This window comes from Methanosarcina sp. DH1, assembly GCF_020804205.1.
Taxonomy (GTDB): Archaea; Halobacteriota; Methanosarcinia; order Methanosarcinales; family Methanosarcinaceae; genus Methanosarcina; species Methanosarcina vacuolata.
Genome location: NZ_WJBJ01000006.1, coordinates 27,636 through 126,369, shown reverse-complemented (window position 1 = coordinate 126,369; position 98,734 = coordinate 27,636). Strand labels below are relative to the sequence as shown.

Below are 98,734 nucleotides of genomic sequence, written 5' to 3'. Positions count from 1 at the left end.
TTGTCTTCTTTAATGTCTTTAGTGGGTCAAATTCGATATATGTAATACATGTGGCACCTTCCAGAAAATCGAACTTGATATGATAACCACTTTGAACGTTCCCGGTGGCAAGCTCCTTTGCCTCTACATTGCTCACTGGTTCTTTTGAAAGACTGACGCCTCCTGAACTGCTACTGGAGGACCCTGAACTCTTACTTCCTGAGCTGCTGCTGGAGGACCCTGAACTTTCACTTCCTCCGTCATCGCTTGAAACTGTTTCTTTATATACGGTTGCGGTTTTTGTGAACTCATTATTGGTTTCATCGCTTTCAGATACAATGCTTCCTGAATCTGCGGTTGCTTTTATTTCAATTTGCCCTTCGTTTCCTGGAGTCCAGGAAAAAGTGCCTGTTCCGGTTTCACCTGCTGCAAGGGCTGGTATCGATGCAACTCCCGTATAATTTTCATTGTTTCCCTTAATATCATACTTGATTTCACTGCTCTCAGCAGCTGCAGAACCATTATTCTTTACTGTTGCCGTAAAGGCTATATTCTCCCCAGGATGTGGTTCTTCAGGACTCAGAGAAATCGATTCTATTTTCAGGTCTGGAAGCTCACTTTTTACGTTTATGGTTTTTGACATTTCATTGTTGTCTTCATTACTTTCACTAATGGTATTCCCAGAATCTGCGACCACTGTTACACTCAAGTTTTCTTCGTTTCCAGGGGTAAACGAAAATCCTGTAATTGTACTTTCTCCCGCTGAAAGTTCAGGGATAGAAATTTCTCCTTCTGAAGCTCCATTAAAACTATATTTTGCAGTACTACTATTGGCAGTTGCCTCCCCCTCGTTCTTTATTTTCAGGGTAAAGTTCAAAGTTTTTCCGGCTTCAGGTTGTGTTGATGATTCTGTGTCCAGGCTTTCAATTACCAGATCCGGAAGCGACCCTCCTTCTATTTTCACAGAAATTTCTTTCTCACTATTCTCTATATCTTCTAAAGCTGCCTTTATTGTTACAGTTCCTTCATTGTCAGGAGTTGTCCACGTGTGAGAAATCGGTTTATCTAATCCAGCCCCTATTGCAGGGACTTCTTCTTTTATTTCAGTTCCATCAATTGTATATATTATATTCGTTGGTTCTGAGGTTTTGGTTCCATCGTTCTTGACCAATGCTTTTATAGTGACTTCACTATTGGTTCCCGGGTTTTCAGGGTTAATGGAGAGACTTTCTATTTTGAGATCCGAAGATGTTTCTTTTGCCACTACTACTTTAATCGTTTTTTCGCTATCTTCCACTGCTGCCTTTACCGTCACTGTGCCTTCTTCTTCCGGAGTCCAGGTAAATGAGACTAACGAGCTATCTCCCGGATCTATTTCCGGTATTTTTACCGTTTTTGAGTCTGCATCCCCGATTTTGTACGTTAATTTTGTCTCCTCAGAGGCTTCGGTTCCCGTGTTCTTGACTAATGCATTAACAGTTACCTCACTATCAGGTTCCGGATTTTCAGGGACCGCCGTGAGGCTTTCTACTACGAGATCTGCAGATTTTTCTTTTTCCACTGTGACTTCAATTGTTTTTGTACTATCTCCCAGCGTTGCCGTTATTTCCACTGTGCCCTCTTCTTCCGGAGTCCAGGTAAATGAAACTAACAAGGTATTTCCCGGGGTTATTTCTATTATTGGTACATCTATCGGATCTTTATTTCCTATTTTGCACACTGCCTCTGTTTGCTCCGAGATTTCAGTTCCCCGGTTTAGTACTGCTATTCCAATGGTTGCGGCTCCTCCAAGTTCTGGATTCTCTGGACTACAAGAAATACTCTCAATTGTCAGATCACTGGTTGGATCTGTGGGGTTTGTGTTAGTTTCATCTGCAGCAGATGCCATGCCTGGGATCATCCCAGAAATTGTCATTATTATTAATAATACAGAAATTACAGAACTAAAAAAATCGGCTTTCATTTTCATAGGCCTCCACCCCTACATCTGTAAACCAAAATTTCCGGTACGTCAGTAGCTTATTGATTTGTAATCATACAATTCATAGAAACAAAATTCCTAATCTTCAATTTTCAGTGAGTGTTCCACTATAATGTTAGTCGGAATCAAGGACATTTTTGTTCCACATAAATTCCTTACTGTGCCATCTTTTAATATTTTTATAAAAAGTTTAAGCTTTTTAATTTCTGTTTTTCTCCAAAATTGCTATTAATAATTATAAATACAATTTAATCTAATTGTTCTTAAAATGCTTTTACCCAAAGTTTAAGCTTTTTAATTTGTGTTTTCTCTAAAATTACTATATAATTATATTCAAAATTTAATCTAATTGCTCTTTATATATTACGATTTATTCTTCAGACAAAAATCTCTATTTTTACCCCCTACGTCAGTTCCCTATAATTAGATTTCTATTTTTTTTCATGTATTCATTTTTATTTATAGTTACTTTATTCTTCATTTGTAGGATATTTACTATCTATTAACACGTGTAACTATCTAATTTGTTCTTAGATGTATTTGGGGGAACTATTATAAATGTTAATAATTGCAGTGAAGTCATAAAAACAGTAACAACTATTGAAGAACAAAACTTATAAAAATTAGAAAATAACTAAGAAATATCTAAAAGCAATAAAATGAATATTATAATATTAAGCTTTCAAGATTTTGCCTAACTTTAAAATAATATTTAAATCTCCAAAAATATAATACACGAAATGTTTAAACAATCAAGTATTTCTTGTCTTTGATTTGAGTTCTACTGTCAACACCAAGTATTCCGGCAATCTCAATACCTTCACTTCCGACCTCTGCCAGTAGGGTGTAGATTTCGGTCTTTGTTATGTATTTCTCAGTCCGTGTGCCATCAGCTTCTTCCATTTTGATGGTTATCTCTTCTTTATTGTGTCCTTTTGCCAGACATTCCTGAACGATTACTCCATACTGCTCTGCAATAACTTTCAGGCAATCGAAGATCTGATTAGTAGAAATAGCATCCTCTTCATCAAGGAGGACTTTTGAAAGGTTGTAAGTGTGGATATTTGCCCTGAAATAATCCTTAACTTTTTCAGGAATTCTTGCCAGGTTTTCCATATCAATGAAATCCCCAAGCTCTTTATCCGAGGTGATCTCCTTATCATCTTCATATACAAAATACCTGTGCTCTCCGCCTTCAATCCTGAATTTCCGGTTTGCTTTTTTGTTTTCCAGGGCTATACGTATGTTTTTCTGAGTGTCATACTCCATAAAAGTTACAAGAAATTCGGAAATGTTCTGCATTTTTATTTTTTCTTCTTTTCTCAGGATGCCTGCCCGCGCCCATCCTGGCAGGCTTAAGTTTCCAAGTAGTTTTTCTACTGTCAGAGTCTCTTCTGTAAAAGTGAGTGTGTAATGATACTGCAAACCCGAGACCCAACCTTCCATTTCTCCTGAAATGCCATTTGTATTGCTGGAAAGTTCAAATCTCTTTTCAGCTCCGTAAACTCCTGTAATTAAAAACCTGCTAAGAACTTCAAGTATATTTTCTTCAATTTTTTTATATTCTTCGGGAGTCCCATTTTCTATTTTTGCATACTCGGCTTTGAGGATTTCTCTTCTTTTCCCGAGATTTTCACTGCAGGTTTGCAGGATTGCGTTAGTACAGGGTATAATATCCTCTATATCAACTTCGTTTACTAATTTTCTGAGTAAAGTCTCAAGCTTCTCTTCAAAATAATTCATTCCTTCTATTTTACTCTTCAATTCATGAAGCGCTTCTTTCTGCTTGCACTTTATCTCTATTATGGAGTTTTCCAGAGGGATTACTCGGGAAGTTATATCTAAAAAAGTTCTCAGATCCTCAATGAAATCCCGCTGTACAGGCAGTTCCGTAGAGTCCTGGTAAATATATTTCATAAAAGCACCCTGAATAACTAGATGACCCTTTAAATATTCTATGATCTATAGCTATATAACGTTTTATCCAGAAGCTTCCTTAATTTCTAAAATAAGTCCCTTATTTTAAGCAACGAGTTTTACAGAACCTATATCTTATACTTTGGATATAGATTCTATACTTATATTTTTCTATGAAGTGGCCGAGAAGAGCCCGGCCATACCATAATTTAAAGCAGAACTTTTCTGACAGTGTCAAGAATCTCATTTATATACTTTGCGGCTGAATTTTTCAGGTCCATTGGATGAACACTTTCAGCTACAAAAGCATTTTCCATTTCTTCGTAACTCATATATGTTATATTTCCACCGAATTTCTCAGGTCTCTCTATGAAAACAGTTTCGTACCTCGGAAATATATGGTAGCGGAAAAGAGCGAGAATTGGGTTTTCTTCCGTGTCTCCTATCTTGCAGTAGGCTTTCTTAAGCTTTTTGTAGATTTCTTCTTCAGTGTCGTCCACCGAAATAAAATTCTCCTTTGATGAAGCCATCTTGGTTCCATCTAATCCCAGAAGAATTGGGGTATGAATGCAGATCGGAGTTTCGAATCCGAGATTCTTTAGATTTTCACGGGCAAGCATATGGATTTTTCTCTGGTCAATACCTCCAACTGCGATGTCAACTCCGAGCATAGCGATATCAATAGCCTGCATCAGTGGATATACCATCTGGGAAACGGTTGGGTCATCCATAGCACGCCCGACTTCATCCATGCTCCTGCGAGCCCTGTTCAGAGTTACTGCCCTTGAAAGTTTGAGAACATTTAACATGTACTCTGCTCCAAGCTGATAGTCAGACCCATAAACAAAATTAGTTTTTTCTTTGTCAAGCCCGAGGGCAATAAAGCAGCGCTTGTTATAATCTGCAATCTTTCGGACTTCTTCAAGCGTGCCTTTCCGATTAAGATAAGCGTGCACGTCCGCAAGCAGGACAGTAATTTCGAATCCGGCTTTTTGGAGATCAATTAGTTTATTTACTGTAAGAACGTGCCCCATGTGGATTTTTCCGCTAGGCTCGTATCCTACGTAGGCACGGGGAGCTTCTTTTTTGTTAAGAAGTTCTTCAAGTTCTCCTTCAGTTACGATTTCCTGAACATTTCTTTTTATAAGTTCGAGTCTGTCCATTGCCTCTACATTCCTTTTATTTTCTTATTCTCAAAACCTTAATTCCTATTAATAAGTTTCTGTAAAAACGCCATACCTTCTTCGGATTTAAAATTCGGGATTTCCCAGTTTTGAATGACTCTTCTACGCAGAGATTTTGTCTTCTTGTCAAGTACGGGATTAAAGCCAGAGATTTCGTATTCTTCTTTTGAAATAATGACTCCTCTCCTCTGCCAGTGAGGAAGCGTTGCAAGATTGATTCCTCTCTCAAAAAGCATTTCATGGATTTCCCATTCTTTTTTTCCTCTGAGACATTTCGAAGCTTCAATCTTACTTATTCCTTCATTCCTCAACGTATAATATCCCCAGGATGCCACAAAATTGCGCCAGGCTTCAAGTTGCCTCCAGTGAAAATACGCAGGAATCTCCTCTTTTTGAAGAACTACTATTCTAGAATCAAAAGCCACAGGTTTTTCAAGCTGCAAATTTATCGTAAGTGCACTTCCCAGAAAGCTTGCCGTGACAGAGTCAATTTTTTCTACTCTTCCCTCAAAGGGAAGTTCCATAAGGAGAAAACTAACTTCATCCGAAAAAGTGTAAGCAAAGAGAGGGCTTAAACCACTTTTCTTAATAAAAAGTTCAGCAGTATCCGCCATTGCCCTGGCGAAAATTTGGTCATAGGGTTTTCCAAAGCCCAGGTCCGTAAGTGTGTTTTTAAAATTCCTGCCGTCCGCGCGCACAACCACCGGAGGGATACAGCGCATCTCAGCATAAATTTCCCGGTCTTTCATGTACTTTTCAGATTAACTTAATCTTCTTTTCTCTTTTTGTATCTCTGGATAACATCTCTTACTATTATGATATCTGCTGCCGTTATAACCCATCGGTAAGGAATAATTACGCCCCTGGTAGTCAGGTCAAAAAGTTCCCTATTAATATCCGAAATAGCAAGTCCGGTAATTTTCTGATCTTCTATATCAATTACGAGATCCTGCAACTTCCCTACATAAACACCAGCGTTTGTGTATACGTTTAAACCAAAAAGTGATGTAAGTTCTGCGCGCATTATATCCCTGCTTTGTAAATTAATTTAAATCTTTATCCTAATCTTATATGAAAAACATACTTATATATCTTACAGTTTTGCCAACTTATATTATCGTCAGTTTTATCTCGCATTTTCAGGTAAAATGGAATCTAAGTCATTATTATAATAAATTCCCCTATTTAAACTAGCGAGAGATAAAAGTGGTCTCGTTAAATTCTTTGTCCAATGTTTGAACTAAGAAGAGGAAGTTCTAAAAGTGTTAAGCTGCTTTTACTCTTATAGACCCACAGCTTACTTACCTTTTTCCTGTAACTGTCCAGAATGAGAAGATACCTTTTTGAGAATTTTTCTGGTTCACAGGTAAATTTCTGAATTACCTGTGATCAGAACTCTTCAGTCTTTTATATAACCTTTCTTTTTATTCCGATTAATCATCTTTGAATCTCAGTTTATCTCTTATTCCAGATTTCTTTATACTTCTAGCTGTGAAATCACGTTTCGAATGGTTTCTGAGGATTTTCTGAGAATCTCGTACTGGCTTTCATCGAGCTTGAGTTCTAGGATTTCTTCTACTCCGGATGCCCCAAGCTTTACGGGTACACCGAAGTAAATACCTTCCTGTCCATACTGTCCTTCAAGGTAAGCCGAAGCAGGCAAAATTCTCTTTGTATTTTTGATCACGGCTTCCGCCATTGAGACAATAGCCGCGGAAGGTGCATAAAAAGCACTGCCCTGTTTAAGGAGCTCCACTATCTCGGCTCCTCCATTTACTGTCCTCTCTACCAGCCTGGCAATTCTATCTCCTGGAAGCAGGTCCGTTAGTGGAACTCCTGATACTGTTGTATATTGGGGAAGAGGAACCATCAGATCTCCATGCCCTCCTATAACCATTGCCTGCACATCTTTTTTAGAGCACTTCAGTTCTTCTGCAATAAAGCTTGCAAAGCGCCCGGAATCCAGAACTCCACTCATTCCGAATACTTTCTTTGTCTCAAATCCTGTTGATTTCATAGCTATGTAAGTTATAATGTCAAGCGGATTTGTGACATTAATTACTATGGATTCTGGAGCATACTTTGCAATATTTCTGGAAACCTCTGCTATTATTTTAGAATTTGTTTTAATCAGATCTTCCCTGGTCATTCCGGGTTTTCTTGCAATCCCCGCTGTAATTATTACAAGATCGGAGTCCACGATATCTGCATAATCATTGGTCCCAATTATTGAAGTATCATAACCTGTTATTGCTCCTGCCTGCATAAGGTCAAGGGCTTTTCCTTGCGGTAGTCCTTCCACAATATCCGTCATGACAATTTCGCCAAGTTCAAGTTCAGCTAGTCGCTGGACTGTAGTTGCCCCTACGTTTCCTGCACCAATCACGGAAATTTTAGCCATTAACTGCACACCTGTGTTAAGTAATTTATTTTGATAGTTTTGGAACTTCTATCTTTAAAAATTTATCTTGTAACGTGACTCTTTATTATCGGTCAGCTACTATTGTTATATTTATCTGTGTTCGCACTTTATACTATATCTAGTTCTTGAATTTGTTGTTTCTCTCTTTTGAACACTTTCAGCTTTCATGCAGTATTTTTATTAAATATTACCCCCAAATGGTTCAGGGGAAACATGCTGAATAATACATACATTCATATTCCAGGTGTAGGGAAGGGCCTTGAGCGAAAAATCTGGGCTCAAGGCATACATACATGGAAAGAATTTCTCGAAATGGAAGATCAAATCTCTATACCTTCATCACGAAAGGCCAGAATTTGCGAAGAGGTGAGAAAATCTTCTGAACATCTTGCAGCAAAAGATCATTGTTTTTTCTCACAATGTCTTCCGTCTGCCGAACACTGGAGGGCATATTCCTTATTTTCCGATTCTGCCGCATTTGTAGACATTGAAACAACGGGACTTTCTAAATCTCGGGATAAAATAACTATTGTGGGAATCTACAACGGAAAAGAATCAAAAACGTATATAAAAGATATTAACCTTGATGACATTGTAGAAGAGTTCTCAAAATACAGGCTACTTGTATCCTTCAATGGTGCCCGTTTTGATTTGCCGTTCATAAAATCCGAATTTCCAGAAATTGAATTCAATCAGCTTCATATCGATCTGATGTACCCCTTAAAGCGAATAGGGTACAATGGAGGTTTAAAGAGTATTGAAAAACTACTCGGGATCACCCGAAGCGACGGTACTGAGGGCATAACAGGTTTTGATGCTGTGAGACTCTGGTACAAATATGAAAAAGGAGATCGTGAAGCTCTGGATACACTTATTAAATACAACAGAGAAGATACAGTTAATCTGAAAACTATTATAGAGCTTACTTACCCTAAAATGGTTGAAAATGCTCTGAATGCCTGAGAGGTATATCTTTCAGGTTCCGAATGGTCAGATGTAAAAAATCAGGCTGCAATAATATTTCCTTCAATTACTTTATTATACTTATATTGCTGTTTCTGATAGTCTACTCTGGTAATGTATTGGCACGTTTATAATAAATTCTTGTTTGTAATCTGAATATCATCTATATGCTCTGGTAGGAAAGGGGAACTCGATGGAAGTTACAATGAAGTTCGGGGATAAAGTCACTGTTGCAGACGTCCGAAAACTCCATGATATGGAAGATGTAGTGTTTGATAGGGAGTGGTTTGAAGAAACGGAGGTACGAAATCAGGATGTGTACTACATGTTCAGAGACCTTGCGAAAAGCGATTCTGAACTTGAAGCAATTAAAGCCCATCACCTGAGGTATGATATTACTGTAATTCCTCCAGCAATGCTTGGATCAGAATATATTAAGACCGTAGGTCACTATCACCCGCGTGTTCCAGGAACAAAAATCTACTATCCTGAAATTTATCAGGTACTCGAAGGTTCTGCTACCTATCTTCTACAAAAGGTAAAAAGTGGAGAGGAAGATTTTGTTATGGATGTCGTAGTCATAACAGCAGAAAAAGGAGATTTAGTACTTGTTCCTCCTGGATATGGGCATGTGACCATAAACGCTTCCGATAAAACTCTCGAAATGGCAAACTGGGTTTGCCGCGACTTTTCTTCGGTTTATGAGCCTATAAAAAGACTTTCCGGAGCTTCTTATTTCCTGCTTAAAGATGGTTATGTCAAAAATCCCCTTTACAGGAATATACCACCTATCCGCCACCTAAAACCCCTTACATACGATGATATAGGGCTCGGTTCCGGAGAATGTATGTATGAGCTTGTGCATAAAATTGAAAAACTAAGATTTTTAACAGCTCCACAGGATTTTACAGGATTTTTAACAGGAGTGCTCTGAGAAACAGGCTATTTTCCAGCTTAAACAGACTGGACTTTTATTTTTTCCTTTTTAAGGTCGTTCTCTCAGAGAACTTCTACTCTTATTTCCTGCCCTATAGTAAGCTCATTTCTATGGGCAGGTGAGAGCGCAAAAAATAAGTGATAAGGGTCAAAGCATATATTTATGGTTATTAGTACATAATTAGTACCTAGTACACATAACACATAACACATAACTTATAATAAGTATAAATACCTTCAACTACTGGAGGTTCAAAATGCAAAAAAATGGATACCGTGTTCAATTTACATCATCCAGAATAAAGGATCTTATGTACAGGACTACATTTGATCCTAAGAAAATGGATGGAGATATCATTCTTAATCTTTCACTTATTGATAAAAAAGATCTTGACGACGTGCTTGGGATCTTTAAAATGGTAATCTCGAGCGGGCTTTCTGTAACTCCATATGTTAAGATAATCTCCGAGGGAGAATCTATCGGAGATCTGACTATCGAAAAGGGAAAGGTAGGTATCGGGACCGTATGCAGCATTACGATTGACGGCGTACTTCTCAAGGCAGGAATTCCTGTAAACCCTAAACTTGGAGGAGTTGTTCAGATCCGAAACGGAGTTCCGGTTCGTTTCACTGATGTGCTGACCTATGTAAGTACGACTGTAGATCCGCTTGAAATCCTTATGTCACAGGGGATTACTTCTGTGTCGGAAATGCTCAGGACAGGCTCAGGTAAGGTGCTTGCAAATCTCAGGGAAGCTCCTATGGTTGCAAGAGATGAAATTGAAAGTTGCCTTTCTGACCTTCTGGATGCAGGCTTTAGTGGAATCTTGGAAGTTGGGGAACCAAACACACGGGTTCTGGATGTTCCAATAGAGAGAGACCATCTCGGAATAGTCGTCATAGGAGGGACAAACCCTATGGCTGTTGTACAGGAATATGGGATTGCTATAGATACCAGTGCAATGTCAAGACTAATTTCGTTCAAAGAGATGAGCAGGATTGAAGATCTGGTTTAAGGCTCAACAGTAAATCTTATTCTAAAATTTCTTATTCTAAAATTTCTTTGTTTTTATTGAGATTACTTACTACTCAGTTCAGTTTCTCAGAGTATGTTTCTCAGAGTATACTTCTGAAGGCTGGCTTCTTTACTTTGAATGTGCCTTTCTTCGTATTTGTTCTCCTATAAACAGATCCAGTTTTCTTGCGAACTCTTCCTTTTTACCATTGGGAATAGTTGCTCCTGCTGCAATATCGTGCCCGCCGCCTGCACCTCCAACTTCCGACGAGATCATCGACATTGCTTCCGAAAGGTTAACTCCCCTGCGAATAAGGTCCTGTGTTCCCCTGGCTGAGACTTTAATCCCTCCTTCGGCTTTTGCAAAAGCAATAATGGGGAGATTTCTGTTTTCAACTAGTGTAGAACTCATGCCTGCAATAATCCCCACGATAGTTTCTTTTATCTCTGAGCCTGCATCGAAGTACTGGATATTTTCAAGCTGAATGACTCCATTTTCTTTAACATACATGAGCCCGTTAACAAGGTTTTGTCTATGTTCGGCAAGCAGTTTACGGGCATCTTCATAAGCTTTCTCTCTATCTCCCATGCAAACTGCAAGTCCTATCTCAGCATGGTCATAACGTGCAGTGGCATTAAGAAGAGTGGAAAACTCTGAAGCGTCTCTCATTTCTGTACCTTCTTTTTCTCCCAGAAGGACATAAACCTCACCTACCAGGCGCTCGATTTTATAAGAAGGTATACCTGATTTCAGGCAATACTGAATGAGTCCGGATACAATCTTCTGTTTTTCCGGGTTTTCAAGGTCAATCCAGCGCCTCCAGCGTTCTTCCTGGTTGACGTGAATGTTGAGAGTATGAAGAAACTCGATGCAAGCTTCTTCATTTCCTGTAAGTCCAGGAAGATAAGGGTCTGAGGAATATTGTATCAATTTATAAATCGGGCGGGTTTGCTTTCCGAATAGGGTCAGGTCCTTTTTGAACTGGAGAGTGCCTTCTTTAACTCCTTCTTCCAGAATTTCCCTGTTGATCCCAACAAGTTGCCCCATTTTCAGGTGTTGCATGTCTCCAACTGCTCCTACTATGGCCAGCGAGGAAAGATCTTGATTTTTTCCAAGGGCTGAAGCCAGCAGGTAAGTACTTCCAGAGCCACTAAGTTCATATGAGCCATTTGCTCCGAAAAGGTGAGGATTCAGGTGAAATTGATAGCTTCCCTGGGGCTGGTGGTGGTCTGAGATCACTGCATGAATACCGCGGGATTTTATTTGTTCGCACATCCCACTTCCCAGATCCGTAAAAATGACAATATTATGATTTTCATCTGCGATGGCATCAAGAGCCTTTTCATCAAGCTGCTTGACAAAACGTGTTGTATATTCAAAATTGCCACGTTCAAGGGCAGTACAGATAATCCCTGCAGAAGTCAGCCCATCAGCATCAATGTGGGACACAACATGGACTGATTTATGTTTTTTAATCTCTTCGGCACACTTTGTTGCCTCTTTATAAAGTATCTTCATTGTCTCAGACATTATTCTCTCCACGGTTTTCTACTTGCCTCAATTTAAGCGTTTTTTCATACTTTATTTTCTTTCCCACTCCGTAGGGTCAACCCTATAATCTTTTCCTTGTCTTTTGATTTCTGGAAAATTCCTGATCTCCTGTAATGTGAGTTTGAGATCTTTATCAAAGTATTTTTTTGCGAGTTCATTCCAGGGAATCATGTATGCTTCTCTGCCGTGCCCGGGACCCAGGCGAAGCTCCACTGCAAGAAAGCCACGTCTTCCTGATTTGTTCAGGTAGTTCGAAATTCTTTCTATCTGATGAAGTCCATTTTTATCCACGGTAAAATGTTGAGAGAAGTAAAGTGCGTTTGCTCCCTTGTCCACTGAGATGCTCTTGCATTCAATTCCCAGGTATAGATCTGGATTAAGAGAGTCCACAAGTACATCAAGAAACTGCGGAGTAAATCTATGTTGCTTAAGCCTGTAAGAAATAGCTCTTATTCCGTTTTCTTCAATGTATGCATTAAATGAGTTTACAAGCATGTGTTCAAACTCGGTCATGAAATCCTGTTAAATCTTTTCGCTATTTTACTTAAGCTTTTTACTCAGGATGAAATTCTTTTCGCTTGAGTGAACAGGAACAGATACGCCAGTCTGGATAAAGTTTCAGAATCAGAAAACTGTATTCACTATCTTTCAAACTTCTATTGATCACCTAAAACTAAGCTCATTATCTTAAACCAATGTCCTGTATCTGAAACTAACATTGATTCTTTATAACTACTGCTAAGCTAACTGCCAAACTAACTGCCAAATTGCCAAACTAACTGTTAAACTAACTGTTAAACTAACTGTTACACTAACTGTTACACTAACTGTTAAACTAACTGCCAAACTAACTGTTAAACTAACTGCTAAACTAACTGTTAAACTAACTGTTAAACTAACTGTTAAACTAACTGTAATCGATTATACTCAGGTTTTTAGCCGGGGATCAATAGATGAAATTCTGGAGTCGATTATTTTGGAGTCCAGCAGGAAGGTACGAAAGTTTTCTCTCAGAGAGTTTTCAGAGAAGTCCACTCAAAGGTCAAAAAAGTTTGAATAGAGTAATTGTTTTATCAGCGCGCTCAATTTGAGCAACGAATTTTATAAAAAACAGATGCCGATCAGAATCTGATCGGCTTATGTGGTTTTTTAGTTTGATATGATGAAACTTACAAAGTCGGGGCTGAGTCTTGTTTCCCTTACGAGTTTCTCAATAGTATCTTCGTCGGAAAGCCCTTCTTTCTTTAGTTCCTGTATGCGGTCGAAAACACGCTGGGAGATTTCGGAGTACTCATTAATATCTTTTCTGTGGCCCCACACATCGCCCTCAAGTAAAGCAATGTTCTGCATGGAAAGATACATTTGCGCGGAACTGGAAATTGTTTTCTTGTATGAGCTCGGGATGTGGATCGCTTTCACTTCTGGACACTTCAGGATGAGTTTAAAAATATCCTTGTTAGATGGTCTGAATGCAAGATGGATAATTTCCTCATCAAGTTTTAAAGTGTCTATCTCTTCTTTTGAACTTACAACTCTAATTTTCATTTTTATCACCATTTATTTCAAGGCATTTTAAGGTGTTTTAGAGCCTTTTAGGGTTTCTTTAGGGTATTTAGGGTTTTTCCTTAGAGTCTCATCAGAATTCTTCAAGATTGTTTAGAGTTCATTAGAGCCTCTTCAGGGTTTCTTTAGGTTTCAGGGTTTCAGGAGTCCTTTCAGAACTTGTAGAATCTTCAGGTCTCCTTAATATTTTTACTTTTTATGGAACTTATTTTAAGTCTTTTGATTTTTATGTTTATCGAATTTACTCGATTATTTGTTTTTTAATTTTTGAATTCATCAGTTCTAAATTTCAGTTAGTTTTGTTTTAAAAACTCTTTGAAATTCTAGATTTTACAATCGTTTTTCAAAACCTAACATTTAAACTTAAGGTTTTTCCTATGTTACGAACATATAGTATTTAATTTTTTACTAACGTTTTTTATCTTCTTTCTAATTCCAAAATTTTATTTTAAAAAGTTGGTCCTGGAAAAAACTAACTTTTTTTCTTTCTGTTTTGTATAATCTGTTAACAAGTGCTTTTTTTCTTTAAACCTAATTTCTTCGGGAAATTTTGAAAAGCAGTTTAGTATGATAAGACCTTTAATCTTAATGATTTTACATTATCATATTTTATATATATGAAAACAGATATATGATATTATACAATACTATTTAATATTTTTCTGTACTAAACTCTTTCAATAATATCTTTTATTTTATATAAATATCTTTTAACCCTAAACTTGACCATTAAAATTTATTTTTCAGCTCAAGGTACCAGGTTATTAAATCTGAGACTTTCTCTTATACTACAGGTTTTGACAGTTTACTAAAGCTTTAAGTTGGTGACTCCAAGCATATTTTTAGTTGTATAAACTAATAATACACAACACTAGTTTCAGAATGTAAAGTTAAGTTAGTGGCAGGATTAAGTTAGTGACAGGATTAAATTAGTGACAGGATTAAGTTGTAGCAGGATTAAGTTGTAGCAGGATTAAGTTAGTGACAGAATTAAGTTAGTGACAAGATTCAGTTAGCGACAAAATTAAAATTAGTGACCTGCTTGGGGGCTGCAGGTCTTAATCTTTCAAAACCTTTGACATGTATACGTTATCAAGGACATACCCGAATTTTCTATAATACTCTCTGGCTCCTATCCCGCTGATAATGGCAAGTTTCCGGTATCCATTTTCACATGCTATCTTCTCTGCATATTCCAGAAGTTCCTTTCCATATCCTCTATGCTGCCACTCCTTTTGCTTTGCTTCTTTTCCTATGGGTACCATAGAACCGTAAACGTGCAGTTCTCTTATCAGGGCAGCATCCTGCAGTTCCGGGCGATGAGGTGCAGCAGGGAAGCGCAGACGGGTAAATCCTATTAAGACATCTGCGGCAAGGTCTTCAAATGCAATGAAATGCTCTGTGCCTCCACAAGCATCATAACTCTCTACAGTCAGTTCGATGTCTTTTGGATTTATTTTTCTCCCTTTCAGGCTGGTATGTCCTACTTCCCTGCAGCGAATACAGTGGCACTTTCCTCCTCTTTCTCTCAGCTTTTCTTCTGCAAGCTGCCTCAGATTACTCTTTCTGACTCCGGCAATGATCTGGTAAGCTGGAATATCCCGCTGAATACGCTGGAGTCTTACCCATTTAGGCAGGATTTCTTTTATATCTGCAATTAGTTCAGCAGCTTCTTCGTCAGAAAGAGCCTCGTAATCTCCTGCTTTCCAAAGCCTGTAAAGAGGAGTTCCTTCAGTTACCAGGGTAGGATAAATTTTGAGATAATCGGGTCTGAAGCGAGAATCTTCAAAGAGCTTTTTGAAACCTTTGAGATCCAGTTTTGAATCCGAGCCAGGCAGATGAGGCATCATATGGAACCCAACCTTGAATGCACTGTCCCTTAATACCTGATTAGCCCTGACAATTTCTGCAACTCCATGTCCTCTCTGCATGCGGGCAAGCACAAAATCATAAACGCTCTGAACCCCAAGCTCTACTTTAGTTCCTCCAAGTTTGAGGAATTCGTCCACATGTTTCTCTCCTGCCCAGTCAGGACGTGTTTCAAATGTGATTCCTACGTTTCGAATCTCAGCTTTTTCATTTGCTTTCTGCACTTCTTCAAGAGAAATATAAGGTAAAGTTTTTCCAATTCTCCAGGCGTTTTCTCTCCATTCTTTACCTGTGAAATCGTTCATTGCCTCAAGGCAGCGTTTAATAAACCATTCCTGGTAATCGAGACTACGTGCAGAAAACGTGCCTCCCATCACTATTAGTTCCACTTTTTCTACATCATGGCCGATCTCTTTAAGCTGGGAAAGCCTGGATTCAACCTGGGTATAAGGGTCAAATCCATGCTGGATCGCCCGCATAGCCGCAGGCTCTCTTCCCATATAACTCTGAGGTGATTTGAAAGTGGAGTTAGGTCCTCCAGGACAGGGAAGACAAACTCCGTGCGGGCATGGAGCCGGAGATGTCATTACAGCAATTACCGCAACTCCAGAAATCGTTCTTACAGGTTTCCGTCTCAAAAAATCTCTAATTATTGCCTGTTCTTCGGCCGATCCCCGGGTTATGACATCTCCGTTTCTGGGGAGGCTGTCCAGATGATAATGTTTACTGACATCTTTTTTTGCCTTATTTAACTGGTTTTCGTTTTCTATTTCGCCGACAAGTACTTTTTCAAGTATTTCCCTGCAGGCCTTATTATAATCATCTTCTTTCATCTCAAGTTCCGTCTTTCCGGTTTCTGGGTTTCAATTTTTTATTCTTATGGCAGTTCTAAATAAAAATCAGTTTTGAGAGCTTCAAAAAGATTTTATAATTCTAAAAAAGCTACTTAAATTTGGAGTTTATGGTAATATTTGAGCTGATCTCAAAGCTCAAAATGATTTACTAAATCAAATTATGAATCATCAGTCGGAGCTTCGGATCACGAGGTAGGTTTGAAAACTCACATTAATGTACTCACACTGATGTACCCACATTGATGTACTCACGTTGATGTACCCACATTGATGTACTCACATAATATAATAATTTTATTGGGCTCCGAATGAGCTATCTGCTTAATGCGGGCATGAAGGCAATCCAGTATTTGCTGTGCGGAGCCTGCTTCATTTTTAATCCATAAGTTTTTACGGCCGATTGCTTAACAAAGATCAAAGCCAATAATGAAGGTTCCGAGTCCTGCTGCCGGTTTGAGGCCCATTATAGACCTGATATATTCATCTGATGGAGTAGAGGGAGATGCAAGTACAACATTGGTCACACCTTCTACACATTCCAAATCCTGGCATTTCTGGGGTGGAAGTACTACAGTTATGGGTTCTTTCTTTGCATCCTTTGGTTTAGGCACGGAGCTCTTGTAGATTACAAAGTTTCCCATAACCAGCATATCGTTGCATTTTTTACACTCTTCAAGTTTCTCGGGATCGTAAACATCCTCACCAACTTTTTCTCCATACTGCATAAGTACTACATTGGGTCCTTCAGGCCAGACATAGTTCATATTAGTTGTAAAAGCTATGATTACCTGGCGTTTGAAGACTTCTTTTATTCCCTGATTGTCTCCGACACCAAGCCCCATAAGGACAGCTCCTTCAGCCTTTTTCTCAAGCTCAAAAATACTTTCTTTGTCTTCTTCACTCAAGACATACGTATCTTCCACACCTTTCATGGCCTTTATCGTGCATATGACGTCCTGAATAACAGTTTTGCATTCCACAGTGAATTCCCCTTCGTGTTTTTAGACCTATGTTATATTACTGGATTACAGGTATGATCTTATTGAATTTCTCAATTTTTTAGTCTCTTCTTATATTAATAACGTGCCAGGCCTTTTTGCCTTCTTTTAAATTCGCCTATATCATATAATGTTTTTTATATTTCTCAATTTATATCGTCAATTTCTAATATGACTCTATTTTTTCTCTTGCAAGTAACTTATATAAGAGTTTTAAACATTTTTATATAAATCACAAAAAGCGCTTACTATAAATATTTAAAGTTATTTAAAAATTGCATTAGATCTTTTCCAAATTCTTAAGTGCATTCTTATATTGAATTCCTCAGGCTTAATCTTTAGTAATTTGTACCGATTTGTATCCCCTTCAAATTGTATAGGTATAAGTACATTTCATGTATAGGACTTACGCACTTGAAGTCCCAAAAACGTCATATCATTAAAAATATAATTATGGTTTAGTGTCCCTCTAAAAACGTACGGAGTTATGGACATAAATCCCCCTAAGTGTATCGACATTTACTACATTAATTTTCTCATAGCTGTTTCTAACGTTTTTAGTTGTACTGAAGCTGCTAGATGTTATCCAAACGTAGCTAATGCTCCTTCTCATGACTCTTTTACTCGCTTACTTCAAAGGCAACCTCCAGACACAGAATCGCTATGGAAGGAAGTAAAAAATTATGTCAAGCCTGAAGAAGGATGCCTAATTGTTGATGATTCAACGTTAGATAAACCATACGCAGAAGAAATGGCTTTTGTTCGTCGTATGTGGAGTGGAAAGCACCATCGTACTGTAAAAGGAATAAGTTTGGTTACCTTAGTTTGGACTGACGGTAAAACCGTTATACCTATCGATTTTAGAATTTATAACATCGATGTAGACGACAAAACAAAGAATGACCATTTCCGTGATATGCTTGATAAAGCCGAAGAACGTGGTTTTAAGCCAGAATTTGTTTTATTTGATACATGGTATGCAAGTGTGAAAAACCTTAAAGCCATCAGGAAGAAAAAATGGCATTTCCTTACAAGGTTAAAAAGTAATCGTTTGGTAAATCCCGACAACAAAGGAAATGTGCCACTTGAAACAGTAGATATTCCTCCAAAAGGACGTGTGGTTCACCTCAAAGCATATGGATTTGTAAAGGTGTTTAGGATAGTTTCAAAAGATGGAGACACGCAACACTGGGTTACAGATGTGCAGGAGATGGATGAAGCAGAACGTGAAGACTTGGCAAAGAAGTCATGGAAAATTGAGGAATATCATAGAGGGATAAAGCAGTTTTGTGGTGTGGAGAAATGTCAGGCAAGAAAGGAAGAGTCACAAAGAGCACATATAATGTTTTCATTAAGAGCTTTTTTCAGACTGGAATTACAAAGAATCAAAAGTGGAATATCCTGGTTTGAAGGTGCTATAAAAATTTGAAGAGTGGCAGTGGCAGCATATTTAAAGAATCCACTATACACATTAAATTAATTCAGATATTTGTAAGTTTGGAAAAAACGATATGCTAGGAGCCAACTGCGTAAGTCCTAATGTATTTGCTGAAAATTTAAGTATTTAACCAAGTCTAAAAAACAATGTCAAGCAATGCGTTCTTAAAGTTATTTAAAAATTGCATTAGATCTTTTCCAAATTCTTAAGTGCATTCTTATATTGAATTCCTCAGGCTTAATCTTTAGTAATTTGTACCGATTTGTATCCCCTTCAAATTGTATAGGTATAAGTACATTTCATGTATTTGCTGAAAATTTAAGTATTTAACCAAGTCTAAAAAACAATGTCAAGCAATGCGTTCAATTTTATAATTATATGATTAAATTGTTGCACATTTCTCAAGTTGGGATATTCTCCATTGAATTTGAAGAGGATACGATAATAAGGTTGATGGGGAAAAATTGTGAAAAATACTACTTTTGAGTGGAGATCTGCGGAAAGACAGTAACTTTAAAAGTAGTGCAGGATAAGCTTACCTGGTGGATTTTTGAAATTAGTTATGACTTACGCGGTTGAACTAATAAATCAACAGCATCAAACTGTTTACTGTCTAAAATACGACTTTAATCCACGGTCTTTGCCGTAATTGAGTTTGTTCCTCAGGTGCGTAGGATCCTATATTATAATATAAAATTGTTTAACTTAAGTCTCTATGTATTAATTATCTTTTTTCCATAGTCTTTTCATAGTCTTTTATAAGTATTTCGAATTTATCTTTTAATTTAACTCCTGACGAATATACTACCTGAGTTCTTTCGACATTTACCGTCATTTGTATCGTTGTTTTGCGCTTTTCCTCTTTAATTTCCCTGAAATAGACCACAAAAGATTTAATAGGGCAATTATTTTATAGAACACTTGTAATCCAATTTAGAGGGATAAGGAGGGAATGAAATCCTCTTCGGCAATCGACGAAATTTAAAAGTCTGAGTTGGTGAAGAATGGTGAAACCCTTAAAGTGTTGATCCCGACACTTCTTCTTACATACGACGTATCTTAACAAACATGGAGGAACAATAAATGAAGAGATTCGCAGCAGTGACACTGGCTGCTCTCATGCTTCTGACTGTATTTGCATCCGCCGCAAGTGCAGCAGACTCAGTTGAGATCCGCGGTCCGGTGTTTAACGGCTCTAATATCGACGACATTGTCGGCGATGGTGTTACAATTGATGCTACTCAATTCGCAGCATTCTACTACGATATTGACGATAACGTCACAACTGAAACTCTTTCCATTAAAAATGTCAGTGGAAACAATGGCAATGTAATTGGAGAGGGTGGAATTGTATACTCTACCACAATCCAGAAGGTTGACTACGAATATGAAAAGCCAAGCCTCGGCTGGGACAACTACAGCTTACTTGGTTTCTTTGCAGACAAGTATATCCCACTGAAATCCAACAGTGCTGACAAACTCGCCAAGCTTGTTCTTGACAGCGATGACAAGTACACCGTTAGAACCGGCGAAACCCTTGACCTCGGACAGGGCTACTCTCTCCAGGCCAAGCAGGTCGATGTTGACGGTGAGAAAGTCTGGCTCGAATTCGACAAGGACGGAGAATACGTAGATGACGAAATCATCGATGTTGGAACCGGTGACAGCACCTGGGACGTCGAACTTGATGACATCCAGGATGAAGATGATGTTGTTGTCCTGAAAGTCCATGTCAACCAGGTCTTCCAGGGCGCAGTCGACAGCATTGCTCAGATCGAAGGTATCTGGCTCATTGACTACGCAAACGCCATAAAGATCGAATCTGATGATGAATTCGGCGACCTCGACGATGTTTCCATTAACGGTGCCACCCTTAACATTACCAATGAAGATTCTTTCACTCTGACCAGGGACTCCACAAATGAACTCGCTGAAGGCCTGTCTTTCAAAGTTGCTGACACTCCAAGCAATGTGCTCAGGTTCTATCTCGCAAAGGAAATCACTGATGCAGGAACCTATGAAATAAGAGGTAGTGTTGCCTCCGGAGAAGCTAGCTGGGACGCAAGCAACTTTGCAGGTTTCTACTACGACCTTAATGACAATGTTGAAACAGAAAGCCTCAGTGTCTCTGACCTTGACGGCAATGTAATTGGAGATGGCGGCCTTGTCTACCAGACCTCCATTAAGGAAGTTGCCTATGAGTACGAAGACGAAGACCTTGGCTGGGACCAGTATCCAGTTATTGGGTTCTTTGCAGAGGAATACATCCCACTGAAATCCAGCAGCGCTGACAAACTTGCCAAGCTTGTTCTTGACAGCGATGACAAGTACACCGTTAGAACCGGCGAAACCCTTGACCTCGGWSARGGCTACTCTCTCCAGGCCAAGCAGGTCGATGTTGACGGTGAGAAAGTCTGGCTCGAATTCGACAAGGAYGGAGAATACGTAGATGACGAAATCATCGATGTTGGAACCGGTGACAGCACCTGGGACGTCGAACTTGAYGACATCCAGGATGAAGATGATGTTGTTGTCCTGAAAGTCCATGTTAACCAGGTCTTCCAGGGTGCAGTCGACAGCATTGCCCAGATTGAAGGTATCTGGCTCATTGACTACGCAAACGCCATGAAGATTGAATCTGATGATGAGTTTGGCGAGCTTGACGATGTTTCCATACAGGGAGATACCCTCAAGATCAGCAATTCAGACACCTTCACCCTGACCAGAGATTCCGATCAGGAAATTGCTGAGGGCATGTCCTTCAAGATCGCTGACACTGCAACATCCGACCTCAGGTACTACCCATTCGTCGAGAGGACTGTCGGTAACGAAACCACCAATGTAACGTCGAGCACAGATGGCAACGTAACCGTTGGTGAGAATGTAACCACACCTACTGACAATGTAACAACCCCTGAAACTCCGGAAGATTTGAACGCAACCACTCCGGAAACGACTACTCCAGAAGAACCAACCGAAGCTACTAATGCAACCGGTGAAGAAAAAGAAGACTCCCCAGGATTTGGAGTTGTTCTTGGACTTGTCGGACTCCTTGGAGTTGTCTACCTCGTCAGGAGAAACAACTAAAATTTCTGATTGAAGGGTTTTCTAACCCTTCTCTCTTTTAATTCTTTTTTAAATTCCTTTTGCAGATAACTTTTTATCTACTTATTTCTTAATTCAAGCGATCTTTCAACTTTGAAATCCCGGTTTTAAACTTGTAGTTATTTCCAGGATTATACAGATTTTAGGTGAAGCTTATGAAAAAAATGGTGGCTTTAATATCTGCACTTGTGGTTTTAATGGTCGCATTTTCAGGATGTGTTGGCGATAATAAATCCGCAGTCAATGGAACAGAGCCCAATAGCTCGGGAGAAAATGTCAATCCTGCCGAAAGTACGGCTAACGTTAGCGAGCTTAATGAGTCTGCAGTTAATGTAACAGAACCAAGTAACTCAGGAGCGAATGTAGGTTCTGCTGATAGTACAGCTAACACTAGCGAGGTTAACAAGCCTTCAGGTAGTGGAACAGATTCGAGTAACTCGGGATCAAGTACAAATACAAATTCCGCTGAAAATGCGGCTGACATTAGTAAACTTGAAAAACTTCCCGAAGGTTTCACATATGTTGGGCATGTCTCTCTTAATGCAGCTGATATCAAAATCGATTACAACGCAGATAATGTTTCAGAAGTCGTCGGAGGGTCGGAAAGCATGTACAAATACAATGAGTCCGACTTCTGCATAGATGTAATCGAGCTTGAGAATTCTGAGGCTACAACTAATCTAATAGATGCATACAAATCTTCCTTCAAGCCATTAACAGAAGGTTCCCGTTTTGTCGATGAGTCATTTAATGGGCATTCAGCTGTAAGAATTGCAGACTACGTCACAGCCGGAGGAACCGAGGCTCCCAGATATACCTATATCTGGAGCAATGAAAACCATGTATTTGTGGTTACCGGAAGTACTGCTGATGATTCTCTAGTCAAGCAGCTAGCAGAAGCCACAGGATACTGAGATTTTTAAAAGAGTAAAACCTTTTTTATTCTTTCTTCTTTTTTAATTCTTTTTTAATTTTTTTAAGTTTTATATCTGGCCGTTAAATTGATTTTGAGAATTTTAATGATATAACTACTCAGAGAGCAATTTTTATTTTGAAAGTACTCCTTTTCCGCCGATGTTAATATCGCCAATTAACTTTCGGCGGATAACTTTTTCAACTCATTCGGTTTCTTCTGATTTATCGGATAGTAAATGCTGGATACCTCACCTTTAATGATGACCATATAACTCTTCTATATCCTTGAACTGGCGCTTCTGGTCGTCGCGGCGAGTTCGTAGAAATCCAGTTCCCTGCCGATTTCTGACAGTGCTATTCTTTCAGGATCTCTGACTTTCAGACAACTTTTTCATCTATATCTTTACGAAAAACTCCGGTTTTTCGGTATTCTGATCGTTAGCCTTTAATATATCTTTGTACATTTGTGTGTTGCAAGCCCGGATAGCCTAGATGGTTGGGGCGCCAGACTCATAGGGACAATTATATGAGGCGTCTTTAATCTCCTGAGATATCTGGAGGTCGCGTGTTCGAGTCACGCTCCGGGCACCTAATTTTTTTGCTCATAGCATTCTTAACTCATTTTTTATGCATCTTCAGTTTTCGTGATAATGTTCTCGTTCTTTGAAACTGTGTTACCTGAGGTTCATTATTTTTCAAGGTAGTAACGAAATAGTAAGAGCCTATCCGAAAAATCAAAAATGGAACGTTTTAACGGTTAAAATTCAGATATAATAAAGTCTTAGCTTCCCTGTTTTTGATTCTAAATAATAGTGTCATGACAATTTAATTATGATCCGCTAATTTATATACAACACTTCTTCAGTAGTTTTTTTCTTAATTATACTGATTCATAACTAAATTGCTTAGATGCTAGTATACTTGAGTGTTGTAATACAATTTCTTACTTGTGTATTACGTAAAAATAGAAAGGTGGTCTATTTTTAAGGGTTCTATTGTGGGCTATCTAGAAAATAAGGCAGTGTCTCAAATTTGCTGTAAATTTGAAGTCAAATTTTTGCGTACTATGCCGATAATTGATCTGCCAATATGGAATTTTCTACTTAATACCTTCTTGAGATTCATGATTTTACAGAAAAATTGGCACACTGCCGAAAATAATGTATAACATAATATCCTTATTTAAAATACTTATTAATGTTCAAGTTATGAAGTTCTATGCAAATATACTTTGTTAATAATTCTGGATATATTAGTTATGAGTTAATAAAACTCAAAATTGAAGCTCACTATTCAAAAGACAAATCAGACTCTCGATAATGAAAAAAGTATGAAACTTTTATTGACGGAAAAGTAAAATTGGTTTTTATGAGCTTAGAATCTATAATTTACGCCAAAAGGGAAGTTTAATATGAATTCTGAGAAGATAAAGTCTGAAATATCATCGAAGATAAAAAAGATCGAATCTGAATTGCCATTGAATATAATTATTTATTTATCCGTTTTTTTGATTACATTGGCAGTAGTCATACAAAACAAAATAAACATAGAAAATTCTAATTTAGATCACCTTGTAGGTAACTTATATCCCTTAGGAGTATTTGCACTCATTTCTCTTGCTTCCTTATTATGTGGTTTATTGGTAGGTTTCGTCTTTGGGCTACCACGTGTCATATCAGAGAATACCTCAATTTATTCTAATATGTATGGGGATAATTCAAATCTTGATCAAATCTCCGACTGGTTATTAAAAATCCTAATTGGTGTTGGACTAGCCCAGTTAAGTAAATTACCAGGTATCTTAAGTAAATTCGAAGATTTTATTGAAGGCACATTAAATTTTCATGGTAGTGGTATAGTTGGAGTTTTACTACTAATTATTTTCTCAGTTAGTGGTTTTCTCGGTGGTTATCTTTACACAAGGCGCTATGTAGCGCTTATGTTTATGGAAGGATTATCAAAACAGCACAATATTGAAGAATCAATGGATAATGATAAAGAAGAAATTAAAAATAAAACTAAAGAAATGGTGTCTGAAAATAGAAAGATAATTGAAAGCATACAAAATAATCAAGAAAATTTTTGTAAATGGATGGAAAAAATCACAAAACAAATGAACTTATTTGAAGAAAACCAAAAAAAATTTAATACACTGAATGCGATGGACTCTTCATTGCAAGCAGTATTAGATTATACGTATCCTGTAGATGGAAAAGAGTGTTTAGAGCAGGTAAAAAAATTGAAAAGTGAAATTAAAAGCCCATTCAAAGAGGTATCAACAAAAGATCCTTTAATTCAAGATTCTTCAAATACCTGCCCAAATACAGAAGTTGAGTCCAAACTCCAAATGAAAATGATAAATAACAAAAATGAAATTACAGAATACACAAATAAACTTTCTAATGAAAACAAAGAAATAATGAAAAACATAGAAAATAACCAGAAAAAATTTGCCATCTGGATGGGTACATTTGAAGACCGCCTAAAAGCGATAACAAATAACCAGGTATACATAAATAATTTTTGTATGATAAATAAACAACGGAATTCAAATGCTGGAGAAAATTAAGGCTGCTTCTCTTGAAAGGGATGGAATTCTTAGCGTGTTCAAATACAAAGTCGGGAAGTAAAAACCGGTTTTGCTCATAATCTCTGAGGATATGGTCCCGGAATGGAAACCTCACAAAGTGGGCACAAAATGTTGAAAATTCAGACTTTCATTCCTGCTATAGGACAGGTGAGACGGCATGGCTGGAAAAGGGTGATATTTTTCCGGAATGTAAAGTGCTATCTGAATAGTATCTGAAGAGGTATAAAAAAATCCCTACTTTTGAATCATTTACTTTAAGCAATTTACTTTTAAAAACACTTGATACATATATCTACTTTTAAAAAACACTTATTTAAATTGTTTGCTTTTAACAATCTTAGCAGCTTCTCTTTATTGACGTGTTGTTTCTTTAGCTATATACATAACCTTACTATGTATACTCTATTTCTGTATAATCTACAACTGAGTTAATTAAAAAAGAAGCCTTTGGGGAAACCTTAGTTCTCATAAATCTGAATTTCTGTCCAATCATGCTTTTATGTATTCTTTTATTAATTACTTATTTATACTTTTGAATATATCTTCATACACTGAACACAGGGGGAAATTATGGAAACCATTTATGATATTCTTAAAGAAGAGCATGAGCAGATGTCTGACCTTCTCCGGCAAGCATTGCAGGATGGCTCAAAGGTAAGTTTTTTTAAAGTAAAGCTTAAAGCTGATCCTCATATGATGGGAGAAGAGAGAATCTTCTATCCTGTGCTTGAAGAAATAAATGAATTACGTGAGCTTATGAGTCAAGCTCATAAGGAACACGATGAGACAAAAACCCTGATCTTTGAAATAGAAGGAATGGACGAAATAAATGAAAAATGGACCTCTAAAATCAATGAACTGAAACAAAGCATAGAGCATCACATTGAAGAAGAGGAAAGTAAGGTTTTTGAAAAAGCCCGAAATATCCTGAGCCAGGAGAAGGCAGAAGAGATGGCTCAACAATACATTGAGTTCAAAAGGAGTTACATGAACAGAATAGAGACTGGGGGACCCTTTGTATAAGTAAAGATCAGATATTGTACTTGAGGCCGATTTCTTGTTAATTTGTTCTCTTTTTTTATCTTTTTTGCTTGTCTGATATCTCTTTAACCGTTTTTCTTTATTTCTTATATTCCTTACTCGCCTGATCTCTTAATAATTATTTTTTATTTATCATGAAAGTTCTTTCAAGTACTTTCGTTTTTTGTGCCTGCTATTTGGAAAATTTCATGTGCGTTTATCATGAAAGTTCTTTCAAGTACTTTCATTTCTTTGCACCTGTTATTCGAAGAATTTCATGTGTGTTTTTTATCCTACTTACTTTTCTAATCTCTTATTAATTAGTTATTTTGTTCTTTACTCGAAGGTGATTAATATAGTATTTACCGAATTATCTTGTGACTGTTGCAACAGAGTTTTGCGGAAAAAAAATACCTTTCAGAAAACTAGTTTTATATACTTTTATATCGTATTTTCACTGTAACTCTATGTTTTTCTATAATTCGATAACTGATCCTATATACCATAATTAGACATAGCTATCATGTTTTGTTTCTATTTTTAGTGTTCTATTTCCAAGATACCTTTATATATTACTTTTCTCTATATAGTTCCTTTAATAATTATTAGAATGCCCTAGGGGGTTTATTCATCACCAAAGATAAAAGAAAAGTTCAGTTTACCGGAAATTCAACCTATATTGTGTCCCTCCCCATAAAATGGGTCCGAGATATAGGGCTTGAGGCCGGAGACACCCTTACACTCACACCCATGCCTAATAAAACTCTGCTTGTTTCTTCCAGTGCGGTTTCAAAGGAGCACTCCACCCTTAATGCAACTATCGATTATATTCACTCCGACAGTGCAGAAAATAATCTCAGGATTCTTATTTCTCATTATCTTGTGGGCTATGATGTTATCAGACTGACTACCAAAAAAGGTTTTAGTGCCTATGATCGCAAGTTCATCAAAGATTCCGTGCGTCAGAAGCTGATAGGGCTTGAACTTATAGAAGAGTCTAGGAACGAGCTGGTCTTCCAGTGCCTTCTGAACTACAATGACCTTCCACTTACCAGAGTAATTAGAAACATGTATGGACTTGTGCTTTCCATGCTTGAAGACTCCATGACTGCTCTCAGGGACCATAATGTGGAAATTGCTGAAGATGTCGTTCAGAGAGATGACGATGTGGATCGCTTTTATCTTCTTGCTGTCCGCCAGCTCAAGGCTTCAATTGAAGATATCGAGCTCTCTGAAAAGATTGGAATCAGGCATCCCAGAGAATGTTTGGGATACAGACTTATTACGAAAAGTATCGAGCGTGTAGGAGATCACGCTGTAAAGATAGCAAAAAGTGTCATGAAAATGGACTCCGGAGTCAATGCTGATGACCCTATCTTTAAGATGGCTGACCTCTCCTGCAAGGTTTTTGAAAGCTCAATAGACTCAATGGCCGAGGAAGATCCACAGGCTATTAATAAAATCGTCGTAGAAGCGAAGAAAGCTTCCCAGTTCGGGGTTTCTCTGGAACCACAGAACTGCGAAGGGCCAGGTAATATTGAACTTAGCATGATCCTGGAAAGCCTTAGACGGGTCTCGGAATACAGTGCTGACATTGCAGAAGTTGCAATCAATATGAACATTAAGCGGGTCTGACCCTCAAAGGTTTGGACTTCTATTTCTTTTTTCATATAACTTATATACTCTATTTTGTGCTCAGCGGCCTTTAATGGTGCAATCTTAAAGGCACTATATGTAATTTTTTTGATCAAATAAGCAATTTCAGATTTTTTTGCATTTAACGCATTTTTGTCAATTTTGACAAAAGCTCAATTCTGATTATTATGTGCTTGTTAACTATTTTTCTAACTGGGAAATTCATAGGAAAATCAGAGTTCTGAGCTTAGGAATCACAGCTGAAATAAAAAATTCATTATGTCTAGCTGGACATATCGGTATTATATAATAAGTCGTTTGTTAAAATATAGCTAGGATATTAACTCATATAATAAACCAAAAATAAAAATGGAACTTCGTTCGATCACTGAAAAATTGACCAAAAGAACGCGAGTCCATGCTTTCATCTAAAGATAATGAAGGAATTCAGATTAATTCTCAACTTAACTAGAAGCCTGAATTTGGAACTCAAATAACTGCTATATAGAAAACGATTTTGATATTTCACAAAAGTGACCCCGCTTACTGAACTTGATTAATCCCAGATGAGGAATTCCCATGAAAATAAAAGTCAATCTCATATCCGGAAGAACTGCCAAACAGGGTGCAAATCTGGAAGCAAAGACATATAAAGCTTATTTTGAAGCCTGCAGTTACTGCGAGCTTAACGCAGTAGACCTTGAAAAATTGGGGGCATCCGAAGGAAACAGCCTGAAAGTCACATCCGAGTTTGGAGACGTTGTGGTATTTGCAAAAGCAAACGATGGAAACCCAAAAGGGCTTGCTTTTATTCCGATGGGCCCCTGGGCAAACGCAGTGCTAAATCCTGATACTCACGGTTGCGGAATGCCCGGTTTAAAAGGTGTGCCTGCAGAAATTGAAATTACGGATAAAATGCCCCTGGACATGAAGTCCCTGATGAAGAAGTATCTGGAAAACTAAAGTCCAGAAAACAAGTAGTTCACATTTTCACTCAAATCCGGAGAAACTTGAAAAATTCGGAGGAAAAATATGCCCATAATCAAAGACGCAGTATGTTCTCTTTGCGGATGTCTCTGCGATGATATATCAGTCACAGTTGAGGATAACAAAATAACGGGTGTAAGGAATGCCTGCATTCTCGGCCACAGTAAGACCGTTGGAGTACAGACTCATGATCGAATCAAAACACCCATGATTAGAAAAGACGGGGAACTCGTCGAAGTAACATACGAGGAGGCAATCGATACTGCTGCAAGGATCCTGGCAAACTCAAGAAGGACTCTTTCTTACGGTTGGTGCTCCACCTCCTGCGAAGCGATAAGCAAAGCGATCCAGTTAGCTGAGGAGACCGGGTCCGTGATTGACTCGACTGCTAATGTTTGCCACGGCCCTTCAGCCCTTGCTACTCAGGAAAAAGGAAACCCGGGAGCAACTCTTGGAGAGATCAAAAACAGATCAGACCTGATTATCTTCTGGGGCTGCAACCCCATACATGCCCATCCTCGCCACATGACTCGTTACTCAAGTTTTTCCAGGGGCTTTTTTACTCCAAATGGGCGAAAAGACCGGAAGATGGTGGTAATCGACGTGCGAAAAACCGATACTGCAAAACGTGCCGATAAATATATTGAAATAGAACAGGGTTCGGACCTTCTGCTGGTAACAGCACTTCGCTCAGCAATCAATGGGCATGAAACTGCTATTCCGAAAAACGTGGCCGGGGTTTCAAAAACCGAAATTCTAGAACTTGCCGAACTCATGAAAAACTCCAGTTTTGTCTCCATTTTATTCGGCATGGGCATAACACAATCCCGTTCCAAATACAAGAATGGTGATGCAGTATCCTCCCTTATCTCAGACCTGACCCAGCACACAAAAGCTATCATGATGGGAATGAGAGGTCATTATAACGTATCAGGTTTCGGGGAAGTCGCAACCTGGGAGACCGGTTATCCGATGGCAATTGACTTTTCAAAAGGTTATCCCTACTACAATCCTGGAGAGACGGGGGCAAACGACGTTCTTGTCAGAGAAGAGGTTGATGCGGCAATTGTCGGAGCTGCGGACCCAGGAGCACACTTCCCACAAAAGGCAGTCCGGCACCTTGCCAGGATTCCCCTGATTCAAATCGACCCTTATCCAAACCCAACAACTGAACTTGCCGATGTAGTGATCCCTGCAGCAGTCGTGGGTATTGAAGCCGAAGGCACAGCCTACCGTATGGATGCAATCCCAATCAGGATGAAGAAACTTATCGATACCAGGTTCAAAACCGATGAAGAGATCTTAAAGGACCTGATTGCAAAAGTAAGAGAACTGAAGCGAGGTGAAGGAACATGTCAGAGTTATTGATTGAAAACGCAGTTGTCTGCGACCCGATTCAGGGAATAAACTGTGAAAAAATGGACCTGTGCATAAAAGACGGCAAGATCGTAGAAAGCGTTTCCTCAAATGCAAAGGTTATCGATGCTGAAGGCAGACTCACGATGGCAGGAGGCTTTGACGGGCATACTCACAGCGCTGGCAAAATCAATGTGGGGCGATCGATGAACCCTAACGATGCCAGAAGAAATCTGGTCCCGGGCCTCTCAGGGTTTGAGCCCCACACTGAAAAGACCAGGGCTCAGGTAGGGTACAACACCCCAAACACTTATGCAATCGGGTACAGGTATGCAAAACTGGGTTACACCACTATATGCGAGGCTGCAATGCCTCCTCTTACAGCAAGGCATACCCACGAGGAATTCAAGGAAATCCCAATTCTGGACAAAATGGGGCTCACTCTCTTTGGGAGCAACTGGCAGGTTATGGAATATATCCGAGACAAAGAGCCCGAAAAACTTGCAGCTTACATTGCCTGGGGTCTGAAAGCCTCTAGAGGTTACGGCATAAAGATTGTAAATGCAGGTGGCGGAGAGGCATGGGGCTGGGGCAAGAATGTTAGCGGGCTCTATGACCCCGTGCCTAATTTTGACGTAACCCCTGCAGAAATTCTGCTGGGCCTGGGAGAGGCAAATGAAAAACTGGGTCTTCCTCATTCAGTTCATGTCCACTGTAACAATCTGGGGCACCCTGGAAATTATAAGACTACCATCGAGACCATGAAGCTTTTTGAAAAAGTGAAACCCAGGCGTAACAGGCAGAGTCTGCACGTAACTCATGTCCAGTTTAATGCCTATGCTGGCACTTCCTGGCGTGACTTTGAGACCGGGGCTCCAATGATTGCAGACTACGTGAACGGAGTTAATCACCTGACCTTTGATCTCGGTCAGCTCATTTTCGGGCCTGCCGTTACCATGACTGCCGACGGCCCGGTTGAATACGCAAACTCAAGGATGTTAAAGGAGAAATGGAGCAACCAGGATGTGGAGCTGGAAGACGCATCCGGAGTGGTGCCACTTGTATATTCCCCAAAGAGCTTTGTAAATGCAGTCCAGTGGGCAATAGGGATTGAACTGGCCCTGCTCGTAAAAGATCCGTGGAAGGTCATGTTCACAACGGATAGCCCTAACGGAGGATCTTTTGTTAACTATCCTGAAGCATACACCTACCTTATGAGTGAAAAGAAGAGGCAGGAGATCATTTCGGGATTCCCGGAGATGGCTCTTGGCAGAATGGTTTTGCCTGGCCTCGATAGGGAACTAAGTTTTTATGAACTGGCAACCATGACCAGAGGCACTCAGTCCAGGATTTATAGCAGGCCTGAGAAAGGAAACCTTGCAGTAGGAGCTGATGCAGACATTGCCATATATGACATTTTACCGGATGCAATTGATCCCTCCGTAGAGCATGAAAAAGTAAAGAAAGCCTTCAGTGCTACAGCTTACACCATTAAGGGAGGAACCATCGTTGTCAAGGACGGAAATATTGAAAACACACCCATGGGGAGGACTTACTGGGTAAATGCAAAGGTTCCGTCAGATATTGAAAGCGCAATGCATGAAGACCTTGACGTGAAGTTCCAGAAATATTATACTGTGAGCAAGTCCAACTACATGGTAGAGGATGCATACGTCCCAAAACCTGTTGAAATCGCAACGGAGGGATTCTAAAATGCAGATAATTACTCTCTCCTTAAAAGCACAGAATAAAATCCCTATCGTAGCTGATACCGTAAACCCGGACAACTTTGCCGGAAAAACGGAGGACGAAATCAAAGCTGTCCAGGTTTGGTATGGAAATATGCAGTGCCTTCTTAGCGAGCTATTCAATGTAAAAGTTGAAGGCAAGGACAGCGCAGAAAACACAAAAATTGTGATCAATGGTGATGTCTCCAGAGTAAAGCGCATTGGACAGGGTATGAGCACCGGGGAAATCGAAATTAATGGGAATGTGGATATGCACTGTGGCTCTAATATGAAAGGCGGAAAGATCACGATCAACGGAGATGCCGATAGCTGGCTAGGCTGTGAAATGAAAGGGGGAGAAATCATCCTTAATGGAAACGGCGGCTATTATGTAGGCGGCGGCTACCGGGGAGAAGCCTGTGGCATGAAGGGAGGTAAAATCACAGTCAACGGAAATGTCAGGGACTTTCTGGGAGAACACATGTGCGGAGGAGAAATCCATGTACTGGGCAATGCTGGGCTCCTTCCAGCAATCCTGAACAACGGTGGGACGATCATCATCGAAGGCAGCACCGAAATGCCTGCAAGCGAAATGAAAAAAGGCACTGTCATCATAAGAGGCAAAGTGAAGGATTTGCTGCCCTCCTATGTAGAGGAAGGGACCGAAGAAGTGGATGGCGTTCTCTACCAGCGGTTCGCAGGAGATGTCAACGTCAGCGGCAAAGGCGTACTCCTTATGAAACAATGTGAGAGTCATTAAATAGAATGAAATTTAGAGAAAGAAAGGCGCGTGAAGAACGCGCTTATTTTTATTTGTCAGTTAGGTTATGAAGATTAGCTGGTTTAAATTTACCAGCTTTTGATACAACGTTCACTCAGTTTTTATTTATTGGCATAAAAAGTGCTTTCAAGTACTTTCCATTATTTGTGCCTGTTATTCTATAAATCTCACGTTCTTTTTCTTAGCACGAAAGTCATGTTAATCTGCAAGTACTTTCATTTGTTTGTACCGCTTATTCAAAGAACATCATATCCTTTTTTCACACAAATCCCTTTTTCACACAAATCCTTTTTTCACACAAATCCCTTTTTTACACAAATGCCTTCCTAAACTGATACGTCCCGAGAAGTACCATAACTCCGGCCCCGATGACCAGGCTTATAAGCCCGTGAACAGGTATTCCTCCTTCAAACAGAGTTCTTGTACTGTCTATTGCATAACTTACCGGATTAAGCCTGGCCAAAAACCTCAACCATTCAGGCATGACGTCATAGGGCATGAGCGCGCTGCTGGTGAAGAATAAAGGCATACTGATCATGCTGTTAACAGCTGCATAGCTGTCATGGTCACTTAAGTACAGTCCTATCATGGTTGAGAGAGCAGAAAAAAATACTGAAAATAAAAACAGTGTAAGATATATCAAAAATATATGCACAGGATTCAATATCCTTACCCCAAGAAGAGTAGCTATAAGGAGTATCACAGTTGCCTGCAGCAAGCCTCTTACACTGATAAAGAGGATTTTTCCGTACAGCATGCTTTCTCGTGGCGAGGGCATGGCCAGGAACTTATTAAGAAAGCCCAGTATCTTATCGAAAATCATAAGAGATCCTCCCTGCAGGGAAGAAAAAAGCATAGTCATGACAAGAATGCCAGGGGTTATATATTCAAGATAATTATCAGTGAACTTCGTAGGCAGGGCCAGCCCTACAAACACCAACCAGGCTGCAGGCATTACCAGGGAAGAAATAACGGTAACCCTTCCTCTTAGCCATTTTACAAGATCCCTCTCAAAATAGTAGTATACTGCTTTCATCATCTTCGCCTCAGAAGGTTTCTAAACTGGGTCGAATTAAACCCTACCTGCTCTTCAGGGGTTTTAACGTTTTCAAGAAAAACGTCATTAAGGGAGGCATGTTCCCCTATGGAACTTGTAAGATTTTCAGGAGAGCCGATAACTGCGATTCGCCCTTTATCGATAATAGCAACTCTGTTACAATATTTTTCTGCCTCTTCAAGGTAATGCGTAGTCATGAAGATGGTCATCCCTTCGGCCTTAAGCATCCTGATATGCTCCCATATCTTCTTTCTGCCGCTTACATCCAGTCCAAGAGTCGGCTCATCCAGAAATAGAACCTCAGGTTCGTGCACAAGTGCCTGGGCAAGTTCAAGGCGCCTTCTCATTCCTCCGGAGTATGTTGCCACAAGGTCGCCGGCACGATCTGAAAGCCCCATCATTTCAATCGCTTCATCTACCTTTGAATCCCTATCAGGGATACCGTAGAGTTTTGCATAAAGCATTACATTTTCCCTGCCTGTGAGTTTTCGGTCAACTGCCATATCCTGAGGGACATAACTTATCTTTGACCTTACTTTTTTTGACTCTTTTACTATATCGTATCCACAGACTTTTGCAGTACCGCTGCTGGGTTTTAGTAGAGTTGTAAGCATCATAACTGTTGTACTCTTGCCTGCCCCATTAGGGCCAAGAAGGCCAAAGATCTCGTTTTCAACTTCAAGATCCAGATTATCCACAGCAATCAGGTTTCCAAAGGATCGGGATAATTTTTTTATTTCTATCACAGGTATCCTCCTGCAATTGCGTAAACGGGCCTTAAGCCTGAAGTGTAATAAATCCCGCTTGTATACATATTGTAAATAAGCTTCATGATCACAATACTTATGGCTGCAAAAACACAGACTGCAACCATTATCTTATCACTGTCTGAAAACTCCAGCTTTTTCAGAGATGTCCTGTCAAGGTTTGCCCGAAAAGCCCTACTCTGAATTGAAACTGCAAGGGTTCCGGTTCTCCGTACACAGTTTGCAAGAGTAGGGGTTAATATATTGAGTAATGTTTTTACGATTCCTGACCCGAACTTTTTCGGATTAAATCCCCTGAGCCGCTGGACTGTTATCACGGTGGCTACTTCAGTGATTATTATTGGTAAAAATCTTACTGCTGTGATCACCATAAAAGCTACGCTGTAAGGAACCCTGAGTCCGACCAGCCCGTTTAACATATCTCTTGAGTCCGTGGTCCAGCACATCAACAGTCCAAGAGAAAGGATTGAAGCCGATCTAAGGCCCTGAACTGCGCCGTGATGGAGCCCTTCTTCATACACGAACAGCCCACCGCCTGTCAACCAGCCAAGAATCGGAAAATCAGGACTGATTATGGTAAAAATCACAGTTCTCGGGAGTTGAGAATAAAAGAGAGCCTGTGAGTAAATAGTTCCCCAGATCAAAAGTACGAGCAATATAACAAGTGTCTTGATCTTTATTGCCGGCATTCTTGCAAGTGCAAATCCTGAGAGTACGAGCAGAAACAACAATAACATCGTTTTCTGGTTATCCAGGGACACAGCGACAAAAACAGTGGAAATCAGGATAAGGATCTTAGCTCTTGGGTCCATCCTGTGAATAACTGTATCTTTAATTGTCGGTTCTGCAATTGATCTTGCACCTATCATGCTACCATCCCGTATCCCTTTAACATTTTATATCATCCAGCACACTTCAATGCCTTATATTATCCAGCACACTTCAATGCCTTATATTATCCAGCACACTTCAACACTTTATCCCTTCAACACTTCTGGAGGTCAGCGTTTTTACAAGTTCTTTAACTGAAAAGGCATTGACTCCCAGATAATTTGCAATCTCAACAACCGGGGGCTGGGTCAGCGAGGCTTTCCTGAGGCTTTCAGTATCTTTTATAACTTCTTTTCCTTTCCCGTCTGCTATTATCTGCCCATCATTCATCACGAGGATTCTTGTAGCATAAGACATGGCTACCTCAATGTCGTGTGTACAGAAAATCAGTGTCGAATTGTTATTTTTGAAAAAGTCCATCATCTGTTCTATATTCACTCTATCCTGCCCTGTTGTGGGTTCATCAAGAAGAATAAGTTCGGGAGTTATGGAAAGTACCGAGGCAACGGCTGTCCTGAGTCTTTGTCCACGGCTCAGGGCCTGTGGAAGGTCGTGCCTGAGAGGCAGAATTGACATGGCTTCAAGAGAGTTTCTTACCCTTTCCTCAATATTACTGTATTTTAATTGAACAGGTCCAAACCTTGCTTCTTCCTCAGCTGAATCACAGAAGAGCATAAGGTCAGGGTTCTGGAACACAAATCCTACCTTGCCTGCAAAGGAGTATGGATTCCTGGACTTTGTGTCCTCCCCAAAAACCTTCACATTTCCTTTATCTGGTTTGAGAATAGCTGCAAGGTGTAAAAGCAGGGTTGATTTTCCAGAGCCGTTTGTGCCCATAATCGCAACCCTCTCACCTTTACGGATTTCCAGATTTATTCCTTTCAATACCATCTTGTTTTTCTCATATCCTGACCATAGATCCTGAATGGAAATAATCGAAACATTATTTTCAGAAACATTGTTCTCAAAAGCATTATTTCCGTGAGCATTATTTCCATGAGCATTATTTCCATGAGTATTATTTCCGTGAGTATTATTTCCATGAGCATTATTTTCAACGGAAGTTTTTCTTGAACTGTTCTTGATTACAGTATTTTCTTCCGGATTTGAGGGGAGTTGAGATATCCTGGTATTTTCTTTAAAATTTTCTCTATCCAGTACGGCAAGAGCTCCGCTGACACTCAAAGGGCTGGCTTTGATTCCAAGTCTATGGCAAAGTTCTACGGGTTCTGGAATTCTTAGCCCAAGCCTGTAAAAGACTTCAAGATGATCAAAAGCTTTTGAGGCGGGTTGATCAAAGACTATTTTCCCGTCGTCCATTATGACAATTCTGTCTACAAAGGGTGCAAGCTCGTGCAGTCTATGTTCAACCAGCAGAATAGTCGTTTTCAGTTTCCTGTTGAGTTCTCTGACCGTATTCAGGACTTCATGCGTACCCATGGGGTCCATCTGGCTTACAGGTTCGTCCATAGCAAGGACTTCAGGCGCCATTGCAAGCATACTTGCAATGCAGATTCTCTGTTTCTGTCCTCCGGAAAGTGAGTTTGTGGAATCCAGCCTGTGGCCGGACATCCCTACGATTTGCAGGGCTTCTTTTACTTTTCTATCAATTTCTTCTCTCTCGAAGCAGAGGTTTTCAGGCCCAAAGGCTACTTCGTCTTCAACAGTTGTAGAAAAGATCTGGTCATCTGGGTTCTGAAACACAAGGCCTACTTCTTTCGAGATTTCCATCTGGTTTGATTCAGTGGTTTCCATCCCTTTGATTTTCACACTGCCTGAGAATATTCCCCCTGATTCATGAGGGATGATCCCATTTAAGGTTTTTAATAAAGTACTTTTTCCACATCCGGTAGGTCCTGTGAGGAGGACAAATTCTCCTTTTTCGACTTTAAGGTTAATTCCCTTTAAAGTCGGTTCCGATCTTCCTGGATAAGTGTACCATAAGTCTTTGATTTCTATCATTGTACCACGACTACAAACCTATTGTACCACGACCACAAACCTTTTCAAAAAAGGTTTACTTGCAAGCCTTTTGAGAAAAGGCTTGAGCGAAAACCCCTGGCAATGGCGCAAACCTTTCCGAGGGAAAGCTTGACCAGAGGCCGGGAAAACTGACCAAAGTTCGCGTCATTCTGCCACCTTTTTTAGTCTATTTCCAAGGCTTATTCCAAACCAGGTTCCTATGAAGGTGTAGAGGAACCCGTCGATCAGGATATTTGCAGCTATATACCAGTCACTGTAGAAAAGTCTGTAGAGGACCATCCAGACACTGAAGGATACATAGCTACCGGCCATATCAGCAAATCCGCAAAGAATTCCCATCTTGAGCCTGTTATCTGGAGCTGGATTTTTACCGGTTATACCTGCAGTATACAGCAAAAGTTCCAGAATTACCGCATTGACTGACAGTGTTATAAAAGTTATAGGGGTGAAACTCCCTGTTATGAAACCTCCAAGTAGAAACCTGACCATCATAAAAAGGCTTATAACTCCTGGTTTTGGGATAAGGACCACAAGAGAGGCAATGAGCATGTAAAGAAGAATCTCATTGAAGAGCCCTGTGAACAGGAAACTAAATGGCCCGAAGATTGCATGGGATAACTCCCACAGGATGGTCATAGGCAGGTTTATGGCTGCAAAAGAAACGGTGCCGAAAAGAGCAATTAACACAAGGTTGCGGGTTTTAAACCTGTCCATTATCTCCCTGGGTCTTGAGAGAAAAAAGCCAAGAGCAGTAATCCCGAGCAAAGAGGCTGTAAACGTAGTTATTATAGGCCCCCACCGCCTTGAGATTGCAGCAATTTTTTGTTCTTTTGTTACTGCAATCCAGTCGCTGCCTGTGAGTTTTACTTTGACCCTTAAAAGGTATTCTCCTCCCATAGCATCCGGAGATATATACATTGGAAGGCTTATCAGCGAACTTGAACCCGGAGAGAGGGTTACGGTGGCATAACACACGGTATCTGCTTTCATTCCCATAATATCGGGCTTAAATGCTTTTACAGGTTCACCGGTTTTTGCGTCAAGAATATCATATGTGACTATGATAGGAATTGTACTATTTCCGGCATTTGTAAGCTCTATCCCCATGTAGGTTGAAGTGAGGTCGTCTTTCTCTACTTTCAGGTCTGTAACCGTTAGCAGCTTTTTGAGTGCAGGGGACGTTTCCTGGACAACCAGGGTGTTGGAGGGATGGCTGGGATCTCCATATCCGTCTTCATCTGAAGGTACGATTAGCTGGGACACTGAAACTTCATTTGCGACTTCTTCTTTTGAAGCAACTTTAAGCTGGGTTGTACGCACAATAGTATGTTTTGTTCCTTCCACATCAACAACTGCTTTTGCAGTTATGTTATAAACCCCGCAGGGCGTGTCCGCAGGTATATAAAAATCAATAAGCCTGTACCAGTCATCATACTCGGTCTGAAGTGAAAATGAATGAACTGGAGTCTCGCGAAGCACAAAACCCTTCGGTAAGTTAAGCTCCACTGTCACATTCATATTTCCGTCATAATAGCTTTCAAAGAAAAGATATGCAGAGAGTGTGCTGTTTCCAACTGCAAGGCCATTCCCTTCTACCCCATGGGGGACCTGAATTATGAATGTGGTCATATCTTCAGGTTTGAAGTCCTCCTGCTGAACCTGTGCAGCTACGGGCTGTACGATTAGCACAAGTACGAGGAGGAAAAAACCTATATTTTTCATTCCGCTACCTTTTTTCTTATTTGAGGATTTTTCGGATTTCCTTCATTTTTGCGTCCCAGTCAGGGACATCTTCAGAACTAATTATATCAACAGCTCCACCCTGAAATTCTCCTTCTCCTGCCAGTTCTTCCATCCAGCTTTCAATCTCAAGATAGGATTTTTTTAACTCTTCAAGAAGCTCGGGGTCAGGGTCCCAGAGTCCTCTTGACTGTGCTTCAAGGAGCCGTCTGGACATTTCCTCGAGGGCATAGGGATTGTTCTCTTCAAAGAAGCGACGCATTTCTTCATCAAGCACGAAGGTTTTTGTGATATCATCAAAAATCCAGTCGTCCACTTCCTGGGTGGAGGCTTCCCAGCCATAGACTCTTCCCACTCTTTTTGAAATGTCCTGTGCGCCTTTATATCCATGCTGTTTCATGCCTTCGATCCATTTCGGATTTAAGAGCCTGGTTCTTACAACTCTTCGCATTTCGTCAGCCATGTCCCGGACTTCAACATGCTGAGGCTCTCTTGTATCTCCAAAGTAGACTTTTACATCCTTCCCGGAAGCCTGCCTGGCTGCAGCCGTAAGGCCCCCATGAACTCCATAATAACAGCAGCATCCTAAAAGGTCGTACTCGTCACTTACCACTTTATTAAAGGTGGCATCCACAGTCTTAAGGCTTGATGCAAGCTGAGTGTGAGCTTCCTTGCCTTTTGCGTCTTTTCCGTAGGCGTACCCATTCCAGTAAAGGAAGATATCTGCCAGGTCCTTTTCGTCTTTCCAGGCACTCGCATAGATTGCAAGCTGGACCCCGGCTGAATAAGTCCCGGGTTTGCTCGAAAAGATCCTTAAAGTAGCATCCCTGGAATCCACTCCTTCTTCAATCATCTGAAGGCTGTGTTTCCTTGGATAATTCATCTCTTCAGGTTCATCAAGGGAAGCTACTGCCTGGATTGCTTCGTCTATAACCTCAAGACAGTTTGGAAAATTATCCCGCAGAATTCCGGAAACCCGGATCGTAATGTCTATCCTGGGCCTGCCCAGTTCTTCAAGGGGGATCACAGAGAACCCTTTCAGGTGTCCATTGCTGAGCCAGATTGGTTCAACCCCGAGCAAGCTCATAATCTGGGCCATTCCCTCTCCGTCAGCCCACATTACATCATTTGCCATCCAGTAAAATCCCACATTTTCAGGATACCGGCCTTCGTCTTCTATGTGCTTATTAAGCAGAACCTCTGAGAGTTGCCGTCCCACTCTCCAGGCGGCTTTTGTTGGAATCTTTTTTGGGTCAAGTGAATAGAAATTTCTGCCTGTTGGCAGCACATCGTCTCTTCCGCGCATGATAAGGCCTGAAGGGCCGGCAGGGATGTATCCTCCATCAAAACCGTGTAAAAGGGCTTCAATTTCAAGAGAGTCGTCTATTCTGGATTCAAGGTCAAGAATCCTGCTGCAGACCGAAGCAGCATCCTGAAGAAGTGAGGAATTTATACCCGGATCTTTGTTATTCTGTTCTTCAGAGCTTTTTTCTTTGTTATTCTGTTCTTCAGAGCTTTTTCCTTCAAAAATCTCTTTGATTATCAGTGCTGGCTCTTTTTCCGGGTTATCTATAAATGTTCTTATAAAGTCTTTAGAAAGAGAATCTATTTCTTCAAGTAACTGGCCATTTGATTTTCCGTTTTCGGATATCCGGCTCTGGTCAGATATCAGTTCATCAAGGTCAAGTTCCAGAAGTTCTGCGATCAACCTTCTAATCGAGACTTTGTTTCCCACACTTCCCTTGTCATCGTACCTTAAAATCGAGTTTATGAATTCAACTTTTTTCTCGCCTTCAGGGACCTGTCCAAAGATGTGCATCCCATCGTGGATCTGGCTGTTTCTTATTTTTCCAAGAGCTTCGTGAGCTTTTCTTATTATCTCTTCAAAAGGAGTCTGATGATCGGCTTTTATCTCGGAATCCAGATTAGATTTTTTGATTTCGTCAAGGATCAGGTGCTTCAGGGCATGTTCACGCCCTTTGTCGTGTTTCACCTGTTCGTATTCTCCAAGCAGCCTGTCAAGTTCTGCCAGATCATCATAAAGCCCTCCCGAGGTCATGACAGTCTGCATATGGTCTATCAGGCAAGCGAGGCTTCTGCGTTTTGCAATTGTACCTTCCGGGGGATTGTCCGAATTATAAATATAAAGATGGGGGATAGTCCCGATACTTATGTCAGGATAACAATCTTCTGAAAGCCCAACCCCTTTTCCAGGCAGAAACTCAAGATTCCCATGGGTCCCCACATGTACGAGCACATCGGCTCCGAAGGTGTTTTCAAGATACCTGTAAGTTGCAAGGTACTGATGGGTTGGCGGGACATCCGGATCATGCAGGATCCTGCAGACTTTTCCATCACATCTGGAACCTGCACATCCTCGCTTTGGCTGCACGCAAACAACGGCATTTCCATACTGCAATCCTGTCACAACGATCTTATTATCATATACCATAGCAGCAGGAATGCCGTCTACCTCTTCTCCGGGAGGGTTTCCCCAGCTATTAATTACCCTCTGCCTTACTTTTGGGCTCAGGGTGTTGAAGAATTTCTCATATTCTTCTTTTTCCACAAAAGCCAGAGCTCCGCCGTTCTTTACTATCTCATTAATGGGAGTCCATCTGAACTCGGAAATTGCTTTTCTCTCGAGAATGGTCTCAATAAGGTCTTTTCCATCTTCAGGAGGATTGACGGCATAGCCTTCTTCCTGCATTCGGTTCAGTATTCTTGCCACGCTTTCGAGAGAATCAAGGTTTGCAGCACCCCCTACAGAACCTTCAACACCTGAACAGGGATAGTTGTGAAGGATAAAGGCAACTTTCCTCTGGTTGACCGGCTTTTTCCTGAGTTCGGCCCATTTAAAAATTCTGGATGAAAGTTTTGAGCAGCGGTCTTCGATAGGAAAACGTCCCATGTAATTTCCTTCTCTTTTGCCTGCTCCTATTATGATGGGTTCAATTCCGCCTTCAAATTCGGGAAGGGCCACATTCCATCCAATCTCAGTGCTTAACCCCATTGATTCCTGCCATTCTTCAACAGTCATATAATGTGATATTACAGGCTGGAAAACAGGAACGTCAAGTTTTCTCAGTACTTCTATACCTTTTGCTGCACACGATGTATTCCTTTTTTCAGTTTTGCTGCTTGCAATAAAAAAAGGAGAAAGTTTTATAAGACAATCTATTAAGGGTCTGCCGTTTTCTATGACATAGTCCTCTATGACCTCATCCATGCCCCTGCTTCCAAGTTCCTCGTCTTTCAAAGAATATGCAAAAATAGGGATAACTGATAGGTTGAGATCTTCTAACTTTTTTATCAGGTTTTTCTCGATCTCAAGTTCATTATTTACCCAGGAAGTTCTGGAGATAAGCAGACCTACGGTTTTATCTTTCAAAGGCCCGTACCAGTTAAGATATTCTTCAATGTTTGAGAATGTTTTCTCTGCATCTGGATGATATAACCCGTCCCATGGTATCTTTTCAGGAGGTCTTGTTTCAATCTCACATCCTAATACTTCCTTTAAGATATAGCGCAGCATATTGGCAAAGTTTTCCAATCCTCCATATATTATGTAAGAAAAACATGTAGCTGCAATCTCAAGTTTCACCGAAGAGAGGGTAAATGAGGAGGGATCACTCCCTACACAGATTACAGGTACCCTCGTTTTTAACGGTTCAAGTTTTTCATAGAACTCTTCCCAGAAAGGGTTTGATATATAGTATAGAAAGATCGCATCCGCATGTTCGCATTCAAGAAGAACTTTCTCAGCTTCTTCAGGATCATCTTCCAGAATCTTTGAATAGTGGGCTTTAAGCTCTATGCCAAGGTCTCCTGCGGCTTTGAGGAGAGTAGGGATATAGGAATTCCACGTTATTGAAACAATTTTCATGTTTTTTCCTCTTACGTAAGAACATGCACTTTATACTCTCCCAGCACCGTGCCGTCATCAAGCCTTGCAGGGGCTTCCAGGGCTGCAATATATTTTCCGTCAGGTGAGACATCAGCTGCTACTGTAATCCCTTTGGTGTTATAAACCTGGACAAGTTTAGAGTTTGAACCTCCACTTTTTGATATATCAAAGACGTACACTCCGTGGACATTTCTATCCTCGGTCACCAGGTTCTGGGCTATAGGAATAACTAGATACCTGTCATTCAGTGCACATTCCCCTGCATAGCCATCCAATCTCCATTTCCATAGCAGGTTTCCGCCAGTATCATAGGCAAAGAGGCTGTTTCCGTTGGGGTGTTCTATAGGAGCATCGTTGTTTTTGTCTTTGGAGAAAGTGCTGCCTATTGAGAAAATCAGGGTATTGTTGATAATATAGGCATAATTCGAACTGCCGTAAATCGGGACTCCGCTTACTAAAATAGGGGTTGAAATGTTTGTCTCCCATTTTACTTCGGGTACACCGGTTTCCATGATTTTGGAATTGTCAAATAAAAAGGCTCGTCCATCACTGGTCATTGTTATTATGTTTGCTCCATCAGGAGTAATCCGGGTACTGTACCATATTGCAGAATAGTCAAAAAATGGCTCAAGGGGCGGGATTGAATAGTTCCAGTACTCTTTTCCGGTGGTCCCATCCAGAACATGCACAGTTCCATCTTTCCATTTGTCGGCTTTTGCAAAGCAGGTGGTTCCGAATACAGCATATTTTCCGTCAGGGGTGTTATCTATCCATGTAACTCCGGAGTCCATAGATTCGGATTCAGGGAATTTCCAGCGCAAATTGCCTTTGGGGTCAAAAGAATAAACCTTACCCAGGTACTTGTATTTCTCTCCTATGTAGCCGCAGGCTCTACTGGCAGCAACATAGATATTCCCCTCAGAATCCAGTTTTATTTTTTTCATGGCTGGCAGATGGTCAAGGTCTGAGCCCAGGTCTTGTCCTGCTCCATATTTCCATATTTCCGTGCCATTTAAATCAAAACAATAGATAAAAGCATCAGGGCTTTCTTCTCCCACAATCAGGCTTTTTCCGTCCTCGGAGAATTCTATATCCGCAATTCTTGCATCAGCTATGCCTTCAACAAGCTGTTTTTCCCATACTTTTTTACCTGTTGCAAGTTCTATAAGTTTTAGAGACCCTCCATTAGTTCCTATGGCAAGGTATTTGCTGTCAGGAGAAAACTTTGTCACACCCTCTACATTTGCTGAGGTTTTATCGATAGGTCCGGGAGTTACATCCTCAAGTGTTACAGCATACTCTTCTTTCAAAGCAGGTTTTTCAGGTGCATACACTTCCAGATCACTTTTTGCCCCGTCGCCTGTGATCACTTCAAACTTATATTGAGTATCGGGTTCCCAGTCAAAAGCTGCAAAAACCTGTTTCTCCGTTTTTTCAATATCTATTGACTCGGTAGAGCTATTGGCAGAAGAAATTTTTACCTGTGATATGTCTGCCTCTTCTTTTAGAGTAATCATAGCTCCGGTCCTGGAAAATACTATTGAATCTATGGGTGCCCCAGCCTCGGAATTGCCACTTTCATCCCCGCTCTGGACACCTTCGGAAACCTGAGCAATTTTACTGTTCTCGGACTCCTGGCTTTTTTCAGTGCATCCGGCAGTAATTACAGTTAGGATAAGCAGGACTATCAAAATTTTCCATTTCATTTTCTCACCTGACAATTATTAACCTGTGTTTTCCAATCACATCCCCATTTTCAAGCTTTAGAGGGGCTTCAACTGCAGCAACTGTGCAGTTGGAAGAAATCGCAGCATCTACAATAACGCCTTCTGTATTATATTTCCAGATTAACCTTGAATGTCCGTTTCCGGATTTTTGGTTGCCAAAAACATGAATTCCTTGGACCTGAGTATTGCCTGAGGCCGAATCTTTCCCTACTGGCAGGACAAAGAATCTGGTATCCGGAGAAAAGAAAATCCCTGCACAGCGTCCTCCAAGGGAATAAGTCCAGGACGTGTTTCCTTTCTCAGCCTCACTTGATACAAGAGTGTTCTCAAGGGGATGTGCCACCGATACGTTGTCGGGATAATATGCAGGAAGCGTGGCTCCTGTAAGGTAAAGCGTCTCATTTTTACTGGAAATTTTAGCTTCTTCCCCGTAGGCATAGATGTAGCTTCCCTCAACCTCTTCTGGAACTGTTACATTGGATTGCCAGTCATAGGTGTCCCGTGAGTTCCTCCCGTCTCCCTGGGTTTTCATGTCCCATGCGGTTTTTCCGTTTCCGGGGTTCATCATCTCGGAATCATAAAACAGGTATTTTCTTCCATCTCCAGTATAGGCAGTTATCATGGACCCGTCATCTGAAATATCAAGTCCGTGCCAGATGGCTGCAGAAACAAAGTAAGGCTTAAGAGGCGTAATTTCGTATTTCCAGCGGAGATTTCCGCTGTCATCCACTGAATAGACGACTGCATCAAGTCCAAGGGAATTTGTCCAGTCTCCGGTTGAAAAAACCACATTTTTCCCGTCCTGGCTTGAGTCGATCCAGTTTACGCTCTGGGCGTAGTTTTCTGTTGACGGTAATTTCCATGAAAGAGTTCCATCCGGGTTAAACCTGTACACTCTTGAAGCCAGACTATAACCGGACTCTTTCCAGTATCGGCCTGCTGCAATATACACATCATCGTCAGCAGCCGTTATTTTGTATATGCAGGGTTGATATTTTGGATTCGTACTGGTTCCCAGGTCATCAGCGCTTCTATAGCTGTGGATTTCAGCTCCTGTGCCAGCATCCAGAGAATAAATGTATCCGTCAGTACTCTTTTCCCCTGCGAGCAGATACTTTCCGTCTTTCGAGAACGAAATGTCTGAAACGTTTCCTTTTAAGGCCTTTTCCCATCGCAGTTTTTTGTTCGGCACATCAATAACTGCCAGTTTTTTTCCGGTCCCAACAGCTACATATTTTCCGTCCTCAGAGTAAGCCACACAGTCCTGGACATTTGATCTTCCTTCACTGAGATTTTCTGGATTTATGTCTCCAAGTTCATACTCCCAGTAAAGGTAAGGAGAAGATTTTTCCGAATAAGTTAGATTTTTCTGACTCAACTGGCTGCTTTCCTGAACACTGTCATTTTTCAATATCTCTTCACTACTGTTATTTCCCTGTTCATCGGAGGCTACAATATGTGAAGAGGTGCATCCTGAACAGATCAGAACTATAAATGAAAATATAAGTATCAGCACAACACTATTCTTTTTCATTTTCAGACTCCTTTGATTACCTTTTATTGTTATCCGTATATCTTCAGGTCTGAGATACTCAGAATATTCTGATGTTGCGTACTGTTGTCTCCAAAACCTGCACTCAATTTTTCAATCTTTATATTTTCAGCAGGTCCGCAGTATTGTTTATAATCTTCAACGAGATCTCTTTCAACTGTACTCCTGGGGATTCCTGAGATTATAATCGATGGTGAAAATCGCCTTCGGTTTTCCTGATCCCTATAATATTCACCTTCGGATTGCGGGTTCATGCTTCCTGCTGCAACATAGTAAATAGATTTATGATCACTGAATGTCACTTTTAACCAGAGACTGAATTTATCCAGATCCTGTCCTTCCCAGTTCCAGGAAATTTTTCCTGGAGATATGCTCACATTTTTACTCCAGACCCCTTCCCCTGTCTGTGCTGAATTTGTTGTCTTAAAATACAGTGCCCCATCTTCGCATTTTAGAAACTCGCCTTCAAAATTGCAGTTTTTGAAGTCTTCCTGATACACAGTTTTTTTTTCTGGCGCTATTTGAAAATAAATTATCAAGCCTGCAAGGCTCAGGACTATAAATCCGAATATTATAGTCTTTCTGGAGATCATAATTGACCCATATAATAAGTGATTAATAAACATTTCGAAAATATTCTATATTCATCTCATATAGTAATAATAAAATAAAAATTATGGCTACTATATTTGAACAAATTTTTATCAAATACAAACTAACTACTCTTTAATTACTCAATTTTCTGTTTCTAATTAGTTAATTTTGATATATTTATCTCAGTTTAAAATACGATTTCTATCAAAAGTATTACTTTTGTCGCTATTTATGTATGCATATATGTGACTCAAGATGCGCAGTCAATTGAAATAGTCATTTTTACGTAACAGGTCACTTGGCCGACTATATGCGAATTTGAGGTCTCTTTTTACATTCCAATCTAGATAATGCCAATTAATTATTTTATTTTGGCTCTGTATTCTAGGAAGTAAACCTCATTTACTTTATATTTTCTTTGATCTTGGGGATCTTTGTAATATATAATTTTTATACGCTTTAAAAAAACGAAATTGATATATATTGCTACAATATTTTTCACATTTATGATTAATGGTAACAAAAAAAACCGAATTTCTATCAGTTTTTATATTATTTTGTTTATTTTAGCAATTTTAATTGCTATTACTCCTGTGGAATGTGCTATTGAACAACGAGGCCCTATTATAAGTATTTCAGCCGGAGAACATACAATTCTTAATGGGGAAAATTGCCCTGGATTTTATTATTCAACTTCTACCGGCACATACTATGAGTCGTTGGAGCTTAATTTCTCTGAAGACGGGCTTATTGATACGGGAAATGCAACTTATACCTCAAAAATCAGTTATGGTTCAACGGCTTTCTTTGGGAAGAAATACAAGGTCTTTGAAGATGGTTTGATCACTGAAAACCTGGTTAGCTTTGGAAGCCGTGATCTTCAACGGGGGAATGATTATGACCTGGGAAATGGCTACAAACTGGTGCTTCAGGGGGTAAACAATGATTCTGCTCTCCTTGAACTTCAGCAAAACTCCGTTCCAGTTACTACGAAATCTCTTGAAGAAGGTTCAAAGTTCAACTTCAATGCTACAATAAACGGCACTAAATATACAGTTCTTGAAGGAACTCTTAGCCGGGTTCTTGACAGTGAAGACCCAATTGTGAGTCTCTCAAGTGTAAACCAGTATTCGACTGCACCTATTGAGATTAACGTTGGGGACCAGTATGGTAATTTCGAAGTCACTGAGGCTACAGATAAAAAGATCGAATTGAAAAACAGAGTGCCTATAAGGATGCAGCCTGGAGATTATGTTACAATCCTTGAAGATTTGATCGATTTCAGAGTGGCTGATAATGTATACAGGGCATGTTCTTACAATATGACTAAAGACGTTATCAAGTCATATCAAATAAAAGGTACATCTTTAACTGTAAACCGCTCGGATTCTTCTCCGGACTCCTGTGTCTGGACAGCTGATTCTTTTGGTATGCTCTATTATGACCTTGAAAACAATTTCAGTACAGAAAGACTTGAACTTAATCTTAATGCTGAAGACAACTGGATTCCTGAAGGAGGTCTGGTTTATGAATCCTCACCGGTCAAGGTTCCATACAAAAACCCGGAGATGAGTAATTATGGGGAAAACGCCTTTGATGGCGGATATTCTGTACTTGGATGGGATGGTGAGAAATATGCATATCTTGGAAACGATCAGGGACTTATAAATGTTCTTCTGGATGATGACAATAGCAGAAGCCTCTATTCCGGGGAAGAGTGGAACCTTGGAGAAGGGTACACCCTGAGAGTAGATGGTATAGACTCGGATAAAGTCCACCTGGCGGTTTTGAGAAATAATATTTCTGTTTACTCAAGTATAATCTCTCCCGGGAAGTCCGCTGACCTGGGTAAACATACTCTCCTGTACAATAAGACAATAAATGGTATTGAAGTCCCCCTCTTTTCCGTATATGTGGATAATGTCCTGGAAGGAAACGGAAGCTCTGGTGTAAGCCTAAAATATCCTCTACACTTTTCCGAAAGCCCTCTTGAAATAAAGGTCGGGGATATGTTCGGGTCACTTACTGTTGTTGAAACTTCCCCTAAAATCCGGCTTGAAAATGAAAATGCTCTCAATTTTGGTTCGGACCTTGAGGTTACAGAAGAAATCCACCTTGGATCTTTTGAAAAGAAGACAGGAGAAAATCTCAATGTTACCTTTTTCCCCTTCATGAATAGAGTGGAAAAGGTGGATTCTGTTCTTCCTACAGTCACTCAGCATGCTATCCCGACCATGAGTGTTGAAGAATACCTTCTCGGAAACTGAAAGATATATTGAGGTTAAATCATGAAAAATCATAACATTACTATTTACCCTTTTACTGCAGTAGTCGGACAGGAGAAAATGAAGAAAGCCCTGATCCTGAACGCTATAAATCCTAAAGTAGGAGGGGTTCTGATCAGAGGTGAAAAAGGTACTGCCAAGTCAACGGCCGTCCGGGCACTGGCTAATCTCCTTCCTGAAATCGAGGTAGTTGAAGGCTGTAAATTCCGCTGTAATCCTCATGACATAAATGCAATGTGTGAAGAATGCCTGGAAAAGGTAAAAGCTGGGACTCTTAAAAGCTCTTCTATAAAAATGAAAGTTGTGGATCTGCCTGTAAGTGCTACCGAAGACCGGGTTGTAGGGACTCTTGATATAGAGCATGCTATTAAAAAAGGGGAAAAGCGCTTTGAACCCGGGGTACTTGCCCATGCTCACAGGGGTATCCTGTATGTGGATGAGATTAATCTTCTGGATGACCATCTTGTAGATGTGCTCCTCGACTCTGCAGCAATGGGAGTAAACACTGTTGAAAGAGAAGGAATTTCCTTCTCCCACCCTGCAAATTTTGTGCTTGTAGGCACCATGAACCCTGAAGAAGGAGAACTGCGACCCCAGTTACTTGACCGTTTTGGTTTATGCGTAGATATTAAGGGGATAATGGATGTAGCCAGAAGAGTGGAACTTATTAAATACAGGCTCAGTTATGAAACCGATCCCGAAGCTTTTGCAGCAAGCTGGCAGGATGCAGAGTCCGAGCTTTGCGGGCAGATTCTTCTGGCTCAGAAATTACTTCCTGAAGTAAAAATCTCAGATAACATGCTTGAGTTAATCAGCCAGATCTGCGTTGATATGGGAGTCGATGGGCACAGGGCAGACATCACAATGATGAAAACCTCAATCACGCTTGCAGCTTTCAATGGCAGGACTGAGGTTCTTGAAGAGGATGTAAAAGAAGCTGCAGAATTAGTCCTTCCCCACCGTATGCGCAGAAAACCGTTTGATAATCACTCTGATAAGCAGGATAAACTCAACGAGAGTATAGAAAAACAAAGGGAAAAAGAAAAGGAAAAAGAAAAAAACAAACACGAACAGCAAAAAAAAGAGCATAACGAGCAGTCAGGAAAAGAACAGGCCCATCCCGAAGAGCAGAAATCAGATAACCCAGAGGACAGCACCGGTGAACAACCGGATGCTTCCTCCGAAACTATTTTTGCAACAGGAGAGAGTTACCAGATAAAGCAGTTTTCTCCCGATTTTCTCCGAAATAACCGAAATGGATCAGGTCGGCGCAGTAAAACCCTGACGAAGTCCAAACAGGGTAGGTATATTAAAAGTAAAATTCCCGAGGAAAAAACCACGGATCTTGCTTTTGATGCTACCCTGAGGGCAGCTGCACCTTACCAGCTTTTAAGGGAAAAAAATGGAAACTCCATAGTAATTCATGACTCGGATTTCAGGCAAAAAGTCCGTGAGAAAAAGATAGGAAACCTTGTACTCTTTGTTGTGGATGCCAGCGGTTCTATGGGAGCTCAACAGCGGATGATAGCTTCCAAAGGTGCAGTCCTTTCAATGTTGATGGACGCTTACCAGAAACGTGATAAGGTGGGGCTTATTGCTTTTAAGGGAGCAGGGGCAGAGCTGTTGCTGCCGCCAACGTCCAGTGTGGAAATGGCACAAAAGTGTCTGGAGGAGCTGCCAACCGGAGGAAAGACTCCCCTCTCCCATGGGCTTATGAAAGGATATGAAACCATACAGGCAGAACTCCGACGCGATCCTGATACCTGTCCGTTTATGGTTCTGATCTCTGATGGAAGGGCAAATGTCAGTATGAATGGTGAACCTCCTCTCCAGGAGACAAAAACAATAGCTTCCATGTTCAGAAAAGAATGCATACAATCGGCAGTTATTGATACGGAAAGCAGCATTATTAAATTCGGGCTTGCTCAGGAAATTTCCAGTGCGCTTGGAGCCAGATATCTTGCACTTGATGACCTGAAGGCAGATTCAATAGTTGAAGCTGTTCGATCTTCAGCTCCTTTTGAATTTTCGGTTCTTTCTGGAAGCTTTTCAAGTTGAAGGTCTTCTTTTCTTGAAACTTTTAGCTTTAAAGTCTTTACTTTTCATATTAAATTTTATAGCTTTCTCAAAAATAGAATCCTATTTTTCAAAAACACAACAAAAGATATATGTCTATCTAAAAACCTAAACCATGCCTATGGATTTCCAGATCTTGGATGCAGACTATGAAGTCGTTAATGACAGCAGCCCCGTAATCCGCCTCTTTGGCAGGGGAGCGGACGGGAAGAGCATTTGCTGTTTTGTTCCCGATTTTGAACCTTATTTTTATCTCAAGGCGTCTGGAGACCTTAATACCGCAGCCAGGCTTATCGAAGATACTTTCACGCAAGTTAAAAAAGTAGAAATTGTAGAAAAATTCGAGCCTATTGGGTATCAGAAAACAAAAACAAAGATGCTCAGGGTTACTACCCACCTGCCCAGAGAGGTTCCCGAGATCAGGGACGACATTCTAAAACTTCAGGAAGTGCTGAAGGCTGAAGGCAAATGGGAAGTCTATGAGACTGATATTCTCTTCAGAAATCGTTTTTTAATTGACAGAGATCTCGGAGGTATGGTCTGGGTATCCACAGAAGGAGAAGCCGTTGACCCTGCAAAATATATCCGTACAAATGGTTCAGGCAGTTCTCGCTGTGATAAGTTTACATGCGATGCTTCAATCCTTGCGTCCGGGTTCAATAAAGTTGAAAATCTTACTCTAGCCCCACTGAAGTATCTTGCTTTTGATATTGAATGTCTGCCTCTTGATGGAGGAATGCCTTCTCCTGAGGTTTCGCCTATAATCATGATCAGCTTTTCTTTCGAGCCTGAGTATAAAGGGCATAAAACCCTTGTGCTTCTGGCAAAACCTGTGAAGGATCTGAATTCCGATGTTTGGTCTTACACGGACGAGACTGAAATGCTAAATCAGTTTTTCGAGATCTTCTGTGAGTACGACCCTGACATTGTAATTGGATATAATCACCAGGATTTCGATATTCCTTACATAACGGATAGAGTAAAAACTCTGGTTGCAGAAGGAAAATTAATAAACCCCGTTGTCGGCCGGGACGGCAGCAAAATAGGTTACAGAAAATTCGGGCTTATTACCCGCACCGAAATGAAAGGCCGGGTGGTTGTGGATGCACTTCCTCTGGTAAGAAGGGCTTTCAGTCTGAAGCAGTACACCCTGCGAGCGGTTTCAAAGGAACTTCTAAGCCGTGAAAAACTGGATGTTCCCCCTCTTGAAATGGAAGAGTACTGGCTCGATACAGGGGAAAAATTCCAAAAATTCATTGACTACTCACGCAGGGATGCAGAGCTTGCCCTGGAACTTATTCTTAATTTGAAACTCCTTGACAAATATGTCGCCCTTGCCCAGGTAAGTGGAAGTCTGCTTCAGGAAGTTGTTGATGGAGGCCAGACTTCAATGGTTGAAACGCTTCTTCTCAAAGAATTCGGGCTCCGCGACAGAGTTCTCCTTCCAAAGCCTGATGACGGAGTTTCGGCTGAGAGATATGAAATGAGTTCCGATCTCAAGGGCGGTGAAGTCCTGGAGCCTAAGAAGGGCCTTCTGGAAAATGTGCTTATTCTTGACTACAAGTCTCTTTACCCAACTATAATGATGGCACATAACCTGTGCTATACTACAGTAGTTACGGGTGACAGGTCAGATGGTGTGACCATTAGACCTCCGTCGGGAGGAGAGTTTGTGCCGTCCGAGGTTTACAAGGGAATCGTGCCTTCTATCCTTGAAGATTTGCTTAACAAGAGGACACAGACAAAGAAAAGGATGAGAGGGACCTCTAATGAAAATGAGTATAGAGTACTCGATGCTACTCAACTCGCCTTGAAAATCCTGTTAAACAGCTTTTATGGTTATTCCGGGTATGCCCGGGCAAGGCTTTACAGCCTGACTCTTGCAAACGCCGTAACCAGCTTTGGAAGAAACAATATCATCAATACGCGGGAAATTATTAACAGCACTATAGGAAAAATAATTCTCAGAAATAAAACAGCTCTACTCCTTGATGAAGCAGGAGAACTCTCTCCCCAGGATAGGGTAGTTGAACTGTCGGTTGCCTACGGAGATACTGACAGTGTCTTTGTCCACTGTAAATCCAGAGGAGATCTTTCTCTTGAAGAGGTCAGCCTCATAGGTAACAGGCTTGCAAATATCGTTTCTGCATCCTTGCCCGACCCGATGGAACTTGAATTTGAGTCGATTGCGAAGCGTGCCCTTCTTATTGCAAAGAAACGCTATGCTCTCTGGTTTTTCGAGCCAAAAAATTCAGGTTGGGAAGACAAGATTAAGGTCAAAGGCATGGAAACCGTCCGGAGAGACTGGTGTGAATTAACCTCGATAACTCTCAACAGGGTGCTTGAGCTTGTGCTTATAAAAGGTGATGTTGACCAGGCTGTAGAGCATGTCCGCCAGATAGTCAGCAAGGTGAGGAATCTCGATCCGGCAAAGGACTCGGATATTATCGAAAGCCTTGTTCTCACACGCACCCTTACAAGGAAAATTGAGAGCTATAAAAACAAGCAGCCTCACCTTACGGTTGCTGAAAATCTGAAAAAAAGGACTGGGGTCGTACCTTCTATAGGAACAAGAATACCTTTTGTCATTACCGCAGGAAAAGGACTCTTTGTTGATCGGGCTGAAGATCCTGACTATGTAAGGGAGAAAAACATCCCGATAGATGTCGATTACTATATTAAGAAGCAGATACTCCCTCCGGTGGAACGTATTCTTGAGGTTTTCGGGGTTAAGATGTCTTCACTTGACTTTGATTCCAAACAAAAAGGACTATTTGATTTTGAAGCTAAGAAGCCTGAAGTAAAAACACAGGAAAAAGAAAAGGTTTCTTCTCAACGGAAAAGCAAAGGAATAACACAGGAAGAGAAAGTCCAGTGCCCGGAGAACGGGCGTGCAGAGCAGCGTTCCCTGTTCGATTGGACTTAAATTAACACAGGAATCTCCTGTACTCGTTTTTGCATGATGGATTCCATTGTTTCGGGCTCTATACCTTTGCATTCTGTCGAGAAAACACAGCTTGCCTGATTATAACATTACCTGATTATAACATTCTTTTTTGCCGGACCGATTCTGATGTATTTGACTTAAATCCCCTAAACTCTTAAATCCTTTTTATAACCTTTTGCATTCTTGGGTAAGTCCTCAAAATTATCTACTTCGGTGGTTGTGCATCCCCATCCAAGTAATGTTTCATATTCTGCTTCAACCTGATCCAATATTTTCGTTTCCGGGAAAACCGACAATGTCTGATCGTTGTAACGGTGAGAGCGTCGCAAAAGTCCAAAATTAACTAAAATTCAGAGTAATTCTCCAAAAAGGATAGCAGGAAAAATGTTATTTTATTCATAAAATCAAAAATCTTGACCATGCTTTTGTTAGCAGGCATTTTGACTTTTTTGCAGAAGAAATTCTTGAATAAAAATGGAAATGTCAGGAAAGGAAGTCTATAAAACCTGAATCTCTAAATCAGAAACTTCTTAATCAGAAAAAAGTGGGCCCGCTGAGATTCGAACTCAGGACCTCCGCCGTATGAAGACTGGGGAATGCGCGACACATGAACCGTGTTTGACGAGCCAAAATACAATAGACCTTTCTTTCTCATTGAACAAGGACTCAAATAAACAGAATACTGATAGAGCTCATCCCAAAACCAATTTTATTCTCAAATCAGTAAGATTTCAGAACTAATTTCCATTATTAGAAACCCGATTGATTATTCATAATACGAGATCCAGAGAAGCAATTTTGAGTTTTGGGATGAGCTCAATATATAAAGAAAAATAATTTTATAATCCCATAATTATGTTAAGATCACTAATGAAGACCTTTTAATATATAATTTGATAAAAGAGAGCAGAAAAATGAGAAATTAAGTGAAATTCTCCAATAATTTTTCCTTTTCATATTCTAACAAATTTACCTTATAAAATGAGTTTTTAACAATAGTTTCTAGTAGTTGATCTTCCGGAATCTCATTCGGAACTTTAGATTTCAGTTTGTTGATTGCAGATGTAGGAACTCCGTATTCAGCAAGAATCGAAAGATGATCAGGTATAAAATCATTTTCTATCTGTGTTGCATAATACAAATAATTCCCAGGATCTAATGCTTTTTTTTCACAAACATATTTCTGCAACTCATTAATTACATTTAACCACTTTGGTACTTTATAATGAAGCCAATGCCTTTGGATTTGAAACTGATTTTGAATTGCAGCGTTTAAAATTTCATTTTTTGTTTTATTCTTATTTGTTGAAGCCAAATAAGTAAATTCAGATTTTATAAGATAATTCATATTTTGATGTAGTCCGTAATCATAAGTAACTTTTACCAATTTCTTACTGGTCATTGGACTACCAGACTCACCAGACTTCAACAAAAAGGCCCAAGCTAGAGAAATAGTAAATCTTAATTGTTCATATGTCGGATACCCTTTCCAGTAAATTAATGAGTAACATTGATTAATATTTTCCATCAAAAAGTCCAGTATTTGCTTTTGTCCTTTTATTGAAACACCATTTTTTTTGAATAATTCCTTTTCTTCTAACGGAAGATTTTTTAGCTCTTTATATTGATTAGTATTTTTGTATTTAATATCTTTATCATTAATTTGGACAAGAATTTCATCAGAAACAGGATTCTGCTCAAAAAAAGGAATATCAATTATTATTTTCTCTTCCGCAATTGGTTTATTGAAATTATAAATTCTCCCAACATAGTGTTCCATCATTCTACCAGCTCTACCCTTTATATTTGAATAATCAAAAAAATCAATACTTTTTTTATTCCCTTTGTGTGAGTCAAAGAAAATAACATTTTTAGCACTTGTATTCACACCTTCAATAATTGTAGTTGTACAGAACAAATAATTCAACTTTTTTTCATTGAAGTATTTTATTACTGTAGCGGTTATATGTTTGGGTAAAGCACCGTCATGTATTCCTATACCATATTTAAGACAATCAATAAAGTCCCACTGCTCGTTTATATTCTCTTTCAGCCACTCAATTATGCTAAGTCGCTTTTCAGGAAATATGACTTCTTTTCTCACTAGATATTCTTGGAATTTTTTGGATAAACTTCTTGCCCGATTAGGAGAAGCGCAATATATTAGACTCTGCTCATCTCGTAACTTTAAAAGCAGTTCAAACAATTCTTTTTCTTTTAATAATCCCTTTTTCCCCCGTTCTCCAAATTTCTCCGAATAGCAATCAACAGTTACACAATCAACTAGACCATAGTTTGTTTTAAAGAACTTTGCATTGTATTTTTCGGTAAATCCTTCTGAAATACCTTCAATATTTGGCCCTAATAAGTAAAATCTACTTTTATGTTTATTTACTAACAAATTAAAAGCATTATTTAAGATATCTGAGCGTTCATCATCTCTTCTTGCACTTAACTTGTAAAACTCGTCAATAATGAAAAAGTCAATGTTTGGAAGGTTTTGATACTCCATAACTCTTTCTGCAGTTAGTAAAAATAAATTCCTTCCCTCTTCCACATATTTCTGAGATGTCCGTATAATAATCCTATAATCTTTTGTGTACTTGAATAATTTTCTTCTTGTTTCATCTAAAAGTGCAAGTGTTGGCTGAATAACTACTATGTTTTTGTACCTTTTAGATGCCACAATTTCTTCGATGAGTAGACTTTTTCCAAAACTTGTTGGTGCACTAACTATTACATTTTTGTCACTTCTTAATAGTTCACTCAATGCTTTTTGTTGTTCATGGAAATATTTATCTAGATCATAACAAAAATGAAACTCTTTTCTTATTTTTTCTCCCGTGTTTTTAATTTGTAAAATACATTTTTCTTTTTCTAAATAAGGATAAAATCCAGCCGCTTCTACTAAATCAGCCCAAATATCATACGTTGAACTCTCTAATTTTCCGCAGTTATCTAGAATATTTATAATTACTTTTCTGCCGTATTGTTGCTCAGATTCATTTCCTCTCAATAATTCGGAGCAATCTTTTGCAAACTGAAAACTTTCCTCTAATCCTATACTTTCAGAGTTTCTTATCTGATCTATAATCTCGTCAATTAATTTAGGACTGGCTTCACTCATCTTTTAATTCCTGTAAAGTGTACAATTTCTTATGCAACCTTTTAATTAACTCATTTTTACATGGAACTGGAAAAAGTAGCAACACAATATTTAAATTACTCTTAAGAGGATGATCATTTATGTTATCAAAATTATTTTTTAAGTTTCTAACCTCTTTTTCATAACTTTCTATAAATTCACTTTGATTTTCATCGTCATACTTTGTAAAATTATCACTTGAGTATGTACAAAGCAACGGAATGGTTATAGAACTTAAAACATCTTTTAGCTTACTTTTTCCATCCATCAATTCTAGCCATTCTTCTTTTCCTGGAATGTTATCATAAGGCTCAATCTTTTTTGATATGATTACAAACTCATTGTTAAGATAGTCACGCTGGAAATGTTCTTTTATGTCCTTAATTAAGGCTTCTACACCTTTTTTACCGTCCATATATAATTTTGATTCTCCTAACCACATAGTTTTATTTTCTGGCTGAATATGAACAGCGTCAAAGCCATGAACCGGAACCCCATATGAATCTTTAAAATATATTTTTGATAAGAGAGGAACAGTGCTATGAAAATCACGTAATATAAGATGTAATATTAATTCTCCGAACTCTCCTCTTTTCAAAAAACTTTTTCTCTGTTCATCGCTGTCATCAATGAAACTGCAATTATCAACGTATATCTCTTTAGCTTTTTTGAATTCCTCAATTTTGTAAATAGATTTTGCGGCGTCAGATAATTGATCTATAAGCTTAGTCTTATCTGGTTCTAAGTGATAACCAAATGCGAACTCAAATATTACATTTTGAAGCAAATTAACTAATTCCTTCCAACGATATTTGCTTTCGTTATTATCATCAATATCAAATCCAACCAAATAAGTCTTAAGATTCGCTTCGGAAATTCTTTCTTCAATAATTTTTGCTGAATTAAATGGCTTTTTCTTTTCCATATTAGTCCTCAGGTTCTTGGAAGCAAATCTTAAAGCTTATAAAATAATTATTCGAAAGTAACTATTGAATAAATAACTTACTATATTTTTCATAAATACAAAAATCAGAAAAGAGAGTATATGGATAAGGAGGATTACATTCAAAGACAAAAATAGATAGTTTTCAAAATATGTAAAAAATATTACATTTGAGCTCCGTAGAAACCCATCTAAGTAAGTTTCAATAGGCTGCAGATTAATCAAAAATAGATTAATCGGACAATTCAAACTAATCGAGACTTATCATCTTAAATGATTTCTTCATAGCGAAATATAGTCTCAAAGAGTATAGGATTAAAGTAAAAATTAGATTGAGAGTAATAAATATTTGCACTGTTTTTCCTCGATTCTAATATTATAATCGAAAGAATGGGAGGTTACATAAACATTTAGTAACCTTTTATTTGATATTATGAGGTAGAGAAATGAAATTATTAGGAAAATATAAAGTCATGAAACATAAGGTAAAACCAGAGATTACATATCCTTTAGTGAGGCTTCCACGATCGGAAGTAAACCTTGCTGGAGAAACTGCTCATATTTTCAAAACAGAATATAATAGTAAACCTGTTTATTTAATTGCTTTTGAAGAAGAGATTAACTGTGAATTTAAAGTTGTGCAACCTGAAGGCAAATCTGACTTTGAAGCAAGAATAGAAGCATTCAAAAAGAAGGTTAATACGTTCTTAGAATCAGAAAATAAGGATATAAAAGAGAGTGGGCCCGCTGAGATTCGAACTCAGGACCTCCGCCGTGTGAAGGCGACGTCATAACCGTCTAGACCACGAGCCCATGTTGTTTTTGAAATTTAAAAAGGAATAAGCACCATAAAATAGAACTTCTTATGTATAAGCTTATCGCTTGTTAACGATGGTAGGGGCTGCCCCGACGCGTTATGAAATTGTTATTCTATTTTGCTTGGTCTGGATTTCAGCTTTTTTCGATCTCTTATCCAGCCTTTTCAGCCGTTTTTCACTCTGCTAATACTTTATGTAGGGAGTGAAATCCTCAGTTGCTCTACAGGATATGTTCAAGCACATACCACACAAATTAAATAAGTTATAGGTGTAAATAACTCTATAAACTAATTTAATTGTAGGGTTGAAATGATAGAAATCCTCAAAATACTCTTCAGCATTCCCTTCTTACTGTACTCGTGTTATTCTGACCTTAATTCCCGCAGGGTCTCAAATAAGGTCTGGAAATATATGCTTGCATCGGGTTCAGGGTTCGTTTTTTATGAAATTCTCACAGACGGGCTTTCCTACCTTATGCCTCTTCTTTTATCAGGAATTCTTGTTTTTACGGCCGTCTATCTCCTTTTCCAGTTTGGGGCCTTTGGGGGCGGGGATGCAAAGGGGTTGATCGTGCTTTCCATCCTTTTTCCTTCTTATCCGGTGTTTAGCTATTCAGGAAATACATATCCCCTGCTCGGGGTTCCACCAATCGGGATTTTCGCCTTTACGGTACTGGGGAATGCTCTCCTGATGACAACGCTTGTTCCTCTCGGGATGTTCTGCCACAATCTCCTGCATTTCTCGCCTGAGATGATCAAAAAGCCGCTTTACATGTTTATAGGATACCGGACAGAGATTTCTTCCCTGAAGTACAAGAAACACCTTGGCCTGCTTGAAAAATTTGAGCTTGATGAAAGTGGAAGCCTCAAAAAAACATTTGACCGTAGAGGCCTCAACTTCGATGCGGACCAGAAACCGGAACTTGAGGAGTATCTGAAAAAAGGTTTGATTGAAAAAAATATCTGGGTTACTCCCGGCCTGCCGTTCATGCTTTCAATTACAGCCGGGTTTATTACTGCTGTCGTTTTCGGGGATTTGATATTTTATACGGTCATGCGCCTCATTGTAAGTTAAACTTCATGGTGTGTTTTGATAAAATTGAAAACCTTGATGTTTTGAAAACACATATTATTGAGTAAGTGTTAATCTGGTAGGCATTTCTATTCCTATTGGTTCTTTGTTTAATCGCGGTGGTAAAGAAAATAATCCCTTGAGAGAGGAATTATTTTTCACACCTGAATATCTACCTTACAAATCGTTTTATGATAAAGGATGGTAAGGCTTTAGAATAAAACTAATCATCACCGCGCCCTTCTATGACATCAATGATACGCTGGCCGATCAGTGGAGCGGCGGTAGCGGCAAAAGTGGGATTAGGGTGAGAATTCGAAGTGGATACGGCATTTTCCGGCAAGAGGTATAGCCCGCCACCGGTTTCCAGCTCGCGGAAATCCCATATATAGATATTATCGCCGGGTTCATCCCAGGTCGTCTTGACCCAGTTTGCAAAGTCTCTTGCTCTTTTTGCTTCTTCGAAATTGGTCGCACTTTCGACCAGAGCTGGACCGGTCCAAACGATAAAGCGGTTATTCGGAAACTCATGCATCTTTGCTTTCAGGGCGTTGTATTGCAGCTTATAATTCTCTTCACTTTTGACACTGGAAGTTATATCCGGAGAACCGGTCTCAGCAACAACGCTGCTGACCGGGAAGCAGTGCTTCCAGACGATGACATCATAAGTCTGAGTCAGCATCTCCAGGGTCGGTTCTTTCTTATAGGCAGAAGCACCGGCATGGTTTATCCAGATGTTCCAATAATCGTAAGGGTAGTTATTCCATCCATAGGGGCGTGATTTCGGGAATTCCATTTGTGTTATACTGTAGTTTTTGCCGTGATTATTGTTGTAATTCGCAATCTTAGTGTCTACCCCACCGTCCCAGATGACCCCGCCGGTGCTGTGATGGAGATAAATGACCTTTGCCGAGTTCGACATCGGTTCGTCATTTTCAATTTTCGCGGCTATAATATTGTTGTTTGGGTCAGTTACGTTTGATTTTGTAGTCGCATTATTTGCAAATACTACTAACTGTGAATTTTCACTGGCGTTTGAATTATCCGCATCCGAGTTTGAACTACACCCCGATGTCGAGATGAATAAAATAGTAGTTAACAATCCTATGAATTTAATTCCAGAAATTTTACTGGCAAGGCTCATGATAATCCCCCAGACATTACTTATTATTCTTCTGTAAGATCGTTACTATCGGAAAAAGTGAATTTACTCAACACTAACTCAAATTATTAATTATGTTTATTACAATATGAACATTGCCTTGCTATTTAATTATACAAAAATAGTAAAGGAATTTATCAGTAAAAAGTAATAATATTTTTTAAGAAATAATATTTTTTAAGAAATAATGTTTTTTAAGAGTTAATCTCGATATTGTTTATACCACGCCGCGATGCTCTTTGCTCTTCAAAGAATTACCTTTTTTGCACAACAAGCAGCCCGTAAAGAATTGTTTCCGGAACTGGTGGATTTTCAGGCGTGCCTTTTTCAATTCTTTCTTCAGGATAGCCGAGGTTTTCGCAGGTATAAAGTTCAGCTTCAATACCCATCTCTTTAAGGATTTCTGCAACCTCAAGTGAGCCAAAGTTTTCTTCCGGCAGGAGGAAGATATTTCTTCCGTTCTTTAATTCCTGAATCAATTCGGCTTTTGCAGGCTCCGAGTCCCTGCCATGGGCTGTGATTGCGCAGAGGTTGGTCAGGTTCACTTTTGTACGCGCACAGGCCACCTGCATCGAGGAAATCCCGGGTATGACTGTGTCTTTCTCTCCTGCGAATTTTCCGAGCCCTGAAAACATAGGATCGCCTGTAGACAGGACGACTGCATCGGCTGGTAGTAGATGAAGCGACTTATAGTCCTTAATCGGTTTTGCTTCACATTCAATATACTCCCGGGCAATCTCAAGGGCTCTTTTCGCGCCATAAACCACAGAAGCTTTCCTTATAGCCTTTATTCCTTCTTCCGTAAGCATTCCGGGCCCTACTCCGACTCCTACGACAATCATTATTTTTCTTCCCCTTTTCCTGTCTTAATTAACTTTCATTCTTACTGTCCATCAGGACCGATCCATCCCTGTCGATTACCACGATTCTCGCGCCTTTTCCTTTCTCGATTGCCATCTCGAAGGCCTCTTTCAGGCGCATATGTTCAGGCGCTTTTTTAAGCATCTCGACAACGGTTGCGTATCCGCTGCCTTCAAGCATCTCAGGGTTTCCCCATTTAAGGACAAGGCCTGGAAGCCCGCAGATAATTATATCACCAGAAGCGTAATCAAGCCCTTCCGAAATCCTGCTTCCGATCATAACGACTGTATAATCAGGAAAAAGCATATGAGAGTAACGCATTCCTATCCGGCCTGTCGTCAGGACCACTCTGTCCGTGCAGCGTATCAGGTCTCCTCTCATTTCTCCAAGGTGGTCATTCCAGGGCTCAACAAAACCCGTGCTTCCAAGTACGGAAATTCCACCTTCAACTCCTATCCTGCTGTTCAGGGTTTCTTTTCCGGTCTTCTCTCCGTCCGGAATTGAGATTGTAACCTCGGCTCCTCTCAAGCCCAGTTCTTCTATGGCTTCCTGCACTGCGGCCTTTATCTGTTCCATTGGTTTTGGGTTAATAGCTGGCTGGCCTTTTGGAACCTGTAGCCCGTCCCTTCTGACAATTCCTATGCCTTTTCCTCCGAGAATTCGGATTCCTTCAGCTTCCCTGGCTTCTCCCACAAATTCAATCCCCCGGGTAATATCGGATTCGTGGTCGTTTTGAATCTTTTTCACAACTGCACGCCCCTGCGAGGCTTCGCTGACCTCAAGCTGTGCTCTCAATCCCACAGGAGTCGGAACAGATACGTTATCAACCGTTTTCTTAAGGGAAAGGACCGCGGCTTTTGCAGCAGCACTTGCTGTGGTTCCTGTAGTGTATCCTCTTTTGAGGATAGACCCGTCACTCAGAACCACAATCATCCCGGATGCTACTTTTGTTTCAAGTTCTTCCCTGGCAAGCCCGGTACGGACAATCCATTCTTCAGGGATCTTGAAATTGTTAACAGGATCTATCATGGAAGAATACTCGGAGGTTTTTTATTATAAATGTATTGACATCAATTACCAACGGCTAAAGCACTTTGGCTTTCGCTTCTATATCTTAGTTACCTAACTCGGAAAAAACCCGATTGGTTTTTTGTATAAGCCTTGCCATATTTTCTGGTTTTACTGCACATGATAAAAGTAATTGACATCAAAGGTATTATAGAAAAAAGATAGAAAATAGGTAGAAAAAAGATAGAAAAAAGATAGAAAAAAGATAGAAAAGAGGTAGAAAAGAGGTAGAAAAGAGGTGGCATCATTCCAGGAGTGGGGATTTGTTTTTTGGAAATGGGGTTTTTCCTGGATTCTGGAACGATTGGGGATTCGTTCTTCCTATGGGGTGTTGGGGTTGGTGTGTGAAAAATATTCTCGGGAATGATGCCTTTTCAGATGCCGGCACTTGCCTGGCACACTACTACATCTTAAGTTCTATTATATAAATATATAGGAAACTAAGAATGATCTTTCAATATAGAAATATATTGATTGATTACGAATATGCCAGTTATATATCTCTATAATATTTCCATAGAATCCTCATATTTTTGTCTCCCAACTGCATTTTCTAACTTCGCTGAAACAAATTTATCTTTGGAGTATATATTCACTACTCTAACATAATCAGGTTATATGGAAAGGGTACTACCGGACTTAATTCCGGAAATTCAGGTAGGATTAAACTCCAATATGTAAATAAAAACCGAGCCGCTTTTTTTTCAGGTTACAGCCCTTTTTACTGGATTCTTGCAAACATGCGGTCCAGTTCCCCTTTCGTAAATGTGATCACAGTGGGTCTGCCGTGTGGGCAGGAGTAAGGATTTTCAGCTTTCTTAAGCTGTTCTATTAGCTCTTCCATCTGTCTGGTGCTGCAGGCAGCTCCACCTTTGATTGCAGCTCTGCATGCGAGGGTCTTGCAGATCTTTTCCGAAATTCCTGTATCTTTTTTAACTTTTCCTGAGGCTAAAAGGTCCGAAACTATGTCATGGATAACCTCGGGGTCTTCAAGCCGTCCGAAGACCTCGGGTACGAAGGTGACTACGTATGTATTGTCCCCGAATTCTGAAATCCCGAAGCCGTAATCTTCCAGGTAAGGAATGTACTCTTCCATAAGCACTTTTTCTTTAGGTGTAAGGTCTATGGTTATAGGTGTGATCAACTCCTGTACCCTGGACTTTTTCATTTTCAAGACCTGTTCGTAAAGAATTCTCTCGTGAGCAGCATGCTGGTCGATAAGCACAAGGTCTTCTCCCCTTTCGGCAAGGATATACAGCTTAGATACCTGCCCTATAATCCTCAGGTTTTCAAAAGAATCCGTGTTCGGTTTTTGTATCGGCTTTTGCATCTTTTCGGCATTTATCCCCTCAAATTTCTTCTCTTCCGAACCTGTTTTTTCAATTTCATTTTCTTGAACATCTGTTACTTTTCTTTTAATATCTCCTTCTTTCTCCCTTTCCTTCTCTATTTTGTTATCCAGCTTTTTATCACCTGAGATTTCCTGTGTTCTTCCTTCTGCGGTAAAGTCCAGAAGGCGCTCGGAGCGTTTTAGCCTCCTCTCGGTATCTTTTACCGGATAAACATAGTTCTCAGCCTTATCTCTCAGACTTTTGGCTCTTTCAGGAAGGCCAGTTTCCAGAATTCCGTTCTCCTGACTCCTGTTCTCCCTAATCCTGTTCTCCCTAATCCTGTTCTCCCTAATCCTGTTCTCCCTAATCCTGTTCTCCTGACTCCCGTTCTCCTGACTCCCGGTGGCCTTTCCAGCGTCCTTCCTTCCAAAAATTTCCGCAGCTTCGGAGACCTGCAATCTATCTGAAGAACCTGAAACATCGAAGGTCTTCTGAAAAGCCCGGTCTTTTTTTTCCCGAATTTCAGGAGCCAGAGCATTTTCGGAGAGTACTTTTTCGATTGCAAATGTGACCGCATCCCCAAGCTCTTTCTCCCGGCTGAAACGCACCTCGGCTTTTCGGGGGTGTACATTAACGTCTACTTCCCCAGGATCCACAATAAGAGAGAGCACTGCCACAGGATAGCGCTCTTTCGGAATTTTGGTATAATATCCTTCGCGAATAGCTTTATTGACGGCTCTTGAGGTTACCGGGCGGGTATTTACAAACAGGAAAATCTGGTCGCTTTCTCTTCGAGTGTTTTCAGGCTTTGAAATGTACCCAAAGATTTCAAAATCTTCGGTCCTGTACTCCAGGGGGAGCATTGAACGAGCCGTATCCGGGCCCAGAAGATTTACAATACTTTTGAAAGACTCACTTGAGCCCGCATTTCTTATGACTGGCTTTTCTTCACTGAGCAGAGTAAAGGAAATATGCGGATTTGCCAGAGCAAGCTGCGTTACTGTCTCTGTAATATGGGCAAGCTCGGTACGGTCACTTTTGAGGTATTTCTGCCTTGCCGGAGTATTGTAAAACAGGTCTTTTACATGCACAGACGTACCTGGGGCCGTGCCTGCATCCGAAGTTTCCAGAACTTTTCCCCCATTAATTACTATTCTGGTACCTGTAATTTCTTCCGGAGGCCGGGTAAGTATCTCCACCTTTGCAACCGCTGTAATAGACGAAAGAGCCTCTCCCCTGAAGCCCATTGTAGAAATAGTATCGAGATCTTCAATCCGTGTGAGCTTGCTAGTTGCATGCTTTTTATATGCAAGCAAGGCATCTTCCCTGTCCATCCCGCACCCGTTGTCCCGGACAAGAATGGAATGTTTTCCACCTTTTTCGACTTCTATGCGGATGTCCGTAGCACCTGCATCGATTGAGTTGTCTATCAGCTCTTTTACTACGGATGCAGGGCGTTCAATTACCTCTCCGGCCGCGATTTTGTTTATCGTATCTTTATCAAGGAGCCGAATTTTATTTCCCTTATCTTTTTTCTTCCCTTCAATATGTTCTTCCATCATTCCTTTACTCCGTCCAGACCAGAAAAATATTCATTGGACATACTTTACTCGACCTTTACTCGACCTTTAATCCAGCAATTAATTGATCCTTTATTGACCCTTAGCCCAGTCAATCCAGTAGCCTTTTGAGCTCATGAAGCTTGTTCAGGGCTTCTATTGGCGTCATTTCTTCCACATTCAGTTTTCGAAGAGCTGTTTCTACAGGGCTGGGCCTGTTTACCTTTGCTGTATTTCCGCCGCTGTCTCCAGGGTCAAAAAGCATCATCTGGGTATAACGCGCTGTAGCCTTGCTTTTTCTCTTTTTTCCGTTCTTGCCGTCTTCAACCTCTTCGAGCACGTTCTCTCTTTCGAGTTCTTTAAGAATTTCATTTGCCCTTTCTATTACCTTTTCCGGGACGCCTGCAAGTCTTGCAACCTGGATTCCATAACTCCTGTCTGTTGCACCCGGCACGATCTTTCGCAGGAAAACTAATTCATGACCTTCTTCTTTTACTGCAACATGATAATTTTTGACCCTTTTTAATTTCTCTTCAAGGGCTGTGAGCTGGTGGTAATGAGTTGCAAATAGAGCCCTTACTCCCACTTTCCCCCGGTTATGCAGGAATTCCACAACAGCTTTTGCAATGCTGTACCCATCATAGGTACTTGTTCCCCTGCCGATCTCATCAAGAAGCACAAGACTTCTTGGACTTGCATTATTCAGGATATTTGCAAGCTCAACCATTTCTACCATAAAGGTGCTCTGTCCACTTGCGAGGTCGTCAAATGCTCCAATTCTTGTAAAGACCTGGTCAATAATCCCTATTGAAGCATAGGATGCAGGAACAAAAGAACCGACCTGAGCCATAATAGCTATAAGCGCAGTCTGGCGCATATAAGTGGACTTGCCTGCCATATTCGGGCCTGTTACCAGCAAAAACTGGTTTTCCTTGCAGTCAATTTCTGTATCGTTCGGGACAAAACCGCCATGTACGGTGTTTTCAACTACCGGATGCCTTCCATCCCGGATAAGAATCTTGCAGTCATCCGTAAGCTGGGGCCTGATATAATTGTTATTTTCTGCGATTTCAGCGAGATCTGCAAGGACATCAAGCGTGCCTATTCTTTCGGCTGTTTCCTGAAGTTCTCTTGAATGGGCTGAAAGTGTCCGCACAATTTCTGTAAAGATTTCATACTCGAGAGCTATAGCTTTTTCATTGGCTGTCAGGATAAGGCTCTCTTTTTCCTTGAGTTCAGGGGTAAAAAAGCGCTCGGCATTTGACATGGTTTGTTTTCTTATATAATCGTCAGGAACCTGGCTACTGTTGGCATTGGTTACCTCTATATAATACCCAAAAACCTTATTATATCCCACTTTCAGGGACTTTATGCCACTTCTTTCTCTTTCCTTCTGCTGAAAATTTGCAATCCACTGCTTGCTGTTGCTCGCAATATCCTTGAGTTCAGCGAGTTCTGCACTATATTCCGACTTTATCATGCCTCCTTCCCGAACTGAGATAGGCGGCTCGTCAACTATTGCTCTATCTATCATTTCAGCTAGATTTTCAAGCTCGGAAAACGATGCAAGCCCTACTGCAATATCATTTAAAATTGCGGATTCAATGTTTTCTATAAGGGAATCCCGGACAGGAGGCAGAGCTTCAAGGGATTTTTTTAGGGCTACAAGGTCCCTTGCGTTTGAGTTCCCATATACTACCCTTCCTACTAGGCGTTCTATATCCCTGACATCTGAAAGCCAGTTCCGGAGATCGTAGCGGAGCAGAGGCTTTGCTGTCAGTTCTTCAACAGCATCTAGCCGATGATTGATTTTTTCTACGGAAAGTATGGGTTTCAAAAGCCACTTTTTCAGGGTACGGCTTCCCATCGGTGTTTTCGTGCTATTCAGAATGCGGTATAGGGAATTTTCGTCTCCTTCATCTCGCACGTTTTTAACAATTTCGAGATTCCGCAGGGTTACGGAATCAAGGATCATAAATTCGGAATTTGAGTAGGTTCTCAGGGTATTGATATGGGTAAGTTCCCGCAGCTGCGTAGTCTGTGCATATTCCAGGGCAGCCCACGCTGAGTACACTGCAAAATCCAGGTTCTCACAACCCATGCCTTCAAGAGTTGCAACTCTAAAATGGGTTTTCAATTTTTCTCCGGCTTCCTTTGCTCCTGAAATATCGGGGGCAAATTCCTGCACAATAGTTTGGGCTCTCAGTCGTTCAGTAAGGTCTGGATTTCTATACAGGGATGAAGGCAAAATACATTCGGACGGCCGCATTCGAGCAAGCTCGCTTAGAAGCTTTTCAAAATTTTCCGAGTCTCTGAACTGCGTTGTAAGGAATTCCCCTGTGGAAATATCGAGAAACGACACCCCAATTTCAAATTCGGTTTCGGCATTCTTTCCGGAGTTTCCGATTTCTCGCCCAGCGACTGCCATGAGGTAATTGTTTGAGGCATCTGAAAACATGGAAGAATCAATCGCCGTGCCGGGTGTGACTACCCTTACAACCCCTCGCTTTACAATTCCCTTCGCCTTTTTCGGGTCTTCAAGCTGTTCGCAAATTGCCACTTTATATCCTTTATTTATGAGCCTCGGCAGGTAAGTGTCAATTGCATGGTAGGGTATTCCTGCAAGTGGCATTCTCTCTCCTGATTTGTCTTTGCCACGGGCTGTAAGCGTGATCTCCAGTTCTTTTGCAATAGTTTTTGCGTCTTCCCCAAAGGATTCATAGAAGTCTCCCATACGGAAGAAGATAAGTGTGTCAGGATATGCCTGCTTGGCTTCGTAGTACTGGCGCATTGCAGGGGTCATCATTTCAGTCATTTTTTACTCACTGTAGGCCTTGAATTATTCTGTTAATACAATTGAGAAAATAAAATTGAGATTTTTATTGGAAATTCCGGGTTTTTCAGGATTCCTCATATATTGGGTAATGTCTATATCAGGATTCTCTAAATACTGGCTAATAACTTTAGATATAGTAGAAGATACAACATCTTTATTAAAATCATCCTTCTTATATATATTTAACAATTCGATATTGAAAGCCATTTTAAAGGAGGAATTGCTCTGGGCCAGGAAAAACTTATAGAAGTTTGTCCTATCTGCGGAAACGCAGATTTATATTATGAAGTTGGCGGGTATGCAGGTTCGGTTTACCACTGCAAGGAATGTGGGTATATAGGTGCTTTTGTTATTGAAGCTAATGAGGAAATGATCGAAAAAATACGGGAAAATTACCTGCGTAGCAGAGTGATTGAAAATAATAAAAGTAATGAAAGAAAATAAAAATAAATGAGATAATAAATTATAAGTATAGTTATATATTTGTATATTTATGCATCTATATTTATGTATTTATGTTTTTATATATTGTTTGTTGAATATTTTTGGGGACAGCTCTTTTATTTTGGGCATTACGAGAATATACGCTAGTTCCTTTATCAATGACAAAAGCAATAACATGGAAGGTATGCATGCAAAATAGCGATAAACTGCCATTCACCACTTTCTCATCATGTTTAATTTCAATGATGAAATTGCTTTACGTTATGACGAATTTTTGAAGAAGTTTATGGGCAATATATAGCCCTAAGATAAATACACATGCAGCAAATATATTAACTGTAATGAGTGTTTGCTTGCCAACCCATGCAATAATTAAAAAGACAGCCATTAAACCTCCGCCTATAGCTCCCCCTATTACCAACTTTTTTAGCCTACTTTGGTTATGCTTTTTTTCTGGTTTTAGTAAATTTTTGCCAATAACATGAAAAATAAAAAAAACACTGGCAATGATAATAACATAGGATAACAAATTACCAACAGAAATAGAAATCTGAAAATTCAACTGTTGACCTGTTACTGCATTATAAATTAATCTCATCGTTTCTTTGGACATGACAATATGGATTACTCCAAGAATGGATGTGGACAAAAGAAGTGTATCAATAAGATCCAGGACTCGCTCTTTTTGACTTTTCTGTGGCAGTGCAGCTATCACCTCATCACAGAATGATTTATAGTCTTGCCCGATCAGCGTATTAATATCTTCTCCACGTTCTTGAGCAGACAGGACCATTTGTAGCAAATCCTGCCTTACGACTTCCTGATCATGCTCTGAAATGTTTGCCAGGCGCAGATAGCATACCATATCGGTCATGACAACATTATTTTCTTCGGTTAATAGCTTATCCAGTTCGTTATTCTCTTGATTCAGCATTTTTGTCTCAGTCTTCATCATTATTCCCCAACGTGAAATAATTGATTTACAGCATGATTGAGCTCTTGCCAGTTATTCATGAATGCCTCCAGTTCTTTTTCTCCCACCGGTGTGATGGAAAAATACTTGCGTTTTGGCCCAAGAGCCGACTCCCGATATTTTGCCGTTATGAGATTGTTCTTTTCAAGGCGGAGCAGAAGCGGATAAATTGTGCCTTCTGAAATATCTGAAAAGCCATATTTCTGCAATTGCTGAGAAATTTCATAGCCGTAAGTTTCTTTACTGCTGATTACTTTTAATATACAGCCTTCCAATATTCCTTTGAGCATTTGCGATGGTATCAATATGCTACACCTCTTTTCGCGCACTACGTTTTATAGTAATACTATGGCTACCTTGTAATACAAGATAGTTGCACTATCAATAATAAATGTATTGGTATTATTGCTAATTAGTTCGGCATTATACCGGTTTTGTTAGAACTCACTTCCCGTAGTATTTTTTCGTAAATTCATATTATATTATTCTCACTATCGTTTTTCATTAAACGTGGATTTATTGTATTTTTACGCAGTAGGTAAAAGCACCTATGTAGTGTATTTAAAGACCAGAAAATGATATCAATCAATTTTCATAACTTTCCACAAATAGTTTAAATTAATCAAATCTGTTGAAAAAACGATATCAAGAAAATTGTTAATTTTCAAAAAAATATTGACGAATGTGGGAGGTAATCCTCAAAATAATGCAAAAATTCTACTGTTTCTTCTTTAAGAATAACTCAGAAATAAAGCGTGATGTTAATACAAAAGTATAGTAACTTTAACTTCCTCGTTTTTAAGCGCATAAATATCGCTTGGTATCGATACATGCGCTTAAATTTAAGGATCAAACAACAGCAATATTATTAAATTGCAATCGTCTGATCTCACAGAGATACAGCATGGCATATATTTGCCTAAAAAGGTTGAAGTTTAAGATAGTAATCTAGGTGATTTTCCAGGTGCAAACTTTCACATATTAAACAAAATCGAATTTTATATAACTGTATATCACTTCCCTTTGTAATATCTCTAAACAATTTTGATTTATAACGATATCGAACCCGCTAGTAAAAATACCCCGACACCCAGCGAAAACTTTTACGTATCGTAATTTTATTTGACACAGTTTTTCCATCAACGACTCAGAACGACTTTATCAATTTTAACTCTGAGTATATATGAGTCGTATAATTGTATATTGGAAGTATAAGCATATATAACTTTTTATCGACTAGCTATCCCAAATATACAAACAGATCATTATTTTTTCTTTAACCTGATAATTTAATATTATATATAACAAGTAGAAACCAAACGTACAAAATACAATAGATTATTTCCGTTCTAATACAATGAAAAAACGACGAGAGAATCTAAATTGAACCCGAAAACAAAGACAAGTAAAGCCCTAAAGATAGATGCAACAACGTTTAAAGCCTATCAAAATTAGCATATAAATTAAATTTTGGTGGGGCCGCTGAGATTTGGACTCAGGTCGCAAGACCCCCAGTCTTGCAGGATGGACCAGGCTACCCTACGGCCCCGCAGAGCAGATTGTACTTTCTCAATGGCAAATCTCCTTCTTTGTTTACCATCGTCAACTATTGTAATCAAATATGTAGTATAAATGAGTATCGGTAGAAGAGAGTAGGTAAATTCTTTATCTTATATTTTATACAGTAGTTCATTACTCATAGACGTCATCCTTATCTGGATTTCTTAGCATGATCAGAGCTATTACGGTTTTTGGAGATCAGCTTCGGAAGGCGTACTCAATATGCTTTTTGCCCGAAGGACTCGCTGGATAATAGTGATATGGGAAAACACAGCTACAAGTACCAGAGCCCAGCTTAGAAAACCTGAAATTCCGCCCAGGGCCAGGAGAACCATTCTTTCCGTACGTTCGGCAATTCCGACTGACAGTTTCCGGCAACCTGCGGATTCCGCACGGGCGCGGGTGTAGCTTACCAGGAAGGAGCCTATCAGGGCAAAGCCTGCCCAGAGCCAGCCTTCTATTTGCACAATCGGGGAAAGGACAAGCCTGCCGTTAACTGCGCCTGCTATTATTCCGAGAAACATTAGACCATCAGAGTATCGGTCGCAAACCGAATCGAGCACGCCTCCAAAAGGCGTCATCCGGTCTTTTGCCCTTGCAACTCCTCCGTCAAGGATATCAAAGACCCCGCTAAACAGAATAAGAAGACCGCCTGCAAAAGGTTTTCCCAGCGCAAATGCTGCCCCTGCAGCGATGCTTACGGCGAAACCCAGCAACGTGAGGGTATTCGGAGATAAGGGAATCAGGCGGGCAATGGGAATTATCAGCTTTCTGGCGCTGTTTTTGAGTTCGTCGAAGATATTTAATCCCTTCCATTTACTGGCTGCGTGTATAGCTACATATAGATGATAGTATGGTTGAACATTAGCTTATCTTTTTTGGAAAAAAACCTGTCCGTACTTTTAATCTGTTATTAAGGGCTTCCTGAAGTTCATGAACAGTTATCCGAACAGAATGTAGACAGGGACAATAAAAGAGTTTTTGTCAAAAAGGAAGTTTTTAAAGATTTTCTGGTGATTTTTAAGGATTTTTCAGGTATTTACTGACTTGATAGTGACCTCTGAGTAGTTTTATGATATATCAGTGATTTATAAGTGATTTCGCGACTTTTAATGGCTTCTGAGTGGCTTCTCATCAAGAACGAACTTATAAGAATTTACATCAAAGGGGAACTTTTAAGGATTTCCTGTCAAAAAGGAAGATTTATTGATCCCTATTAAAAATATTTGTTAAAAATACCTGTTAAAAATACCTGTTAAATACCTGTTAAAAATACCTGTTAAAAATACCTGTTAAAAAACGAATAAGTCATATAAATTTAAAATGATATGGAGTTAAAAAATGGAAATCGTAGAAAAGCACAGATCAGAGTGTAAAGAATGTGGACAATGCCTTAAGGTTTGCCCTCGCTACAATGACCTGGGTTTGTTTAACCGGTTGTACGGATATCTGGAAGGAAATTCGGACATTGATGCCGGCTCTCTGCTGCGCTGCCTGACCTGTGGGCTCTGTACAAATGCATGTCCCGTAGGGCTGGGAATAAAAACACTTATTTCTCCTGCAAGGCAAAAGTGGGTCCGTGAACATGGCCTTACCGACAGGCAGACAATGGTAGACCCTGAAGCTGAGAATAACCTTTTTAAGAAGATTGCCGAGCTGGACGAAACTCCTGCGTACAAAGAAAGTTCAGGTTCAGTAGTTTATTTTCCTGGCTGCGCAGGAACGTATATCAACAAAATCATGGCACAGGCTGCAATTGCATTGCTGGATAAAGCAGCAGTCGATTACACTGTCCTGAGCGGGGTCGAATACTGCTGCGGAGCCGTATCTGCGGGTGCCGGAGATCCAGGGCCTATTCATAGGAACGGACAGCGAAACATTGAAGAAATCCGAAAACGGGGGGCTAAAACTCTTATTACAGCCTGTCCTGGCTGTTTTAAGGCATTTAAAGATATCTACCCTCGAATTTTTGGGAAACTTGATTTTCAGGTGCTGCACGTTTCCCAGTACCTTGAGCTTCTTATAAAGGAAGGAAAACTCACTCCCGAGGCTGTGCTAAAACATAAAGTCTTTTATCATGACCCCTGTCATCTGACCAGGTCAATGGGAGTATATCAAGAAGCAAGAGATGTGCTTGAGCAAATTCCGGGCACCGAGCTTGCCAATGTAACTCCTAAAAACTCGGCTTGCTGTGGCTTTGGAGGTGGAGTAAGGGTCAATTACCCATCTGAGTCCCTGGGTGTGGCCTCTGACCGCTACAGAGCTGCCGAAAAACTGGGCTGTGATGTAATTATCACTAACTGCGGGGGTTGTATGCAGAATCTTATTGAAGCCGGGCAGGACGAAAAAATAAAAGTCTTTGACCTTGCCGAATACCTTTCCCTCGCCTGCGGAATAAAAATCGAGAGGGAAGATTCCAGAATGCTGGAACTCGTCAACAGGGCTTACAGGCTCTGCATTTCGGGATATGGAGAATCCGAAGGTTTATAATCTTACCTTGTAATCCTCGTATCCTTTTTGATTTCATTACCTTTTTTGTTAAAAAGAAACTTCGTTATTTGCAACATACAGGATAGATGTTTAGCTAGCAGGATATGTAACCCGCTGCGATTACATGATAAAAGGTCTCATGGCTCATAAAAGGCTCTTCCTGTAGTTTATTTCAGCTTTGCAATTAAGGGCCTATTTTACTAATCCTTTCCCTTTACGAATCTTTTCTCGAAGCTTTCAAATAAAGGTAACTATGGGTGACATACTTTTCTAAGTAGTAATAAGTTATATATATTATTATATAGTACAACGGTTGCCGGTTTCATGGTTTGAAAGGACGCAAATAGAGAAAAAGGTAAAAAGCTGAGACAGATGGCAATCTATGGACAAGGTGGTTGGAAAATCCACTACAATGCAAAATCTGATTCCGGCTTTTTCGACCATGGGCAACAAAATTTTGCTTTTGGGGCGCAACCTGAAGGCAGACTCCCCAGAATGCTACTGGAAGTCTTAACCAGAAAAAACTTTCTAAAAATCCATTTTGAATATTTAATATTTATATTTTTTGATATATGAATTTTATTTTCTTCCTCAATATACAAATAAAACTCAAAAAACCAAAAACTATAAATACTACCCCTGAATTCACTACAGAATTTTTAGAAAAATATATATATGCGAATAACCAACAAAGTATTGGAGACATCTGAGAGATGAGTTATCAGACGGGATTAAAATGGCACGAAAAACACCCCATCTGCTAAAACACTCATGAACCCCAATCAGCGTAATCATGAACTCTTCATGGTTTCATTGTCTCGCTTGAGGTGATCATGGCTTCCCACCCATGGTGATCGTGAGTTTCTTCCTGTACATTCATCGCTTCATCCAGAAGCATGAGCTTACAGCCTGGATGTTCACGAATAATCGTGATAATTACAGGATAGAAGTCTCTATAGTTCTAAAACTAAAACGGAGGATGCAACATTAGCAAAGAAGAATTGCTTCAGGAACTTGCAGATGCTATAATTTCCTGCAAGAAGGATACAGTACTCGCTGTAGTTGAAAAAGCTAAAGGAGAACTGGAACCTTCTGAAATAATTGAAAAAGGGCTTGCAGCAGGCATGAACGAGGTTGGTGTCCGTTTCGAGAGAGGAAAACTGTTTCTGCCACACGTAATGATGGCTGCCGATGCGATGACTGCAGGAGTTGCAGCGCTTAAGGATCTTATGCCTGAAGGAGCTTCCGGCTCAAAGCTCGGTGTTATTGTGAACGGTACCGTTGAAGGTGATGTTCATGATATCGGAAAGGCAATCGTGTCCACAATGCTCCAATCTGCCGGCTTTGAAGTCCATGACATCGGTCGTGATGTTCCAATCAGGAACTTTATTGAGAAGGCAAAGGAAGTCAATGCCAATATGATTGGAATTTCCGCCCTTATGACCACAACTCTCCAGGGACAGAAAGGTGTAATTGAGCTCCTCAAAGAAGAAGGACTCAGGGACAAAGTAAAAGTCATGGTAGGCGGTGCGCCTGCAACCCAGGCCTGGGCTGACAAAATCGGTGCAGACTGCTATGCTGAAAACGCAACCGAAGCTGTTGCAAAAGCAAAAGAACTGCTGGCTTAAATCATTCTTATTCGGAGGTTATAAAAATGGCAAAAAATAATGCAGTTGCTGGATTTAATGCACTTAATGGCGTAGAATTAAACCTTTTTACTAATGATGAACTTAAGGCAATTCACTATGCAACCATGGAAGTTCTGATGGAACCAGGAATTCAGGTTTCTGATCCAGAGGCAAGGCAGATCTTCAAGGAAAATGGCTGCGAAGTTAACGAAAAGACCAACGTCGTAAAGATCCCTGAATATCTTGTAAGAAAAGCTCTTCAGCTAGCCCCATCCAGATTTGTACTCTGGGGCCGTGACAAAAAGTTTAATACCGTTCAGGAATGCGGTGGCAAAGTTCACTGGACCTGCTTCGGTACCGGTGTTAAGGTCTGCAGATACCAGGACGGCAAGTATGTAACAGTCGACTCCGTCGAAAAAGACATTGCAGACATTGCAAAACTCTGTGACTGGGCAGAAAACATTGACTATTTCTCTCTGCCAGTCTCTGCAAGAGACATTGCAGGTCAGGGCGCTCAGGATGTTCACGAAACACTTACCCCTCTTGCAAACACCGCAAAGCACTACCACCACATTGACCCTGTTGGCGAAAACGTCGAGTACTACCGGGACATTGTAAAGGCCTACTACGGCGGCGACGAAGAAGAAGCAAGAAAGAAACCTATTTTCTCCATGCTGCTCTGCCCTACCAGTCCGCTTGAGCTCAGTGTAAACGCCTGTCAGGTCATCATCAAGGGCGCTCGCTTTGGAATTCCTGTAAATGTCCTGAGTATGGCAATGTCAGGTGGTTCTTCTCCTGTATATCTTGCAGGTACTCTTGTAACCCACAATGCCGAAGTTCTTTCAGGAATCGTACTTGCTCAGTTGACAGTTCCTGGATCTAAGGTCTGGTATGGAAGTTCCACAACCACCTTCGACCTCAAGAAAGGTACAGCACCTGTAGGATCTCCTGAACTCGGTCTTATCAGTGCTGCAGTCGCAAAGCTTGCCCAGTTCTACGGCCTTCCCTCCTATGTGGCAGGTTCCTAGTCTGATTCCAAGGTTCCGGACAACCAGGCAGGCCACGAAAAAACCATGACCACCCTCCTGCCTGCCCTTGCTGGTGCCAACACCATCTATGGAGCCGGAATGCTTGAGCTCGGAATGACATTCTCAATGGAACAGCTTGTAATTGACAATGATATCTTCAGTATGGTTAAGAAAGCCATGAAGGGAATTCCTGTCTCGGAAGAAACTCTTGCAGTTGAATCTATCCAGAAAGTAGGCATCGGAAACAATTTCCTGGCCCTTAAACAGACCAGACAGCTTGTGGATTACCCGTCCAACCCAATGCTCATTGACAGACACATGTTTGGAGATTGGGCTGCAGCAGGCTCAAAAGACCTTGCAACAGTTGCACACGAAAAGGTAGAGGACGTTCTTAAAAACCACCAGGTAATCCCAATCGATGCAGACATTCTCAAGGACATGCAGGCAATCGTGGACAAGGCTGACAAAGCCTTCAGAGGCATGTAATTAATATCCAGATATTCAGGAGATCTAAAAATGGCAAACAAAGAAGAAATCATTGCAAAAGCAAAAGAAGCAATCACTGACTTTGACGACGAACTTGCAGAAGAAGTAGCAAATGAAGCCCTTGCCGCAGGAGTTGACCCTGTAGAGCTTATTGAGAAAGGCTTTACCGCAGGCATGGAAGAAGTAGGAGAAAAATTCGGTCAGGGTGAACTTTTCCTGCCACACGTACTTGCAGCTGCCGAGGCAATGAATGCCGGTATAAAAGTTATCACCCCTGAAATGGAAAGGCGCAAGTCTCAGACCAAGAGCCTCGGAACCGTTGCTATCGGAACCATCGAAGGCGACATCCATTCCATCGGAAAGGACATTGTAGCTTCCATGCTTAACATTGCAGGTTTCAAAGTAGTGGACCTCGGAAGAGATGTCCCAATTAAGACTTTTGTAGAAAAAGTGAAAGAACTTAAACCCCAGGTTGTTGCATCCTCCGCCCTTATGACAACCACGATGGTCAACCAGATCCAGATTGAGGAACAGCTGAAAGAAGCAGGTGTCCGTGACCAGGTAAAGACTATGGTCGGTGGCGCTCCTGTTACCCAGGACTGGGCAGACAAGATCGGCGCAGATATCTACGGCGAAAGCGCTAATGACGCAGTTGCCAAAGTAAAAGCAGCCCTGAGTGTCTGATAAAGCAGCCTTAGAAAACGGTTTAAACTGCAGAAAATGTATTCAAGCATACATTTTCTGCAACACTCTATTTTGTGCATTTTTGTGAGACTGTAGCCCAGGATATAGCTGGAACAGTTCTTGCAAGTCATACCACTCAAGGGAATATTACAAAAATGGCTGAAAAGATTGTAAAAACGGAAAACTTAGATGCAGTCTCAAAAACAGCTAAAAACAGCAGTTGAAAGCAGCTAAAAACAAGCAGCTAAAGCAGCTAAAAACAAGCAGCTAAATCAGCTAAAAACAAGCAGCTAAATCAGCTAAAAACAAGCAGCTAAAGCAGCTAAAAACAGCAGTTGAAAATAAGTTTGAATCTAAAAAAACTTGAAACATATTCCCGAGGTGTGAAAGCCGCAAAAGGAGTTTTTGGGCTGCACTTTCAGGTTGTGGAGATGGACTGGAGATTACGTCCTGAGGGAACTCCACAGCGTTCTGAAAAATGGAGGGATTTTCCGTGGATTTAAAAGCTTTAAAAAAACAGGAAAGCAAGAGAAAAATCAGTAAAGGGTATATGTGGGCCCTTTTCTGTGCTGTGTTCTGGGGAATCTGGTATCTTCCAGGGACTGTTGTGTGGGTGCTGAACCCCTTTGATGAAATGTATAATACTATTGCGAAAACCGGCGGTGACGGCACAGCTCTTGTTGTAACGGCTATTCTTATTACGGCCTTCAACGCTCTTACTGTCATGCTGGCGCTTATGCTCTGGAATGGAGTGCTTGGCAAATACGGGGAACTTGTCCGGACAATTAAGGAATTCCACCCATGTTCCAAGTGGTTCTTCCTCGCCTCTATCTTCGGAGGGCCGATGGCAATTCTCGGTTCTTTCATTGCTATGGGCTTTATTGGTGGAGCATTCGCAGCTGTTGCAGCTCTTCTTTACCCTGTGGTGGGCTCAATTCTTGCTTACTACTGGTATGGAGAAAAGATCTCTAAAAGAGCGGCAATGGGTATAGGAGTCATCATTATAGGGGGCATTACGATCTTCGGTGGCGGGCTCCTGACTGAGCTTTCTTCAGGAAACGTCCAGTGGATCGGATATCTCGGTGGCTTGATGGCTGCTGCCGGCTGGGGTATTGAAGGTGCAATCGCAGGTAAGGGACTTGACATTTCAGAGCCGGACGTAGGGCTGACCCTCAGGTTCGTAGGTGAAAACCTGATCTGGTGGGTTATTATTGTTCCGATACTCGCAATTTTCGGCTACCCGATGTATTCCTTTGCACTTCAGGCCTTTGAACCCCTGACCCTGCTTGTCCTTATCTTTGCAGGGATTACGTTTGGTTTCTGTTATGTCTGCTGGTACAAGTCCTTCCCGCTTATCGGGGTTGGAAGAGGCCAGGGTATAGGAAACCTCTACGGGCTATTTGCTATCATTTTCATTTTCCTCTTCTTCGGGGATGTCCCGCAGTGGACCATCCTTGTTGGAGGCACTCTCTGTGTTATTGGTAGTTTCGTCATGTTTACAGAAGACACAAGTGCACTTGAAACTCTGAGAGGTGAGTGAAATGAGTGGAAATCGTCCTATTAAATTCAGGATTCTGGAAATCTTGCTGGATGGAAAAGAACATTGGAATTATGAGATAGTTCCTCAGATCCAGGAAGAATATGGCATGAAGAGTGATTTCTATAGGGACAGCATCAACTTTGACATCCTGGAACTGGCTTCCGGAGGAATGCTGAAGGATGTGGAGCAGAAAGTCGACGAAGAGGGAATCTATAAAAAAGGCTTCCTTCTGCACAGGTATGTGATCACAGACTTCGGCAGAGTTCGAGGTTCTGATGCCTGCCTCAGATATGTTTGATTCAATGGAGGATAGAAAATATGACGCAAACAGCAGTGGCTCTAGCAGCTTATAATGCATATTGGGCAGATTCCTTCATACCGGAAGCAAAGATACTGTGGATGGTTTTGGTCCTTATTCTGGCGATAATAGCTCTCTGGCAAGCCAGAAACTTTGTATCCCAATTTTGAACCCCAGAATATAGTTTTTCGAAATCTGAATTAAAGACAAATTGAACGGAGGATAAAAATGGCAACTGAATACGCTTTGCGTATGGGAGACGGTAAACGTGTCTACCTTACCAAAGAAAAGATAATTGCAGAGATCGAAGCCGGAACTGCAAATGCTGCCGATCTTGGTGAGATTTCTGCTCTGAATGGCAATGAAATGGACAAGCTTGCAGAGATCCTTATGATGCCAGGCAAGGCTGTTAGTGTCGAACAGGGCATGGAAATTCCTGTAACACACGACATAGGCACAATCAGACTTGACGGTGACCAGGGCAACAGTGGTGTCGGTATTCCTTCCAGTCGCCTTGTAGGATGCATGACGCACGAGCGTGCTTTTGGTGCTGACACAATGGAACTCGGGCATATTGATTACAGTTTCAAGCCTGTCAAGCCTGTCGTATCAAATGAATGTCAGGCAATGGAAGTCTGTCAGCAGAACATGATTGTTCCACTGTTTTACGGCGCAATGCCAAACATGGGGTTGTATTATACTCCTGATGGGCCTTTCGAGAACCCTGGTGACCTTATGAAGGCTTTTAAGATTCAGGAAGCCTGGGACTCAATGGAACATGCCGCAGAACACCTGACAAGAGACACGGTTTGGGTCATGCAGAAACTCTTTGCATCCGGTGCCGATGGGGTCAACTTCGACACAACCGGTGCAGCAGGCGATGGTGACATGTATGGTACACTCCATGCGATTGAAGCACTTAGGAAAGAGTTCCCTGACATGTATATTGAAGCAGGCATGGCAGGAGAATGTGTCCTTGGTATGCATGGAAACCTTCAGTATGATGGCGTTACCCTTGCAGGTCTCTGGCCTCACCAGCAGGCTCCTCTTATTGCAAAGGCAGGAGCAAATGTTTTCGGGCCAGTATGCAACACCAACACCAGCAAGACCTCAGCCTGGAACCTTGCCCGTGCAGTTACTTTCATGAAAGCAGCTGTCGAAGCGTCTCCAATCCCCTGTCACGTTGACATGGGGATGGGTGTGGGCGGAATACCGATGCTTGAAACTCCTCCTATTGATGCCGTTACAAGGGCAAGCAAAGCAATGGTAGAAATTGCAGGCGTAGACGGCATATAGGTCGGGGTCGGCGACCCTCTGGGTATGCCGATCGCACACATAATGGCTTCAGGTATGACAGGAATGAGAGCTGCAGGAGACCTTGTTGCAAGGATGGAGTTCTCAAAGAATATGCGCATAGGAGAAGCAAAAGAATACGTCGCAAAGAAACTCGGGGTCGACAAGATGGACCTCGCAGACGAGCACGTTATGCGTGAGCTGCGTGAAGAACTCGACATCGGAGTTATAACGTCAGTACCAGGCGCTGCAAAAGGTATTGCTGCAAAAATGAACATCGAAAAGTTGCTCGATATTAAGATTAATTCCTGCAATCTCTTCAGAAAGCAGATCGCTTAAGGAAATAATTCAGGTAGAAGCCTGAATGTTCCTCCACAGCAGGGATAAACAAGATCCAGACTGGACTACTCCGGGCCTGCCAAAAAACAGCAGTAAAATAACTATAAATTCTTCAGCAGGTCTGAATAGTTCTTCCTTGGAAAATAGCGACCACCTCCCCTGCTGTCTTTTTTATTTTTTTGAGAGCTTACTTCTATCCTGATACAACCATTGGATCCTCAACTATAACCTGCTTCCCTGTAGCCATTGCTATATCTAGCGAGGTATCTTCGTTTTTGAGGTATCTTCATCTGGCGAGGTATTTGTGCCTGGAGAAAAAGTAGTATTTACAATGTTAATGGTCAGCCTATTGGCAATTTCAGAGTTTCGCATCTATCCCTTTCTTCCTTAATATTTTTATTATAGGTCTGTAAGTTTACATTGTTTTCACTCCACTTGTCTTGGTATTCTTATTATTTATTCCCCAATTCGTCCCATTTCGAAATATTTATATATTTTTACGTGCTTTTATTTATTGGCAAATAAAGTTTACTTGATTTGTTTACTAAAGTGCCATATTAAATCTCCTTAAATCTGCAGACTCCTGAATTAATTTGCCTTTGAACCTCCATTAATTTTTCTCCTTTTTTATTTTTTACATTTTGGTCCTCTTTTCGGTTTTATTTCCATCTTTTATTGCCAAAAACGCAAAATAGAAACAGACTCCGGTTCCTTGTCTTCTAGCCCAAGGTTTATTAGTTGAAACGATAATTATGCAGGGAATTCAAAGTTTTTCGTTCAAACCTTTTTTGAAAAGGCTTGCAATAACTACCCAGGGATTCAATAGTTTTCCAGAGGTTTTCGATCAAACCTTTTTGAAAAGGGTTGTTACCATGCTTTTTAGAGGGGTTTTCGCTCAGGCCTTTTCAAAAAAGGCTTGATTCTGGTGAGAAATATGGCTGACACAATTCAATGGGCAGACGTCATAGCCGAAGACGTGTTAAAAAAGAATGGCAAACATCTTGTTGCCACAGGCATCACTCCGTCGGGGAGCATCCATATAGGCAACATGAGAGAAGTTGTGACTGCCGATGCTGTTTACAGGGCTCTGGTTGATAAAGGAGCAAATGCTGACTTTATCTATATTGCTGACAATTATGATCCCCTGCGCAAGGTTTACCCATTCCTTCCCGAGAGTTACGTCGAACATGTGGGGAAGCCCATCTCCGAAATCCCCTGTCCCTGTGGAAACTGCGCAAACTATGCCGAGCATTTCTTGAAGCCTTTCCTGGAAGCCCTCAGGCGACTGGGCATTAATCCTCAGGTTTACAGGGCAGATGAGATGTATAAGACAGGCAAATACACCGAAGCAATAAAAACTGCCCTTGTTAAGAGAGATGCCATTGCAAAAATCCTGGAAGAAATCTCGGGGAAAACCGTAGCTCCGGATTGGAGCCTTTTCAATCCCAGATGCAATCAATGCGGAAGGATCACAACAACGAAGGTAACGGGTTTTGATCTGGAAGTCGAAACCGTGGACTATGTATGTGAATGCGGGCACTCCGGGACCGTACCCATGGCAGGGGGAGGGAAACTTACCTGGCGCGTTGACTGGCCTGCCCGCTGGTCAGTTTTAGGAGTGACTGTTGAACCTTTCGGAAAAGACCATGCTTCGAAAGGTGGTTCTTACGATACCGGAAAGAGAATAGTAAGAGAAATTTTCGGGCACGAACCTCCGTATCCAATTGTCTACGAGTGGATAATGCTTGGTAAACAGGGAGCGATGTCTTCTTCTACAGGGGTCGTTGTCTCGATTTCGGACATGCTGGAAATCGTACCACCCGAAGTTCTTCGCTACCTTATCATCCGCACAAAACCTGAAAAACACATTCAATTCGATCCTGGACAACCTCTCCTCTCCCTTGTGGACGAATACGAACGACTTCGGACGCAGTTCAGGGAAAATGATCCTTCACTTGTAGCTTTTCAGAAAAGAGTGTATGAACTTTCCAGGGCAACCGGTATTTGCCAGTCAGAAATTCCCTTCAAGCAGATGGTAACTATATATCAGGTAGCAAGAGGAGATTTTGACCAGATCCTGAAAATAGTAAAACGTTCAGGTTTTTCAACTGAAGATAAAAAGTGTATAAAAGAACTGGCAGACAACGTGTCTAAATGGCTAAAGCTCTATGCCCCACCCTTTGCCAGGTTTAAAGTGAAAGAAAAGGTGCCTGTACAGGCAGCAACCCTCTCCGAGCTTCAAAGAGCCTTTCTTTCAGCCTTTGCAGCCCTTATTGAGTCCATAGGCAAAATCAGTGGAGAAGAATACCATATGCTGGTCTATTCTGCAAAGGACGAAGGTTCCGAACTGAACCGAAAAATTGCAGAAAAGCTGAATACTCCTGTTCCTCAGGTTGACCCCAGGGAGCTTTTCAAGGCGATCTATATTTCATTACTTGGGCAGAGTTCAGGCCCCAAAGCCGGTTGGTTCTTATCTTCGTTTGAGAAGGAATTTCTGGTAGAAAGGTTTGAAGAAGCTTCAAACTACAGCCCTGAAAAACAGGCATAAACACTGTAAGTCACATAAGTGGATAAATTGCAAAAATGGATAAATTGCAAAAATGGATAAATTGCAAAAATGGATAAATCGGATACTTTTAAGCTTGCAAATTCACAGGCAAATTCCACGAAAAATCATTTCTTGGCCTGGGATAAAGAATACACCCACTTGAAATGGGGTGGGCCTGCCCCTGTCCGGGATATACAGGCTTATCTTCTGCCCGGATCCTCGGTTCTTGATGCAGGTTCGGGAAATGGTAGATACCTTGGGGAACTTTCAAGGTATTACAATGCAGTAGGAATTGACATTTCTTTAAAGGCTCTGAATGGTTCCAGAGCTCAGCTTTCAAGGAGCGGCAGGTTTGCCGAACACCTTGGTGCAAGTATCTCGGACCTGCCCTTCAAAGCCCAGGTTTTTGACGGAATTCTCTGTTACGGGGTACTTCAGCATCTCTTTATAAAAGAAAGGGAATCCGCTGTAAAAGAGTTCAGTTATATACTCAGGAAAGGTGGTTTTTTCTTTTTCGAGGCCTTCGGCTATAAGGATATGCGCTGCGGAGGAGAGGCTTCAATCCCTTTTGAAGAGAAGACTTTTGCCCGGCAAAACGGAATAATCTACCACTATTTTACTATAGAAGAGGTTAGGGCACTTTTCAAAGGATTTGAAATTCTAACGCTGGAAGATGTAATAAAAGAAAAAGTTTTCAAAGGGAATGTTTACAGAAGGCATTTGATAAAAGGTGTCTTTCGAAAAATTTGAATTTCGTTTCTCAAACTTTTGAAAAAATATTATCAAAAAACAATTTAGGGAAAAACTTCATCCAAAACTTCTAACTAAAGTTTTGTTGAAAATTCTCCATGTAGTTTTCAATCTTCCGTCTAGTTTTTTTGTCTATTTACTGTTATATGAAAGCTATTTTCAAATAATTCAGTACAATTATAACAAGCGCTCCAAAAATACCCCCTATTGCGCAGATAAGAACTGCTACCCAGGTAATTGCGATTTCAAGTCCGAACAAAAGTTTTGCCGCCATAAGGACTAAGACCCCAAGTACTGCATTTATTGCAAGGCTGGTTGCGGTCTTCAGGGCTTTATACAGGAGAAAGGCCACTACGATTGCCAGAATCAGTACTAAAACTTCTATAATTCCAACTACCATGAATCATACATAGTTATTCAACTTATTTATAATTATCACCGAGTTTTATAATATGGTCATGAGCCATAATGATTACAGTCCGGACTTGTCCAGGCTTACAATGACGTTTTTTTCAAAAATAAGGATTACACCAGGCTTTTATTTTCAGAAAGCCCTGATAAACTCAGTAATAATTTTTTTGAGCGAGGTTTTGTCCGGATACGCTCTTGCCTCAAGTAAATGGTCGGAATTTCCCAGTACCATTGCCGAGACTGCGGCATCAGGGCTGTAAAGACAGAGCACGGGAATTCCCTGTACAAGCGCCCTGCAGATTTCATAACCCACACCTGTGGAAGGCACTGTGACTTCTGCAATCAAAGCATCACTTTTTACAAGCAAACCCATATCCCTGGCATAGATCTCTTCTTCTGTCATTTTCATTTCGGTTTTTTCCAGCTCCGGATCCGCAACATGCCAGCTCAACACTTCAGCCCCAGCTTCTTCGAGAGTATCAAACATAAACCTGTACGTCTCAAGCAGTTGCCTCCCTCCACGGATCGAACCCGACAAAAAGATTTTTGGGCTTCTTCTTTCCGAAATCTCCATTTTCTCCAGTTTTTCCATAGTTTTTTCCACCCTTTAGTCCATTTTTCCGTCAATTCCGTCTTTTACTGTACAGTTTTTCCAGCAATTCCGACTTTCATTGTACACTTTTTCCGTCAATTCCGACTTTCATTGTACACTTTTTCCGGGAATTCCGTCTTTTACTGTACACCTCTGAAATAATGCCCTGTAGTAAAACCCTTCCCAAGTTTTTCGCAGTTTTCCGGACCCTGTTTCCCAGTTTCAAGATAAGTATCAATTGCTTTTCTGTAGGCTCTGGTCACTTTTCGGATTTCGTCCGGATTATCCATTCCGAGGGTTTCTACCCTGAGGCTTGAAACTCCGTTTTCGAGAATTTCAGGAACGTATTCAAGCATGCAGAGTGATCTTGAGTTAAGGAGGTGCATTCTGCATTCATAGTCCATGAGCAAGGGAAACTCATAGTTTTTCTCATCTACCAGTGTAAACTTTCCTGACCTGCATGGAGCGCTACATTGCCCTTTGTTGTTCCCGAGCAGCCCGCCAGTAAGGCAATGTTCGGACTCCATCAGTTCAAGCCTGCCATAAACAATACACTCTGCAGGCCCATGAGACGCAATGCTTTTTAATTCCTCAAGGGTCAGCTCCGGAGAAATCACAGCCATCTGAGCCCCTTCCTGCAATATAAAAGCGAAGGTACGGCTGTTAAATATGTTCAGAGGACTGTCCGCAATAAAAGGGATTTTCTCAGCTTTTGCGAGGCAAAGGGTTCCCAGGTTTGAAACAAGGACCCCGTCAGCCCCCAGTTCCCTTACACGAGAGAAGATTTTTTCTACAGACTCCATTCTGGAATCTTTAACAAGTTTTGGAGTAATGAAATAGATTTTCTTACCAGCTTTTTGAGTCTCAGAAACAGCTTTTTCAAAAACTGCGCCAGGTCCTTTTCCCGTTTCCGAGTCCTTTTCTTGCCCTGTAGTCCCCGGCTTTCTGAAAAGCCCTTCGCCGAAATAAATCCTATCTGCTCCGCCTGCAAGTGCCCCTTCGAGCCCTTCAATAGAATACACAGAAACCGAGAGCATCGGATGTATAGGCAGGCACTCTTGAACAGCTTTTTCGGCTTCTTGGCCTACCTTTTCTACTGATTCTCTTGTTGCTGATTCCTTTTCTACTGATACTCTATCTACTGATCCCTTTTCTCCAGATTCGTAGGACTGTAGAGTATCAAGAGGTTTTCGCTTCCACCTGGAAATCCGCAGATTTTCAAGCTGCTCTATTGTTTTTGTCCTCAGCTCGTTCAACTGCCCTACAGGAATAAAAATATCTTCTTCCACAGTGGCATGAAGTTCAGCAGCCTCAAAAATCGTGTTTCCGAGTTTTGAAAGTTGTTTTTCGATGCGGGCTTTTGAAGTTGGTTGCTTTTTGGCTTTCTCAACCAGATATTCAGACTCAATTGTTACTGCATTTGAGTCTCTGTCTTTTACCTCAAGCCTGACAGGCTTCCCTGATGCAACGGCTGCCGTGATAAATACAGGGATTTTAGGCCTCAGGCTTCCGGATTCGCTTTCTTTTTTTAGGGAATCCATAAGCATTTTGTCATGTGTCCTGTATACCGTGCTTCCGGAGGGTGCCCTTGAATCAAAAGGAATTTCTACCGTATCTTCGACTCCTGCACTGTATACTGGGCCTTTTCCGGCATACATTGAGGATATGATTTTTCCTTTATCTTCGGGCCTTGTCTCTGCATTTTCAACCATTATCCCGTCTCCGAGACGAAGAGGTCGGGAAAGTTTTACCCGGATACGGTTTAAACGCCTGTCATACCCTGTAACCGTACCCGCCGGAACTCCACGGTTGTGGGGGTTCTCACGGCTCATGAGCTCCTGGCGTGGGTTTTCAAAAAAGTAACCCTGAGTAAAACCCCTGTTAAAGAGCTGGGTTAGTATTTCCTGCTCTTCTTCGGAAACGTAATACTCTGCAGGGTTTGCAATGTACCTGTCAATCAGGCGGCGGTAAATCCTGACGACCCCTGCAACATATTCCGGCCTTTTCATCCGGCCTTCGATTTTGAAAGATTCAATCCCGGCTTCTATAAGAGCTCCCAGGCCTGAGGTTGTGTTAAGGTCTTTTGGGCTTAAGAGGTAACTGCCTGTTGTTTTGATTTGTTTCCCTTCGCAATACAGCCTGTATTTTTTACGGCATGGCTGGGCACAGAAACCCCGGTTTCCGCTTCTTCCCCCTATAAGACTGCTCAGGAGACACTGGCCGGAATAGGAAATACAGAGAGCCCCATGTATGAAAACCTCGATTTCAGTTCCAGTTTTCTCTTTAATCATTTTTATTTCTTCAAGCGAGCATTCCCTTGAGAGCACGACCCTCTCTATTCTCATTTTTTTTGCGAATTCAGCCCCTTTGCTATTATGTAAAGTCATTTGGGTGCTCGCATGCAGCGGAAGGTCAGGCAGATATTGCCTTGCAAGCGAGATAAGTCCAAGATCTTGAATTATAATTGCATCGGTCCCTATTTCTCTCAGCCAGGAAAGCAGCTTGAGGGCGTTTTCTACTTCTTCTTCCTTGAGTAGCGTATTTACGGTTACGTATACTTTCACGCCTCTCAGGTGAGCATAATCTATGGCTTCTTCAAGCTCTTTCTCTGAAAAGTTTGAGGCATACCCCCGAGCACTGAAAGCCCGAGCTCCGAGGTATACGGCATCCGCTCCATTTTCGACGGCTGCAATAAAAGCTTCCATGCTTCCTGCCGGGGCAAGCAGTTCCGGTTTTTCAGGCTTCATCAGATGGGATTAGAGATCCTGTCCTTAATTAAACTTTGGCATACTTTTCTTGCCTGCAGGATCAATAGTTAAAGGATTCAATAGTTAGAGGATTCAATAGTTAGAGGATTCAATAGTTAGAGGATTCAATAGTTAGAGGATTCAATAGTTAGAGGATTCAATAGTTAGAGGATTCAATAGTTAAAGGATTCAATAGTTAAAGGACTCAATAGTTAGAGGATTCAATAGTTAGAGGATTCAATAATTAGAGGAGTCAACAGTTAAAATTCATGAAAAAATAATAGTAAAAAGGATAAAAATAGATAAGAATGAATGAGGTCCAGCCTGAGGGACACTTGCCGGACAGGCCGGTGATATACTCTGTATTATGCTTTCGGCCCTATTATAAAGCTCACAGTTCTCCCGGCTTTCTCATCTTTTGAAGCCTCGCAGAGCATCTTTCCCTCGTGCATGTGACATTCACAGGAGTAATCGAGTTTATCTGTTTTTTCCACATATCTGAAGTGTATTTTGCAGTACCCTTCCGCACACCCCAACCCATATTTAACCCAGCCTTCAATGTTCGCTCCACCTTCGCAGCTCCCTTCGCATGCAATGAGCTCAAAGCTCTTTTCCTCATAAGATTCAATTTTAGCTGGAGCCTGGTGACCTTTTTTGAATTTCCCTTTCTCAATTTTCTCAGCTTGGAGCACAAGATCCTCGCCAGTGTTGTTAAGAATCTTCAACTGCAAACCCTCAAGAAGTTCCATGGTTTCGGCTTCTGACATATATATCCCCCGATAAATGGAGAATCCAGATAAGAATTCCGTATAAGAGATTGCCTCTAAGAAATAAAAAAGTATCTCAAAATATATATGAAAGCAAATATGAAAAAAGTCTCCAAAAGGACGAAAACCAGATAATCAAGATCCCGAGAACAAATTCTGAAAATCAGGCTTTTGAAAATCAGTCTCTATAAACAAGATACTTAACATACTCAGTCCGTACAGATACAGGGCTTCCGTTTGCAGGTAGGACACATACCAGGATACTTCTTAAGGAAGGCTTCCTCGAGATTCACGCCGTAAAGATTGGCAAGTGCCCCTATCCAGGCGAAGCAATCTGCAAGTTCCTCTTCTATATTTTCTGGCTCTTCCCTGCGTATGGCTTCGGCAAGTTCTCCAATTTCCTCAACCAGCCAGAGCATGGTAGCCTTACCTCCCCTCTTCCTGTCATTATGTGCATACATTTCAGACATTAGCTTTTGGAATTCTGAGATCTCCATTGTTTTTCCCCACTCCCATCTGTTTCTGTTTTTTCCTGAATTTAAAGCCTTACAGGAATTTCCCTTTCCCTAAGGTATTCTTTGACTTCCTTGATTGAGTACTCTCTGAAGTGGAAGATACTTGCTGCAAGTGCGGCATCAGCTTTTCCAATTGAAAAACCTTCGTAGATGTGCTGAGGGTTTCCTACTCCTCCAGAAGCTATGATCGGAACATCGAGTTCTTCTGAGAGCTTTCTCGTAATTGGCAGGTCATAACCTGCACATGTGCCGTCCCGGTCCATGCTTGTGAGCAGGATTTCTCCGGAACCCAATTCTTCTGCTTTTCTTGCCCATTGCACGGCATCGATTCCTGTAGATTCCCTGCCTCCGTAAATTACAACCTCATACCAGGCAGGCGTTCCGTCTTCGAGCTCCAGAATAGTTTTATCGGGATTATTTTTTATGTCGGTATTTCGCCTGCAGTCGATAGCAGTGACGATACACTGGGCTCCAAATATATCTGAGGACTCTTTTATGAAGTCAGGATTCTGGACCGCAGAGGTGTTAACTGAGACCTTATCTGCCCCAGCTCTGAGGATCTGGCGAATTGCATCAATGGAGTTTATTCCTCCTCCAATCGTAAGAGGAATGAAAACCTCGTCTGCAGTTCTTTCGATCACATCGATCATAGTTTTCCTGCCGTGAGCCGAAGCTGTAATGTCCAGAAAAACAAGTTCGTCTGCGCCTTCTTCATTGTAGCGCTTGGCGAGTTCCACAGGGTCTCCGGCCTCTTTCAGGTCCACAAACTCAACCCCCTTAACAACACAGCCGCCTGCTCTGTCAAGGGTCACATCAAGGCATGGTATTATTCTTTTGGTGAGCATCTATGGGATAATAAATTTAACTTTTATTAAAAGCTTGTTGAAATTAAGCCAATGCCAGTCTTAGTGCCAGTCCCGGATTAATGGCAGTTTTATATCAATGGAGTCTTAGATCAATGGAGTCTTAGATCAATGGAGTCTTAGATCAATGGAGTCTTAGACAGTAGTCCCTATCAAAAATAGTCCTGCTTTATTCGACAGAAAATTACAGATAATAATAACCCTGGATAGTAGTCGTTAAAGAATATTTAGATTTAAGTCTTTTAAAGGAAAAAGAGATGTCGAAAAATCGTTAAAGATAAAATTCTAAACTCATTTTTTCGCAGACTTAAAAAGCAGGATTAAGAGAAGTAAGATCTGAACACGAAGTCTGCCTGTTCCAGTAGAATCTAGCCGAAAATATTTATCACTCGGGCACCTTCAAGCCTTGACATCTCTACTTCAGAGTTTTCAAGCACATTTTTTCTGACTCTTATCGGGGCTCCAACGCGCAGGGCAAGGGCAATGCAGTCGCTTGGTCTTGCGTCAAACTGCATGATTGCATTGTCTTTTTTTATCAGGAGCCGTGCATAATAGATTTTATCCACTTTTTCATCAATCAAAACTCCCTCGATTTTTACGTCGAGCCTCTCAAAAATAGTGAGTATAAGGTCATGAGCCAGAGGCCTGGGAGGAGAAATATTTTTAATTACATTTCCTATTGAGAGAGCTTCGAGATGCCCTATGTATATAGGTAGCATATTCCCCTGCAGATCTTCAAGAAGCACTACAGGAGTTGGGTCTGTAAAAACATCGACTATATAAACATCCCTGACTCGAATTTCCTTAAAATCTTCATAAGTGTCGATGTCCATATTTAATGAATGATTTTAAACTTATTAATACCTAATTTAATTTTTATAAATATATTAAAAATGCTACTTAAAGATCGGATTCAACTTCTTTTATCAGAACTTTCAGCCTGATTTTGGTTTCGAGGCAGCAATCAGGAATTCAATTTAGACCTCTTCAATTTAGACCTCTTCAATTTAGACCTCTTCAATTTAGACCTAATTCAATTTAGACCTAATTCAATCTAGACCTTATTCTTACAAGAGCCTTTAACATTCCAGGCTTTTTCGGAAGCCATGTTTACCAATCAGAGGTACAAAAACGACTCCACCTTTTTTCTTTTTATGTATGTGCCCTTTGCTGTCTTTTTTAATTTTATAAAGTTCTTGAAAATAATCCCCCACAGGAATAAGCATTATGCCTCCAGGTTTTAACTGTTCCAGCAAAGGCTCAGGGATATAGGGAGCTGCGCATGTCACGGCTATCCGGTCATAAGGAGCATACTAAGAACAACCCATTGAGCCGTCTTCAAGTAGCACTGTGACATTGTTATACCCTGTTTTTTTCAGGTTATCCCTTGCAAAATTCGCAAGGGATTCTATACGTTCAACAGTGTACACATGCCCGCTTTTTCCGACGAGCTCCCCCATAACTGCAGCATTATACCCTGAACCTGACCCTATTTCCAGGACTTTATGCCCTTTCGAAAGTTCAAGGAGTTCACACATCATCGCAACCATATGCGGGGCAGAGATTGTTTGCCCGTGGCCGATCTCAAGGGGTCTGTCGATATAAGCTGCTTGTTGCTCATATTCCGGAACAAACTTATGCCTTGGGACACGGAGCATAGCGTCGCGGACGTTATCTTTCAGCAGCAGGTAAGCCTCAAGATTGTCTACTAGGCGCCTGCGCATTGCTTCGAGCTTTTCTTCTTCTTCTTTTTCTTTTTTATCTTTTTCTTTACCACGGCCCTCTTCGGAATTCACGCTGACCCGAACCTTCCCATTTCTTTCTCGCAAAAATCCGTTTTACGTATTTTGCAAGCACAACATCGCCTTTTCTGGATCGGAATGCCCCATCCCTCACCTTGATTTTATTGATGAAAAGGCGTTTATTCCCCACTCTTTCTTCGGCTCCTACGACAAATTCATAATCACCAGGCACGCGTTTTTCAAGAACTTCGGTTTTTTCAGTCCCTGCCTGTGCGGAAAATTTTACGGTCACCTCATCAATGGCTCTGCCCCAGATTGTTTCGGTATCTTCTGCCAGGGCAACTTGGACCCGTTTTCCTCCTGCATCAAGGGCAGTAATCAGGATAGGCACCACTACACCTGTTTTCTCATCATCTATAACCAGCTCATCGTCTACCTGAAGGACAGTCTCAGAATCCAGTTCCGTTTTGTAAGTGTTTGAAATATCCATCTTACTGACTATCACTTTCAAACTGACGGATTTGGGGGTTTTAAGCTTCACTGCATGCACCTGACCGCACTCCAGACAGCGGACAAGCGGACTCTGCCCCTCTTTCAGAACCTCGTGCCCGACTTCTTCGTCAGGGGAGCAGGAAGGGCACTCAACTTCAATTTCTCTTGTCATGGTATAATCACTAGATGGATTCAAGATACTAAATACTTAACTTCTCCGGCGACGTTTTCCCTGGAGGTAAGTCTTTTTAATATTTTTCAGGCTCATTTTGAAAGGTCACTAAAATACACAAATAAAAATTTGATACAAAATTATGACGCTTAACTATATTAATATATACTACAATCATTTTGGTTGTGATATTATGGTAAAATTAGATGAAAAGATGAAAACCGCCTTTTCAAAGGTGAAGATCTTTCCTGTAGCTACGGCCTCAAAGGATGGAGTTCCAAACGTAGTACCTATAGGATTCTGCCAGCTTGTGGATGATGAAACAATCTGGATTGCAGATAATTTCATGCTTAAGTCCCTGGCAAACCTGAAAGAGAATCCGAATGTTGCAGTTTACGTTTGGGGTCCCGATACAGGTGGCTGCTTCCAGATAAAAGGTAAAGCGGATATTATCGATTCTGGGGAAAAGTTTGAAAAAATGCAGTCAATTGTGCATGCAGCAAAACCCGGGCTTCCTGCAAAAACTCTCATAGAAGTCGAGATTACCGAGGTATTCCAGTGTGCTCCTGGCCCGGATGCAGGAAAGAAATTGCTCTGATCTAAACTCAAATTATGCTCTGTAGAAATCCTGATTTGAGATTACTATAAGGTTTTGTATAGTCTTCGGGAAATGAATATTTTATAGGCGCTTCTCTATCTAAAAATATTTTAAGTTCTCGAATACTTTACATTTACCGAATGCTTTACAACTGCCGAATACTTTACATCTACCAAATACTTTACATCTACCGAATACTTTACATCTACCGAATACTTTACATCTACCGATATATTGTCAGGCGATATATCGAGTTACTGGTGATGGAAGAAAAACGGACAAAGAAACCCATGTGCTCGTCTCAAGTACATCGGCTGAAAATTATTACGGATAAGCTTACTAATGGCTATGAAATCATCAAGACAGTATCTTTTCACCCAAATGTGCATTCTTTTTAAAATTTGTTTCTGCAGAGAATTCGGAAATATGAAAAGAATGGCGTAAATTCTGAGCTGCTTTAACTCGATATGGTTGAAACTATATGATACGGGTAACCTCCAATTTTCAGACAAAAAGGACTTTAAGAGAGTAAAAAAGAATTTCTCTTTAAATTCTCCCTTTGGTTCTTTTTATATATTTCTGTATTGCGTTCCTGTAATTACTGAAAATATGAGGAGTTAAAAAGAATGGTAGATAACAAATTTGAACATTCTAGACCTCTAGATCCCAATACTCTCAACTATCTAAGAATAAAAATGTTAGAACGAATCAGGCATGCAGTTGATGAAGGACTCACAAATACTTCTGATTCTGATTTAACCGAAGTTATGATTGATCTCAAAACCTTGCTTAAAGATGTAGAAACCGAAATGACTAATAGAGGCATGAAGTTAACAAAAATGAGTTCAAAACCTTCATCTGGTCCAGGTAAAATGCAGAAACCTATGCATCAATAAAAACGATAAATCTGGTTTTTGTGTTAAAAAGAATAGAAAGTCAATTTGAATTTGTGTAGTTTTCGGGACACACTATTTTCCAAGTTTTTGATTTATTGCTGTTAGTTGCCAGTGAAATTGATTGTAAACTTTGACAATTTCAGAAAATACTAAAAAGTTTCCTGGAAAGGCATCAGGTGGAATTTGCTATCAAAAGTTTTATTATAACGGAACGCATTGTATAACATCTCATAATTGAGATGCATCTCAATATTAGGGTAGGTGCCGACAGTGCCTGATATTGAATACCTTAAAAAACTCGCACTTATAGGAGCAATAAATAAAATCATCAAGGTCTCATCAAGCAAGTTTCAAAAGCATACTGGGGCAAGCTCCAAAACCGCAGCAAGAAAGCTAAAGCAGCTGGAAGAAGATGGGCTGATCGAAAGGAAGATCGTTCCCGGTGGCCAGTTGATAAAAATGACAGAAAAAGGAATTGAAGTTCTTAAAAACGAATACGTTGATTACAGCAGGATTTTTTCTCCAGAACTCGATGTTCTCGAACTTGAAGGAAACGTGCTCAAAGGCCTCGGTGAAGGCCAGTATTATGTAAACATACCCGGATACCGGAAGCAATTTGAAGAAAAGTTACATTTTGTGCCTTTTCCCGGGACTCTGAACGTGCAGCTTTCAGAAAGCAGTTCTCCTCTTCGAAACCTTTTACGTGAAACGCCGGCTATCCGGGTCGAAGGTTTCAATGACGGAGAACGTACATTCGGAGGCGGAAACTGCTATCCAGTTGTCATTGGCGGTATAGAAGCTGCTGTAGTCGTTCCTGAAAGAACACACTACCCCTCGAATTTGATTGAAATCATCGCGCCTGTAAAGTTAAGAGACGCCCTAAAATTGAACGATGGGGACAGAGTTGTGGTAAAGTTAAAAAAACAGGGTACGGAGAACCAGAAATGAGCAGAAGTATGGTTTACGAATGTCTTACGTACAGAAATGAGAATATCAACCGGGCGCTGGAAGCCCTGAGAGCCGGAAAAATGATCCAGATTTACGATTCGGACTCAAGGGAAGGAGAAACTGATCTTGTAATTCCTGCAAAAGCGGTCACTTTCAAAGACGTAAAATGGATGCGAAAAGATGCAGGCGGCCTTATCTGTGTGGCTGTAGACCCTGTAGCATCAAAACAGCTCAGGTTGCCTTTTATGGCTGAACTCGTCAGGGAAGCCAGTAAAACCAGTGATGTTCTTGGGGAAGTTGTAGAGAAAGAAGGTGACCTTAAGTACGATTCTCATTCTTCCTTTTCTCTCTGGGTCAATCACAGAGATACCAGAACCGGGATTCCTGATAATGAAAGAGCTCTTACTATCCGGAAAATCGGGGAGATTACGGAGAAAAAGTTGTCTGGGGATGTAATTCATTTTGGAGAAGAATTTAGAACCCCTGGGCATGTTGCACTGCTGAGGGCTGCCGAAGGGCTTCTGGATGACCGCAAAGGCCAGACCGAACTTTCAGTTGCTCTTGCCCGTATGGCAGGCATTACCCCTGCAATGGTAGTCTGCGAGATGCTTGATGATAATACTGGTAAAGCTCTTTCCAAAGAAGACTCAAAAGAGTATGGTAAAGAACACGGATTGGTATTTCTGGAAGGGCAGGAAATAGTCGAAGCCTATATGACATGGGCAGGCTCGGAATAAGAATTCTTGTATCCTTTTCAAATTAAATGGGTTTCCAACCTAACTTTTGCTTTTTTAGGTGCATATATGCTATTCCGTATATATGTAAGGTTAGATGATTGCGATTTACAAATATTACCTTGAATCTGATTGCCTAAGCTTAAGCTATGTATAGGTATCAAGCGACAGTTATATGCCTAAAAATGCGGAACTAAGGTTTAAATCACAGAAAAAATATAATAACATTTTCTATTTTTCCTTGTCACCTCTTTGAGTCAAAATAGAACTCGAAGCTTTAAAACAATTGCAGTCTTCACTGTACATCAATCCTTATGAAATTAAAGATAAAAGATGTACCAAAGCTTTTCGAATTTTGTATTCTATCATTGGCCACAATCTTTGTGATATACTCAGAGGTTGACGTCTTAAGATGTCGAATATTGATTTTAATGAATACCGGATTCTTCTTGTTAATTCAGATTTTCAATCAAGAAACGTAAAAATCACTGGATTTTGGAACAGAGTCGCATGAATTTGGATTTATAGTATAAACTCGCATCACGCAACACATAAAAAAGAACTTGTAACTGAAAGCGAAGTTTTTGGACAAGAATTAGAAACGTTTTAATATAAAAAATCCAAATATAGAGCGAATCAGTGATCATGGAATAAAAATAGCTGATCTCCCTCCTGAAGGATCTAACATATAATCGATACAACTGGTTCCTTTAATGGTTCTTATGAATAATGTGGAAATGATATAATTATCGACGGTGAACTAGGTCAAGATTAGATGGCGCTAATATTGAACTACATGGGTCAGGCATTTAATAAATTTTTATTATGCCTGCAGATTGTTTATAATCTACATCCCGGTTTTCATGATTTTATAAACTCCGGTTCAATCTGTAATTAAAAAGCATGGTTATGTAGAAATCCTCTGAAATCAAGAATTTCCCATTGTTTAACCTGAATTACCTAATATACTTTTACATATTCATTTTCAGATCCAATGAAAGTTGATTTCGATAGGTTGTCTACAAAGCCAAAAACGCAAAAATTACCTGGGTTTTGGAACTGAGTTTTAGAACAAGAAACCTGTATTCGGCAGATCAACATTAAATGTGGATATTTTTCAGGATAAGTATCTTCTTCAAACTGTATGGTAAAAGTAGGTCTCATATATGTACTGGAAGTTTAAAAATTTACTCAAGTTTAAAAATAAATTAAGACACTAATTCAACTTTCTAAACATGTAATAAAATTATTCTGGATTTTTTGGTTATACCATATTCCCTTAAAATGAAGAGGATGATCAGGATAGATCTTTTCAAACGCCCTATTAATTTGCCCGGTATTTAACATGTGTTAACATATGGCCAGGCGCCATCATAACGAACATCAGGCCATTTTTACAGCAATTTAGTATGGGATATAATGCAAGTCCCCACAAAAACGCCATAAGTGAAAATATTTGAAACAACAATTTATCTGCCGAATGTAGGACAAAACATAAGGAGTAAGACAATGAAAATGAACAAAAAATTCTGTTCAGTAGCTTTAGCTTCAACGGCCATTGTTTTATTTTTAATTTTAATGTTATCTACTACATCGGCCGCTACTGCACAAAATACTTCAAGCACGGCTAAATACGCTTACATCACGAATAGCGGCAGCACCACTGTCTCTGTAATTGACATCACAACAAACAAAGTTACAGCCACAATAAATGTAGGACAATATCCCTACGGGGTTGCAGTTAACCCCGATGGAACAAAAGTGTATGTGTCGAAAGAAAAAAGTGGAACTATTTCCGTAATTGACACTGCAAAAAATAAGGTTACAGCCACAGTGAGGGTAGGAAAAAACCCCTGGGGAGTTGCAGTTAATCCGACGGGAACAAAGGTATATGTGGCAAACGAAGGTAGTAAGACAGTTTCTGTAATTGACACTGCGAGCAACAAGGTTACAGCTACAGTGTATGTAGGAAATTATCCTTGTGGAATTGCAGTTAACCCTGCAGGAACTAAGGTATATGTGGCGAATTCCCTTGATAATACTGTTTCTGTAATTGACGCATCAACAAACAAGGCTATAGCCACAATAAAAGTAGGAAACCTCCCTACCGGAGTTGCAGTTAATCCGGCTGGAACAAGGGTATATGTGA

71 protein-coding genes, 3 tRNA genes and 3 pseudogenes are annotated in these 98,734 nt (G+C 40.6%); 35 read left to right on the top strand and 42 right to left on the bottom strand.

What is annotated here, in order from left to right; all coding sequences use genetic code 11:
- The 6 genes from FXW07_RS04160 to mdh form a co-directional block, all read right to left on the bottom strand.
- Positions 1–1,948 (bottom strand): CARDB domain-containing protein (locus FXW07_RS04160; protein WP_229394049.1); only part of this gene is annotated, 1,948 nt, incomplete at its 3' end.
- 756 nt (positions 1,949–2,704) lie between these two features.
- Positions 2,705–3,877 carry a chromosome segregation ATPase gene (locus FXW07_RS04155; RefSeq protein WP_229394038.1) on the bottom strand — a complete coding sequence of 391 codons (1,173 nt, stop codon included), beginning with the start codon at positions 3,875–3,877 and terminating at the stop codon, positions 2,705–2,707.
- 209 nt (positions 3,878–4,086) lie between these two features.
- Entirely contained in the window at positions 4,087–5,040 is a 954-nt protein-coding gene (locus FXW07_RS04150; RefSeq protein WP_229394036.1) for a tyrosine--tRNA ligase, read from the bottom strand.
- Positions 5,041–5,078: 38 nt separating this feature from the next.
- Positions 5,079–5,810 carry a tRNA(His) guanylyltransferase Thg1 family protein gene (locus tag FXW07_RS04145; RefSeq protein WP_229394027.1) on the bottom strand — a complete coding sequence of 244 codons (732 nt, stop codon included), beginning with the start codon at positions 5,808–5,810 and terminating at the stop codon, positions 5,079–5,081.
- A 17-nt stretch (positions 5,811–5,827) separates the two neighbouring features.
- A complete protein-coding gene (locus FXW07_RS04140) occupies positions 5,828–6,085 on the bottom strand; it encodes a PRC-barrel domain-containing protein (protein WP_011306735.1) in 258 nt (85 codons plus the stop codon).
- Between the two features lie 453 nt (positions 6,086–6,538).
- Complete coding sequence (gene mdh, locus FXW07_RS04135) at positions 6,539–7,462, bottom strand: malate dehydrogenase (RefSeq protein ID WP_229394018.1); 924 nt, start codon at positions 7,460–7,462, stop codon at positions 6,539–6,541.
- 234 nt (positions 7,463–7,696) lie between these two features.
- Here mdh and FXW07_RS04130 point away from each other — a divergent pair, with 234 nt between their 5' ends.
- From FXW07_RS04130 to nrpRII, 3 genes are all read left to right on the top strand, one after another.
- Positions 7,697–8,446, top strand: a complete 750-nt coding sequence (locus FXW07_RS04130; RefSeq protein ID WP_229394008.1) for a ribonuclease H-like domain-containing protein — start codon at positions 7,697–7,699, stop codon at positions 8,444–8,446.
- A gap of 193 nt (positions 8,447–8,639) precedes the next feature.
- The gene (locus tag FXW07_RS04125) at positions 8,640–9,380 is read left to right on the top strand and encodes a glucose-6-phosphate isomerase family protein (protein ID WP_048117536.1); all 741 of its coding nucleotides are present in this window, start codon (positions 8,640–8,642) and stop codon (positions 9,378–9,380) included.
- Between the two features lie 259 nt (positions 9,381–9,639).
- Complete coding sequence (nrpRII, locus tag FXW07_RS04120) at positions 9,640–10,398, top strand: global nitrogen regulator NrpRII (RefSeq protein ID WP_048117539.1); 759 nt, start codon at positions 9,640–9,642, stop codon at positions 10,396–10,398.
- Positions 10,399–10,527: 129 nt separating this feature from the next.
- Here the strand turns inward: nrpRII and FXW07_RS04115 are convergent, their stop codons facing one another.
- From FXW07_RS04115 to FXW07_RS04095, 5 genes are all read right to left on the bottom strand, one after another.
- The gene (locus FXW07_RS04115; RefSeq protein ID WP_229393999.1) at positions 10,528–11,928 is read right to left on the bottom strand and encodes a DHH family phosphoesterase; all 1,401 of its coding nucleotides are present in this window, start codon (positions 11,926–11,928) and stop codon (positions 10,528–10,530) included.
- Between the two features lie 51 nt (positions 11,929–11,979).
- Positions 11,980–12,462, bottom strand: a complete 483-nt coding sequence (locus tag FXW07_RS04110) for a hypothetical protein (protein ID WP_048117543.1) — start codon at positions 12,460–12,462, stop codon at positions 11,980–11,982.
- 636 nt (positions 12,463–13,098) lie between these two features.
- Positions 13,099–13,494 carry a DUF1699 family protein gene (locus FXW07_RS04105; protein ID WP_011306742.1) on the bottom strand — a complete coding sequence of 132 codons (396 nt, stop codon included), beginning with the start codon at positions 13,492–13,494 and terminating at the stop codon, positions 13,099–13,101.
- 1,076 nt (positions 13,495–14,570) lie between these two features.
- Entirely contained in the window at positions 14,571–16,214 is a 1,644-nt protein-coding gene (locus FXW07_RS04100; protein WP_229393990.1) for an elongator complex protein 3, read from the bottom strand.
- Positions 16,215–16,639: 425 nt separating this feature from the next.
- On the bottom strand, positions 16,640–17,215 hold the full coding sequence (locus FXW07_RS04095) for a hypothetical protein (RefSeq protein ID WP_048117550.1): 576 nt from the start codon (positions 17,213–17,215) through the stop codon (positions 16,640–16,642).
- A gap of 505 nt (positions 17,216–17,720) precedes the next feature.
- Between FXW07_RS04095 and FXW07_RS04090 the strand changes: the two genes are divergently transcribed.
- The 11 genes from FXW07_RS04090 to FXW07_RS04040 all read left to right on the top strand — a co-directional run bounded on the left by FXW07_RS04090 (position 17,721) and on the right by FXW07_RS04040 (position 32,766).
- The gene (locus FXW07_RS04090) at positions 17,721–18,662 is read left to right on the top strand and encodes a transposase (RefSeq protein WP_229393982.1); all 942 of its coding nucleotides are present in this window, start codon (positions 17,721–17,723) and stop codon (positions 18,660–18,662) included.
- A 1,092-nt stretch (positions 18,663–19,754) separates the two neighbouring features.
- Complete coding sequence (locus tag FXW07_RS04085) at positions 19,755–21,758, top strand: S-layer protein domain-containing protein (RefSeq protein ID WP_229393968.1); 2,004 nt, start codon at positions 19,755–19,757, stop codon at positions 21,756–21,758.
- A gap of 173 nt (positions 21,759–21,931) precedes the next feature.
- The gene (locus FXW07_RS04080) at positions 21,932–22,690 is read left to right on the top strand and encodes a hypothetical protein (protein ID WP_229393965.1); all 759 of its coding nucleotides are present in this window, start codon (positions 21,932–21,934) and stop codon (positions 22,688–22,690) included.
- A 478-nt stretch (positions 22,691–23,168) separates the two neighbouring features.
- A tRNA-Met gene (locus FXW07_RS04075) sits at positions 23,169–23,279 on the top strand.
- A gap of 928 nt (positions 23,280–24,207) precedes the next feature.
- Positions 24,208–25,260, top strand: a complete 1,053-nt coding sequence (locus tag FXW07_RS04070; protein WP_229393955.1) for a hypothetical protein — start codon at positions 24,208–24,210, stop codon at positions 25,258–25,260.
- Between the two features lie 591 nt (positions 25,261–25,851).
- On the top strand, positions 25,852–26,304 hold the full coding sequence (locus tag FXW07_RS04065) for a hemerythrin domain-containing protein (protein ID WP_229393953.1): 453 nt from the start codon (positions 25,852–25,854) through the stop codon (positions 26,302–26,304).
- A 627-nt stretch (positions 26,305–26,931) separates the two neighbouring features.
- On the top strand, positions 26,932–27,936 hold the full coding sequence (locus FXW07_RS04060) for a phosphate uptake regulator PhoU (RefSeq protein WP_346655627.1): 1,005 nt from the start codon (positions 26,932–26,934) through the stop codon (positions 27,934–27,936).
- Between the two features lie 579 nt (positions 27,937–28,515).
- Entirely contained in the window at positions 28,516–28,899 is a 384-nt protein-coding gene (locus FXW07_RS04055; protein ID WP_048117564.1) for a molybdopterin dinucleotide binding domain-containing protein, read from the top strand.
- 69 nt (positions 28,900–28,968) lie between these two features.
- Positions 28,969–30,291 (top strand): formylmethanofuran dehydrogenase subunit B, encoded by a 1,323-nt coding sequence (locus FXW07_RS04050; RefSeq protein WP_048117567.1) that lies wholly within the window; start codon positions 28,969–28,971, stop codon positions 30,289–30,291.
- Entirely contained in the window at positions 30,276–31,991 is a 1,716-nt protein-coding gene (locus tag FXW07_RS04045) for a formylmethanofuran dehydrogenase subunit A (RefSeq protein ID WP_229393938.1), read from the top strand. Before FXW07_RS04050 ends, FXW07_RS04045 begins: the two co-directional genes overlap by 16 nt.
- Before the next feature lies 1 nt (position 31,992).
- Positions 31,993–32,766 (top strand): formylmethanofuran dehydrogenase subunit C, encoded by a 774-nt coding sequence (locus FXW07_RS04040; protein WP_229393933.1) that lies wholly within the window; start codon positions 31,993–31,995, stop codon positions 32,764–32,766.
- Between the two features lie 331 nt (positions 32,767–33,097).
- Here FXW07_RS04040 and FXW07_RS04035 read toward each other — a convergent pair whose 3' ends face one another.
- The 9 genes from FXW07_RS04035 to FXW07_RS03995 all read right to left on the bottom strand — a co-directional run bounded on the left by FXW07_RS04035 (position 33,098) and on the right by FXW07_RS03995 (position 46,944).
- Positions 33,098–33,826 carry an ABC transporter permease gene (locus tag FXW07_RS04035; RefSeq protein WP_229393915.1) on the bottom strand — a complete coding sequence of 243 codons (729 nt, stop codon included), beginning with the start codon at positions 33,824–33,826 and terminating at the stop codon, positions 33,098–33,100.
- Positions 33,823–34,590, bottom strand: coding sequence for an ATP-binding cassette domain-containing protein (locus FXW07_RS04030; RefSeq protein ID WP_229393905.1), 768 nt, complete (start codon positions 34,588–34,590; stop codon positions 33,823–33,825). Before FXW07_RS04030 ends, FXW07_RS04035 begins: the two co-directional genes overlap by 4 nt.
- Positions 34,587–35,480 carry an energy-coupling factor transporter transmembrane component T gene (locus FXW07_RS04025; protein WP_229393891.1) on the bottom strand — a complete coding sequence of 298 codons (894 nt, stop codon included), beginning with the start codon at positions 35,478–35,480 and terminating at the stop codon, positions 34,587–34,589. Before FXW07_RS04025 ends, FXW07_RS04030 begins: the two co-directional genes overlap by 4 nt.
- A gap of 100 nt (positions 35,481–35,580) precedes the next feature.
- A complete protein-coding gene (locus tag FXW07_RS04020; RefSeq protein ID WP_229393875.1) occupies positions 35,581–37,404 on the bottom strand; it encodes an energy-coupling factor transporter ATPase in 1,824 nt (607 codons plus the stop codon).
- Between the two features lie 165 nt (positions 37,405–37,569).
- Positions 37,570–39,147: a hypothetical protein gene (locus FXW07_RS04015; protein WP_229393859.1), complete on the bottom strand. Its 1,578-nt coding sequence runs from the start codon at positions 39,145–39,147 to the stop codon at positions 37,570–37,572.
- A 16-nt stretch (positions 39,148–39,163) separates the two neighbouring features.
- Positions 39,164–43,051, bottom strand: a complete 3,888-nt coding sequence (gene cobN / locus FXW07_RS04010; protein ID WP_229393858.1) for a cobaltochelatase subunit CobN — start codon at positions 43,049–43,051, stop codon at positions 39,164–39,166.
- Between the two features lie 11 nt (positions 43,052–43,062).
- A complete protein-coding gene (locus FXW07_RS04005; protein WP_229393857.1) occupies positions 43,063–44,778 on the bottom strand; it encodes a PQQ-binding-like beta-propeller repeat protein in 1,716 nt (571 codons plus the stop codon).
- A gap of 4 nt (positions 44,779–44,782) precedes the next feature.
- Positions 44,783–46,333 carry a PQQ-binding-like beta-propeller repeat protein gene (locus FXW07_RS04000; protein ID WP_229393856.1) on the bottom strand — a complete coding sequence of 517 codons (1,551 nt, stop codon included), beginning with the start codon at positions 46,331–46,333 and terminating at the stop codon, positions 44,783–44,785.
- A gap of 29 nt (positions 46,334–46,362) precedes the next feature.
- A complete protein-coding gene (locus FXW07_RS03995) occupies positions 46,363–46,944 on the bottom strand; it encodes a hypothetical protein (RefSeq protein WP_229393855.1) in 582 nt (193 codons plus the stop codon).
- A 507-nt stretch (positions 46,945–47,451) separates the two neighbouring features.
- Between FXW07_RS03995 and FXW07_RS03990 the strand changes: the two genes are divergently transcribed.
- The 3 genes from FXW07_RS03990 to FXW07_RS03980 all read left to right on the top strand — a co-directional run bounded on the left by FXW07_RS03990 (position 47,452) and on the right by FXW07_RS03980 (position 54,232).
- Positions 47,452–49,212, top strand: a complete 1,761-nt coding sequence (locus FXW07_RS03990; RefSeq protein WP_229393854.1) for an S-layer protein domain-containing protein — start codon at positions 47,452–47,454, stop codon at positions 49,210–49,212.
- Positions 49,213–49,233: 21 nt separating this feature from the next.
- Positions 49,234–51,288: a putative cobaltochelatase gene (locus FXW07_RS03985; protein WP_229393853.1), complete on the top strand. Its 2,055-nt coding sequence runs from the start codon at positions 49,234–49,236 to the stop codon at positions 51,286–51,288.
- A gap of 133 nt (positions 51,289–51,421) precedes the next feature.
- Positions 51,422–54,232, top strand: a complete 2,811-nt coding sequence (locus FXW07_RS03980) for a DNA-directed DNA polymerase (protein WP_229393852.1) — start codon at positions 51,422–51,424, stop codon at positions 54,230–54,232.
- A gap of 167 nt (positions 54,233–54,399) precedes the next feature.
- On the opposite strand, the gene FXW07_RS03975 is transcribed toward FXW07_RS03980, so the two are convergent.
- From FXW07_RS03975 to FXW07_RS03960, 4 genes are all read right to left on the bottom strand, one after another.
- Positions 54,400–54,582, bottom strand: a complete 183-nt coding sequence (locus FXW07_RS03975; protein WP_255678618.1) for an adenylosuccinate synthetase — start codon at positions 54,580–54,582, stop codon at positions 54,400–54,402.
- 593 nt (positions 54,583–55,175) lie between these two features.
- The gene (locus tag FXW07_RS03970; protein ID WP_048117618.1) at positions 55,176–57,380 is read right to left on the bottom strand and encodes a DEAD/DEAH box helicase; all 2,205 of its coding nucleotides are present in this window, start codon (positions 57,378–57,380) and stop codon (positions 55,176–55,178) included.
- Positions 57,373–58,323 carry a DUF1837 domain-containing protein gene (locus FXW07_RS03965; RefSeq protein WP_229393850.1) on the bottom strand — a complete coding sequence of 317 codons (951 nt, stop codon included), beginning with the start codon at positions 58,321–58,323 and terminating at the stop codon, positions 57,373–57,375. The genes FXW07_RS03970 and FXW07_RS03965 overlap by 8 nt, the downstream gene beginning before the upstream one ends.
- Positions 58,324–59,080: 757 nt before the next feature.
- Positions 59,081–59,154 (bottom strand) — tRNA-Val (locus FXW07_RS03960).
- 314 nt (positions 59,155–59,468) lie between these two features.
- Here FXW07_RS03960 and FXW07_RS03955 point away from each other — a divergent pair.
- On the top strand, positions 59,469–60,233 hold the full coding sequence (locus FXW07_RS03955) for an A24 family peptidase C-terminal domain-containing protein (protein ID WP_229393849.1): 765 nt from the start codon (positions 59,469–59,471) through the stop codon (positions 60,231–60,233).
- A 220-nt stretch (positions 60,234–60,453) separates the two neighbouring features.
- Here the strand turns inward: FXW07_RS03955 and FXW07_RS03950 are convergent, their stop codons facing one another.
- From FXW07_RS03950 to FXW07_RS03910, 9 genes are all read right to left on the bottom strand, one after another.
- Positions 60,454–61,374: a hypothetical protein gene (locus FXW07_RS03950; protein WP_229393848.1), complete on the bottom strand. Its 921-nt coding sequence runs from the start codon at positions 61,372–61,374 to the stop codon at positions 60,454–60,456.
- 272 nt (positions 61,375–61,646) lie between these two features.
- Positions 61,647–62,234: a cobalt-precorrin-7 (C(5))-methyltransferase gene (locus FXW07_RS03945; protein ID WP_229393847.1), complete on the bottom strand. Its 588-nt coding sequence runs from the start codon at positions 62,232–62,234 to the stop codon at positions 61,647–61,649.
- A 28-nt stretch (positions 62,235–62,262) separates the two neighbouring features.
- Positions 62,263–63,282 carry a cobalt-precorrin-5B (C(1))-methyltransferase gene (locus tag FXW07_RS03940; RefSeq protein ID WP_229393846.1) on the bottom strand — a complete coding sequence of 340 codons (1,020 nt, stop codon included), beginning with the start codon at positions 63,280–63,282 and terminating at the stop codon, positions 62,263–62,265.
- Positions 63,283–64,042: 760 nt separating this feature from the next.
- The gene (gene mutL, locus FXW07_RS03935) at positions 64,043–66,214 is read right to left on the bottom strand and encodes a DNA mismatch repair endonuclease MutL (RefSeq protein WP_229393845.1); all 2,172 of its coding nucleotides are present in this window, start codon (positions 66,212–66,214) and stop codon (positions 64,043–64,045) included.
- Positions 66,215–66,323: 109 nt separating this feature from the next.
- On the bottom strand, positions 66,324–69,026 hold the full coding sequence (gene mutS / locus FXW07_RS03930) for a DNA mismatch repair protein MutS (RefSeq protein ID WP_229393844.1): 2,703 nt from the start codon (positions 69,024–69,026) through the stop codon (positions 66,324–66,326).
- A 721-nt stretch (positions 69,027–69,747) separates the two neighbouring features.
- A complete protein-coding gene (locus tag FXW07_RS03925) occupies positions 69,748–70,443 on the bottom strand; it encodes a hypothetical protein (RefSeq protein ID WP_229393843.1) in 696 nt (231 codons plus the stop codon).
- A gap of 2 nt (positions 70,444–70,445) precedes the next feature.
- Positions 70,446–70,769, bottom strand: a complete 324-nt coding sequence (locus tag FXW07_RS03920) for a PadR family transcriptional regulator (protein WP_229393842.1) — start codon at positions 70,767–70,769, stop codon at positions 70,446–70,448.
- A 1,166-nt stretch (positions 70,770–71,935) separates the two neighbouring features.
- Positions 71,936–72,013: transfer RNA gene (locus FXW07_RS03915), tRNA-Pro, on the bottom strand.
- Positions 72,014–72,206: 193 nt separating this feature from the next.
- Positions 72,207–72,767, bottom strand: coding sequence for a CDP-alcohol phosphatidyltransferase family protein (locus FXW07_RS03910; RefSeq protein WP_084626048.1), 561 nt, complete (start codon positions 72,765–72,767; stop codon positions 72,207–72,209).
- A 598-nt stretch (positions 72,768–73,365) separates the two neighbouring features.
- On the opposite strand from FXW07_RS03910, the gene FXW07_RS03905 reads away from it, so the two are divergent.
- The 12 genes and pseudogenes from FXW07_RS03905 to FXW07_RS03855 all read left to right on the top strand — a co-directional run bounded on the left by FXW07_RS03905 (position 73,366) and on the right by FXW07_RS03855 (position 85,108).
- Positions 73,366–74,514, top strand: a complete 1,149-nt coding sequence (locus FXW07_RS03905) for a (Fe-S)-binding protein (RefSeq protein WP_229393840.1) — start codon at positions 73,366–73,368, stop codon at positions 74,512–74,514.
- A gap of 382 nt (positions 74,515–74,896) precedes the next feature.
- Complete coding sequence (locus FXW07_RS19200; RefSeq protein WP_255678617.1) at positions 74,897–75,028, top strand: hypothetical protein; 132 nt, start codon at positions 74,897–74,899, stop codon at positions 75,026–75,028.
- A 472-nt stretch (positions 75,029–75,500) separates the two neighbouring features.
- On the top strand, positions 75,501–76,142 hold the full coding sequence (gene mtbC / locus FXW07_RS03900) for a dimethylamine corrinoid protein MtbC (protein WP_229394335.1): 642 nt from the start codon (positions 75,501–75,503) through the stop codon (positions 76,140–76,142).
- Positions 76,143–76,168: 26 nt separating this feature from the next.
- Positions 76,169–77,656 (top strand): annotated as a pseudogene (mttB, locus tag FXW07_RS03895) ([trimethylamine--corrinoid protein] Co-methyltransferase).
- A gap of 30 nt (positions 77,657–77,686) precedes the next feature.
- Positions 77,687–78,340: a methyltransferase cognate corrinoid protein gene (locus FXW07_RS03890; protein ID WP_048117652.1), complete on the top strand. Its 654-nt coding sequence runs from the start codon at positions 77,687–77,689 to the stop codon at positions 78,338–78,340.
- 347 nt (positions 78,341–78,687) lie between these two features.
- Positions 78,688–78,843, top strand: a complete 156-nt coding sequence (locus tag FXW07_RS03885) for a hypothetical protein (RefSeq protein WP_229394350.1) — start codon at positions 78,688–78,690, stop codon at positions 78,841–78,843.
- Positions 78,819–79,880 carry a DMT family transporter gene (locus tag FXW07_RS03880; protein WP_229393839.1) on the top strand — a complete coding sequence of 354 codons (1,062 nt, stop codon included), beginning with the start codon at positions 78,819–78,821 and terminating at the stop codon, positions 79,878–79,880. The genes FXW07_RS03885 and FXW07_RS03880 overlap by 25 nt, the downstream gene beginning before the upstream one ends.
- A gap of 1 nt (position 79,881) precedes the next feature.
- The gene (locus FXW07_RS03875) at positions 79,882–80,178 is read left to right on the top strand and encodes a hypothetical protein (protein WP_048117658.1); all 297 of its coding nucleotides are present in this window, start codon (positions 79,882–79,884) and stop codon (positions 80,176–80,178) included.
- A gap of 20 nt (positions 80,179–80,198) precedes the next feature.
- Positions 80,199–80,348 (top strand): hypothetical protein, encoded by a 150-nt coding sequence (locus FXW07_RS03870; protein WP_197078811.1) that lies wholly within the window; start codon positions 80,199–80,201, stop codon positions 80,346–80,348.
- A 58-nt stretch (positions 80,349–80,406) separates the two neighbouring features.
- Positions 80,407–81,810 (top strand): annotated as a pseudogene (gene mtbB, locus FXW07_RS03865) ([dimethylamine--corrinoid protein] Co-methyltransferase).
- 934 nt (positions 81,811–82,744) lie between these two features.
- The gene (gene lysS / locus FXW07_RS03860; protein ID WP_229393838.1) at positions 82,745–84,358 is read left to right on the top strand and encodes a lysine--tRNA ligase; all 1,614 of its coding nucleotides are present in this window, start codon (positions 82,745–82,747) and stop codon (positions 84,356–84,358) included.
- Between the two features lie 69 nt (positions 84,359–84,427).
- Positions 84,428–85,108: a class I SAM-dependent methyltransferase gene (locus tag FXW07_RS03855; protein WP_229393837.1), complete on the top strand. Its 681-nt coding sequence runs from the start codon at positions 84,428–84,430 to the stop codon at positions 85,106–85,108.
- Between the two features lie 142 nt (positions 85,109–85,250).
- Here FXW07_RS03855 and FXW07_RS03850 read toward each other — a convergent pair whose 3' ends face one another.
- The 9 genes and pseudogenes from FXW07_RS03850 to FXW07_RS03810 form a co-directional block, all read right to left on the bottom strand.
- A complete protein-coding gene (locus tag FXW07_RS03850) occupies positions 85,251–85,508 on the bottom strand; it encodes a pro-sigmaK processing inhibitor BofA family protein (RefSeq protein WP_048117677.1) in 258 nt (85 codons plus the stop codon).
- Positions 85,509–85,652: 144 nt separating this feature from the next.
- Entirely contained in the window at positions 85,653–86,111 is a 459-nt protein-coding gene (locus FXW07_RS03845; protein WP_229393836.1) for a nucleoside 2-deoxyribosyltransferase, read from the bottom strand.
- Between the two features lie 140 nt (positions 86,112–86,251).
- Positions 86,252–88,858 carry a DUF3656 domain-containing protein gene (locus FXW07_RS03840; protein ID WP_229393835.1) on the bottom strand — a complete coding sequence of 869 codons (2,607 nt, stop codon included), beginning with the start codon at positions 88,856–88,858 and terminating at the stop codon, positions 86,252–86,254.
- Between the two features lie 365 nt (positions 88,859–89,223).
- Entirely contained in the window at positions 89,224–89,625 is a 402-nt protein-coding gene (locus FXW07_RS03835; RefSeq protein WP_229393834.1) for a hypothetical protein, read from the bottom strand.
- Positions 89,626–89,834: 209 nt separating this feature from the next.
- On the bottom strand, positions 89,835–90,122 hold the full coding sequence (locus tag FXW07_RS03830) for a MazG nucleotide pyrophosphohydrolase domain-containing protein (protein ID WP_229393833.1): 288 nt from the start codon (positions 90,120–90,122) through the stop codon (positions 89,835–89,837).
- Between the two features lie 41 nt (positions 90,123–90,163).
- Entirely contained in the window at positions 90,164–90,985 is an 822-nt protein-coding gene (gene hisF, locus FXW07_RS03825) for an imidazole glycerol phosphate synthase subunit HisF (RefSeq protein ID WP_229393832.1), read from the bottom strand.
- A 386-nt stretch (positions 90,986–91,371) separates the two neighbouring features.
- Positions 91,372–91,836, bottom strand: coding sequence for a bifunctional nuclease family protein (locus FXW07_RS03820; protein WP_229393831.1), 465 nt, complete (start codon positions 91,834–91,836; stop codon positions 91,372–91,374).
- A 246-nt stretch (positions 91,837–92,082) separates the two neighbouring features.
- A pseudogene (locus FXW07_RS03815) lies at positions 92,083–92,832 on the bottom strand (protein-L-isoaspartate O-methyltransferase).
- A complete protein-coding gene (locus tag FXW07_RS03810) occupies positions 92,774–93,409 on the bottom strand; it encodes an HVO_0476 family zinc finger protein (RefSeq protein ID WP_229393830.1) in 636 nt (211 codons plus the stop codon). Before FXW07_RS03810 ends, FXW07_RS03815 begins: the two are co-directional and overlap by 59 nt.
- A 193-nt stretch (positions 93,410–93,602) precedes the next feature.
- Between FXW07_RS03810 and FXW07_RS03805 the strand changes: the two genes are divergently transcribed.
- The 5 genes from FXW07_RS03805 to FXW07_RS03785 form a co-directional block, all read left to right on the top strand.
- Positions 93,603–94,007, top strand: coding sequence for a pyridoxamine 5'-phosphate oxidase family protein (locus FXW07_RS03805; protein ID WP_229393829.1), 405 nt, complete (start codon positions 93,603–93,605; stop codon positions 94,005–94,007).
- Between the two features lie 626 nt (positions 94,008–94,633).
- Positions 94,634–94,903 (top strand): hypothetical protein, encoded by a 270-nt coding sequence (locus FXW07_RS03800; protein WP_229393828.1) that lies wholly within the window; start codon positions 94,634–94,636, stop codon positions 94,901–94,903.
- A 270-nt stretch (positions 94,904–95,173) separates the two neighbouring features.
- Positions 95,174–95,851, top strand: coding sequence for a winged helix-turn-helix domain-containing protein/riboflavin kinase (locus tag FXW07_RS03795; protein WP_229393827.1), 678 nt, complete (start codon positions 95,174–95,176; stop codon positions 95,849–95,851).
- The gene (gene ribB, locus FXW07_RS03790) at positions 95,848–96,588 is read left to right on the top strand and encodes a 3,4-dihydroxy-2-butanone-4-phosphate synthase (RefSeq protein ID WP_229393826.1); all 741 of its coding nucleotides are present in this window, start codon (positions 95,848–95,850) and stop codon (positions 96,586–96,588) included. The genes FXW07_RS03795 and ribB overlap by 4 nt, the downstream gene beginning before the upstream one ends.
- 1,506 nt (positions 96,589–98,094) lie before the next feature.
- Positions 98,095–98,734: YncE family protein (locus FXW07_RS03785; protein ID WP_229393825.1), on the top strand; the 640-nt coding region annotated here is incomplete at its 3' end.

Bases quoted from the DNA above. Each gene is read 5' to 3' on its own strand.
- FXW07_RS04065 (WP_229393953.1), top strand. From the start codon at position 25,852: ATGGAAACCATTTATGATATTCTTAAAGAAGAGCATGAGCAGATGTCT.
- FXW07_RS03970 (WP_048117618.1), bottom strand. From the start codon at position 57,380: ATGAGTGAAGCCAGTCCTAAATTAATTGACGAGATTATAGATCAGATA.
- FXW07_RS04050 (WP_048117567.1), top strand. From the start codon at position 28,969: ATGCCCATAATCAAAGACGCAGTATGTTCTCTTTGCGGATGTCTCTGC.
- FXW07_RS03880 (WP_229393839.1), top strand. From the start codon at position 78,819: ATGGAGGGATTTTCCGTGGATTTAAAAGCTTTAAAAAAACAGGAAAGC.
- lysS (WP_229393838.1), top strand. From the start codon at position 82,745: ATGGCTGACACAATTCAATGGGCAGACGTCATAGCCGAAGACGTGTTA.
- FXW07_RS03995 (WP_229393855.1), bottom strand. From the start codon at position 46,944: ATGATCTCCAGAAAGACTATAATATTCGGATTTATAGTCCTGAGCCTT.
- FXW07_RS03990 (WP_229393854.1), top strand. From the start codon at position 47,452: ATGATTAATGGTAACAAAAAAAACCGAATTTCTATCAGTTTTTATATT.
- FXW07_RS03855 (WP_229393837.1), top strand. From the start codon at position 84,428: ATGGATAAATCGGATACTTTTAAGCTTGCAAATTCACAGGCAAATTCC.
- FXW07_RS03805 (WP_229393829.1), top strand. From the start codon at position 93,603: ATGGTAAAATTAGATGAAAAGATGAAAACCGCCTTTTCAAAGGTGAAG.
- FXW07_RS04115 (WP_229393999.1), bottom strand. From the start codon at position 11,928: ATGTCTGAGACAATGAAGATACTTTATAAAGAGGCAACAAAGTGTGCC.
- FXW07_RS04145 (WP_229394027.1), bottom strand. From the start codon at position 5,810: ATGAAAGACCGGGAAATTTATGCTGAGATGCGCTGTATCCCTCCGGTG.
- FXW07_RS03925 (WP_229393843.1), bottom strand. From the start codon at position 70,443: ATGAAGACTGAGACAAAAATGCTGAATCAAGAGAATAACGAACTGGAT.
- hisF (WP_229393832.1), bottom strand. From the start codon at position 90,985: ATGCTCACCAAAAGAATAATACCATGCCTTGATGTGACCCTTGACAGA.
- cobN (WP_229393858.1), bottom strand. From the start codon at position 43,051: ATGAAAATTGTTTCAATAACGTGGAATTCCTATATCCCTACTCTCCTC.
- FXW07_RS03940 (WP_229393846.1), bottom strand. From the start codon at position 63,282: ATGATAGATCCTGTTAACAATTTCAAGATCCCTGAAGAATGGATTGTC.
- mutS (WP_229393844.1), bottom strand. From the start codon at position 69,026: ATGACTGAAATGATGACCCCTGCAATGCGCCAGTACTACGAAGCCAAG.
- FXW07_RS04105 (WP_011306742.1), bottom strand. From the start codon at position 13,494: ATGAAAATTAGAGTTGTAAGTTCAAAAGAAGAGATAGACACTTTAAAA.
- FXW07_RS03905 (WP_229393840.1), top strand. From the start codon at position 73,366: ATGGAAATCGTAGAAAAGCACAGATCAGAGTGTAAAGAATGTGGACAA.
- FXW07_RS04090 (WP_229393982.1), top strand. From the start codon at position 17,721: ATGGACATAAATCCCCCTAAGTGTATCGACATTTACTACATTAATTTT.
- FXW07_RS04020 (WP_229393875.1), bottom strand. From the start codon at position 37,404: ATGATAGAAATCAAAGACTTATGGTACACTTATCCAGGAAGATCGGAA.
- FXW07_RS04055 (WP_048117564.1), top strand. From the start codon at position 28,516: ATGAAAATAAAAGTCAATCTCATATCCGGAAGAACTGCCAAACAGGGT.
- mdh (WP_229394018.1), bottom strand. From the start codon at position 7,462: ATGGCTAAAATTTCCGTGATTGGTGCAGGAAACGTAGGGGCAACTACA.
- FXW07_RS04130 (WP_229394008.1), top strand. From the start codon at position 7,697: ATGCTGAATAATACATACATTCATATTCCAGGTGTAGGGAAGGGCCTT.
- FXW07_RS03955 (WP_229393849.1), top strand. From the start codon at position 59,469: ATGATAGAAATCCTCAAAATACTCTTCAGCATTCCCTTCTTACTGTAC.
- FXW07_RS04025 (WP_229393891.1), bottom strand. From the start codon at position 35,480: ATGATAGGTGCAAGATCAATTGCAGAACCGACAATTAAAGATACAGTT.
- FXW07_RS03875 (WP_048117658.1), top strand. From the start codon at position 79,882: ATGAGTGGAAATCGTCCTATTAAATTCAGGATTCTGGAAATCTTGCTG.
- FXW07_RS04100 (WP_229393990.1), bottom strand. From the start codon at position 16,214: ATGAAAGAAGATGATTATAATAAGGCCTGCAGGGAAATACTTGAAAAA.
- FXW07_RS03800 (WP_229393828.1), top strand. From the start codon at position 94,634: ATGGTAGATAACAAATTTGAACATTCTAGACCTCTAGATCCCAATACT.
- FXW07_RS04000 (WP_229393856.1), bottom strand. From the start codon at position 46,333: ATGAAAAAGAATAGTGTTGTGCTGATACTTATATTTTCATTTATAGTT.
- FXW07_RS04150 (WP_229394036.1), bottom strand. From the start codon at position 5,040: ATGGACAGACTCGAACTTATAAAAAGAAATGTTCAGGAAATCGTAACT.
- FXW07_RS04035 (WP_229393915.1), bottom strand. From the start codon at position 33,826: ATGATGAAAGCAGTATACTACTATTTTGAGAGGGATCTTGTAAAATGG.
- mutL (WP_229393845.1), bottom strand. From the start codon at position 66,214: ATGATGGAAGAACATATTGAAGGGAAGAAAAAAGATAAGGGAAATAAA.
- FXW07_RS04040 (WP_229393933.1), top strand. From the start codon at position 31,993: ATGCAGATAATTACTCTCTCCTTAAAAGCACAGAATAAAATCCCTATC.
- FXW07_RS03850 (WP_048117677.1), bottom strand. From the start codon at position 85,508: ATGGTAGTTGGAATTATAGAAGTTTTAGTACTGATTCTGGCAATCGTA.
- FXW07_RS03830 (WP_229393833.1), bottom strand. From the start codon at position 90,122: ATGGAGATCTCAGAATTCCAAAAGCTAATGTCTGAAATGTATGCACAT.
- FXW07_RS03985 (WP_229393853.1), top strand. From the start codon at position 49,234: ATGAAAAATCATAACATTACTATTTACCCTTTTACTGCAGTAGTCGGA.
- FXW07_RS03810 (WP_229393830.1), bottom strand. From the start codon at position 93,409: ATGACAAGAGAAATTGAAGTTGAGTGCCCTTCCTGCTCCCCTGACGAA.
- FXW07_RS03965 (WP_229393850.1), bottom strand. From the start codon at position 58,323: ATGGAAAAGAAAAAGCCATTTAATTCAGCAAAAATTATTGAAGAAAGA.
- FXW07_RS04125 (WP_048117536.1), top strand. From the start codon at position 8,640: ATGGAAGTTACAATGAAGTTCGGGGATAAAGTCACTGTTGCAGACGTC.
- FXW07_RS04080 (WP_229393965.1), top strand. From the start codon at position 21,932: ATGAAAAAAATGGTGGCTTTAATATCTGCACTTGTGGTTTTAATGGTC.
- FXW07_RS03840 (WP_229393835.1), bottom strand. From the start codon at position 88,858: ATGAAGCCTGAAAAACCGGAACTGCTTGCCCCGGCAGGAAGCATGGAA.
- FXW07_RS19200 (WP_255678617.1), top strand. From the start codon at position 74,897: ATGGACAAGGTGGTTGGAAAATCCACTACAATGCAAAATCTGATTCCG.
- FXW07_RS04005 (WP_229393857.1), bottom strand. From the start codon at position 44,778: ATGAAATGGAAAATTTTGATAGTCCTGCTTATCCTAACTGTAATTACT.
- FXW07_RS04140 (WP_011306735.1), bottom strand. From the start codon at position 6,085: ATGCGCGCAGAACTTACATCACTTTTTGGTTTAAACGTATACACAAAC.
- nrpRII (WP_048117539.1), top strand. From the start codon at position 9,640: ATGCAAAAAAATGGATACCGTGTTCAATTTACATCATCCAGAATAAAG.
- FXW07_RS04155 (WP_229394038.1), bottom strand. From the start codon at position 3,877: ATGAAATATATTTACCAGGACTCTACGGAACTGCCTGTACAGCGGGAT.
- FXW07_RS03835 (WP_229393834.1), bottom strand. From the start codon at position 89,625: ATGTCAGAAGCCGAAACCATGGAACTTCTTGAGGGTTTGCAGTTGAAG.
- FXW07_RS04045 (WP_229393938.1), top strand. From the start codon at position 30,276: ATGTCAGAGTTATTGATTGAAAACGCAGTTGTCTGCGACCCGATTCAG.
- FXW07_RS03890 (WP_048117652.1), top strand. From the start codon at position 77,687: ATGGCAAACAAAGAAGAAATCATTGCAAAAGCAAAAGAAGCAATCACT.
- FXW07_RS04110 (WP_048117543.1), bottom strand. From the start codon at position 12,462: ATGACCGAGTTTGAACACATGCTTGTAAACTCATTTAATGCATACATT.
- ribB (WP_229393826.1), top strand. From the start codon at position 95,848: ATGAGCAGAAGTATGGTTTACGAATGTCTTACGTACAGAAATGAGAAT.
- FXW07_RS03870 (WP_197078811.1), top strand. From the start codon at position 80,199: ATGACGCAAACAGCAGTGGCTCTAGCAGCTTATAATGCATATTGGGCA.
- FXW07_RS04015 (WP_229393859.1), bottom strand. From the start codon at position 39,147: ATGAAAAATATAGGTTTTTTCCTCCTCGTACTTGTGCTAATCGTACAG.
- FXW07_RS03945 (WP_229393847.1), bottom strand. From the start codon at position 62,234: ATGATTGTCGTAGGAGTCGGAGTAGGGCCCGGAATGCTTACGGAAGAA.
- FXW07_RS03950 (WP_229393848.1), bottom strand. From the start codon at position 61,374: ATGAGCCTTGCCAGTAAAATTTCTGGAATTAAATTCATAGGATTGTTA.
- FXW07_RS03820 (WP_229393831.1), bottom strand. From the start codon at position 91,836: ATGGACATCGACACTTATGAAGATTTTAAGGAAATTCGAGTCAGGGAT.
- FXW07_RS03845 (WP_229393836.1), bottom strand. From the start codon at position 86,111: ATGGAAAAACTGGAGAAAATGGAGATTTCGGAAAGAAGAAGCCCAAAA.
- FXW07_RS03980 (WP_229393852.1), top strand. From the start codon at position 51,422: ATGCCTATGGATTTCCAGATCTTGGATGCAGACTATGAAGTCGTTAAT.